Below are 115,343 nucleotides of genomic sequence, written 5' to 3'. Positions count from 1 at the left end.
TTAAAATTCTCCAACGGCTTTACTCGCTTTAAGCCGAGCGCTGTCGTTGTTGCTGGGTATACACTTGCCTTTTATATGCTGTCATTGACTCTGAATATCATTCCGCTTAGCATGTCTTATGCAACATGGTCTGGGGTTGGTACAATCCTCACGGCTATTTTTGGCGTGCTTTTTTTCAAAGAAACCTTGAACCAAAAAGCAGTCATTGGGATGGCGATGCTTGTCTCAGGAGTCGTACTTTTAAATATGTCATAAAGGATGTGAGAGATCATGAAAGGAATGCTCTATTTAACAGGAGCCATTTTGACGGAGGTTTTTGGCAGTACGATGCTGAAGCTTTCACAAGGTTTTTCGCAACTGCTGCCGAGTATTGGGGTCCTGATCGGATTTGGCTGCGCCTTTACCTTCCTCAGTTTGGCACTTAAAACCATTGACCTTTCGTCTGCTTATGCGACATGGTCTGGCGTTGGAACAGCACTCACTGCTCTTATCGGACTCGTGCTGTTTAACGAAACCATTCACATAAAAGGCTTCATCGGCCTTGCACTTGTGATATGCGGCGTGATTGTCTTGAACCTGTCCAAAAAACAAAAGGAAGAAAACAAAGAACAAATCGATCAAACCGAATGGACGTCATAAAAAAAGTCATTTTCTCCATTTAATAAGAGAAAATGACTTTTTTGTTTTTACCCGCCAACTTGAATGGTTTCTTCTAAGGAAATGGCCACATTTCCTTGAACAGCTCTTGAGATCATACATGAGCTTTCGGCTTTATGCGCGAGCTTGCGGGCCAGCTCAATATCTTGCGGGGAAGCGGATTGTTTGAGGATGATGACAGGCCGGTGAATGATTTTTTCATATGTAAACACACCATTGGTCACATCTACGACAGCCTCAGAACTCATCGTTAGATCCTCTTTCTCTAATTGGCTCCGCTCCATCATAGCGGCAAGTGTAATAATATAACACGTAGCCGCTGCACCTAAGAGCATCTCATCTGGATTTGTTCCAATGCCGGGACCGTCCATTTCTTTTGGAATTGAAATCTTCGTTTTTAACTGTTCACATGAGATTGTACCCACATCGTTACGCAGACCAGGCCAGCTCGCCTGAAGATGAAAATGATGACGCGCCATATTCGTCTCTCCTTTTATTATCACTTTTTATAGTGTAACAAGAATTCACGCTGCTTGTCTTAACATGTGCACCATCTTTATGTATATTCCTCATCCAGCACTGTCCGAATCGCCCTGACATACCGGTAGAACGTCTCGTTTTTTGTACTCGACCGCCGCCGAAAGTCAAAACTGTCAAATAAAGCTTCACGCTGACTTCTACTAATCTCTAGCTGTACACTTTGCCCTGTTTTTGTAAGATTATTAATATTATGATTGCTTGTTCCGCTCAGGGTTGCGTGTGCGACAGCCAGTTCAGCAGAAAATCCGTTCCGCTCTAATGAGTTCACAATTTTTTCTGCACGGTCGTAATCTGTTCCGCCAACGAGAGTATGGTCAATTCCTTCCTCACCTTTGTATCCATGAACTGCTAAGATATAATCGTGTGCTTTTGCCTGCGCGACGCCGACTGGCTCATCAAAGTTTGTGCTTGTAATATGAAGTTCTGACGCATTCTCTCTTAAGCCTTCAAACAAATACGTAGAGAAATCATTATCGAAAAAATGGACGATCTCGCTCACGCCGCCTTCAATCCTCCCGCCATGGGGTGACATCACTAGAAGACGGCTTCCAGGCACTGGGTTGGCTGTAATCTGATAGCTGCTTGTTGATTCGTTTTCTTCCAGTTCTTTAAAATTGCGATAAATATCATTTGAACCGCTTTCGTCTTCCCCACCTGATGACACTGGCTCATCATGTTCCTGTGCTTGCATTGTATAATAAACGCCCCATCCGATCGCAAGCAGGAGAAGCAAAGCAAAAAACTTCTTCATTCCCGTTCTCCTTTAACAGATTTCTAAGCCGTTTCTATGATTTATATTGAATCATCATTTCTTTTCATTTTTTCCACTTTTTCTCTTCAAATTTGATCATAACACTCTAGATCATGAGATTCCTCAAAAATAAGATAATTGCATTTATATACACAGAAACGCCTCTCCTCTTTGAAAACAGAGTTAGAATAGTATGACAGACAAATGAAGTTATGTTTAAAATGGCCTAGTTCTATCCAGTCTGTTTTCTTTAATTCGGCTTGTATTTATATGGATTTGATTTTTTTCCTCTGTGACAAGTCACATTTGTATGAGCATTGACCCTGTTTATCCCCCCCCTTTTTTCTGCAAAATCGATTGTTTCACCGGTTCTCTTTGAAGAACTCTCCCACCTATCATCGGCAGATTCTACATGTTTTTCACCTTTTTCTATTATTTTACAAAATGTAAGCGCTTTTCTTTTTAAAGAGAAATCAGTCAGCCGCCAATATGAAGAAAAGGAGGGGCATGAATCCGAACCAAGCAGCTCTCATTCTCATAACGTAATAGTGTACAAGAATGGATAGCTAGAATGGAGGGCATTACATGTTTGGATTTTCTATGGTGCAAATGGTCAGAACACAAGCTAGTAAACTGGATCAGCCTTTAAGAGAAACCGTCCTTCACCTTTATAAACCTTTTAAATGGACGCCATGCTTTCTTCATCGTTTCTTTGAAGGAAGATTAAAGAAGAGAAAGAAGCTTCGTGTGATCATTGAATTTAAGGAAGGTGCGGTCGAAGCAGGTATTCAAAGCGCAAAACAGTTCATGAAAAAAAGTAGAAAAACAAAAATTAAACGGCACTTTTCACATATCGACTGCTGCGCTGCTGACCTAACACCGGCTGCTTTAGAGGAGCTGTTAGCGAATGGTGAGCATATTCGTAAAATTTATTTAGACCGGAAAGTTCATGCACTTCTGGATGTGGCCACACAAGCAAGTCATACTGATGAAGTCATCCGAAACGGTACAACCTTAACAGGGGAAGGTATTACGGTCGCTGTCATTGACACAGGGATTTATCCGCATGAAGATCTAGAAGGAAGAATTCGCGATTTTGTGGATTTAGTCAAGCAAAAAACAAAGCCTTATGATGATAACGGGCATGGCACTCACTGCGCTGGAGATGTAGCTGGAGACGGAGCTGCCTCAGATGGCTTGTACAAAGGACCTGCTCCAAAAGCTAATTTAATTGGCGTGAAAGTGTTAAATAAACAAGGGGCTGGATCACTTTCTACTATTATAGAAGGGGTTGAATGGTGCATCCAGTTCAATGAAGATCATCCTGATGATCCGATTCATATTATGAGTATGTCACTAGGCGGAGATGCCCAGCGTTATGATGACGAACAAGACGATCCGATGGTACGCGCTGTCAATGCTGCTTGGGATCAAGGCATTGTTGTATGCGTCGCTGCCGGAAACTCTGGTCCTAACAGCCAAACGATTGCGAGCCCTGCCGTCAGTCAAAAAGTTATTACGGTTGGCGCTTTTGATGACCGAAATACACCAGAATCAAACGATGATATCGTGGCACCATTTTCGAGCAGAGGCCCTACTGTTTATGGTGAAACAAAGCCTGATATTCTCGCACCAGGAGTAAACATCGTCTCTCTCAGATCACCAAGGTCCTTTCTAGATAAACTCGATAAATCAAGCAGAGTCGATGACGATTACACGACGTTATCTGGCACATCTATGGCAACACCGATTTGTGCTGGTATTTGCGCTCTTCTTTTAGAGCATTCACCAGATTTAACGCCCGATGATGTCAAAACCCTGTTAAAAGAAAATACAAGCAAGTGGTCTGGAGATGACCCGATGATTTACGGAGCAGGTGCCATTGACGCAGAAAAGGCCATCAAAGAATAAATTAAAAAAGCCCTTTACGTTGATTCGTAAAGGGTGTTGTTTGTCTGTTATTACGTGTGAAGTCTTTCATCTACTTGAGCAGCTGACATGTTATGCTTCGTTCTCATACATCTCATCTCCTTTTTGAATGTGCGTACGCGCTTCGATCACAATCTCAAAAAAAGTGGAAGATTCCTTGTACATGTCGCGTTCCTTATAATAATTAGCCGCATCAAGTGCTAATTCCTCTAAATCAGCAAACATTTTTTTGCTTCGCAGACCAAAAAGGGCCGACCTTAATTGCTCACAGCTGTCTTTTTCTATATAAAGCGCCTGCAAAAATTGGAATTTCAACTGATAAATTTCATCTTCCAATAAACAAGCCTCTTTCATTCCTTTACGTATAGCCTCGCCCGCCCGCTGGATATCTCCGAGTTTAAAACAAGTAAGGGCAAGTGAAAATAATGATTTGATCATCGTGGATGCTTGATCTTTTTGATAAAGGGAAATGGCTTGTTCAAAAAAGACAGTCGCTGTATGATACGTTCCCATACTATAATGACAAGCACCTAAGTTATTAAGAGCCATCGCTTTAAAATAAGATGTGCATTCTTGCCGTTCCATCGCTTCACAGACCTTTAACGCTTTTTCTAAATAAGGAAGCGCTTTTTGGTGCTGACTCACATCAATCCAATTACCTGCCATGACAAAATCACATTGAATGCTTCTTTTTCCATAAAGCTGATGTTTCTTATAAATGTCTCTCGCCTTTTTAGCATAATGCATGGAGAAATAAGTTTGTTTCATATGATAGTATACTTCAGCGATTTTATAGTAAAATTCCGCTTTTTCAATCTCATCTGTCACTAAGATCAGTTGATGTTCCGCATGCTTGTAATAGGAAATAGCCTCGATATACCGGCGCTGGATAAACGCATACATTCCATGGAAAAAATGAAAGTAATAGCCGAGCAAGCCTGTCATCTCATCTTCTCCATCTTCCATTTCTTTCGGAAAAGACACGGCTTGAAGCGTTTCACTCCCTGCATGGACTGGCGTTAAATGCTGAAGCATCATTTGATGGCGAAAATCCATTAGAGAATAATATAGAAGTAAATCTTGATCCTCTTCCATCTCATGAATTTCTTCTTCAACAAGGCGCTTCATATCGTTTGCTTGTTCGACTTCAAATTTGCAAATATGCGTGTACCATTGATTGATCTTTACACCTACTTCGGAAGATGGTATTTTGTGTGCCATCCACTTCAGCCCCATTCTATCATATCAAACTGATAACTATTATTTTACATAATTTATGTTTTTAAGGCAAATTGTAAGTTATTACATAATTTATGTTCATTTCGCATATTTCTATCTTTTTTACCAAGTTTAAATGGAGTAATTTTGCCCATCAAAACGGTTTTTCTACGAAGATGGGTCAAATTCTCTTAATACTTCTTTTAAAGCACTGATATAACGTCTGAATGCTTTTTTCTTTCCTTTTCTCGTATCAAAATTGTCAAAAAAGGCTTCCCTCTGCGCCGTACTAATTTCTAGCTGAACACTTTCACCACTCGCATTTCGATTATTAATATTTTTGGGATCTGTTCCTGAAAGCCGTTCGCCTTCTTGCACCATTTCTGCAGAAAATCCTCGATCCTTTAATTCTCGTACAACTGCTCTTTGCATTTTTTCGTTTGTCCCACCAACTAGCGTGTGTCTTTTATCACTTTTATAGCCGTGGATGGAAATGGAGAAGGGATACGTTTTAATCATTTGAACCAATATCGGTTCATCAAACTTGGTGCTTGTAATATGCAAATCACGATTATTGTCTTGTTTTGTTCCTTCAAACAAATACGTAGAGTACTTTTCTTGAAATGCTTCTACAATTTCACTTGTTCCTGGTTCAATTTCCCCTCCATGAGGAGAAAAGACGAGTAAATCACTTCCACCCTTTTCGTGAAATTCTATTTCATAGCCTTCTCTTTCATGTCGGATAAGCTGTTTAAAGCTTTCATATTGATCCCCTTTTTTTCGCTCTTTTTGATACTTTTCTACCTCTTCTTGATATTGCTTTTGCTCTTTTTTTTCTTGAACAGAATGGCTGCATTTCACCATTAAAAGAGCACACAGGATCAGAAAGATGAATCCACATATCAGTAGCCTTTTCATTTCACCGCTCCTTTTCATTCTCTTAGGTGTCATCTTATCGCATTATTTTACTATCAATGGCTAACAGAATTCAAAGGTTGTCCGGCTCATTTGAACGAATCAGGAGAACTTACCTGTTTTTTATGCTGCCCTAGGTATTTCTGACTTCTTTGAATCATTCGTTGCTTGAATAAAAACTGCATCGTATGACCTTATTTTAGCTTTAGTTAAAATCACCTACAAAAATGGACATATTCTTCTGATTTCAAACAAAAAAAGCCGTAAACAAAAGGTATGCCCTTCTGTTTACAGCCAATTACTGTATATCCATCATTAAACTCTTAGTTCATTCTCTAAAGCTGAAAGGACTTCATCTTGCGACAGTCCTTGTGCAAGAGAAATCTCACTCACTAACATGCCTCGTGCATCTTCAAGCATCTTCTTTTCACTTGAATTTAATGCTTTCTTCTGATTGCGTCTCATCAGATCTTTGACAACGTCTGCACCATCTTCGATCGCACCTGTTTTTAGCTTTTTCAGATTTTCATCATATCTTTGCTTCCAAGTAAGCGTGTCGTCGTTTGTTTCTTCTGCAAAATTGTTCATCACAACTTTCAGCGTTGCTTGATCTGCTACCGGACGTATACCTAGTTGATTGATTCTGCCTCTTGGGATCATCATCTGCATATTCGGCATTTGAATCAGAAAATATTCCTCCGTCTTACCTAAAATCTCTTTTTCTTCCATTCCTTCAATCACACCGGCACCATGCATAGGATAAACAATTTTATCACCTATTTGAAACAAATCCGCCACCTCCGAAAGTATTCACATTATGATTATAACACATTTCATCGGTGGATAAAAATTTATATTCTATCATGTTATTTTAGCACTAGTCAATTCTTTTTATTTGAGTTTTTCAGAAAAAGCCTTTTTTTACAAAAAAAGCGCCATTATCCAGTCCCCTTGTCTTATTCTTGCATATACTAGCATTGAGTCACATTTAGGAGGGATGACAATGTGCAAATGCAAGTGCAAACATTCCCACTCAAACTGTTATAAAAAGCATGACGATCATTGCCATGAGGATCCATGTAAAGAAAAAAAGTTTCATCATAAAAAAGATAAATGGTTTGAGAGCGATTTCTGGGATACTTCTAGAAGCTACGATCCCTATTACTGTCCTAAAAGTGTCTGCAGCAGCTGTAAGAAGCGTCGTAGAAGAAGACATGGCTTCTCATATTAGCAATTGACGCTTTCACCTGCTTTTCGTTTTCCCGGCTGAAAAGCCGGTTTTTTTCATATGGATAGGCTCATGAAACGGATCATGCTCATAGGATATGGCAACCTGACATAAAGGATGAGATATCAAATGAACAATATGAATAGCCCAATGAATCATCATCACCAAGAAAACCCCTATCATACATTTGAGAATGTGTATACAGCCAATCATGAGCATGTGGTCGCGCCAAACATGCAGGATCCTATGAATATGCCAAAGCATGATCATACCGGTAAAAAAGATATGTACAGCGGACACTATCCGCATCATCATTCAACCTATTCGCCGTTTCCAAATCAGCATGATGCCTTTTCACATGTTCCAATGAAAGATCACCATCATCTTGGCCACTATGGTGGATACGGAATGATGCCATATCATCCATACGGATATCAAGATATGCATATGATGATGCCAAATCAGCAAATGACAGGCCATGGTTATGGAATGAACCAACCAAATGCGTTTTTCCCCCGTTATTACTAAACAAAGTGAAAAAATAAGGGTACAATATACCATTTAATACCATATAGGAATATGGTAACCTTATAGGTAAATAATGGGTGTAATCATCTATTATTTGCCTATATTCAACAAGGGGGAAGGAAAAAATGAAAAAAACATGGACAATGATCATGATCGGAATGCTTACACTGGTCATGGCACTATCGGTACCGATTGCCGCATCCGCAGAAGGAGTCAAAACGGAGGAAGGCAAAGCATCAACGAATGCAAGACCAGCTGAACTTTATGCAAAAATTACAGGTACAAGTAAGCAGGAATGGTCTTTTTCTGACATTGAGCTGACATACCGCCCAAATTCTATTTTAAGTATCGGTGCCATTGAGTTCACATTGCCTGCAGGCTTTCAAGCGACAACAAAAGACATCTTCAATGGAAAAGCATTAAAAGACAGCTACATTTTGAACAGTGGAAAAACTGTCCGCATTCCAGCTAGAATCGATTTATTAGGAATCTCACAATATAAATTACAACTTTCTCATAAAGTACTTCCTGCTGCAGGTACATATACGTTCCGCGCAGAAAACCGTGCGCTTAGCATTGGTTCTAAATTTTATGCAGAGGACACCCTTGATATTCAAACACGACCAGTTGTGGTCACACCGCCAAATCCTTGTGGATGCTAAATAAAAAAGCGCTCTAATAAGAGCGCTTCAGCGTGTAGACAAACCCTCGCATTCTTTGTCAGGTCTGTGCTCCGTTACTCACGAATGTTCAATTCGCTCCGTTCCGGTGCTCGCCCTTCCTAGACTGCAAAGGTTTTCTATCACGCTGAAAAGAAGACAAAGGGCCAAAATCAAGATGATTTTAGCCCTTTGTCTTTTTTTCATTTGATCACATGACCCGTTTAAACATTTTTTCCATTTCATATGTCGAGTGATGAATGATGATCGGCCGGCCGTGCGGACAAGTGAAGGGGTCCTTTGTCTGCCGGAGTTCATCTAATAAGGCTTTGATTTCATCATGACGCAAATGGCGATTTGCTTTGATAGAACCTTTACAGCTCATCATGATCGCCGCTTCTTCTCTCAATTTTTTGATATCAACACGCTTCTCATTTAGCACTTGCTCTATAATCTCTTCGATCAGTTCAGCCTCTTCCCCTTTTGGAAACCACTGCGGATGCGACCGAACAATGTAGCTTCCTGAACCGAAAGGCTCTAAGAAGACGCCCACTTTCGTTAGTATCTCTTTATGCTCTTCAATAATCAGCATATCGTTTTTCGAGTAGTGGAATGTTAATGGGACGAGCATTTCTTGCACTTCCTGCTTGATCTCTCCTACCTTCTCACGATAATACTCATACTTGATTCGCTCCTGGGCCGCATGCTGATCGATAATATAAAGCCCTCGTTCATTTTGAGCCAAAATATATGTGCCGTGCATTTGCCCGATGGGATACATGACAGGAACACGTTCGTTTTCTGAAATGGCTTCTGCTGCATCTTCTCTCAGTACTGACTCTTCATATTCAAGAGAAGCAGCGGATTCCTCTAAATGAACACGCTCAGATGGAGCATCTTCATTAAATACGGGTGATGACGTCCCTGTCATTTCCTGCGCAGGCGTCCCGTATGTGCCCATCTGATTTGTCTCGTATACAACCGATTCGAGAGGCTCCGGTTGATAGCGTAGCGGCGTTTCCGTTTCGCTTGTGTTTACTTTTTTCGCATCAAAGGTTAAGGATTGCTGCTCATTTTTCACTGCTGGCATTGGTGCTTTCTTTGGCACTGAAGCACTTGGAATAAGCTGCTGCTTTTGAAATACTTCCTTAATTCCTTGTTTGATTAGCTCATGAAGTTCCTGCTCTTTACTTAGTCTCACTTCAAGCTTCGAAGGGTGAACGTTCACATCCACTAAAATGGGGTCCATCTTCATCTCAATAAATGTAATCGGATGGCGGCCAATCGGCAGCAGGGTATGATACCCTTCATGGACCGCTTTCACGAGCGGAAAATGCTTAACATATCTGCCGTTTACAACAGAAGACATATAATTCCGTGATGCCCTTGTCACTTCTGGCAAGGAGATATATCCTTTCACTTCAAAATCAAGTGATTGCACGTGAAGCGGCACCATTTTTTTCGCAACAGCTGTCCCGTAAATGGCCGCAAGCACATGCCGCACATCCCCGTTTCCATTCGTCTGAAGCAGGACTTTCCCTTGATGTCGCAAGCGAATCGATACTTCTGGGTGAGCCAGCGCAATTCGATTGACGACATCCGATATATTGCCAAGCTCCGTATGAACGGTTTTCATGTATTTTAAACGGGCAGGCGTATTGTAAAATAAGTTGGTAACGACAATCTCGGTACCGCGGCGGCCAGAGGTTTTTTTCTCTGAAATGATCTTTCCGCCTTGCAGTACCAGGTGCGTTCCAGCTCCTTCACCAGTACTTGTTTTCATTTCTAGATGAGAGACAGATGCGATACTTGGCAGCGCCTCTCCCCTGAACCCGAGCGTTCTGACACGGAACAGATCATTTTCATCTTTGATTTTACTCGTTGCATGGCGCTGAAAGGCGAGCTTACAATCTTCAGCATCGATTCCAACACCATTATCAATCATTCTAATAGAGGAAAGACCTGCTTCTTCTACATCGATTTCAATCACTGTACTGCTTGCATCGATTGCATTTTCCATAAGCTCCTTTACTACAGAAGCCGGACGCTCGACTACTTCACCTGCAGCAATTTTATTGGATAGGTCATCGGATAACTGAATAATCTTTGCCATTTTGCTCACCTCACCTTATATTATAATTTCTTTTGCAATTCATATAGCTTTGTCATCGCTTCGAGCGGGGTCATATCCATTAGGTTGAATGACTTTAATTCCTCGATCACCGCTTGATCTTTCTGTTTTAGAACTGGTTTAGTTTGCGGTTTTTCTTCTACTTCAAAGAAAGAAAGCTGCTGTTTTCCCTCGGTCTTTTCTGTTTTTGGGGCTGCAGATACGTGCGGGGTCACTTCATGTGATCCGCTCTCAAGCTCCGTCAAAATGGTCTGGGCCCTATCGATGATGGCATCAGGCAATTCAGCAAGCTGCGCTACATGAATACCATAGCTTTTATCAGCTGCCCCCTCTTTGATTTGATGTAAGAAAACGACCGTGCCTTCATGCTCTTCAGCACGTACATGGACATTTTTCAGCTCGCTTAATTGAGACTCAAGGACTGTAAGCTCATGGTAATGTGTAGAAAATAGCGTTTTGGCACCAATATGATCGTGAACAAATTCAATGATTGCCTGCGCAAGAGCCATTCCATCATAAGTGCTTGTCCCGCGTCCAATTTCATCAAATAAGATCAAGCTGTTTTTCGTTGCATGCACCATCGCATTTTTTGCTTCAAGCATCTCTACCATAAAAGTACTCTGACCAGAAATCAAATCATCTGCCGCACCAATGCGTGTAAAGATTTGATCAAAGATCGGAAGGGTCGCCTTTGATGCCGGCACAAAGCAGCCAATTTGCGCAAGAATTGAGATAAGCGCCATTTGTCTCATATACGTACTTTTCCCTGACATATTCGGCCCAGTAATGAGTAAGGTTTGCCGGCCATTTCCCATATGGCAGTCATTTGGCACATACTCCTGATGATCCATCACTTTTTCAACGACTGGGTGACGGCCATCTATGACATCCACCTCATCCTCTGAGAATTCCGGACGGATATAACGGCGCTTTTCACTGACAGTCGCAAAACATTGGAGGGCATCCAGCTCACTCATTTGTTTTGCGAGCAGCTGTAATCTCGGAATATAGACTTTCACTTGTTCCCTGAGAGCTGCGAATAGTTCATATTCCAGTTCGCTTATATTTGATTCTGCCTCAAGAATCAGCGCTTCTTTTTCTTTCAATTCAGGTGTAATATACCTCTCTGCATTGGCAAGCGTTTGTTTTCTTTCATAACGCCCTTCCTCCAGAAGATGCGTATTCGCGCGTGTCACTTCGATATAATAACCGAACACTTTATTAAACCCGACTTTTAAGGAGCGAATGCCTGTGTATTCTCTTTCTTGCTGTTCAAGCCGTGCAATCCAGTCCTTCCCATTTCGGCTGGCATCACGGTATTCATCTAATTTTGCATTGTAGCCGTCTTTAATCAAATTGCCTTCTTTTAACGTCATCGGCGGGTTCTCATATAGCGCATCTTCTAATAAATCAAGTAAGTCACCACAAGGATCAATATCATTCGCTCTTGATTTCGCCATTTCCTCTGGCAGTGAGTGCACAAGCTCTTTAATGGCTGGCACTTGCTTTAAGGATTCTTTTAACTGAATGAGATCACGGGCATTTACGTTGCCAAATGCGACGCGGCCCGCTAGACGCTCAAGATCATATACTTGCTTTAATCGTTCACGCAGATCCTCTCGTTCAAAGAAATGATCCATGAGAATTTGCACCATTTCCTGACGTTCCTTAATTTGCGAAAGACGAATTAACGGCCGGTCGATCCACTGTTTGAGCAGCCTTCCGCCCATCGCTGTTTTTGTTTCATCTAGCAGCCATAATAAAGAGCCCTTCTTGCTTTTTGAGCGGATCGTCTCTGTTAATTCAAGATTTCGTTTTGAGTAAAGATCAATTTTCATTGTTTGTTCGAGCTCAAACACTTGCACTTGCTGAAGGTGATCGAGACTTCTTTTTTGCGTTCTTCTTAAATAAGCATATAATGTCAAAAAGGTCGATCTTAGTTGCTCGCTCAGGCGGGACACGAGTCGCTCAGCTTCATCGATTAACTCATCACTATCTTCGTATGAAATGGTCGCTTGGCACCGTTCCTTTAATGTTTTGACTGTTTCCTCATCCAGCTGCTTTGACACCACAATTTCTTTTGCACCGACAGAATAAATTTCAGACACGACTTCATCTAATCGATCGATGAAAGCCGCCATATTTTCACCTGTAGATAAATCGGAAAGTGCAAGTCCGTATCCATTTTCAAATCTTGTAACAGATGCAATGAAGTTGTTTTCGTTTTCACTTAAGCCTTTACCATCCATCACCGTACCTGGTGTAATGAGTTGAACGACTTCTCTTTTGACCACACCTTTTGCCGTTTTAGGATCTTCCACCTGCTCACAAATCGCGACCTTGTAGCCTTTTGAAATCAATTGTTCTATGTATGCAGAAGCAGAATGATAAGGCACACCGCACATTGGTATTGTCCCGCCATCTCTGCTTGTTAACGTAATTTCCAATTCTTGTGCCGCTTCTTTTGCGTCATCAAAAAACATTTCATAAAAATCGCCTAAGCGAAAAAATAAAAAGGCATCTTGATACTCTGCCTTGATTTTTAAATATTGCTGTATCATGGGCGTATAACTTGCCATATTTCTAATCCCTCACTATATTACATTCGAATTCATACCATCTTTCATTATAGCATAAAAAATCCCCTTTTTTCTCCTAGATAGGACACAAAAAAACTAGGGGGATATGCGCCCTAGTCATCAATTACTCTTCTGGATCACCCGCTAGGAATTCTGGATGAATATCCTCTAACTCCTCATCCACCTCTTCTTCCCACTCGTGATCATCTTTTTCTTTCCAGCTTGAATTGACCTCTACAACAATTTTTGTTTCTCCTACCACTTCAGCAATGAATTCACGTTCTGCCTGAACGATAATTTTATTGCCGTTTGGTGAAATGGTCACTTCTAAACAATTCGGCTGCTGCAGCACTTTTGCAATCACTTCATGCTCATCATCAAGGAAATTTTTATCTTTATATCTCAGTTTGATGATGTCTACATATTTCACCCGTTCTGTGACGACTTCTGTTTTTGTGTTATCAGCGTAAGAATACCATACGTTAATATCAAAGGTTCCTTCAATCTCAACAGTTTTACCGACCTTTTCAGCATCATACTTATGATTAATGATCCAACCACCTAGGATGCTGGTTGGTTTTTGCGATGGAGAAATGGTGTGTGTGCTTTGGGTGAATTTCCTCCCTTTTGCAACCACCGCTTTTGTAATAATCTCTCTGTATTCAGACATTCCGGCATGCCTCCTTGTTCTTGATCGTTTTATCTTATGCTGGGCATTCGTCTAGTGTGTCACGATTTTGAACTTCATGTTCAATTAAATTCATTTCTGTTTCAGTGTATGCATGGTCGCCCATAAACTTGCCTTGAAAATTGGAAAAGTTGGAGAGTGAGAGATTTTGGGGTGACGAAGCAAGAGGTAGAACAGGAAGGGTGAATTTCTTCTGTTCTTTCAAAAAATGATGATAGCAAAGCAAAAAACCCCGCATCTGCGGGGTTTTCTCATTTAATGGAGCAACTTGGTGATGAGTTTTTCACTTTTGAACCGGTTTCTCCTAATAAGAGGTCACCGCCGGTTGAAAGAATGATTTCATCTGTTACTTGATTAGAAATCGTATGCGCTACGAGCTGAAGCAGGGAATTGACTTCCACTTGTGATTCTTTGAATTCTTGAATCACCGGGATTTCATCCAGTTCTTCTTGCAGGGCATCGATTTTTTCTTCCACTTGCTTTAAGGCTTCATGTTTGCCGTAATGCTTTAAATTCACAGCTTGTTTTTGAAGCGCCTTAATTTGATTAATAATCGTTGAAATTTTTGTATTTTCATTGATTTGCGCTTCTGCTTTCTTGAAGAAATCAACTTCTTCTGTTTCAGAAATCATTTTAGCGAGCTCTCTTGCACGCTCGACAATCTCTTTTTTTGAATAAAGCGTCATTTTAATTCACCTCGATAGCTTCTCCAACCATTTCTCCGTCAAGAGACCAAGTTTTGGCTTGTGTGATTTTCACTTTGACGATGTTGCCAATCGCTTCTTTTGGTGCTTTAAAATTCACAAGCTTGCTTTTACTTGTATATCCGGCTAGGATTTCAGGGTTGTTTTTACTTTCACCCTCTACTAATACTTCGACAGTCTGCCCTTCATATTCCTTCATTTTTTTCGCGGAAATTTCATTCACGAGGGCATTCAGGCGCTGCAGACGTTCTTTTTTCACATGCATTGGCACGTTGTCTTGCATTTTCGCTGCTGGTGTTCCTTCTCTTGGAGAGTAAATGAACGTATAAGCGGCATCAAACTCAACCTCGCGATAGAGGGAAAGTGTTTCCTCAAACTGCTCATCTGTCTCATTTGGGAACCCAACAATAATGTCCGTTGTTAATGAAGCATTTGGCATGGCTTCTTTGATTTTGCGCACAAGATCAAGATAACGCTCACGGTCATATTTTCTCGCCATGAGTTTCAATACAGAAGAACTTCCTGATTGAACTGGCAAATGAATATGATCGAGAAGGTTCCCACCCTTAGCAAGCACTTCAATTAAGTGATCGTCAAAGTCACGCGGGTGGCTTGTTGTAAAACGGATACGCGGAATATCGATTTTACGCAGCTCATCCATCAGGTGTCCAAGACCATATTCCATGTCTTCAAAATCTTTTCCATACGCATTCACGTTTTGACCAAGAAGGGTAATTTCCTTATATCCTTCTGCCGCTAAACGTCTGACCTCTTGAATAATTTCATCCGGGCGGCGGCTTCTTTCCTTACCGCGCGTGTAAGGGACGATACAGTATGTACAGAATTTATCACAACCGTACATAATATTCACCCAGCCCTTAATTTTTCCTTGGCGGGCTCTCGGAAGGTTTTCAATGACATCGCCTTCTTTTGACCAAACCTCGATGACCATTTCTTTTGAAAGATAGCATTCAGATAACAACTCTGGCAGGCGGTGAATGTTGTGTGTACCGAAAATCAAATCAACAAATGGATGTTTCTTCAAAATACGGTTGACGACAGATTCCTCTTGCGACATACATCCGCAGACACCTAAAATTAAATCTGGCTTTTCACGTTTTAATGCTTTTAAATGACCAAGCTCTCCGAACACTTTGTTTTCCGCATTTTCACGAATCGCACAAGTGTTTAATAAGATGACATTTGCATCTTCCGTTGAGTTTGTTGGCTCATAACCAAGCGCCATAAAGATACCAGCCATCACTTCTGTGTCATGCTCATTCATTTGACAGCCATATGTTCGAATATAAAACTTGCGGCCGTTCCCTAAACCTTGAAACCGCTCGTCAATTTGAAATTGATTGTATTCGACTTCTTCTTTACCCCGTTTTTTTGCTTCTTTTAAGGAAGGCGGAATGTACACAGCTTCAAAATACTGGCTGTAGTCCTTCTCGGATTTTTTGTCCGATGAACTTACTTGTCCGCTCGCTTTTCTCTGCTCTTCATTCATGAATTTGTACTCCTTTCAAACCAAGCTCCACCCTACAGTATAGACTATTTTGTGATGAATTGAAAATAAATTCATATACAGTTTTTCTATAAAAAATGCCTATTCAGCAAGAAGGTCACAGCCAATCTCTTTATTAAAAAAAGAGAGCCTGCGCTCTCTCAATCAAGTATGTTCAGTTTTTTTGCTTCTTCTTTGATCACCGTCAGTGCACGGTCTAGTTCTTCTTTTGTGTGCTCTGCTGTGATGATGGCTCTAATTCTCGCTTTTCCTTTTGCCACAGTTGGGAAGGCGATGCCTTGAGCAAACACGCCTCGCTCTATTAAAGCCTTTGAAAAGCGGAAAGTAAGGGCTTCGTCTCCAATCATGATTGGAATAATCGGTGTTTCTGTGGGTGCAACCTGAAATCCAAGACTGACGACTTTTTCTTTAAAATAGGCGGCGTTCTCCCAGAGCGTGCCAATTCGCTCCGGTTCATCTAACAGCACTTCAATCGCTTCTTCACACGCTCTAGTCACTGCTGGCGGATGTGAGGTGCTGAATAAAAACGGTCTTGCTTTATGTTTTAAATAATCAATTAAAACTGCTGAACCCGCTACATAGCCGCCAAGGACTCCGACAGCCTTACTAAGTGTCCCAACCTGAATATGCACTCTGCCGTCGAGTTTAAAATGGTTGACTGTCCCGCGGCCATTTTCACCAAGCACGCCCGAGGCATGCGCATCGTCTACCATCACAAATGCATCATATGCTTCTGCGAGCCTGACAATCTCAGGAAGTGGCGCAATATCTCCATCCATCGAGAACACACCATCTGTGACGATGAGACGCATGCGGTAATTCATAGATTTCTTTAAAATTTTCTCAAGCTGTTCCATATTGGAATGACCGTATACCTTTTTATCTGCTTTTGTTAATCGGATGCCGTCAATGATTGAGGCATGATTCAGTTCATCTGAAATAACAATATCATCTTTTGTCAGGATACTTGATAAGACCCCTTGGTTGGTCGTAAAGCCTGATTGGAACACAAGGGCTGCCTCTGTCTTTTTAAATGCAGCGAGCTTTTTTTCAAGACGTTCGTGCATCGTCATTGTGCCGGCGATGGTTCGTACAGACCCTGTGCCAGCACCAAATTCATCAATTGCCTCTTTTGCCGCTTTCATCAGCCTTGGATGTGAGGTGAGGCCTAAGTAGTTATTTGAGGAGAGCTGTATGACAGATTGTTCATTTAATGTCACAGTGGATGATTGTTTTGAGTCGATCTCTTTCAATGTTTGGTGGGTGCCTTGCTGCTTCATTGTTTCCAATTCATCTTGTAAATACGTGAATTCTTTCATCATTTCTTCCCCCTTTGATTTGATGGCAGCATCAGTACGACCTTTCCGCACGTACCATTTCTCATGAGTTCAAATCCCTTTTCGAACTGTTCAAATGGCAGCGTATGGGTGACAACTGGCTGGACATCGATGGTATTCGTTCTTAATAACTCAGATACTTGACGCCACGTCTCAAACATTTTTCTCCCCGTGATTCCTTGGACGGTTAATCCCCTAAAAACAATTTGATTCGTAATATCAATTGTCACTGGCCGTTCTGGCAAGCTTAGTATATTGACTTTCCCTCCATTTGCACAAGCTTCGAGAGCTTGATTAATGGCAACTGGATGTCCTGACATCTCGCATATCACATCTGCTCCTTCCATCCGTGTGAACTGCTTAATCACCTCAACAGGATCATCTTTTCCAATATCCACGATATGGTCTGCCCCCATTTTTCGGGCAAGATCCAGCCTGTATTCGTTTTGATCGACGGCAAACACTTGAACAGCACCGGAAGCTTTCGCGACGGCGATCGCCATTAAACCGATTGGTCCGCAGCCAAAAATCGCCACTGACTTACCTGAAACGGGTGTGTGCAGCACTGTATGAACAGCATTTCCAAGCGGCTCTTGGATAGACGCAAGCTCTACTGGCATTTGAGCTGGATTGTGCCACACATTTTGTTCAGGTACTTTGACATATTCAGCAAAGCAGCCGTCAATGTCTACCCCTAAAATTTTTGTTTCACTGCACAAATGCTGCTGACCGGTTAAACACATATAGCACTGATTACATACAACATGTGTCTCTGCCGATACAAAATCCCCTACTTTTGCACGTGAGACTTGCTTCCCTACTTTGACAACTTCCCCTGTAAATTCATGTCCAAAAATGTAGGGCGCTTTAACTCTTCCCTTTGCCCAGTCATCCCAGTTATAAATATGCACGTCTGTTCCGCATATCGAAGTGGCTTTCACCTGAATCAATACTTCATGATCATTGATTTCTGGAATCGGCATTTCCATCAGTACCGCCCCGTAAGCGCTTTCTTTTTTAACAATTGCTTTCATCGTTCCACACATGACGTACAACCCCTTTGTTAAAAAACTTCTCCCAATGAGATTTTAACACGTCTTATTTTAGTCGTAAATACCACTGTCTACTGTAAAAAGACAAATGAACACTCCACATATTTTTTTGGATATTTTTCTAAAAAAAAAGCAAATCCCCGTAGAGAAGGAGATTTGCTTTTTGCGTCACCGTCTTTTTGAAACGGCAATATATAAGGCTGGTACAATGAAGAGTGTGAGAATCGTTGAGAAAAAGACACCCGAAACTATGCAGATTGCCAGCGGCTTAAAGAGCGGATCATTACTTAATGCTACAGGCATAAGGGCAACCAGTGCTGTAAAGGCTGTTAGTAAAATTGGCCTAATCCTAGCTCTTCCCGCTTCAATGACAGCTGTCTGTTGATCGAATCCTTGCTTACGCCGCTGCTCAATAAATTCGAACAAGACAACCGCATTTCGGACCACGATACCAGCTAATGAGACAATTCCCATGGTTGCCATGAAGCTGAACGGTGTTTGTGTGACAAACAGTCCTATAACAGCTCCAGATATCGCTAAGTAAACCGTACCTAGAACTAACAATGGAAGCATCAATGAATTGAACTGAAAAGCGATGGTCACATAAATGAGCAGCAAGACAACCCCAAATAAGAGACTAATTTCAATAAAGAACTGGGTTTGATCTTCATTTTCTCCACCTTGAGAAATGGTTAGCTCCTTCGCTGCATCCGTTTTTCCTACTTGATTGACGACTTCTTTCATGTCATCTTTAAACGACTCTGACGTGCCAGGGTACGCCTTCAGCGTAATGGTCGGAATTCCATTTTCATGTGGAATGCTTTCGTACTGCTCTGTTTCTTTTTCTTTTACATATCGGCTAAGCGGCTCGAGTGAAGGCATACCACCTTCATTTGAATTGACAGGCACTTTTATTTCTTTTAGCTTTAATCCATTTTGGTGTGTAGCCATATCCTGTTTGACCACTAGGTCGATATCATTTGATCCTTGTTTAAAGCTGCCTAATGGCATGCCTTCTGTCACTAGACCGAGCTGTTTGCTGACAAACTGAGCGCTGAGACCATCCTCTGCCATTCGGTCACGGTTTAACTCAAAGGAGATGGTTTTTACCGGCTGATTGACATCGTCAGTGATCAAGCTCGCTCCTTTTTCTTTCATTTCACTTGTGAGCGTTTCTTTGATATTAATGAGCTTTGCAAAAGAGTCACCCGCAATGGTTACTGTCACAGGCGCACCGGTTGGCGGCCCTTGAACAATGGTTTTCATAAAAATATCAGCATCTTTGAATTTCTTACGCAATGGCTCTGTCATACGATCTATCAATTGTTTACTCGTCATTTGATCATTGTCTACTCTCACGACAACTTGACCAGTATGATCACTTGAATTTGAGATACTTTCATTAAACAGGTTCGGTACACCGCCGCCTGCAAAGATCGCCGTCTCTTCAATGCCTTTCTGCTGTTTCATCTCTTGTTCTATTTTCTCTAATGTTTCATTTGTTTTGTCTAATGTTGTTTCACTTGGAAGAGTGACAGTGACAACCACTTCTTTTTTATTCGCTGCAGGGAAAAATTCAAATGGTGTGACGAAAATCAGTAAAAAGGCAAGCGTTGCAACGAGCAAACCACTTAGGCCAATAAGCAGCGGACGCTTCACAATGTTCGTCAGCACACGGTCTGCATAAAAATCAGCTAATTTTTTTAACGGTTTGCCTAGGAATCCTGGCTCTTTTTGAATTTTCTTGTTCTTTCTTTTTCGGTTCACGGTATATTGATAGACTGGCACTAGTGTCAGAGAAATCACCATAGACGCAAGTACAGTCGTGACTAGGACAGACGGTAATGCTCGTATAAATGAACCGTTTGCACCTGATAAGAAAACAAGTGGCAAGAAAGCAAACACAACCGCAAGTGTTGAAGTCAAAATAGACCCTGCAACTTCTTTCACACCTGCAATCGTTCCTTTAAGCGGACTTTCGTATTTTTTCATCTGCCTTAAAATATTATCGTTGACGACAATGGCATCATCGACAAGTATTCCTAGGGCAATGATAAAGCCGATAATCGAAATCTGATTGAGGTCTACTTGTAAAAATGGCAGCGGAATCGTTCCGATTGTGATCGATAATGGGATGGCAAGTGAAACGATGAACGCACCGCCAATGGTAAGACCAAGTGTGGTGACGATAATGACAGCGATGACCGCAACAATGGCTTCTTTTATCAAATCATTAAAAATAGCATCCACATCACTTTTTTGTGAATAGTAGTCTACCCACTCCACACCATTTGGAAGCTGCTTCTCTTTCTTAATAACATCACTGACTTTGTCGTACATTTTAGGAATATCCAGCCCGGGTTTGATATTGACTGTAAATGAATAGGCGGGCTTTCCGTTATACGACACAATGTCACTTTTCTCTTTTTCTACTTCTTTTAAGCTGCCAAGCTGACTGATTGTGACCGGCTCACGGTTCGTTTTGGAGAAAAGCTCAATCTTTTTCACTTGATCCAAACGGTCATAGGCATCAATGGACAGCTTAACCTTCTCGCCGCCTGCCCGAATGTCGCCTAGTGGAGATGTGTCAAATTCCTGATTGATGGCATTTGTGACATCCGTTACATTTAACCCTTCATCCTCCAATTTACTTGAATCTAAGTTTAATACCGCTTGTTTGTCATTGAATCCTTTGATGACGACACTGTCTACCCCTTTGATGTCCTCAACCTTTTCCTTCAACGCACGCAGCGATTCCTGACTTTTTGCCAAGTCCGTTAATTGACTCGCCACAACCATATAAGAACCAACCGGCACGTTGCCGAACTCATCCTTTACATCCGGCTCCATCACTCCATTAGGAAAGGACGACGCAGCACTCCTGGTTTCATTCTTAATTTGACTTGCCACCTTTTGAAAGTCGGCTTGATCATCAATTTCAAGCACAATATTTGAAAAACCAATGGCAGAAACAGAGCTCGTTTTCTCTACACCATTGATATCAGATATGGCTGATTCGAGCTTATTGGTTACATTACTTTCCACCTGTTTTGCATCCGCACCAGGAAACACGGTGGAAATCGTGACGATATTCGCTTGGAATTCTGGCAGTTCTCGTTTAGGGAGCTGCGCGAATAAATAGCCGCCAGCAATGAGAACAATAAAAAATAAAATAAAAACAAGCTTTCCTCTTTTCAAAAAAGCTTCAATCATTATTTCACCTACTTAAATATTTATTTTTGATGAAGTATTTTTAACTTAACCTTAATTTATCATCATGGTGAAAAAATGCAAGCTCTAATATGTCATTTTTATCTATTTCATGAACTGAATATGTTATATAAGAAATGTATAGTGGTAAACAAAAACAACCTGCTTACATGATGTAAGCAGGTTGAAAATAATAAAATTAGAATTATCGTGGTTCAACAATCAATTTGATTGCTGTTCTTTCTTCTCCATCGATAAGAATGTCAGTAAAGGCTGGAATGCATATCAAATCCACTCCGCTTGGTGCAACAAATCCCCTTGCTATGGCTACAGCCTTGACCGCCTGATTCAGCGCTCCAGCGCCGATTGCTTGTATTTCCGCTGCACCGCGTTCACGTAAAACGCCTGCTAATGCTCCTGCTACTGAATTCGGATTTGACTTTGCTGAAACTTTTAAAATTTCCATTTCTGCTCCCCCTTAAATTTACAATGGATAAGTGAGTGTTCATTAGAACAATCTTTGTTAGATGATGCTATTTTTTGAAAATCCATCCCCAAAATGTTTTTCAAAAATAGCAGGCTACCTACCATTTTTACTATATTCACGATAGAGGGCGCATATTCCTTCTTTCTGATTAATATTTTTCTGAAATAAATATGTGAACATTTATTCAAAGAAAATATGGTCATCATTTATCAAAATTCGATCAATTTTGACAGCTTTTTTCGACTGTTCGTCAATTTCTACGATTACTGCACTTAATGTTGTGCGTCCTTCTGCAATCTCAAAACGGACTGGAAGACTCGTTTTGAATCGTTTAATAATCGTCTCCCGATCAACACCTAAAATGCCATCATAAGGTCCTGTCATTCCCACATCTGAAATATACGCAGTTCCTTTTGGCAAAACGCGGTTATCTGCTGTTTGAACATGTGTATGCGTTCCAACGACACATGATGCACGGCCGTCTGTATACCAGCCCATCGCTTGCTTTTCACTTGTGGCTTCACCATGAAAATCAATAAAAATGAACGGTGTACGTTTGGATGCTTCCGCAATTAACTCGTCTACTTTTTGAAACGGGCAGTCAATTGGCGGTAAAAAAGTGCGTCCTTGTAAATTGATGACGGCCAGTTCTTTTCCTTGTTTTTTTATAAACGTAAGACCTTTACCAGGTGTGCCTTCTGGGAAGTTCGCCGGACGAACCATGTTGGCTGCGTCATCGATGAAATCAAAAATATCTCTTTTATCCCATGTATGGTTGCCCATTGTAAGCACGTCAGCTCCTGCTTGCAGCAGCTCATGATAGATTTTTTCAGTTATCCCTTTCCCATGAGCAGCATTTTCTCCGTTGACAATGGTAAAGTGGGGCTGATATTTCTTCTTCAACTTTGGCAAGTATTCTTTCAGTGTGTCTCGTCCAGGTGAACCGACGATATCTCCAACAAATAATATTTTCATGCGCTTTGAACCCTTTCTCTTATAAATTGACTTCTTATCAGTGTTGCATATTTACACAAAAAAATAAAGCGGCGCTAAGCGCACCGCTCTATTTTGCATACTCTACTGCGCGAGTTTCTCGAATGACCGTCACTTTAATGTGACCAGGGTAATCGAGCTCGTCCTCAATCCGCTTACGAATATCCCTTGCTAGACGGTGAGCTTCAAGATCATTAATTGAATCTGGCTTCACCATAATACGTACTTCACGTCCAGCCTGTATCGCAAACGATTTTTCAACACCTTCATAAGATTCAGAGATATCTTCTAATTTCTCAAGTCTCCGAATGTAATTTTCAAGCGTCTCACTTCTTGCACCAGGGCGTGCTGCAGACAATGCATCTGCTGCCGCAACAAGAACAGCGATAATGGATGTCGGTTCTTGGTCACCGTGGTGAGAGGCAATACTGTTGATGACAACAGGATGCTCTTTATATTTCGTCGCAAGCTCAACGCCAATTTCTACGTGGCTTCCTTCTACTTCATGATCAATGGCTTTTCCAATGTCATGCAGAAGACCTGCTCGTTTTGCAAGCTTTGCATCTTCTCCAAGCTCTGAAGCCATGAGACCTGCAAGATGTGCAACCTCAATTGAATGCTTCAGGACATTTTGTCCATAACTTGTACGGAATTTTAAGCGACCGAGAATTTTGATGAGATCCGGATGCAGACCGTGAACTCCGACTTCGAATGTCGTTTGCTCACCCATCTCACGGATATAATCATCGACTTCACGGCGTGATTTTTCCACCATTTCTTCAATTCGTGCAGGATGAATGCGGCCATCCTGGACTAGCTTGTCCAGAGCTATCCTCGCTGTTTCACGTCTAATCGGATCAAAGCCCGATAGGATAACAGCTTCAGGTGTATCATCTATGATCAAGTCAATACCTGTTAACGTTTCTAACGTACGGATATTTCGTCCTTCACGTCCGATAATACGACCTTTCATCTCATCATTTGGAAGATTGACTACAGATACCGTCGTTTCAGCTACATGATCAGCTGCACAACGCTGTAACGCAAGTGAAAGAATGTTTTTCGCCTTTTTATCAGCCTCTTCTTTCGCTCGGTTTTCAGATTCTTTCGTCATGACTGCAATGTCGTGGGAAAGCTCATTTTCAACTTGATCCAGAATGATTTGTTTCGCTTCATCTCGAGTTAAACTAGAAATGCGTTCTAACTCGGCTTTCTGCAAACGAATCATATCATCCACTTTGCTTTCCATCTCTTCAATATGTTGTTGTCGTTCATTCAGAGAATGATCTCTCTTCTCCAACAGGGACTCCCGTTTATCTAAAGATTCGTCTTTGCGATCAAGATTTTCCTCTTTTTGAAGTAAACGGTTTTCTTGTCTTTGAAGCTCATTACGTCTTTCACGAACTTCTTGCTCCGCCTCTACACGAAAGGAATGAATTTCATCTTTCGCTTCCAAGAGCGCTTCTTTCTTCAATGCTTCCGCATCACGCTTTGCATCCTCAACAATTTGTTCGGCCATGTTTCTTGCGCCGGATATTTTTGCTTCTGCAATGGTTTTACGAACAAAGTAGCCAACAACTAAACAGATTAGGCTCAGCAAAATGGAGATGATCGTAAACATCGTAGGCGACATATTTTCACCTCCTCTTGCTATGAACTTGGTTTTACAAATAAAGTGTCGGCATGTACATTGTTTTGTGTCTCAACATACAGGGCCTTCACAGGGAATGAGATCCTCACTGCCCTTGTCAAGTTTAAATTAGTTATCAATCATGTTAAGAAAAACAAGTGATACATTCCCATTGTAATTGTGTCGGAAATACTTGTCAAGCTAGTCAGACTGAGGCGTAAGTCGTTATTTCAAGCAAAGACAGAACTTTTGACCTGCTAGCTGTCATGTAAATGTAAAAAAAAGACGCTTTTCAGCGTCTTTAGCGTGTAGACAAACCCTCGCATTCGGTGTCAGGTCTGCGCTCCGGTGCTCACGAATGTTTAATTCGCTCCGCTCCGGTACTCGCCCTTCCAAGACTTCAAAGGTTTTCTATCACGCTGAAAAGAAGACAAAGGGCTAAAATAAAGATCATTTTAGCCCTTTGTCAACCATCTAAGACGCTTTTCAGCGTCTTTTAGTCTTTAAATTTCCAATTCCTCTTGTCCTTCTTCTTCTTCAGCTGCTTTCACTCCGTTTGTGTCCAAACCGTAGTGCTCTCTAATTTGTTCTTGAATCATGAGAAGAATATCTTTGTTTTCTTTAAGGAACTGTTTCGCATTTTCGCGGCCTTGCCCAAGACGTTCCTCTTGATAAGAATACCAAGCACCGCTCTTTTGTACGATATCTAGTTCGCTTCCAAGGTCGATGATTTCTCCCTCTTTTGAGATTCCTTCACCGTACATAATGTCTACTTCTGCAATACGGAATGGCGGTGCTACTTTGTTTTTCACCACTTTAATTCTCGTTTTATTCCCCATAATGTCATTGCCCTGCTTCAGCTGTTCAGCACGGCGCACTTCTAAACGAACAGACGAATAGAACTTAAGCGCACGTCCACCTGGCGTTGTTTCAGGGTTACCGAACATGACCCCAACTTTTTCACGAATTTGGTTAATAAAGATGGCAATTGTTTTCGATTTATTAATGGCACCTGATAGTTTACGAAGTGCTTGGGACATCAAACGTGCTTGTAAACCAACATGTGAATCACCCATGTCCCCTTCAATCTCTGCTTTTGGTACAAGAGCAGCTACTGAGTCAATAACAACAATATCAACTGCACCACTGCGGACAAGAGCTTCTGCAATTTCAAGTGCTTGTTCTCCTGTATCAGGCTGAGAAAGTAACAGCTCATCAATATTGACACCTAGTTTTTGAGCGTAAACTGGATCGAGCGCATGCTCTGCATCGATAAATGCAGCTTGTCCTCCCTGCTGCTGAACCTCAGCAATGGCATGAAGTGCTACTGTCGTTTTACCAGAACTCTCTGGACCATATACTTCAATAATACGGCCGCGAGGATATCCACCTATTCCAAGTGCAGTATCAAGTGCTAACGAACCACTCGGTACTGTTGAAATGCGTGTATCTGTTTGCTCTCCTAGTTTCATAATAGAGCCTTTACCAAACTGTTTTTCTATTTGTTTAAGAGCCATATCTAAGGCTGCTTGACGATCACTCATTCTATTGTTTCCTCCTTTATCAATTCCACTATCTATACTATACCTTGTTTTACGTCATTTGCCAAGAAAAAAACGAACACATATTCGATTTTTTCTTGGCAGATTTTTAAGAAAAGAGTGATTTCTATTAGAAAAAACACTCTTTTATAAAGGAGTAAACCTAACAAAAAACAAAATTAACTCTCTTTTAATAAATTGAGCAAGTGATGCAGACCGTATTTCACAGCGCGCTTTCGAATGCCCGACCGGCTTCCTGTAAACATCCATTCAAACACGTCTGTATGGTCTTTCGTAGATAGCCCAATGAACACTTTTCCGACAGGCTGTCCCTCGTGGGTATCAGGGCCTGCTACACCCGTAAAACTAATGCCAATATCACTTCCCGCGAGCTTTCTAGCACCTTCAGCAAGCTCTAGAGCACACTCTTTGCTGACAGCACCATGAGAAGACAACGTTTCCTCCCGGCAGCCAAGCACCTGCTGTTTGACTTGATTTGTATAACAAACGACACTGCCGCTTAAAATCGACGATGCACCTTCAAGATCTGTCAGCCATTCAGAAAACATTCCGCCAGTCAGGCTCTCAGCCGCTGCCACTGTTTTCCCGTGTTCGTGCAAGGCCTTGGAAGCTTCACGGACTAGTGATGTATCACCATACCCGTAGAAGTACTCTCCTACCCGCGCTAAAATTTTCGCTTCTGTTTCTTTTAACAGACGCTCCGTTTCTTTTTCATCCTCATGCTTAGCCGTGAGCCTAAGTGTCACTTCACCGTCAGATGCGAGAGGTGCAATCGTTGGGTTGGTTTGAGCATCAATTAAATCTTCTAGGTCTGTTTCAAGCTGTGATTCACCGATTCCGAAGAAGCGGAGAACAACAGACACGATTTTTTCCTTTAAACCCAGTTTCTCAGAAATCAGCGGCTTCGCCTCGTTCTCAAACATCGGATGCAGTTCACTTGGCGGTCCAGGAAGCAACATATAAAATGTATCGTCTTCTTGAATAAACATACCTGGGGCCATCCCAAACCGGTTTACGAGCACATCAGATCCTTCTAGAACGAGTGCCTGCTTACGGTTATTCGGCGACATGTCTCGTCCAGTCTTTCGAAAGTAGTCTTGAATGGATTCAAATGCTTCTTCATTTAGCACGAGCTCTTTTCCGAGCGTACTCGCAATGGTTTCTTTTGTTAAATCATCTTTGGTTGGTCCAAGACCACCTGAGAAGATAATAAAATTCGATCTTTCCTGCGCCACTTGAATGGCCCTTTTTAAACGCTCTGGATTGTCACCAACTGCTGTGTGGTAATAAACATTCACACCAATTTCAGCTAGCTGTTTGCTGATAAATTGTGCATTCGTATTCGTAATTTGCCCTAGCAAAAGTTCGGACCCGACTGCAATAATTTCTGCTTTTCTCTCTGACTTCAAAGCGTACACGTCCTTTTTAGTTAGAATTCTTTAAAGCTTCCCAGTTTTTTGCAAAGTAATCCCAGCCTGACACAACAGTGAAGAACACTGCTACCCACATCGCAAGGTCACCAAACGGGAATGATACAAGTTCAAATGGCAGGTTATGCAATAGAATTGCTGAAATCGCAATGATTTGCGCCCATGTTTTCACTTTTCCAAGCATATTAGCTGCTACCACTTCACCGCCTCCGGCTAATACAAGCCTTAGACCGGTTACAGCAAATTCACGGCTAATGATCACAATCGCCATCCATGCCGGTGTGAGGTTGTATTGAACAAGTATAATTAAAGCAGCTGAAACAAGCAATTTATCTGCAAGCGGATCTAAAAATTTACCAAAGTTTGTCACTAAGTTAAGTTTACGCGCATAGTACCCATCAATCCAGTCAGTTGTCGAAGCGACAATAAACAGGATTGCTCCAACAAGATGCGTCACTTCGATGCTGACGTGACCAAAACGCGCAACACCCCAATCTAAAGGTGCAAGCATAATGATCATAAAAACAGGGATCAAGGCGATCCTGGAAAGAGTTATTTTATTCGGTAAGTTAAACATGAAATTCAATCCTCCAATAAGCCATTTTTTTATGTATATATAATAGTAGGAACAAAAGAAAAGTCATCTGCTTGCTTAAGATGACTTTTCCTTTCCTTTATTCACAATCACAATGTTTTGTGTCATGGTGTTTTTAGGGTCTAATTCGTACTTAAGCGTTTCGTCATTCACCTTGATATCAATTCCAGTCGCATTGCCTAGACGGATATCGACCTGAGAGAGCTCAGACAAGTCTGTTTTAAACGATTCGCCATCTTTTAGTTCACCCATCTTCAGCACTTTTCCAGATTCGTCTCTGACGCGCAGCCATGAAGCTTTTGTTGCAGAAATGGTTAACTCCATCTCATCTGCACCTGACACTTCATACGTTGTCGTTGAGCCTTCCGTATTCGCTGCCTTCAAAGAGACCGTTTCATCGTCTTTGGATGAATCCTTTGATGAATCATCTTTTTTAGATGATTTTTCTTGATCATCTGACGAAACTTTTTCTTTTTTCTTTTGATCCTTTGCGAGAGATGAATCCTCAGATACTTCATATTTAGATTCTGACTGCTGAGGAGCCGCCTGATTGTTCTTCTGCCCGCTATCATGATTGACCGCCTGCACAATTACATAAATGATCGCGATGACCACAAGGACGCCTCCAATAATCAAGATGGTCGGCAGCAGCTCAAGCACCTTCGAGGCAGGCTTTGGCAGCTCTCTTTGCGGCTTAATATTTGATAATTTATCAGATACTTCATCGTTATACGTGCTCGGTACATCTTTACGAAATTCTTCGAACAATTGTTCAGGATTTAGTCCAACGGCTTCGGCATATTGTTTAATAAACGCTCTGACGTAAAATTTACCTGGAATAATATCATAGTTTCCTTGTTCGATTGCTAGCAAGTAGCGCTTTTGGATTTTGGTCACCGTCTGAAGATCCTCCAGCGACATCCCTTTTTCCTCTCTGGCCTCAATGAGCCGTTTTCCCAATTCAGTCAAAACAAACACCTACCATTACCATATTAAAAATCGAAGCCAGAAAAACCAGAATGATCAAACACTTGTGGTTCTTCAGCGTGCTCATATGTAATCTCTTCATCTGCACTATTACGCAATTCAATGATATAGTCGAAATCATCCATTGTATATTCTGAATTTTGAATAAAGATGTCTGGATGCTCAACCACCTTCGTTGCCGGCAGTCTCATAATTTCTCTTAAAAGCTGCAAGTGCTTCTCAGAACCTCTTCGCGTCGACACAATCCCATCAATAATAAAGACGTTATCTGGGCTGTATTCATCCGCAATCAGCTGACTTCGGATCGTCTGTTTCAAAAGAGTGGACGATACAAAAAGCCATCTCTTGCTGGCACATACACTTGAAGCCACAATTGATTCTGTCTTTCCGACACGCGGCATCCCGCGAATCCCAATCAATTTATGTCCTTCTTTTTTAAATAGTTCAGCCATAAAATCAACAAGAAGACCAAGCTCGTCCCTTTCAAAACGGAACGTCTTTTTGTCATCCGCATCACGCTGAATATATCTGCCGTGACGAACCGCTAAGCGGTCACGAAGTTTTGGCTGTCTTAATTTCGTTACTTTTATCGTTTCCATTGTATTTAAAATTGATTCAAGGCGCTTAATTTGATCTGTGTGGTCACAGCGCAAAAGCATTCCGCGTCTTGATACATCAACACCATTAATTGTCACAATATTAATTGAAAGCATCCCCATTAGAGAAGAAATGTCTCCTAATAGTCCGGGACGGTTTACCTGTATCTCATATTCAAAATACCATTCGAGCTTTGCCAAATGATATTACCCCCTTCATTGTGGCAAATTTTTACCTTCCTTTATCATAAAGCATTTTCACATTTTTAGAAAGCACAATGTTGCTAAACGGTTAAAATAAAAAGAGAGGCACAAACGACCCCTCTTTTTGTTTAGTGCGAGCTATTATTTTCAACCAGCTTGACCATCATATTGGCAATAGCGCGCTGCTCATCTTCTGATGCAACGCTCCAAAGGTCAGCAAGTACTCTTTCTTGCTCGTTCTTTGCTTCAACTTCGTTAGCTAAATATCCGCCAATTTCATACGCAAGGTTATTGATGGTATCATCTTTTAAACCTTTATCCTGCGCATGATTTAAACGGTCACCTAAAAAGTTTTTCCAATGGTCCCAGTTCTCAAGTACTGACATGTCGATTCCTCCATTCGAAAAGATGAATTACAGCCATAGCTTTTGTCATGGAGAGACGAATTATACACGTTTTTTAACAGTACCAGCCGCCATTAACGGATAAAATTTGACCTGTCATATAACTTGACTGCTTTGAGGCGAGAAACCAAATGACATTTGCAATCTCCTCAGGTGATGCAAGCCGGCCAAGCGGGATTTCTTCCTCAAGCATTGCAATATCTTCTTGTGTGAAGCTTTTCATCATGTCTGTACGGACAGCACCTGGCGAAACAGCATTTGCTCTAATTCCACTTGGGGCAAGCTCTTTTGCCAGACCTTTAATAAACGCATTTTGCGCCCCCTTCACCATGCTGTACAGCACTTCACACGATGCACCTGTTTCTCCCCATATCGAGCTTACTACAACAATATGACCTGCTTTTTTTTGAATCATGGCTGGCAATAGGTGTTGGGTGAGCTCATATGGACTTGTGACATGCAGCTGCACCATACTGGCTAATACATCTTTTTCTGTATCTGTCACTAATCCGACATGACTTTTACCGCTATTTAATACAAGAATATCTGGGGATACAGGCAGACGGCTGACGAGCTCATCTGCTCCGCCCATTTTAGCTAAATCCGCTTGAACGACGTGCGTCTGAATATGACATGTTTCTTCCAGCTGAGCGGCAAGCTGCACGGCTGACTGTTCATTTTTGTGATAATGGAGCATCACGTGGCAGCCTTCATGGGCAAGCTTTTTGGCTGCAGCCTGCCCAATCCCGCCACTGGCACCTGTTATCAGCGCCCAACGACTCATCACATGGATTCCTACTTTCTATTTGAAATATCTATTCTTTTCGTTTAAATGGGAACCAGTTAGCTGATCCGAACAATTTCACCATCACAGGTACGAACAATGGTAGCACAACGAGTGCGTACAGCAAAAGTCCTGTTAGAACAAGTGTTGCTATCTGCAGGAGAGACAGCACTCCTGAAGGAAGCATTGCTGCAAAGGTTCCTGCCAAAATAACAGCAGCAGACATAATGACAGAGCCCATATTCTTCATTGATTCGGTCATAGCAAACTGAATGTCTTTTGTTTTGTATTCATTGAACCGCTCCATTAAGAAAATCGAATAATCGACTCCGAGCGCCATTAATATGACAAATCCAAAGAATGGAACAGCCCAGTTAATGCCCGGGTATCCGAAGAAATGGGTGAAAATAAATTCTGTCATCCCGATAGCTGTAAAGTAAGTCAAAATAAGTGAACCTACCAAGTACAGCGGCATAACAAGCGAACGGAACAGGATCACCAGGATGAGGAAAATACCGATCATCATGTAAAGAACCGTCTTATTGAAATCTTGGTCTGACAGCTGTTTTAAATCAGCGTTCATACTTGATACACCTGAAACGCCGAATGATGCATCTTTTAGGTTCGTTTCAGGAAGTGCCCGCTCGACAGAAGCTTCTACTTGTTTGATCGTCGACAGGGCTTCATTGCCATATGGATTTTTTTCTAAAATGACATCAATTTTTGTCATCTTGCGGTCATCCGACATGTATGAATCAAATACTTGCTTGAATGCTTTATTTTTCAGCACGTCTTTTGGGATAAACCAGCCGGCCATGTCTTGATCTGGTGCATTTTTCAGTTCGTCTAAGTAGTCACCTGCACCCATTAACCCGCTTGAAATTTTCTCCAGTCCACTTGCGCTTTTGTTCAGCCCATCTGTCAGCTTGGTCAGGTCATCACCAAAGCCGCCAATCTTTTCTTTCATTTGTTTTTGACCATCAATCACTTTGCCAGCTCCATTTGCAAGCTTCGGCATATTATCAGCTAACTGTCCTTGACCTTTAGACGTTTGATCAAGTCCAGTTTCAATTGCGTCTAAGCCAGCAATGAGCTCATCGATTTGACTCGTCAAGACTTTCTGCTGCTCTGAAGCTTTTGCGATAAAGGCATCCGCTGCTTCAAGCTGTTTTTTGGCTTCTTTTGCTTGTTTGGCATAGCTGTCTGCCTGTTTCGCCCCTTCTTGCAAGGTCGTAGAAAGTTCATTATATGAAGCTTTGATGGCTTGATACGATTGATTTTCTTTTACCTGCGGAATTTGTTTTTCGAGTGTACTAAATTGTTGATTTGCTTGTGTGATTAATGCTTTTACATCCGCTGCGGCAGAGGATGACGTATCAACTTGCGCTAATGCTGCCTTTAATTCTTTGGAAATGCTTTTATATAGCGCAACTTGCTGATTCACTTGTGCGACTTGAGCCGTTAATTCCTTTTTCGCACTTTTAATTTTTTCTTTAATCTCTGCTACACCGTTTTTGTTTTGATCGATTCCGCTTTGCAGTTTTCTTAACATTTTCTCGACATTTTGAATGCCTGTTTGTACTGATTCAGTGCCAGAAATCAGCTGGTTAATGCCTTTTCCAGATGATTTGATCTGCGGCGTTTGATCTTCAATAGATTTACTCATTGTCGTCAGTGCATCTTGGATTTTTTTCAAGCCTTCATTGCTTTTATCAAGTCCGGTATTCAGCTCTTTGGCTTGTGATTTCACGTACAGATCACTCAGCCCTTTACCGACAGGACGTGTCGCACTTCTCACTTTACTTACGCCATCTGTTTGTTCAATTGCACGGCTGAGTTTTTCAACAGCAATCAGCCCTTTATTGTTGTCTAACAGATCAGCTGATTTGACGACAATCGTTGCCGGCAGTGCTTCTCCTGGCCCAAATTTGTCAGAAATGGTATTGAATGCATTGACTGATTCGTATTTATTACCGATTTCATCTAAGCTGTTATACGAAAGCGTTCCTTTATACATGAGAATGGGCGGAAGCGTAATGATTCCTACGATTAATAAACTGAAAAGTGGTTTTTTAAATGAAAAGCGTCCTGCTGTTTCCCACATTTTTGACTGCGGATGAGCAATATCACCTTTAATCGGCCAAAATAACACTTTTCCTAAAACCGCCATAAAGAACGGAACAATCGTGAGAAGCGCCACAATCAGCACAGCGACACCAACTGCTACTGCAACAGCTGATTTATAGAGCTGGAATTGCGCCAGGCCTATACAGGTAAAACCGATTAGCACAGCAATTCCGCTGAATAAAACGGTCTTTCCTGCTGTTTTATACGTAATCAGAATCGCCTCAATTTTATCTTTACCGTGTGCGATCTCTTCTTTAAAGCGACTGAGAAGCAGAATGCAGTAGTCCGTTCCTATTCCAAACATGATCGCGACCATGAAAATTTGGGTAAAGGTCGAGAGCGGGAAGTCGAGATATTTAACTAAATAAGCCACGATGGATTGACTCACCAAGTAAGACAGAGCTACTGCGACTAATGGTACGAAAGGCGCCACAGCTGATCTAAAGACAAGGACAAGAACGATGAGAATAAACCCAATCGTAATGAACTCTGTTTTCTTCAGACCTTCTTGCGAGCTTGTGATCACATCATCATCAATTAACGGCTGTCCTGTCATTTCAAATGTTAGGTTTAAGCTCTTCAGCTTTTCATTGACTTTTTCTTTAAAATCGGAAGCTTTGATTTTGTTTGAGTCATATGTAACTGGAACAAGGAGCGTCGTGCGATCTTTAGAGAGCATCTGTTTTTTGATATCTTTGTTGGCGTCAAAATAAGAAGTGATATCTTCTACATGTAGATCATGATCCTTTTCTAAAATCTCCATTGCCTTTTTTAAAGATGTTTCTCTTTCTTTGACGATGTTCTTTTCTTGAAAGACAATGACGATTGATTTTTCTGTATCACCGTTTTCAGACATTTTCTTTAATAACTGATTTGCATATGAGGACGGATAGCCGTCTGGTACTGAAATTTGCCCTTTTTCTTTTGTTAATTGCGCCATATTAGGAGCTGTGATGAGTAACACTGCCGCTAATACGATCCATAGAATCGTGATCAGCCATCTACCCTTTATGATTGCTCTCATTAGTACTTTGTGCCTCCTCTTCGATGATCACTTGATAGATCTTTTCATATGTTTGAATAAATGATTCCATTTCTTTTTCTTCCAGCTTTTCAAAATAAGATCGAACTAGATCCTGAAGCTGCTTTTCCATTCGGCTGACCACATCTTTGCCCTCTGGCGTAACGTACAGGTGAACATTTCTTCGATCGGCTTGATCGTGCTCACGGACAATATAGTTTTTCGTAAAAAGACGATTTGTCATGGAGGTTACCGCACTTTTGTTCACATTACATACATTTGCAAGGTCAGTTGATGTACATCCAGGATGTAAATTGATGTATCGAAGCGAGTAATACTGATCAAGCGTCAGCTCTTTATCAAGCTTTTCCGTGATCATACCCGATACCTTTTTTTCCATCATGAGATAGACGTCTGCATATCTCTGAATGAGCTGTGCAATTTTATTTTGTTCCATACGCTGCTCCTTTTTAGTTTAAGTGTTTAACTATTAAAGAGTTTAACTAACGAACAAATTGATTGTCAATGAAAATCCTCACTAATAACATGCTTTTATCAATTAGACATAAAAAAGACAAACTCATTTGATCTGAGTTTGTCTTTTTTTATTTATTTTGTTTTCGGGACGACTTTGAAAACGGACATCCGTTCTTCATCAATTTCTTCCTCTAAAATTTGCTGAATGTCGGCTAATTGGATTTGTTCCAGCATGGTCACGACATCAAATAAGCTCATGTCTAAAAATGCATATCGAGTGAATTGGTTCGCAATGTATTCGGGAGAGTTCATGGCTTTTAAAAAGCTGCCGATTTTCTTCTTGCGCGCGAGCTCAATTTTCTCTTCTGACATCAAGTTCTTTGCTTGAAGAAGGGTTTCTTTTAATACTTTTGCCAGTTGATCAGGATCATTTGTATCTCCGCCAACTGACGTGAAGCCAAAGCCGCCTTCTTCCGTATAATCGTAGCTGAAGGTCTCATCAATTAAGCCTTTTTCATACATTTGTTCATATTGTAAGGAGCTTTTACCAAACAGCGTCTCTAAAATGAGATTCATCCCGAGCTCATGTTTTAGCAGCTGATTTCCTTTTTTATGAGGATTCTTTGTTTTCAACCCGAACATACATTTCGAGCCTTGTACGTTCATTGGAAGTTCGTATTCTTTTCGGTACACACCTTCAGGCTCATTGATGTCTTTTCGTTTGATCTCTGGCTGGTCTGTAAATGGCTTTTTCGCCTGATTCGCTCTGACTTGATCTAATATTTGCTTTGGATCAACGGGACCGACAACAAATAGAAGCATATTGCTCGGGTGATAGAACGTTTCATAGCATTCATACAAATGATCTTTTGTAATCGGAGCAATACTTTCTACTGTTCCAGCAATATCAATTCTCACGGGATGCTCTTGATATAGATTTTCAATCAGACCGAAGAATAAACGCCAGTCCGGATTGTCATCATACATGTTAATCTCTTGACCAATGATGCCTTTTTCTTTTTCGACCGTTTTTTCAGTAAAATAAGGCTCTTGAACAAAATCAATGAGCGTCTCAAGATTTTGTTCGACATTTGAGGTGCTTGAGAATAAGTAAGCTGTTCTCGTAAACGTTGTAAAAGCATTTGCGGATGCTCCTTGCTTACTAAATGTATGAAATACGTCTCCATCTTCTTTTTCAAACAGTTTATGCTCTAAGAAATGGGCAATTCCGTCAGGCACTCGAATCATGTCTTCTTTGCCAAGCGGCACAAATTCGTTATCGACAGAGCCATATTTGGTTGTAAAAGTCGCATAGGTTTTGTTAAACCCTTGCTTTGGGAGCACATAAACGTCAAGTCCGCTCTCCATTTTTTCGTGATAGACCGTTTCTTGCAGCTGGTCGAATTGAATTGTTTTCACTGTCATGAAGCACCCTCCGTTCCTTTAAGAAAATAGGTCGTATCCCATTCGATTTTCTGACCCACTTTGATGATGTCCTCTTTTGTCACTCGGTCAAGTGCTTGTAAAAAGGAATCAAGCGTTTCTCCTGTTGGCACAACGGCATGCTGATACAGGTATTCTGCTGTCCCATAAGATGTATCGATCGTTTCAAGTAGCTGATTTTTGACGACAGCCTTTGTTTGGTCAATCGCTTCATCTGAAAAATCACCCTTTTGCATCGCTTCAAATTGTTCTTTAATAATGTCTACTGCCTGCTGGTAGTTGCCGACTTCAATTCCTGACATGACCATCATCAAGCCTTTAAAGCTCTCAAGTCTAGACACAGCGTAGTACGCAAGACTTGCTTTTTCCCGAACATTGATGAATAGCTTCGAATGCGAGAAGCCGCCAAATATGCCATTAAACAAATGCAGCGCCGGATAATCTTCATCTGCAATCGTCGTATGCGTGCGAAAGCCGATATTCAGCTTGCCTTGCTTCACGTCCTCTTCATCAATGACTTCTTTTGCTTCTTTTTGCGTTCTTGTTGACTCAGCGTGTTGTTTGACCGGTTCTCTATCACTTGTTTTGAAGTATTGAGAGACCATTCGGCTGATGTCTTGTTCGTCAACATCTCCCACAACATAAAGATCAAGCTGATTCGATTGAAGCGCATGCTCATAAGCTTCAAAAAGCGAGTGAGCTGTGATCGTTTCGATATCTTCCATTTCTCCATTGACGTGCAGTGCATATGGTTCACCTTTGCACATTTCCTGCACAAGCCTTAAGTTCGAGTAACGCATTTTATCATCATACACTGCTTGAATTCGCTGTTTTAAAGTACGTTTTTCTTGATCTACATATAATTGACTAAACGCTCCATCTTCAACATACGGATGGAATAGTAGATCAGATAGTAAAGCAATTCCTTTTTCTAGTAAAGGTGTTTGATCCTTTAAATATTTTTCATTCGCCATTTCCAGGCGGAAGGTAATGATGTGATTCTCCCCTTTTTTCGCCATGTCTGCTGAAACAGTAGCACCATAAAGCTCATCAAAATAAGCACGCAATTCTCCTGTTTTCGGCATTTTTTCTGTTCCTCTTAACAGCACATGCGGGAAAAGTGAACGCATGGTGACGTCATCTTTCGATAGAGGCGCAAGCATTTTAAAAAGGATTGTGACCGTTTTAAATTTTTCTGTTTTGACAATATGAGTATGAAGACCAGGTGTGTCTAGTGTCTTCTCTTGTAAGTACGTCATGAGAAACCTCCTTTGTTCATCCTATTTATTATGTATTAGAACATAGCTGATATATACGTGAAACAGCCATTTAATAGACATTATATCAATCAGAGGAAAGGATAGGAAATAAAAACGCCTCTGCTATGAGCAGAGGCGCCGGTCGTTATTTCATTCTAAAAGGCCACCAATTCCATTTTCCAAAAATACGAACCATGACCGGAATAAAGAGAGGTAATACAACAAACGCATATAATAAAAGTCCAATGAGTATGACCGTTGCAATTTCAACAAGTGATAATACACCAGACGGCAGCATGGCGGCGAAGGTCCCCGCTAATATCGCGACTGCTGAAATAATGACAGAACCCATATTTCTCATCGCTGATATCATTGATGCTTGCACATGCTCTCCCTTCCATTCATTAAAGCGATCCATTAGGAAGATCGAATAATCAATGCCAAGGGTGACAAGAATGACAAAGCTGAAAAATGGGACAGCCCAGCTAAGACCGTCGTAGCCAAAAAATGTTTTGAAGATCCATTCTGTTAATCCGACGGAAGTAAAATACGTTAAAATGAGTGAAAGTGTTAAGTATATCGGCATGACGATTGACCGTAATAATATAATTAAAATGATAAAGATGCCAACTAACATGAAAATGACCGTTCGAATAAAGTCACCGTCAGATGTTTCTTTTAAATCTACATTTAAACTTGAGATACCAGACACACCGTAATTTGCATTCTTTAACCCGCTGACAGGTAAATATTGATCAAGGGTGTCCTCAATTTTGGCAACGCCTTTCATCGCTTCATTGCTGTATGGATTCACATTTAAAATAACTTCTAAGGTTGTTAATTTACGATCTGGAGACATATACGTTTTAAAGATTTGCTTAAATTCATGGCGTTTCAGCACTTCTTCTGGAATAAACCAGCCCGTTATTTCTTCATCTGGCGCTTGCTGAAGCTGCTTTAAATAGCCGTCCGCCTCGGTGAAGCCGCTTTTGACCTGCTCGAGCCCTTCAATACTTTCACCTAATCCATCTGTTAATAATGTAAGTTTTGATGAGAGCTGATTAAATCCTTTTTTGATGGCTTTTTGTCCGCCTGTCAGTTGATCTGCGCCATCTTCAATTTTAGGCATTTCTTTAATCAATTGTTTTTGTCCTTCATTTGTTTGTTCAAGACCGTCATAAATTTGATCGAGCCCGTCCATGAGTGCTTGCACTTGGCGTTTTACGTCTTTTTGCTTGCTTGATAAGGTTTGAATTACTTGATCTGCTTTTTTGATCTTTTGTTTAAAGTGAGAGGCTTCCTCTTCATACACACTCATTTGGTCCCCAGCTTGATCAAGCATTTCTTTTGTGTCTTTGAATACTTTCTTGATTTCTTTATATTCATCCATATCTTTTACTTCTGGAAGCCGTTTTTCAAGTGCTTCAAACGATACATTTTCATAGGAATTTTTTACTTTTTTAATGGTGGTCATCAGCTGCTGATTGGATTTCGCATGACGTTCTAGCGTACTCACCATTCGCTTAAGCTCTTGAATCATCGCTTCACTGCTGCGATATTCTTGCTCTAATTCCTTTTTCGCTTCTTTGATTTTACTTCGGATGGTCCCGACGCCATCTTTACTGCGCCTTACCCCATCTTCTAAAGAGATCAAGGACTCCCTTACTTCTCCAATTCCGCTTTTGATCGCTTTTGTTCCATCAATCAGCTGGTCAATGCCTTTAGCGGATTCTTGAATTTTTGGTTTTTGTTTGAGAAGGGCAAGATTTGTTTCGGTCAGGCCATCTGAAATTTTCCCGATTCCTTCGTGGCCTTTGCCAAGTTCTCCTCCCAGCTCTTTTGCTTGAGAGGTGACGTAAAGCTGACTTAGCCCGTCTCCAACAGGCCTAGTGACACTGCGGACTGTTTTTACTTCGTCAATGTCATTTAATTTACGGGTCAGTTTTTCAATCATGACAATCTTTTCTTGGTTATCTAACTTATTGTCACTTTCAACAAGTACATTCAGGGGCAGCGCTTCCCCAAAGCCAAATTGCTCTGATATCGTATTAAATGCAGACACTGATTCATACTTTGTCCCAATCTCATTTAAGCTGTTATAAGAAAGAGTTCCGTCATACATCAAAATAGGAGGCACAGTAATTAGTGCAACTAAACCTAAACTGATCAGCGGCCTTTTAAATGAAAAACGCCCAGCCCATTCCCACATTTTACTTTGCGGGTGGCGAATGTTTTCTCTTTTAGATGGCCAAAAAAGGGATTTTCCGAAAACAGACATAAAAAAGGGAACGATGGTGACTAGGGCAATCAGCAGTATGCCAACTCCAACAGCAACACTAACGGCTGATTGATACAATTGAAATTTGGCAAACCCAATGCTTGAGAAGCCGACTAACACGGCTAAGCCACTGAAAAAGACCGTTTTCCCTGCACATTTATATGTGATGATAATCGACTCTTTGACATCACGACCTTGTCCGATCTCTTCTTTAAAACGGCTTAACAGCAAAATACAATAATCTGTTCCTATACCGAACATAATAGCTACCATAAAAATCTGAGTAAAATTAGATAGAGGAAATTGCATATATTCTACTAGAAAAGCCACAATACACCGGCTGACGGCATAAGAAATGCCGATTGTAATGAGCGGAACAACAGGTGCCAAAATCGATCTGAAAACAATGATTAAAATAAAGAAAATAAAAATCATCGTAATAAGTTCAGTTTTCTTCAGACCTTGTTGAGAGCTTTTAATGACATCTGAATCCACAAATTTTTGACCCGTCATTTCATATGAGACATGATAGGGCTTTAAAACTTCCTCAATTTGTTCTTTAATCTTCACAGCTTTTGTTTCGTAGTGGTCGAATTTGAATGGAACAAGAAGTGTACTTTTATCCTTTGATAAAAGTTGTTTTTGAATGTCCGGATCTACATGAAAATACGAAGTAATTCCGTCAATGTGGAGGTCTGGGGCATGAGTCATGAGTGCAGATAAAGCCTTTTTTAATTCCTGCTCTTTCTCAGGGAACAGATGTTGTTCGGAGAATACAATGACACCCGTATCTTTTTTCCCGTTATGATCTGATAGCTTATCCAATAAGTGAAGTGCCTCAGCTGTTGGTGTCCCCTCCGGAACCTTTAATTGCCCTTTTTCTCTTGTTAATTCCTCTAAATTAGGCGCAGTAATAAACAGAATCACAGCTGTTATCATCCACACCACTAATACAATCCATCTTGCTTTAATTATTTGCAACATAGCTGCTTCAAGCTCCTTCTAGTTCATCAATCAATTTGCTGTATTTGAGCGTGTCTGAAGTGCTGACTGCGTCTCCTTCAACGTGCTAATGGCAGGATGACCTATTCAATTGTCTTTTCGTGTTGAAGAAACACATATTCATCATCAGCACGCGAGCTCAATTTCTGCCTGAAGAAAGACAGAAAATGAATGTTTTTGAACACCTCCTATTTGGGATAATTTAAAAGATATTACTATACATTAGTTTAACTATCAAAATTTTACATGTCAATTTATAAAAAAGAAAAAAGATGGCAAAATACCGTCTTTTTTCTAGATTAAACCGTTTTTAATTGTTCACTTTCATCCTTTTCATCTGGCTGGATGAAGAAGAGGACCAAAAATAGTGAAATAAGACTGCAAATGGTCGAGAGAATAAAAACGATGGAGTCCCCTTTATCCATGAGATAGGCGTAAATCGGAGGTCCTAAAGCGACACCGATAAAACGCATACTGCTGTAAAATGACGTAATGGTTCCGCACTGCTCTTTTTCGATTCCTTCTGTAATCAGGGCATCAAGTGCAGGCAGTACAATACCGATGCCAACACCGCCAACGCTTAAACAGATAAACAATACGTAAAAGCTGTGATTCCACCATAAAAACATATAGGAAAGTGATAACAAGGCCATGCCTACGATTATAAAGATTCTCATTTTCCCTTTTTCTTTTCCAATCGTTTTCCCAGCAATGTATGAACTGATGGATAGAAAAAGGAGCGGGATACTAAGCAGGAGCCCTTTTTTGACACCCTTAATTTGATAAGCTGCCTCTAGGTTATCAGATAAGTAAAAAAGCACACCAAAAAGAAGAAACATAATAAAACCGCCAATTGCAAAAATGGCATAAAGCCAGCGTCCCTCATGCTTAAAAATGGTCTTTGTTGATTTTAAAAATTCTTTGAATGTAGGCGGGTCCTCCTCTTTTTTCGCGGACTCTACCATGAACAGTACCATGAGAAAGCTGATGATTGAAAAGAACGGAATAAACCAAAACGGCACAAACCAAAACCATGAAGCCAGAAGCGCCCCAATAATCGGGCTTAATACCTTTCCAGCTGTGTTAGAGGTTTCGATGGCGCCAAGTCCCGCACTTACTTCTTCATCATCATGAAACAAATCTCCTATAAACGGCATCACGACAGGTGCTGCCCCGGCTGAGCCAACACCTTGAAGGACCCTTCCAAATAGAATCCACATGTAGGGTTCTTTCATGATCGTTGAGGCAACTGCTGCCACAGCCCCACCAAGACCTGCGATTAACAGACACGGCAGGAGTACCTTTTTACGCCCGATTCGGTCCGATAAATAGCCGGCGATTGGAATACATAAGATCGCTACAACAGAGTATACCGTAATAATGAGGGAGACTTGAAAGGAAGTGATGGAGAGTGTCTTTTCTATCTCTGGCAATACAGGTATTAACATCGAGTTCCCAAGTGTCATGATTAGAGGCACTGATGATAATGCAATAATATTCTTTTTACTGACTGTTTTCTCGCCCAACATCATTCACCCAATTCTATATACTGTTACGTATTAGTGTGGCAAGTTTTACGGGTATTATGTATGGGCAAACAAAAAGCAACCGCTTATGGAAGCGACTGCTTGTTAAAATCGTTTACGTATCACATGAAAGCTGAATTTATCCGCTCGAAAATAATTAAGCGAGTATAAGACCGGCTGATCATCCTGATCATAGTGCATTTGTTTCAGTAATAATAATGCTGTTTCAGGGTCACATTCGAGTATCGGTGAAACCTGATCGTGGTAGCCGATTGGTTCGATGTCAGCAACTGCATATTTAATCCCGCTGTGTGGTTCTCTTCCAAACAGCTCAAAAAGAGACTCTTCTTCATGTGTAAAAGAAGCAGGAAGATGCTTGACCGGAATTTTATCTAAACAATATACCACTGGCTGTCCATCTGCCGTTCGAACGCGTTCCATTGAAAAAATCTCATCAGATTCATCACACTGAAAACGAATCACATCATTCTCTGTTGGCTCCCCTTCTTGCGAGGATAAAAAGATGGTACCAGGCGTCATATTGACCTGCTCGATCATTTTCGTGACACTTGCCAGCTGTTCTATGCCTGTTGAAAAGAGTGGTCTAGAGTTGACGAACGTTCCCACACCATGCCTTCTAATTAAATACTTCTCTTCTTCTAATACACGAAGGGCTTCACGCAGTGTCGCTCTGCTCACGCCTAAAAGCTTTGAGAGCTCAAACTCAGAAGGCAGCTTTTCTTTTTCTGCATATACGCCTGTTTGTATATCTTCTTTAATACGGTCAATCACTTTCAAATATAAATGGCGATTGTCTGTTTTGGTCGACATGTTTTCCCTCCGTCTAATCAATGCAAATGATAAGATGAGAAATCTCTATTCCGAGATAAGTTGAACACAACTATATCATGTTTTTGCAAATAAATAAATAGTCTGACTTCCAGTTAACATAATCATACTATCGTTTACTCCTTTTTTAGGAAAGCTCTCTTCGATTTATGAAGAGAGCTCGTCATATTGTTCTTTTGAGAGCAGGACTTCTCTCGGTTTACTTCCTTCATAAGGGCCGACAACGCCTCGCTCTTCCATTGCGTCAATCAGGCGGGCCGCTCGGGTATAGCCGATGCGGAATCTTCTTTGAAGCATAGAGACAGAAGCCGTCTGCATGCCGATGATGAGTTCCACTGCTTCATCATATAAATCGTCATCCACAGCTGTAAGCTGATCCTGCGTTTCTTCAGTTGGAATCATTTCTTCTTGATATTGTGCTTTTTGCTGGGTGATCACATGATCAACGACATGCTCCACTTCTTCATCTGATAAAAAGGCGCCTTGCACACGAACCGGTTTGTTTGCACCTACCGGTAGAAACAGCATATCCCCTCTGCCCAGCAGTTTTTCTGCGCCACCCATATCAAGGATCGTCCTTGAATCTGTTTGCGAGGACACGCTAAAGGCGATGCGAGATGGGATGTTGGCTTTAATGACACCTGTAATGACATCGACAGAAGGTCTTTGTGTAGCAATAATTAAATGAATCCCGGCAGCACGAGCCATTTGCGAAAGTCTTGTAATGGAATCTTCTACATCAGAGGAAGCGACCATCATTAAATCTGCAAGCTCGTCTACAATGACGACAATATAAGGAAGTTCTGGCTGTTTGGCCTCTTCTGATTGATTCATACGTTTAATGTAATCATTGTATCCTTCAATATTTCTTGTCCCCGTATGAGAAAATAATTCATAGCGGCGCTCCATTTCGCTGACTACTTTTTTAAGTGCCTGTGAGGCTTTCTTAGGGTCCGTTACAACGGGAGCGAGCAGATGCGGAATGCCATTATACACATTTAGTTCAACCATTTTCGGATCAATCATCATCATTTTCACTTCATGAGGTTTCGCTCTCATGAGAATACTTGTGATAATACCATTGATGCACACACTTTTTCCGCTTCCAGTCGAGCCTGCTACAAGTAAATGCGGCATTTTGTTCATTTCAGCCAGCACAGCTTCACCGGAAATATTTCGGCCCAGTCCAATCAGCAGCTTGGCGTTTGGACGGTCATTTTGCTTTGATTCTAATACCTCTTTTAAAGAAACCATCGCGATTTCTGCATTAGGAACCTCAATACCGATGGCTGATTTACCAGGAATCGGCGCCTCAATCCGAATGTCTTTTGCTGCGAGAGCAAGGGCTAAGTCATCACTTAGATTGACGATCTTACTTACCTTCACGCCGACATCTGGATAGACTTCATATTTGGTGACCGCCGGTCCTAAGTGGACCTGTGTAACTTTTGCTTTTACACCAAAGCTTTGAAACGTTTTTTCAAGCTTTCTTGCATTTTCGTATATATTTTTCTTGTCTGTTTGCTGCCCTGAGTGCTGCGGCTCTGCCAAAATATCAAGTGACGGCAATTCGTAATCTTTGTTTTCAAGTTCAGTAAATGTCATCGGCGGCGCCTCTTTATCAGCAGAATCTGATGGAACCGGTGCATTTTGCACAGACTCTTGAAGAGGCTCTGTCTCTTTTGCCACCTGCTCTTTTTGAACGAGCGGGGTGAGAATGTCATCTCTGTCAGCAAAGCTTGAGATAATCGGCTGGCTATTGTCAGAAACCGGCGTTTCCTCTTCGATCAAGATCTGATCATCATCGTCCTCTTCCTGAATACGAGACCGTTTTTTCTTTTCACCTGTTTTTTGAGGGGGCGCGCTCTTTTTCGCCTGCCTGATTCCTTTCATATCTTCAACAAACGCTTTCCACTGCTTCACCATAAATTGTGAGACAGGCAGTGTCACTTTTTTCACCATTTCTTGAAGAGAACGATTTGTAATCAGCACAATTCCAATCAGCATCAGAACGATTGCCATAATTTGAGAGCCTGCTTGTGCAAATAAGAAATAAGAAGCAGCAAATAATACGGCACCGATCATGCCGCCTCCTAAATCAGGCGACCCAGTCTCACCTTTCATGTCCATCAAGAAAAGCTCAAATGTATTTCTCATCACACTTTGAGAGCCTATCGCGCCCGCAGATGAGAGGTGCTGAAAGAGCTTCACATGAGACAAAAGCAAGATACTCGCAATGATGCAGTATAGCCCTGCTTTTCTCCTTGTCAACATATCTGGGATTTGTTTTTTCCAGAAGATGGTCACGCCAAAAAGAAATAATCCGATAAGGCAGAGAATGAACCATTCACCTGCAAAGAATCGGAATAAATGTACGAAGGTTTGTCCAACGACGCCTAGCTGTAAAATGGCAATGATCGCTATGGCAATACAGACTAACCCATTTAATTCATATTTCAGTTTTAGCTGTTTATTTTGTTTTTTTCTCGTTTTCCGTTTTCTCTTTTTAGCCATACTCATCACCTTACTACGAAAGAAAATATAACCTACCGAAAGATCAGAAAGAAAGCAGCCTGGTTTTGGCTGCATCTTGTTGTAAGTTTTCCCTTTATTATAGCATAGAATCATTCATATGAGTCGGTTTGATTGGTGCCTAATTGTAACTTCAATCGCTTGCCTGGTGCAAGCTCTTGATTCAGAAAGTCCATTGGATTGGTACTCATGACTTGAACGATTTCTGCTTCATCCTCTTTCATTTCAACCATAACTGGCACGCCTTGGATGTTTACCTGTTGAAGTTTGCGGTCTCCTTGTTCCTCCGCGTAAATGGCTTCATATGGCATAGGTGTATATAAAATCATTGGATCAGCCCCTCATTTTGAGATGCCCTGTCTCCAATCAGTTCGTTCAACTTTTTAATCGCTTGTCCTACGCCGCCTACTTCATTCATGAGTCCGTATTCTGCTGCCTCATGACCAACAACATTTGTTCCAATGTCTCTTGTCAAATTGCCTTTTGAGAACATGAGCTCTTTAAACTTCTCTTCTGTAATATTGGAGTGGCTTGTTACAAAGTTAATGACTCTTTCCTGCATTTTATCTAAGTATTCAAAGGTTTGCGGGACACCAATCACTAGACCAGTTAAACGCACAGGATGAATGGTCATCGTGGCTGTTTCTGCAATATAGGAATAGTCACACGATACAGCAATCGGGACACCAATAGAGTGGCCGCCGCCAAGTACAATCGATACAGTCGGTTTCGATAAAGATGCAAGCATTTCTGCAATCGCTAGTCCCGCTTCAACATCGCCGCCTACTGTATTTAAGATGATCAAAAGACCTTCAATTTTCGGGTTTTGTTCAACTGCGACGATTTGCGGAATGACATGTTCGTATTTGGTTGTTTTATTTTGTGGCGGAAGCTGCATGTGGCCTTCAATTTGTCCAATAATGGTAAGGCAATGTATATTTGTATCTTGCGGCAGCTGTGGTATGGCTGTTTCACCAAGCTGCTGTATTTTGCTCATAATGCTGTCTTTTTCTTCTGGCTTTCGCTCAGGCTGCTGTTCATTCTTTTCGTCCATTTGTCTCCATCCTTTCCTCAAACTCTCCTTCTATTATGAACAAGAAGGCCGTATTCAATCCGCATTCCTAGCGCCACATCAAAAAAGCCCAAAGAGCTTATGCTCCTTGGGCTTTCTCATCACACTTCCATAATAATTGGAATGATCATCGGCTTACGTTTTGTTTTTTCATATAGGAATTGATTGAGTACATCGCGCATGGATTGTTTCAATGTTGACCATTCAACAATTGAGTTTTCCGTTTGCTCTTTGACAATTCCTTTGACCATTTCTGTCGCTTTTACAATCAGCTCTTCGGATTCTCTGACATACACAAATCCTCTTGTGATGATTTCAGGTCCAGAAATTAATTGTTTCTTTTGTTTATCAAGCGTAATAACGACAATTAAGATACCATCTTGAGACAATAGGCGTCTATCGCGTAACACAATGTTCCCGATATCACCAACGCCAAGACCATCGATCAAAATATTGCCTTGGTGAACTTTTTCACCGATTTTTACGTTCTGTCCTCTAAACTCCACAACATCCCCTTTATCAATCAAGAAAATGTCACTTCGTTTCATTCCCACTTCTTCAGCAATACGAGAATGTGCTTTTTGCATACGATATTCACCATTCACCGGAATTAAATACTTTGGCTTTAGTAAGTTCAGCATCAGCTTTAACTCTTCTTGGCAGCCATGTCCAGAGACATGCACACGTTTTTGCGCAAAAATGACTTGTGCGCCGCTTCTTGTGAGGAAATCCACTGTTTTTGAATATGTGAGTTCTTGTCCTGGAAGAGGTGTAGATGCAATCACAACAGTGTCATCTTTTTCAATATGAAGCTGTTTGTGATTTTGTTTTGCCATTTTTGTTAAAGCAGCAAGAGGCTCTCCGTGGCTTCCAGCTGTGAGGACGACCACATCGTTTTTCGCCATTTTCTTCACTTCTTGAACTGGTACAAATAATTCTTCGTCTGCTGTGACATAACCAAGTTTGATCGCCAGCTGAAGAATCGTCATCATATTCTTCCCTGCTACGGCAAGCTTACGGCCATTTTGATTCGCTGCATTAATGATCTGCTGCACGCGGTTAATGTTCGATGAAGATACAGCGACAATTACTCGATTTTCAGCATTGTACATCGCATTTGAGATTTCGTCTTGGACGAGCGCCTCAGAAGGTGTATAACCTGGTTTTTCAGCATTGGCACTGTCTGAAAGTAGTGCTAAAACGCCATTGTTTCCAATTTTCGCAATCTCTCCGATGTCACAGGCTTGGTTAAGCGCTGGGGTTTGATCAAATTTAAAATCACCTGTGCATACGATTGAACCAAGAGAGGTTTTGAAGCTGATCCCAACTGAATCAGGGATGCTGTGATTCGTTCTAAAGAATGATACCTTTGTTGTTTCAAACGTAATGACTGATTTCGCATGTACCTCACGTAAATCAGCTTTTTGATTGAAGCCATACTGCTTTAATTTTTCTCGAAGTAACGCAAGGGTCAGCTTCGTTCCGTAAACTGGTACAGACAATTTGCTTAAGCAATGGAATACGCCTCCGATTGCTTCATCATGTCCGTGGGTAAGAAAAATTGCTTTCACCCGATCAGCACGTTCTGTTAAATAAGAGATATCAGGAATAACGACGTCAATGCCTAGCATTTCGTTTTCTGGATGCATCAAGCCTGCATCTACCACATATATGTCGGAATCAATTTCAATGACATATAAGTTTTTCCCGATTTCTCCAACGCCTCCCAGTGCAATAATTCTTACGTTCTCTGTATTTTTCTTTTTCAAAATTCTTATCCTCCTAGTCTCAAGCCCGTCCATCATCGCTTAATGCTATTATAACTGAATCTAATTTTAGAAAACAAGATGAAGTCACATTTTAAGAAAGTGTTTATGTATAAAAAACGGTCATACTCAGGGACATCTGAGAATGACCGCTTACGAAATCTTTTGTTTTGATCAGCTGTTTAAGACGCTGCTTAAATCCAGTCTCTCTTCTTCTGACAAAGGTAAAAGCGGAAGACGAACAGATCCGACATCTAGTCCTTTCAGCTGAAGAGCTGTTTTGACAGGCGTTGGATTTGGCGCTGTGAAAAGCTGTTTCATGATTGGGAGCAGCTTTTGATGGATCAATGCGGCATTGGCCGTTTGACCTGAAGCATAGCTTTTCAGCATTTGCTGCATATCAAGCCCTACGATATGAGACGCCACAGAGACCACTCCTTTTGCACCAACAGATACAGCTGGAAGTGTTAAGCTGTCGTCACCTGAATATACATCGAAATCTTCTGGTGTCTCTGCAATGATTTTTGTCATGGCATCAAGATCACCGCTTGCTTCTTTGATCGCGACAATGTTAGGTATTTGCGCAAGTTTAATGGTTGTTTCTGGGGCTAATGACGCAACCGTTCTCCCTGGTACATTGTAAAGCATGACAGGAAGAGATGTAGACTCGGCAATGGCTTTAAAGTGTGCATACATGCCTTCCTGTGATGGCTTGTTGTAGTAAGGTACGACAAGCATCACTGCATCAACGCCCGCTTCTTCTGCTTTTTTCGTTAGTTTGATAGACGCATTTGTATTATTACTGCCTGTTCCTGCAATGATTTTACAACGACCATTTGCTAATTTCACCGATTGCTGAAAAAGAGCGACTTTTTCTTCAGTCGATAAAGTTGGCGATTCGCCTGTTGTCCCTGCAACGACTAAAGAGTCACTGCCGTTTTTTAATAAGTAATCAATGAGAATTGATAGCTTTTGGAAATCAATGTTGCCCTTTTTATCAAAAGGTGTAATCATAGCTGTTGCGATATTTCCGAAATTCATTTTTTTCACCTCATCATGATTCAATCACATTTATCTTGAAAGTTCAAACACTTCGTGCAGGGCATTGACAGCCGCTCTCATGTTTTCTTCGTTCACTAGCACCCAAATGGTCGTATGGCTGTCAGCCGATTGTAAAATCGGAATGTTTTGCTCGGATAGAGCCGATACAATTTTAGATGTGACACCTGGTACACCCATGATGCCTGCGCCAACAGCTGATACTTTTGCACAATTTGTTGTCACAATTGGCGTATAGCCAAGATCTTTTAGGATCGATGTTGCCTTTTCAGTCATTGCACCTGTCACTGTATACACAATCTCACTCGGTGTAATGTTGAAGAAGTCGACACTGATTTGTGCGTTAGCCATAGCCTTGAAGACCTCTGTTTGGACGCTGTACTGCCCTTCTTTTGCCGGGACCTTGATTTGCGTCACATCATTGACATGTGCAATACCCGTAATGAGGCGGTCGTACACATCATGGCTCATTTTATCTGAGTAGTGTGACGTGACGAGTGTGCCCTCATCATCAGAGTATGTTGAACGGACCCTCATTGGTACTTTTGCTTGCATCGCAATTTCGACAGCTCTCGGGTGAATGACTTTCGCCCCTTGATATGCAAGATTGCAAATTTCCGTATATGTCACGACTCTGAGCGGCTTTGCATTTTCAACAATGCGGGGATCTGCTGTCATGACGCCTTCTACATCTGTAAAAATATCAATGAAGTCTGCCTGTAATGCAGCACCTAAAGCAGCTGCGGACGTATCACTGCCGCCTCGTCCGATTGTGGTCACGTCCCCATTTTTCGCAGCTCCTTGGAACCCAGCAACAACGACAACATCATGTTCAGACAGTGCCGCCTCGAGACGTTCACACTTCATATCAATAATTTTCGCACTCGTATGCTCCTTATCTGTCACAAAGCCCGCCTGTGCGCCTGTCATTGCTACAGCCTTTAGCCCGTTTTCATTCAGCATACTTGAAAACACAACAGCTGAAATATTCTCTCCGCAGGAAACGAGCAAGTCTTTTTCTCGATTTGTCATATGCTGCTCGCTGCCATAAAGCAGACCAAGCAGCGTATCTGTCGCATAAGGGTCGCCTTTTCGTCCCATTGCGGAAACGACGACAACCGACTTATAGCCTTTCTCTTTTGCCGATAAGATATGTGCAAGTGCCCTTTTTCTACCTTGATCATCTTTGACAGATGTACCGCCAAATTTTTGGACAATTATTTTCACTGTTTTCACTCCAAGTTCATTCTGACGTAACAGAAGAGAGCAGGCGAAAGATGCCTAACTCTCTTCTGTTCGTCCTCATCATCCATTGAATGTTAAACTAATTTTAATGCTTTTAAGCTTTCTGCAATTTGAACTGAGTTCCATGCAGCGCCTTTTAGCAGGTTATCAGATACAATCCACATATGGAACCCGTTTGGACGGTCCAAATCTTTCCGAATGCGGCCGACAAATACGTCGTTTTTTCCAACAGCATCTGCAGGCATTGGATAAATTTGCTGAGACGGATCATCTTGCAGTGTAATGCCTGGTGCATCTTTAAGAATTGACTTAATGTCGTCAACTGTTGCGTCATTTGATTCTAGTTCGACGTAGACAGATTCTGAATGTCCTGTTTCAATTGGAAGTCTCACACATGTTGCCGCTACTTCTAGCTCTGGCATATGCATAATTTTTTTCGTTTCGTTGATCATTTTCATTTCTTCAAATGTATAGCCATTGTCTTGGAATTTATCAATTTGCGGAATCGCATTAAATGCAATTTGATAAGGCATGACTTCCGGCTTTACATCTTCTTTATTTAAAATGGCTTGTGATTGGCTGTATAGTTCATCAATGGCTTCATGTCCTGCACCTGATACGGCTTGGTAAGTGGACACGATGACTTTTTTCATGCCATACGCCTGACGAAGCGGTTCTAATGCCGCTACCATTTGAATCGTTGAACAGTTAGGGTTTGCAATGATTCCTTGATGGTCATGCAAGTCTTTTTCGTTTACCTCTGGTACGACAAGAGGGATGTTTTCGTCCATACGAAAAGCACTTGTGTTGTCTACAACAATCGCACCTCGTTTGACTGCTTCAGGAGCTAGCGCCTTGGAAACATTTCCTCCAGCACTGAATAATGCAATGTTCACTCCTTCAAAGCTTTCAGGTGTTGCTTCCTGAACGGTATACTCTTGACCTCTGAATGTCACTTTTGTTCCAGCAGAACGTTTTGAGGATAGTAGAGTCAGTGTATCCATTTCAAAATCTCTGTCAGCTAGTGTTTTTAACATTTGTTGACCGACAGCTCCAGTCGCTCCAACTACAGCTACATGCAATCCTCTTCCCATCAGTAAAACTCCTTCCGACCCATCCATGATTCTTTTCTTTCGGATGGCCATCCTATGACTTTTTACATTTTATTTTACCATAGAAAAGCAAGGCTTGAAGCATCTTTTTTGAATCTTTCATGATTTTCTAGTGAATCTATTATTCGTTTGCTCCAATTAAAATCGGCTGAATTTGTCTATGCTGGAGCGCCTCTTCTACTGTTTGAGAAAGCAAATCCATGTTTGCGACCATGGAGGTCGGTTTTTTAAATGGATCATCTTGGCCAAATGGAATAAAGAAAATATTCTTTGTCGACATCAGCCTCATCAGATTTGTACCATTTAAGCCTAGCGCATCATTTGTTGAAATTCCTAAAACGACAGGACGATGATTTCGAATGGTTGCTTTTGCAGCCATTAAAACAGGGCTGTCTGTCATGGCATTTGCGAATTTCGCCATCGAGTTCCCTGTTAATGGAGCAATGACCATACAATCAAGTGGCAGCTTAGGTCCGAGCGGCTCTGCTTTCACGATTGAGTCAATCGCCTTAAAACCAGTCAGCTTCTCAATCCGCTCAATCCAGTCAGCCCCATCTCCGAATCTTGTATTCGTACTCTGGACCGTATATGACACCACTGGACGCACTTCTGCTCCTTCTTTTACAAGTGCTTCGATTTGCGGATAAACAGCTTCGTACGTACAGTGGGAACCAGTTAAGCCAAAGCCGATTCTTTTCCCTTTTAATGTTGTCATGATTCCATCCCCCTTTTTTCCTCTGCAAGTTCACATAAGAGCCCAGAAAGCACTTTTGCAATGATTTGCCCTGCTGTCTTTGGTGCAACAATTCCCGGGAGTCCTGGTGCAAGAAGCGCCTTCACTCCGTGTTTTTGTGCAAAGTCAAAGTCTGTTCCCCCTGGGCGGGAGGCGATATCCAAAATGAGTGTCTTTGGTGTCATACTGACGATGACAGATGAATCTAATACAAGGCTTGGAATGGTATTGATGATGATATCTACATCCGTTACTTCTTCTTTTAACCGGTCCATTGAAAATGGATCGAGTCCCATTTCAAAGGCCCGCGCTAAATGCGCTGTATCTGCTGCCCCTACTTTTACGTCCGCACCGAGTGCCCGAAATGTGCGGGCAATGGTGAGTCCTGTTCTTCCGAGCCCGAGGACAGCAACACGTGATCCATGAATCGTATAATCCGTTTGCTGAATGGCCATCATGATAATCCCTTCAACTGTTGGAATAGAGTTATATATGGCAATATCATCTCGCTCAAACAGCTTCACAAGTTTTCGGTTCACCTGCTTTGCCAGATTGTCTAAGTACGTATTAGAAATACCTGAGTACAAGGTACAATGGGCAGGGGTTCTTTCTAAATATGTTGCTTCTAGTAAAACCTGTTCATTTGAGAAAACTGTCGCGACAACACCTTCATCCGTTGCCCCTGATACTGGCAGGATCATACTGTCTACCTGTTCGAATGGAAGTTCTGACATTTTTAGCTTTTCAGCCCCAATAAATCCGTGATCCAGCTGATCAAATCCAACCAAAAACACTTTGGCATGCTGCTGTGACAGCTTGCGAATAATTTCAAGCTGCCTTGCATCTCCCCCGATCACCGCAACCGTTAAACCGCTCAACATACTGACCGTTCACCTTCTTTATTTAAAAAAGTCTGTAATATTTTCTGAATCTCCCTTCTAGCATATGAGGAGAGGATTCAGCCTGTGAACAAATCGGAGAGAGAAAAGAAAAAGAGCACCCATTTATGATGGATGCTCTTTTTCCCCGGGCGGCTGAAGTGATTCAGGCACATCGAGAATGATCATATCTGATCCTATTTTTTGAATGTGATTCCACGGGACGCGGATGTCATTTCCTTGCTTTCGAAAGCCAAACCACTTCACCGAAGGTATGATGAGTGCTGTTATTTGACCGTCCTGTTCATTGATTTCAAGGTCGGTTTGTCCAAGCACGCCAAGCCGCTCCGCTCTTTTGATATCGACGATCTCTTTTCCTGACAGCTCACTTAGCCTCAAAATCGCATCACTTCCCTTCCGTATCATATATGCAGCCACAAGAAGAAATAGACCGTCCCGCTTTTTCAAGTTATGAATGATGCCAATTTGAATACCAAGCTGGTTTCAGTAGATGAAAGCGATCATGGTCTGCCAGCATTCTCTCCACTCGGTTCACCATTTCTTTTACATGTTTAGGGTCATAAGAAAGCGTCCATACAATAGAAGAAAAGCAGCTCATTGCTGTATAGATGGAAAAAAGAAGCCAAAAATCGTCTGTGGCCTGCGTACTTACATAGTAATCCAGTTGCCCTGCTGAAAACGGAATACTGCTTTCTCGACTAAATAAGGACAATTTATAAAAGTCATGAACCGGGTCACCCCAGTCAGATTGATCAAAATCAATCACGCCGGCATACTCACCTCCTTGAATGATGATATTCCCTAAATGAAAATCATCATGCTGGAACTGGTTCGGTCTCGCCTTTACCGCATCAACATGTGATTTGATAAAATCTAATACGAATTGATCTTGAGCAAAAGTTACTCCACTTGATTGATAGGCATGTACATACCGTTCATGTTTCGCCATGACCCTCTCATCCCACGGTGCGACATGAGAAGGTGCGGGACATGTATGCATGAAACTCAGCTCTCTGCCTGCCCGCCTCCCGATTTCATACTGCTCTTCATTTGTGAGCAGATGGATGGATGCTCTAGCATTCTCTCCTTCAATCAAGGAGAAAATACGATAGGTACAGTTAAGTTCAGCATTCATTCCAATCTCCATCACTTCAGAACATAGAAGCCCTCGATCTTTTAACTTTCGCTGAACTGACGCTTTTCTTTTAAAGCTGGAATACGTTTTGAGGTTTGATAGCTTGAGCACTAGCTTTTGACTAGAGGATGTTGTGACGAGATAAGTACGGTTTCCTGAAAAGCCAGATGTCATCGGCTGGAAGGAGATGGCTTGTGTCAGAAGCGGAGAGAGGCGTTTCAGTTTTTCATGTTCCATGAAAGCAGTGCTCCCTTCTTCTTTATATACAATAAAACGGCAGACCTCTTAGAAGCCTGCCGTGTTGTTTACATTATGATGGCTGATCACCCGTCGGACTAATAAGCGAGAGCGCATAATCTTCTGTAAAGATTCGTTTTGATAAGTTATTCACGCCGTCTAATGTGACGTGGTTGATTTCGTCAATAATTTCATCGAGTGTACGATGTTTGCCAAGGAGCAGTTCATTTTTACCGTTTCGGCTCATCTTGCTGTTTGTGCTTTCAAGGCTGAGCATGAGGTTCCCTTTCATTTGCTCCTTAGAGTTTTCAAGCTCTTTTTGCGTGATTCCCTCACGTTTTAAGACGTCTAATGTTTGTAAGATGGTTTCAGAGAGCAGGTTTAACTGCTTCGCTCCAGTCCCGCCATAAATCGTCAGCATGCCGTTATCTGCAAATGAACTGTGATAGCTGAAAACGGAATAAGCGAGTCCTTTGTCTTCTCTTACATCCTGGAACAAGCGGCTGCTCATGCTTCCGCCAAGAACATTGTTTAAGACGATTAAGTCATAGATGCCTTTATCTCCAGCTGGGAGGCCATTAAAGCCCATGCATAGATGCGCTTGCTCTGTTTCCTTTTTGCGTGTGAGCTTGTCATAGTGAAATTGCGGCGCTTCTAAAGGCTGTTTTTTCCCTTTCGTTTCATACGAACCGAACAACTTTTCAACCTCTCGAATGAAGGTGTCATCCACATTCCCTGCAACAGAGATCACAACGCGGTCCGGCGTGTAGAATTCATCCATATAAGCTCTAAGAGAGCCTCCGTTAAAAGTAGAAAGTGTTTCTTCTGTTCCTAAAATCGGGAAGCCTAAAGAATGATCACCATAAATCGCTTTGCTCAACAGATCATGAACGATATCATCAGGTGTATCCTCATACATTTTGATTTCTTCATAGACTACATTTTTTTCTTTTTTCAGCTCTTCTTCATCAAAAGCGGAGTGGAAGAACATGTCGCTTAATACATCGAGGGCGTAGCCAGCATGTGAATCAAGCACCTTTGCATAGTAGCAAGTGTATTCTTTTGACGTAAAGGCATTCACTTGACCACCAATGCGGTCAAAGGATTCTGCGATATCACGTGCAGATCTCGTCTTTGTCCCTTTAAAGAACATATGCTCCAGAAAGTGTGAGATTCCATTAATTTCTGGTGTCTCATGTCTAGAACCAGTTCCAATCCAGACGCCAATTGCGACAGATCTTACAGTGGGATTGTTTTCAAGTACAATTCTTACTCCGTTTTGGCATGTATACGTTTTGACCAAGTTTTGCTCCTCCTATTCAACAAACAGATCGGATCACGGATGTCTTTTTTCACTTAGGAGGTCTGAAACCGTTCCTAATTCATATCCTCTTTCCTTGATTTGAGTGATAAGTGCGTCAAGACTTTTCGCCGTCGAATCTGTTGGATGCATTAATATCATCGCCCCATTGTGAATTTTCCCAAGCACCCGTTTTTGTAATATGTCTGGTGACGGTTTTTGCCAGTCAATGGTGTCTACCGTCCACATAATGGTTTCCATTCCTTCTTCAGCAGCGAGTTTCACTGTTTCTTCTTTAAAGCTGCCGCTAGGAGGGGCAAACCACTTCGGTTTTTTTCCAAGGGATTCTTCAATTTGACGATTCGTTTTGGTAATTTGCTCTAATGCTCGTTCTCTTGTCAGTGTGCGCATATCCGGGTGATTGTATGAATGGTTTCCAATTTCATGACCATCTGCCACGATTTTTTTAGCAAGATCCGTGCTTTTTTTCACCCATTTGCCCTCTAAGAAAAAGGTCGCCTTGACCTGATGCTTTTCCAGTGTCTTTAACATCTTGATTAAATGCTCGTCACCCCAAGCCACGTTGATGAGGAAAGCATTCATTTTTTTATCTGGATGTCCCTTGTAAATGGGCTCAGCACCAAGTTCGTGTAAATGAATAGAAGGTTTTGTTTCATTGAAAACAAGCAGCTTTTCATCAAATGACCCTTGTTTTTTCATTTTTTCATAAGAGGCATCGATATTGACTGTCTGTCCATTTAGACCAGGCATCTTTTTCCACACTTTATCAATCTTAGCATTTTGCGCCTTCACTTCATAGTCAGAAGACTTCGATTCAATCTCTTGATATAAAATATCTTTTGAAACAGATGCAACCTCAGCATGCTCTTTCATTGATTCAATATATGTAACAGCAGCCGGCTGCTTCATCGTTTGATATGACACGAGCAGTAAAAATACAAACACAATGAATGGTAACGTTTTTTTCAATGGCTGTCCCTCCCCTTTACCACAAATTATGATGGGGAGAAACAAGCTAGAACTATTGTTAGCGCAAGAAAAGAAAGAAGCCTGGTACGGATACCTGGCTTCTAACACATTTCATTAAGACTGTTTTTCTTCTTTTTCCTTTTCTTCACGTAAAACAGCTTTGCGAGAAAGGTTCACACGGCCTTGTTTATCGATTTCAGTGACTTTGACAATTAATTCATCGCCAATCTTCACGACATCTTCTACTTTGCCTACACGGTCAAGCGCAAGCTCAGAAATATGAACAAGTCCATCTTTGCCGCTGAAGATTTCAAGGAAAGCACCGAATTTTTCAATGCGTTTTACTTTACCTAAGTAAAGTTGCCCCACTTCAACTTCTCTCACAAGATCTTCAATGATTTTCTTCGCTTTTTGGTTCATGTCTTCTTCTGTAGAAGAGATAAAGATTGTACCATCTTGTTCAATATCGATTTTCACACCGGTATCTTCAATGATTTTATTGATTTGTTTACCGCTTGGTCCAATGACATCACGAATTTTATCAGGATTGATCTTCATCGTTAAGATTTTTGGTGCATAACGAGACAATTCTCCTCTAGAAGCAGGAATCGTTGACAGCATGCTTTCTAAGATTTCCATTCTTCCTTTTTTCGCTTGTTGGAGAGCTTCCTCCAAGATGTCTTTTGATAGACCATCGATTTTGATATCCATTTGAAGCGCTGTTACACCTTTTGATGTACCGGCAACTTTAAAGTCCATATCGCCAAGTGCATCTTCCATTCCTTGAATGTCTGTCAGCACTGTGTAGTATTCACCAGATTTCACAAGCCCCATTGCAATCCCTGCAACTGGTGCTTTAATTGGAACACCCGCATCCATCATCGCAAGTGTGCTTGCGCAAATACTTGCTTGTGAAGTAGATCCATTTGATTCTAGTACCTCAGACACAAGGCGAACCGTATAAGGGAAATCTTTTTCAGATGGGATCACTGGTTCTAATGCACGTTCACCTAGCGCTCCATGTCCGATTTCACGGCGGCCTGGGCCACGCATTGGACCTGTCTCACCAACACTGAATTGCGGGAAGTTGTAATGGTGCATGAAGCGTTTCGATTCTTCAACGCCTAGACCGTCAAGAATTTGCACATCGCCAAGTGCACCTAATGTACAAATACTGAGCGCCTGTGTTTGTCCTCTTGTAAATAGACCTGAACCGTGCGTTCTTGGCAGAAGTCCTACTTCTGAAGAAAGTGGACGGATTTGATCTACACCGCGTCCATCTGGACGTACTTTCTCTTCAGTGATCAGACGGCGAACTTCATTTTTGACAAGCTTGTTTAATACATCCTTCGCTTGTTTAATCGTCGCTTCGTCGCGATCTTCTTCTTCAAATTTCTCAACCACAGCTTTTTTCACAGCACTGATTGCATCCTCACGTGCATGCTTCTCATGTACTTGAATCGCTTTCAGCAGGTCTGTTTCAGCAAGTGCTTTTACTTCGTCTGCTAACGTTTGATCTACTTCATATAAAGGAATATCGATTTTTGCTTTACCGACTGCCTTGACAATTTCCTCTTGGAATTCGATTAAGCGTTTGATCTCTTGGTGACCATACATGATGGCTTCAAGCATTGTTTCTTCTGGTACTTCATCAGCACCAGCTTCGACCATGTTGATCGCATCTTTTGTTCCAGCGACTACAAGGTTGATGTCACTTTGTTCAAGCTGCTCTACATTTGGATTGATGATCAGCTTTCCATCAACTCGTCCTACTGTAACGCCGGCGATTGGTCCCTCAAATGGAATGTCAGACACACATAATGCTAAAGATGAGCCAAACATTGCAGCCATTTCAGATGAACAATCTTGATCCACACTCATGACGATACTAATGACTTGTACTTCGTTTCTAAATCCATCTGCAAATAATGGACGGATTGGTCTGTCAATTAAGCGGCTCGCAAGGATCGCTTTTTCACTTGGACGGCCTTCTCTTTTAATGAAGCCTCCAGGAATTTTACCTACTGCGTATAATCTTTCTTCGTAGTTCACAGTGAGCGGGAAAAAATCAAGTGGTTTTGGTTCTTTAGAAGCTGTTGCTGAGCTAAGCACAGCTGTATCTCCGTAGCGTACGAGGACCGCTCCGTTTGCTTGCTTTGCAAGCTGGCCAGTTTCAACTGTCAGTTGACGTCCAGCCCAGTCTATGGTGAAGACATGTTTCTCTTGTCCCATTCTGAGAAAAACTCCTCTCTTATCTTGAAATTTTAGTTAATTCTTATTATGAACAAAATGATTTTCACATATCAATGTGAAAGGTGTATGTAGAAGGGTTTTTGCCATTCTTTCAACATTTTAACCATAAAATATTAGTGATTATACGATAAAAAAGCGGGAATCCTCCCGCTTTTTACGATTATCGACGTAAGCCTAGTTTGTTAATTAACTCACGGTAACGAGTTACGTCTTTATTACGTAGATACGTAAGAAGATTACGACGTCTACCTACCATTTTCAAAAGACCGCGACGTGAGTGGTGATCTTTCTTATGAGTACGTAAATGCTCGTTCAAGTTGTTAATTGATTCTGTTAGGACAGCGATCTGAACTTCTGGAGATCCAGTATCAGATTCGTGTGTTTTGAACTCATTAATTAATTGAGTTTTACGCTCTTGAGTAATAGCCATCCTGTTTCACCTCCAAATCATGTTAGCCCCATCTACCTCGCAACCGTCGGTGAAGTCGGCCTGCCAAGTAAGTGGTTTTAAAGCTACAGGAATAATCATACTAAAAATATGCTGAATTTGCAAATGGTAGAGCTGTTTTTCTATGAATTTTTTGTTTGCCTTAGCTGATCTTGAAAAAACTGAATCGCTTCTTCTTTATCTTGACTGATTTGAGCCGTTAACTCCTGGATTCCGTTAAATTTTTGTTCACTGCGAATGCGTTTGAACCACTGTAATTTAATCGGTTCACCATATATTTCTTCGTTAAAATCAAAGAGGTTTACTTCAATGGCAGGCTGATCAGGGCGCTTTTCATAAAAGGTTGGTTTATAGCCAACGTTACAAACACCGTCATACACTTTGCCTTTGACTTCTGCTCTTACTGCATAAACCCCTGTTGGCGGAATAATGTATTCAGCAGATAAACCGACATTTGCAGTCGGAAAGCCGATCGTCCGTCCTCGCTTATCTCCATGAATGACAATACCGCGCAGCTGATAAGGTTTTCCTAAAAGCTCACTCACATATTCAACATCCCCATTTTTCAATGCGGAACGTATGAGTGTAGAGCTGACTTTACGGTCTTGATTGGACAACTTAGGAACGATGGTGGCCGTAATACGCCCTTTTCCGTACTCATCGAATGTTTCCATTGTGCCTGCACCAAAACGGCCAAACGTAAAATCAAAACCGGCTACTGCGTGCTTCACATTCAGCTCATCCAAATATTGATCCACAAACTCTTGAGGAGACAGCGCTGCAAAGGTTTCGCTGAATTGCACAATGTATAAATAGTCAGCGCCCAGCTGTTCGATGAAATCAATTTTATCCTCAAGCGGTGTAATTAAGTCCTTTGGTTCACGTGCTTTTTGCAAAACATGTGATGGATGCGGATGAAAGGTCATGACTGCTAAAGCCAATCCTTCTTTTCTCGCAATGCTTTTCGCTGCGTCAATAACTTTTTGATGTCCGAGGTGAACACCGTCAAAATACCCTAAAGCCATAACAGAAGGGTCTTGATCCTTTTGATTCAATGTATGTGGGTGTGAAATATGTATAGTCTTCACGAGATGGTCACCTTTTCTTTAAGATTGCTTGTCCTGAGATAAGATCTTCGCCGGCTTCATCAGATTCTGTTTGGTCGGGTGCTTCATATATATCGCCATACAGCGACCTGAAGGAGCAAAGACAGCGACACGATCTTCCTCTGCGAAATGAGCGAATTCATCAGGCATTGGCAGGACTGCACCGTTTTCCACTTTACTTGCTAATGTATCATTTATCTCCCATTTCGGCAAATGATTGAGCGCGCGCTCGATCGGGACAAGGTGCTCATCTACTGCTCCTTCCTCGCTTATATTTCGGAGCTCATCAAGGGTGATGCATTCATCTAGTGTAAAATCACCTGACCCTGTGCGAATGAGATGTGACATATGGGCTGGAAACCCTAGTTTCTTTCCAATATCAACCGCTAAGGTTCTGACATACGTTCCTTTTGAGCATAAAACGGTGAATCTAAATGATACCTTTCCATTCTCAAATAAAGCAGGTGTTGTCCGCTCGATACGGTGAATCGTAATTTCACGGCTCGGCCGCTCAATTTCAATGCCTTCTCTTGCATATTCATAGAGTTTTTTTCCGCCAATTTTCACAGCAGAAAACATGGGAGGAATTTGTTCAATGGTTCCTTGAAACTGTTTCAGCACAGCATCAATTTCTTCTTCTGAGATGGGTTTTTGAACCTTTTCTTCTTCTACGATCTCACCTGTTTGGTCTTCTGTTGTTGTAGAAAAGCCAATCGTGATTTCTGCATCATACGTTTTCGATTTATCTGTTAAGTATTCGACAATCTTCGTTGCTCTTCCGATACAAATGGGCAGAACACCTGATACCTCCGGGTCGAGAGTGCCTGTATGTCCGACTTTTTTTGTATGCAAGATCTTTCTCACTTTGAACACACAGTCGTGAGAGGTCATTCCTCTTTCTTTATGTAATAAAAGAACACCATTTATCATCTGCGTTCTCTCCTTTCATAAACGATGAAAAAGGACAGACGATCATCGCCTATCCTTATTTCAACGTCTTATTCATGATCTTTTGTGTTTAGTTCAGCAATCAGGCTTTCAATTCGATTTCCATAATCTACGGATTCATCGAATTCAAAGTGCAGTTCTGGTGTTTTGCGAAGTCTAATTCGATTGCCGATTTCAGAGCGGATATACCCTTTAGCCTTTGCAAGGCCTTTTAAGGTTTCCTCTCTTTTTTTCTCGTCACCGAGAACAGAAATGTAAACTTTCGCAATTTGCAAATCACCGGATACTTCAACATCGGTTACAGTCAAAAAGCCAATTCTTGGATCTTTTAGCTTTCTGCCTAGGATGTCACCTAATTCTTTTTTCATCTGCTCACCCACGCGGGTTGCTCTCATACTCATGATCTTATCACCTCTAATTAAAACCACTCAGTTTTCGTGATCGTTCGTTCAATTTCAGGAAAAGAATCAATAAAGCTTAAAACACGCTGCAATTCCTTTTCCACTTGAACCCGAGAGGAGGAAATCACGGCGATTCCAATTGATGTACGCTGCCATGTGTCCTGGTAATCCATTTCAGCCATGGTTACATTGAATTTATGGCGCGTTCTTGTCAATATACGCTGAAGAACCGCACGTTTTTCCTTCAGTGAGGAGGCATCATAGATGATGCACTCACATTCGGTATAACCGATCATTTTCTTTCGATTTCTTGCATAACGAATGATTCCATGACATCACCTTCACGGATATCATTGTACTTCTTAATGGTAATACCACATTCATAGCCTTGTGAAACTTCTTTCACGTCATCTTTGAATCGTTTTAATACGTCGACTTCGCCTTCAAATATAACGACGCCGTCACGGATTAAGCGGATACCACTATCTCTTGTGATGGTTCCTTCAGTGACATAACCACCAGCAATTGTACCGATTTTAGATACTTTGAACGTTTGACGAACTTCAACTTGACCGATGACTTTTTCTTCATATTCAGGGTCAAGCATTCCTTTCATCGCAGCTTCAATTTCATCGATAACTTTATAAATAATGCGGTGTAAGCGGATATCTACGTTTTCTGTTTCAGCTGTGCTCTTCGCATTTCCATCAGGACGTACGTTAAATCCGATCACGATCGCATTAGAAGCACTTGCTAATATAATATCAGATTCTGTAATCGCTCCAACACCCGTATGGATGATTTTCACTTTTACGCCTTCTACTTCAATTTTTTGAAGAGCGGCCGTCAGTGCTTCAGCAGAACCTTGTACGTCTGCTTTCACGATCAAGTTGATATCTTTCACTTCACCTTGTTTGATTTGCTCAAATAGGTCATCTAGAGATAATTTCGCTTTGTCTGAACGCTGTTCATCAAGCTGTTTCGAAGCACGCGCCTCACCTACTTGACGAGCTGTTTTTTCATCCTTGAATACGAGGAACTGATCCCCTGCATTCGGTACATCGTTTAAACCAGTGATTTCAACAGGTGTAGATGGTCCTGCTGTTTTCACGCGGCGTCCGATGTCATTAACCATTGCACGAACGCGGCCAAATGTATTTCCGACAACGATTGGGTCACCTACATGAAGTGTACCAGTTTGAACAAGAAGGGTTGCAACAGATCCTCTTCCTTTATCAAGCTCAGCCTCGATGACAGTCCCTTTTGCCGCACGATTTGGGTTAGCTTTCAGTTCTCCAACTTCGCTGACAAGAAGGATCATTTCGATCAATTCGTCAATGCCTTCACCTGTTTTTGCAGATAGAGGAACGAAGATCGTTTCGCCGCCCCAAGCTTCTGGTACTAAACCATGCTCCGTTAATTCCTGCATCACACGGTCAGGGTTCGCTGTTGGTTTGTCAATTTTGTTGACAGCGACAATGATTGGCACTTCTGCCGCTTTCGCATGGTTAATGGCTTCAATTGTTTGCGGCATCACGCCATCATCTGCTGCAACGACCAGAATTGTCGTATCTGTTACCTCAGCACCACGTGCACGCATCGTTGTAAATGCTGCGTGTCCAGGTGTATCAAGGAACGTGATTTTCTTGCCGTTTTCTTCTATTTGGTAAGCACCGATATGCTGCGTGATTCCACCAGCTTCGCCTTCGACGACTTTCGTCTTACGAATGCTGTCAAGAAGCGTTGTTTTCCCGTGGTCAACGTGTCCCATGATCGTCACAACTGGAGGGCGTACTTGCATATCTTCTTCTTTATCTTCAACTTCATACTTTTCAAGTTCAGTTTCTTCTAAAATAATGACTTCCTCTACTGGAACGCCATATTCAGAAGCGATTAATTCAACTGTATCTTTATCCAGCTCTTGGTTAATGGTTGCCATAACACCAAGCATCATCAGCTTTTTGATAATTTCAGCTGTTTCTTTTCCAAGCTCTTCAGCCAACTGGCCGACTGTCATTGAATTTGTAAATTCAATTTTTTCAGGAAGCTCTTTCTTAGGCTTCACAGGTCTAGCTTGCTGATGCTGCGGTTTGTTATTCCCACCGCGTTTATTTTTGTTTTTGTTTTGGTTGTTGTTTTTTTTGTTTTTATTAAATTGATTATTCTGCACGTCATTCTTCTTTCTATCATTGTTTTTGTTAGATGATTGTTTTTTTTGTTCTGCGGGTTTCTCGTTAGCTGTCTCTTTTGCTTTGGCTTTTTTATAGATAGCGTCTAGCTTTTTCACAGTGTCGTCTTCAAGCGTCGCCATGTGGTTGTTCACTTCCACGTTCATATCCTTAAGCGCTGCTATAATATCTTTACTTGAAACATCTATGGCTTTTGCGTATTCATATACTCTCACTTTAGCCATTCGTTCACCCCCAAATAAATTAATCGAGCAAGCTTATCAGCTTCTTAGCGAAGCCTTGGTCAGTGACAGCGACAACTACGCGAGCTTCTTTCCCAATAGAACGTCCGAGAACGGAACGGTCTTCAACTTTTCTAACCGGAACATTATAAAATTTGCATTTGTCAGATACCTTTTTCTCTGTGTTCGATGAGGCATCTGCTGCAAGAAGAACCAGCTTAGCACGCGCATGTCTAATTTCTTTGATCACAAGATCTTCTCCTGACACGACTTTACGAGCTCGATTTGCTAGACCAAGCAAAGGATACCATTCAGATTGAGTCATTTGGTTTTTTCACCTTTTCAGCTAGTTCTAGTAATTCTTCAAATATGTGTTCGTCAATCTGTGTCTGAAATTGCTGCTGTAAACTGCGTTTGTTCTTTGCCGCAAGAATGGTTTCTTTATCGAGAGAAAGGTAAGCTCCGCGTCCGTTCTTTTTTCCGGTTGCGTCAACAGACACTTCACCTTCTTTAGATCGAACAACACGGATCAGTTCTTTCTTTGGTTTCATTTCTCCCGTCACGACACATTTTCTAAGCGGGATTTTTTTTCGGCTATTCACCTTTTACATCACCTCTTATTCGTCAGATTCCTCAGCTACTGGTTCAGCCTCTAAGAAAAGAGATTCAGAGTCTTCAGTTCTTGGGAAAATACCGAGTTCCCTTGCATCTGTTTCGCTTTTAATGTCAATTTTCCAGCTAGTCAGCTTTGCTGCAAGACGAGCATTTTGACCTCTTTTACCAATGGCTAACGACAGCTGATAATCAGGTACAATCACTGTTGTCGCCTTATCTTCTTCATTTACAATGACATCAAGTACTTTTGATGGACTTAATGCGTTGGCAACAAATTCAACCGGGTCATTAGACCAATGGACAATGTCAATTTTTTCGCCTTTTAGCTCGTTGACAATTGCTTGTACACGCTGACCTTTTGGTCCAACACAAGAACCAACTGGGTCAACATCAGGATCATCTGTACGAACAGATATTTTAGAACGGTCCCCAGCTTCTCTAGCAACCGATTTAAGCTCTACAGTACCATCATAAATTTCTGGCACTTCAATTTCAAATAAACGCTTTAAAAGACCTGGATGTGTTCTAGACACATAAATTTGTGGTCCTTTTGTTGTTTTTTCGACTTTTGTAATAAACACCTTAATGCGGTCATGTGGTTTGTAGTCCTCATTTGGCATTTGTTCGTTGACCGGAAGAAGGGCTTCGATTTTGCCAAGTGACACGTAAATGAATTTACTGTCAATTCGCTGAACGATTCCCGTCATAATGTCTTCCTCGCGATCGATAAACTCAGTGTAGATCACACCTCGCTCTGCTTCTCTCACTCGCTGCGTCACCACTTGTTTCGCAGTCTGAGCTGCAATGCGTCCGAAGTCTTTTGGCGTGACTTCAATTTCAACGACGTCACCTACCATGTAATTCGGGTTGATATTGGCTGCATCATCTACAGAGATTTCAAGGCGAGAATCATACACTTCATCTACAACATCTTTTCTTGCAAATACGCGAATCGTTCCCGTTTCGCGGTTTAAATCAACACGAACATTTTGTGCTTGATTAAAGTTACGCTTATATGCAGAAATGAGTGCAGCTTCTATCGCTTCAATAATAATTTCTTTACTAATACCCTTCTCTTTCTCAAGAACAGTCAGGGCATCTAACAACTCACTACTCATTTTTATGGTTCCCCCTTATATCAATGAAAAGGTTAATTGAACGAAACTGCTAATCTTGCGTTAGCTATTTTTTCGTATGGAATATTGATCTCTTTCTTTCTTGTCTTGATCTTCACTGTCACTGTTGCAATCTCACCATCAAAGCTTGTAAGCTCACCTTCAAATGCTTTTTCACCATCAATTGGTTCATATGTTTTCATGAAAACATTTTTTCCAAGTGCTTTTTCAAAATCAGCTTTTTTCTTTAATGGGCGCTCCGCTCCAGGAGAGGACACTTCAAGAAAGTAGTTTTGGCTAATCGGATCTGCCTCATCAAGCTTTTCGCTCAAGGCTTCGCTCACTTTGGCACATTCTTCGATATCGACACCTTTATCAGAGTCAATAAACACGCGAAGGAACCAGTTTTGACCCTCTTTGACAAATTCAACATCAACGAGTTCAAGCTGTAAGCCATCTAAAATTGGCTGCACCATTTCGCTTACGACATCCACTACTTTTTTGCTCATTCTCTTCCTCCTTGTGCTTTCGATAAACGCTCTTATCAATCATTCTGCATAAAAACCCTGCTTTATGTGAGCAGGGGGAGCAGAAAACGGATGAATAATGTCGAGACAAAAATTGCCTGTTCAATACAAAAGAGCGGGTTTCCCCACTCTTGTCTCGGTAATCGTTAGCATTTCCATAAAAACTATACCATATCCAATTTTTTTATGCAAATGAAGTTCCTTATTCAGCAGGCATTCGCCATCAGTTCTTTTCGTTCATTCTTTTCGCATGTTCACTGATAAGTGCTGACTCCCTGCTCCCCTTTATGATGCGGAAACCGTCATAATCCGGATAGAGCGAATCATCGTCCTGAATACTTGTTAAAATCCAAAATTGACTGCCAGCTCCTCCGAGCCGCTCAACCGCTGACAGCCAGCTTTGATATACGTCAGGACGCGCTGATTGATTTTGAACGCCAAACTCTTCTAACACAACTGGTTTTCCGATTGACTTCCCGCGGGTGATATGGTCTTCGATCCATTTCACTCCCCAAGCAGCTGACTTGTTCCAGTGATCTGGGTACAGATGATAGGTTCCATAATCGATATTAGAGAGAGCCGTCAAACGGTCCCAATCGACGCCTTCTCCGCCTCCATAAAACCAGTCTTCATGTCCTGGTATGCGAAAGAACCCTTCATCTCCTACTGCAACAAGATGGTGACGATCCAGCGATTTGATCCACGTACTCATTTCATCTGCCCATTTGACTAGTATATTTCCCGTTGGATCTGACTGCACACGCGGCTCATTAGCTAATTCCCAAGTCATAATAGCTGGATCGTCCTTATATTGAACACCTGTGTACGTATTGGTTCTTTCTAATACATAGCGCACATAATTTTTGTAAGCTTTTTGTATACGAGGATCTGTATAAAAGGCATCATGCGTTCCTGCCTCGAACCACTTTACGTATTGATTCATCCCGCCAAAATCATCCCAATTGTTCACTAGTGGGATGACAAGTTTTATTCCTTCCTGTCCCGCTTTATAAATCGCATAATCTAGTTTTTGAAAACCCGATTCTTCATAGACCCCTGGACTAGATTGTAAGACTGAGTTTTCTTGAGGGGCCCCATCGTGAAATCCCCAAATACGTATGACCTTTAAATTCATTGCTTTCATATCATCGAACACAGCATCTACCATCTTTTTAGATTTGTAATGGAAATAGTAATTATTTGTGCCAGCGAAGTAAAATGGTTGATTGTTCAGCGTAAATTGTGTACCAGACGTCTGTACATAAGAGGCGGCCTTAATCGTAAGTGAAAACCAGCCGGCCCATATAGCGGCCACAAGTATGAAGCAAAACACTCTTTGAGTCCATTTCTTCATTTAAATTCCCCTCACAATCTAGCCTTCTTCAGGTACGATCACATCTAGCCGAAGCGGTGTTTGTTCATTTGAATCAAGTTCAATTGTCTGTTGTTTTAACAGTTTACTTTCTTTACCGATTCGAATCTCATATGTCCCGTGAAATGCTCGACATGTCACATTGCCATTCGCATCTGTTTTTTCAACTCTTTGTGTCGTCCACTCATTTAGAAGCTTTTCGTAACGTCGGCCTGCTTCATTTAAAGACCAATCATAATTCACGATGGCCGCATGCTCACCTCTCCAATGGGCACCTGCCCAAAATCCCCACATTAGCACTCCTTTTACGGCTGGATGACTAAATGCGACGCGATATAAAGCCTCTAGGTTATCCGCTCTTCTATTAGCGTCAGGGTGAACAGAATCGTACTCTGTAACCCATATAGGAAGACCAAGCTCAGCAAGCACATCGAGCCTCTCTTTTACAACGACTGGATCGACCCGTTCTTCAAAATGTCCTTGAACACCAATCGCCTCAATAGGTGCGCCTAACTGACGCAGTTCATTGATATGCGCTTTATAAGCGTGGTGCTCACCATATGAGATCACATTATAATCATTCACAAACAATAGTGCTTGAGGGTCAATTTTTTTCGTTTCTTCATACATCCACTTCCAAATATTTTTCCCGAAGCGATCTTTAAAAAATGAACCATGCATCATTTCATTGTTTACATCCCAATGACGGAATCTCCCTTTAAAATGATTACCCGCATGCTCAAGCCGGTTTTTCATCGATTCATACACTTCGTGATTCGGTAGTGACCTCAGCCAGCTTGGATTCGCATCCTCTACCTCCCAAAATAAAGCGTGCCCTCTCACTGGAAGTTGATGTTTATCTGCAAAATTCAGCATCGAATCTGCTTTTTCGTAAGTGATTTTCCCTCTTTCAGGTTCATTCGCATACCATTTTGCCTCATTTTCAAAAACAGCCCAATTAAAATACTTCACAAAAAAATCGGCATATTGTTGATTAAACAACACTTGGTCATTCATCGCTGAACCAAATGCGAATTCATGCCTATTTTGCTTAATCTCAACCTCTATACCTGCTATTGGCTTTTTTTCGTGATTTGTGACATTTATTTCAAGATCTCTTTGTCTATGCTCTGAAATTCGATCATTCGCCTCTTTTTTCCACTTCAGATTTATCTGCCCATTTTCGCCCTTGTTTAATGATTGATGAAGAAAACTTCTTTCTTTGACCATGTAAAAACACCCTTATCTTCACTGGATTTATATTTCCTAATCAAACTGCCGGCTCAAAGAAACCGGCAGCTTAAATTTGACTTGCTAGTTGATGAGACGATGATATTCAGCGTAGGCAGTGGCCATATCCACTTGAGACCAGAAACGGTGATAGGTGAAAACCGGTGCCCCATTCTCCCATTTGCCTGTTGCTTCATTAAATGAAGACTGATATTTACTCTCGAGTGAAGACCATGCTGGATCTTGTTTAATGTTCGGACGAAGATCAGCAAAACTCGTATAGACCCCATTACCTCCTCGCTGCGGATCAGAAGGAATAGTGCTGGCTCCAGGAATCTGATTCCCTTGACCAAATGTCCCGTTCCAACCATTTGGGAAATACACTTCTTTTTTAAAGAAGCGGTCATAGTCCTCTCTTTCTTCTTCTGTTACAATGCCCACGCCATCATTGTAATTCCACGCAACCTCAAGGAGCTGTGCGGCAGCATCTTTCGCTCTGACACCAAGCGCTGTATAATCCCCTGTTTCTAGCTTAGTGGCAGCAGCAAAGAAAGTTAAAGCCTTGACTAGACTCCCTAGTACGCCCGTATCCTGAGTTGGATCTTTTGTTACAGCTGTTAAGTTTGGATTTCCTGTTGCAGACTGGAACCCATTCCAAGTGTCAGGCTGTCCGCTCCAAGCAATATTTCCAGGAAGCCAAAACTCGCCAGGTGCACTCGTTGTAGCAACAGCAGCATTTGTTCCTCCTAGAATTCTTTGTCCTTGGTCATCTAAGAAATAACCCTCTTCATCCGACACAGGACGGCTGCCGATAAAAATGTAATCTAATGCATAGTCGACCCATTTTGTGATGCAAGATTTGGCCATTTGGACATTTTCAGATGTTTTGTCTCCATCTTTCACAAAAATGTAATAAAGCTCTGCTACGCGCTCCATCGGCCATGCCTGCATCCCAAACCAGTTATTAGAAGGCGGGTCAAGATAAACAGGTGCATCCTCATATGCCATATCGTAAAAAGTACTTCTTCCCGCCGGATAAGCACTATAGTCTCCATTCCAGCTATTGGTTGCACCTCCTGCAATCGCCCCCTCTTTAGATTGAAGCCATACATAAAATTCAAGCTGCCTTTTTAATGTTTTTTCCCAATCGCTTGCACCAGTAGCGGAAGATGGCTTTAAGCCTCCTTTGTCTGAGGATAAAGCATAAGCGGCGACAGGGTTTTGATACCCTTGGTGACAATGGCTAGCTCCAATACGCCATGACCAGTTGGCATGGTCGCCAAGGCCTCCGCCCCAAGAGGTATACCACGCCATTAAGTAATGACAGGCACCCTTTCCGTTTCCAGGGTACGGATTCCCCTGTTTGCCGCTTCCAATCGTTTGAAAATATTTATCGTACATACCGTAACGAAGAAAATCCCCCATTTTTTTCGCTTTATCAAGATAGGCTGACTCATTATAGCCGAGTTCCTTCGCCCAATACATCACTTGTATTGCACGCGCATCAGCATCCGTCGCATTGGTATAGCGCCACTGAGCAGCTGGTGCTTGATTTTCTTTTGTGAACAAGCTCATAAAGCCTTCATTCGGCTTTCCAAAAGATTTATCATCTTGTGAAGGATGAGGGATGGCCTCCCATACGGATTCCTGCGGCCCGCGCTGGAATGTGTTCACATATGCAGCTTTATGTGATGGGTTGAGCAAGTTTCCATATTTATACCAGTTATCGACATCAAGCAGCCAGTGCATTAAATACGTTTCATTCGTTCCATAGGTTGATTTCAATTCACCATCAATCGGATCTTGACCCGCAGGACGAGCACCGCTTAACTGGCTAGGGTATTGATCCGGGTATGGTTTTTCTGCTGCGTATGTGGCTGGGCTAGAAGGATTGTAGGCGCTCATATGCGGCTGCTCATCATTTCCATCTTCATTTACTGGGATGATGTACTTCTCCATATTGTCCCAGGCTGCCTCTAATTTGCTCCAATCCCCTGTGTAATGTCCGTACAACACCTCAAGCCACAGCCAATAGCTATACGCTTCTGAAGTCGTCATATGCCCATAATCAGGCGCTTCGCAAATGAGCGTCTCGATTGAATGATACGGAATTCCTTCCGGTGAAAAATATCCATTCGCATCACTTTTAATTTGATGATAAAGCGTTAAAAACCGTTCTTTGTTTGACAAGTTCTTCACCCTTTCAATACATCTTGATTTTTATTTGTCTGGAAGTGCACCAAATACCAAAGCACCATCATCAAAAACAGGAATCCTCGCTGTTTTTTGCATATTGGAAGTTAAGCCTTGAAAGGAATAATCATTTGAGGCATCCCATATATTCGCCCCATTTGGTGCAGATAATCGAAATTGTATTTCCTTCTTATGCTCTGATTCTCCTCCAGGAAAAATCGCTACGCCCGTAAAATCAATTTCTGCATAATATACGTGGGCTGATGCGTCATATACCTTCAGCGGAGATAAGGAAGCGCCTTCATTGTAGGCTGCTGTCACTTGAATATCTTTTTCAGTGAATCCCTTTGCAAAGACCTCACTCAGATTGACATAATATCTAAAGGACAGCGTTTGACTGCTTCTTGCCGGCCAGCCGGACCGATTGTATAGAACCGCCTTCACCTGAGTTGATGTTGTATCGTTATTCATCAGAGCTGCCTCTACAAAAAACTCATCCTGAGCCTGTTCTTTAGGCGGGAAATTTGGCAGCTTAGATTGCCCCTTTCCAAACAGCTGCACCATTTTGGCTATATTTCCAGTAAAGGCGGCATTATAGTCCGTCGCCACCTCGTTTGATACATAATCGGAGATGTCATCGTCATATTGATCCTGTGCATTAGGCCCGCCAACAAGCGCTCCATAAAGAGTGTGCCGATGATACGGAGGATTTGTCAGCTGGTTAGACCATGAGCCATGTGCAGTTCGATGGTGTGGATGCTTCGGCGGGTTCTGGCCAAACCCAACGACATAGCTTCTATTGAGCGGATTATCACCAAGCATATAGTGAGTTTGATTGACCGCAAACGTTTGATATCGATTCTTTTTTTCTTCATCTGAAACCCAATCAGCATAGACAAAGGCTAAAAATGCTGCATTTGCTGTATAACGAAGCGATCCCCATTGATCTAGCCATGCCAAACCGCCAGGCGTATAAGTGATTCTTTCGACTTTTCCATTTTGAACAAGACCTGTGGTCCAGTAATCGAGGTTACGCTCTGTCGATTCTATAAATCTATTCTCCTTCGTGATTCTTGCGAGTAAGATTTGTGAAGCGAAGAAAGTATTGTCCCATGACATGGTAAACGTATAATCCCAATCCTTTTGCCATTCTTCTACTGCTTTTAGTGCTTGATTTAAATAGGTCTCTTCATTTGTTGCCAAGTACAGCCAGATTCCGCCCCAAATGAGTTCGTCAATATAGCCGCTCCAGGAGTTGTAAAACGGCTGAGCGTTTGTGACACAATCTGTATACTCGCCGCGATACCTGTCAGCAAATGCATAAAGCTGTTTCGCGTGGGTCAGAAGCTTTGCTGCATAAGGGGCATCTGTCTCTTTAAAAATGATAGAACTCGCTGCTAAAGCTGCAGCAGTTTGTGCGGCTACTTCTGTTCCTGGACAATTTTCATCAATTTTAAAAGCTGGCCGGCTCATCGGCATCACTTCTGCCGGTCCCCACCAAGCATGATCAGCGTTCCCATCACCTACCTGCGCCCAAAACTCGTTCGGACCTGTATGTGCTTTCAAAAAATAATCCGTTGCCCACCTGATTTGATCGAGGATGTCATCAAGCAGTTCTGCCTCTTCATAGGCTTCTCGGTATTCATATACTGTCCATGCAAGCACAGCTGCTGAGTAGGCCATCGGAAGCCCAAATTTCACATGATCACCTGCGTCATACCAGCCGCCAGTTAAATCATGCCCTACATCCTTCCCGTCCTCTAGTCCAGAATCTCCCCGCCAGTTGAGACGGCTGCTTTCGGGAAGCTTTCCAGACCGCTGCGCTTCATAAAACAACAAGGATTTTTGAAGAACCTCTACATAGTTATAAGATGCCATTTCCGTATGACTCACTCCTTCTTTTTAGTCAAACATGAATAGACAAGCCACCTCCTTTTATTCAGTACGTGATTTGAACAGTTTTGAAAAGAATCAAATACGTTTCAAAAATAAGCATAGTAAACAGCAATCAGCTTTACGCTCATCGAAGGTTTTTTCTCTTGATTCTTTTTGTGACTGTACCCAGAATGATCATATGTCGCATGAGAACATTTCAGACGGCGAAATTCTCTTTTTTGCTCTATTTGGGTAGAAAGAATGACATACAATCTCTTCTCTTAAAACATCACGTTAAATCAAGGTATATGAATGAATAAGAAAATGATTCCATTTGGTGGAAAATCTTTATTAGTTAACATAATAAAATTATTGTATATGAAAAAAGAACGCCCCTTTAAGGACGCTCTTCATGAATCGCATTAAAACAAAGAAAGCTGGTTTTGATCGGGAAGTGCTTCTAAGCAGCCTTGACGATCTAAATATTCTAGAATCGTTTTCGACACTTTTCCGCGTTTTTGTAAATCTTCTTTTGAAAGGAATTCCCCGTCTTGTCGTGCGCGAACAATATTTAACGCAACGTTTGTTCCGAGTCCAGGGATCGAGTTGAATGGCGGAATTAATCCATCTCCATCAATGATAAACTCTGTTGCACTTGATCGATAGAGGTCCACTTTTTTGAAATGGTAGCCTCTTTCACACATTTCAAGTGCAAGCTCTAGTACAGTTAATAGGTTCTTTTCTTTCGGTGATGCATCTAGACCTTTTGAGTTAATATCGTCCATGACTGCTCGAATCGCATTCGATCCTTTTGTCATCGTTTCGATATCAAAGTCATCTGCACGAACGGTAAAGTAAGCCGCATAGTATAAAAGTGCATGATGCACCTTGAAGTAGGCTATCCGTACAGCCATTAATACGTAAGCAGCTGCGTGGGCCTTAGGGAACATGTATTTGATCTTTTTACAAGAATCAATATACCAGTTCGGTACATTATTATTCTTCATTTCTTCTTCCCATTCAGGGGGAAGTCCCTTTCCTTTACGAACAGACTCCATGATTTTAAATGCGAGTGACGGCTCTAAGCCCTGATAGATGAGATAGACCATAATATCGTCACGACACCCAATCACTTCACTTAGTTCACACGTTTTATTGTGAATGAGTTCTTGCGCGTTTCCGAGCCATACATCCGTCCCGTGTGATAGTCCAGAGATCTGAACAAGCTCTGAGAAGGTCGTTGGTTTTGTATCCTCAAGCATTTGCCGAACAAACCTTGTCCCAAACTCCGGAATACCGAGTGTACCTGTTTTACAGCCAATTTGCTCTTCTGTTACACCTAGAGGCTCTGTTCCTTGGAAAATTTTCATCACTTCTGGATCGTCTGTTGGAATCGTTTTTGGATCGATTCCGCTTAAATCCTGTAGCATACGAATAACCGTTGGATCATCGTGCCCTAGTATATCCAGCTTGAGCAAGTTGTCATGGATTGAATGGAAATCAAAATGCGTCGTTTTCCAATCAGAACCTGTCGCATCTGCTGGATATTGAATTGGTGAGAAATCATAAATGTCCATATAATCCGGCACTACGATAATACCGCCTGGATGCTGGCCCGTTGTCCGTTTGACCCCTGTACAGCCTTGGACAAGCCGGTCGATTTCTGCGCCCCTCATATGAAGATTATGATCTCCAGCGTAGCCTTTCACGTAACCATATGCTGTTTTTTCTGCAACAGTACCAATCGTACCTGCTCGGTATACATACTCTTCACCGAACAGCTCTTTCGTATAGTTATGTGCAATCGGCTGATATTCACCTGAGAAGTTCAAGTCGATATCAGGGACTTTGTCTCCTTTAAAACCTAAGAACGTTTCAAACGGAATATCATGTCCATCTTTTTTGTACGGCGTACCACATTCTGGACAGTCTTTGTCAGGAAGGTCAAAGCCTGAACCAACAGATCCGTCATTAAAGAACTCCGAATGCTTACAGCTTGGACATACATAATGCGGAGCAAGTGGGTTCACTTCGGTAATCTCTGTTAATGTTGCAACAAGAGATGAGCCGACAGATCCCCTTGAACCAACAAGATATCCATCATCAAGTGATTTCTTTACAAGCTTATGAGAGATTAAGTAAATAACGGCGAATCCATGGCCGATAATACTTTTTAATTCTTTCTCAATACGGTCTTCTACAATTTTCGGCAAATCATCTCCGTAGATGCTGCGCGCCATTTGATAGCTCATTTCCCGTATTTCTTCATCTGCACCTTCAATTTTTGGTGTGTATAGGTCATCTTTGATTGGTTTAATGCTTTCGACCATCTCAGATACTTTTTTCGTATTCGCCACGACGATCTCTTTCGCTTTTTCGTCTCCTAGGAAGGAGAATGCTTCAAGCATTTCATCTGTCGTTCTAAAATGAACTTTTGGCAGTTCGTGACGGTTAAGCGGATTTGCTCCACCCTGTGATGAAATTAAGATTTTACGATAAATTTTGTCTTCTGGATGCAGATAATGCACATTTCCAGTTGCCACGACTGGTTTATTGAGCTTTTCGCCAAGCTTCACAATGTTTGTGATGATTTCTTTTAACGCACGTTCATCTCGAACAAGCTCCAGCTGCAGCAGATGCTGATACACTTCTGGCGGATGAACTTCTAAATAGTCGTAAAATGCTGCAATGTCTTCCACCTCATCAGGTGATTTTTGCATCATCCCTTCAAAGACCTCACCCTTATCACAGGCAGACCCGATAATTAAACCTTCTCGATATTTCTCAAGCTGTGAGCGCGGAATGCGCGGCACCCGGTAGAAATAATGAATATGAGAAAGAGAAACAAGTTTGAATAAATTTTTCAGACCGGTCTCATTTTGTGCGATCAGAATGGCATGGTAAGGACGTGAGCGCTGGTAGGCATTAGACTGACCCATGTTTTCATTCAATTGATCGTGATAGGCAATTTCTTTTTCAGCCGCATCTTTTAGCATCTTCAGCATGAGGTAGCCTGTCGCCTCTGCATCGTAAATGGCCCGGTGATGCTGCGTCAGTTCTATATCGAACTTTTTACAAAGTGTATTGAGCCGGTGATTTTTAAATTCAGGGTAAAGGAATCGGCCGAGTTCAAGTGTATCAATCACAGGGTTTGACGCTTTATCTGTTTTTAACAGGCGTTTGTACGCTGCATTTAAAAAGCCCATATCAAAACTTGCATTGTGCGCAACAAGGATATCTTGTCCAATCCATTCTTTGAAATCGCGCACGACATCGACGACATCTGGAGCATCTCTGACCATATCATCCGTAATACCCGTTAATTCGATCGTTGTCGCTGATAATGGGTGATGAGGATTTGCAAATGCCTCAAAGCGGTCAATGATTTCCCCGCCTTTTATTTTCACTGCTGCCAGCTCAATGATCGTGTCATAAACGGCTGAAAGTCCAGTTGTCTCTACGTCAAATACGACATACGTCGCGTCATCTAACAAACGGTGCTCCGGATTATAGGCAATGGGTACTCCGTCGTCCACCAAGTTGATTTCCACACCGTACATCATTTTGATGTCATGCTTTTTACTTGCTGCATACGCATCTGGGAAGGATTGTACAACCGCATGATCCGTCAGGGCAATCGCTTCATGTCCCCATTTTTTTGCTTGTTCCACCAGCCCGCCAATGCCAGTGACAGCATCCATTTGGCTCATTGGGGAATGCAAATGAAGCTCGACACGTTTTTCACCCTCAGGTGCCGTATCCTCTTTCAGCTGAGGTTTCATTTCATTGACGTCATTGGCAATCATGACAAGGTCTCTGACAAACGTATCGTTTTGAATGCTTCCTCTTGCTTTGACCCACATGCCTTTTTTCAATGATTTCATCAGCTGGGCATCTTCTTTTTCTCTTGCAAACATTTTGATTAAAATACTGTTTGTATAATCTGTAATCTTAAAGATACAAAGCGTTCTGCCGCTTTTCAGCTCACGCGTTTCTGCATCGAATACGTAGCCTTGAACGGTGATTCTTCGTTCCTCATCCATAATACTATCAAGCGTACGAATTTCTTCATTGTCTTTAATTTGATAGCCAATCATGAGAGGACCAGACGGAGCTTCATCCTGCTCCTCACTTTCCTTCTTCTCCATCTCAGTGAGGGCTTGCATCGCTCTTTCTTGATCTTCAGCAAGCTTTTGTTCTCTGAACTTCTGAATCTCTTGATCTGATACAAAAATTTCTGTATCGAATTGCAGCTCTGGAAAGCCCACTTGTTTAAAAGCAGCCTGGAGCATTGGGCTGTACTTCTTCTTGATGGCCAAAGCCTCTGTTTCGCTTTTCGTTTTGATGATGATTTTATGTCCAGACAGCGATGGTTTTTGCTGCTGAAGCAAGCTGATGATTGGAGGAGAAATTCCTTGAAGCTCTTCCACACAATGTGACCAATACGATTGAACGAGCTCTTCAGAGACGTTCGGATCATTGACTTCAATCGTACAAGTGACTTGTGCAATATGAGAAAATGCATTTGTCAGCCTGCTGAGAAACATCGCATATACCTTGTAAGGCAAAAGCGCCTTAAATTTAAAAAGGAAATGCCACGTTTTCGTCGCCTTATGCACCGTCAATTTGACGATTTCTCCTTCTTCAAAGTAACGACTGAGGTCATCATCTGTCATTTGAATCTGATTGAGTAATATATGAAATTGCCGCCGTGTGATCGGTAATTGTTCATCCAAGACAGAACCCTCCTTTTGTCAATCAGAAAGGTACCTCTTTTCTACAGGAGGTACCTTCATTTTTTTGTTCGTTTTTATGCTTGGCGTATAAATGAAATCAGCTCATCAACAGATACTTCATGTGATTCACCTGATTTTCTAAACTTCACTTCAACAATGCCTTCTTCTGAACGTTTTCCGCAGCTAATGCGAATTGGCAGCCCAATTAAATCACTGTCTGCAAATTTTACTCCGGCACGCTCTTGGCGGTCATCGAAAAGTACGTCAAAGCCCTCATCTTCTAAGCGCTCGTATAACGTTTCAGCCAGCTCTTTTTGAGCATCGTTTTTCATATTTAATGCAAGGAGATGAAGGTCATATGGCGCAACAGTTTCGGGCCAAATGATTCCTTTCTCATCGTGATGCTGTTCAACAATTGCTGAAAGAGTTCTGGAGATACCGATACCATAGCATCCCATAATCATTGGCTGCGCTCGTCCATTCTCATCGAGGTACGTCGCATCCATTGACTCAGAATAACGAGTGCCTAGTTTAAAGACTTGTCCTACTTCAATCCCTTTGGCAAACTGGATTGTGCCTTCTCCATCTGGAGAAACATCTCCTTCTTGAATCAAACGAAGATCTGTGAATTCTTTCACTGATACATCACGCGCAGGATTGACATTGACATAGTGATAATCCGCTTCGCTTGCACCTGCGACAGCATTTGTCATGCCTTTAACCGCAAGGTCTGCATAAATATCGACTTCTGCTTCCAGCTTAACAGGACCAACAAATCCAGGCTCTGTTCCGATGACTTCTAGTACTTCTTCGCGAGTAGCAAGCTCTACAAGCTGTGCTCCTACCAAGTTTTTCACTTTCACATCATTTACTTCATGGTCGCCTCTAGTCAGGATTAGAACATACGCATCATCTGCTTTAAACAAAACAGACTTGATACAAAGAGAAGGATCAACTTCTAAAAATCCAGCGATGTCTTGAATCGTTTTTACTTGCGGTGTGTGGACTTTTTCAAGTTCTTTGAAGTCCGCAGGATTTGCTTCTTCTCCGTGATAAACAGCTTCAGCCATTTCAATGTTCGCAGCATAGGAAGATGTGTCAGAGTATGCAATTGTATCTTCTCCTACTTCTGACAGTGCCATAAACTCATGTGTATCTTTTCCTCCCATTGCACCAGAATCTGCAATGACTGGTCTAAAATTAAGACCTACTTTTGAGAATACATTGGAGTAAGCTGTAAACATCTTGTTGTATGTGTCATCAAGGCTTTCTGGTGAAGAATGGAATGAGTACGCATCCTTCATAATAAATTCACGTCCGCGCAGCAGCCCAAAACGCGGTCTCTGTTCATCGCGGAATTTTGATTGAATTTGATAAAGAGTTAAAGGAAGCTTCTTATACGATTTTACTTCGCTGCGTACGAGTGATGTGATCACCTCTTCGTGCGTTGGGCCAAGTGCGAACTCGCGGCCATGACGATCTTTCATACGCATCAATTCTGGACCGTATGTATACCATCTTCCTGACTCTTGCCACATTTCTGCCTGCTGCAGCACTGGCATTAACAGCTCAGCTGCTCCTGCCTTTTCCATTTCCTTGCGAACAATGGATTGAATATGCTGGATGACTTTATGAGCAAGCGGCAGATAATGATAGATTCCGCTTGTATTTTGCCTAATGAACCCAGCTCTTACTAAGAGCTGATGACTTTTTGCCTCAGCATCTGCCGGCACCTCTCGAAGAGTTGGAATGAAAGTCAGGGATTGTCTCATGTCGTTACACCTCATTTATGAAATAGGACTTCTCACAAAAACTCTTGTTTCCCGTAATGAGAAACAAGAGACATTGGTTTTTATAAAAATAATCGCTGGATGTCATTCCACGTAACCACTAGCATTAACAGCATGAGGAATGCAACACCGATAAAGACAACAAGTGCTTCTTTCTCACGATTAATTGGTTTACCACGAATGGCTTCAACAAACAAGAATAGTAAACGTCCTCCGTCTAGTGCAGGAATCGGTAATAAATTCACGATGCCTAAGTTGATACTAAGGAACGCCGCAAACTGCATTAATGTTAACACACCTTGCTTGGCTACTTCTCCTGTCATGTCATAGATCCCAACAGGACCTGCTAACATATCTAGTGAAAATTGTCCTGTGACAATTTTTTGCAAGTTCGTTAAAATCAGTCCTGCTGTTGAAATCACAGTCGTTCCTGAGGATGAAATAACCTTCAGAAATCCATTTTCAGTTGGCGGATAAGATCCGAAACGGCCAATGCTTTTTCCGTCTGCTCTCACAGCTTCTGGAACAACCTGCACAGTGCTTTCTTTGCCTTCTCGGTCAATGACGACATTCATTTTTTTCTCAGGGTTCTTTTGAACGGTTTGAACGACGTCTGTCCAAGAATTCATTTTATCCCCGTTAATGGACACGATGTGGTCTCCCTGCATGAGTCCAGCTTCTGCCGCTCGGCCGTCTTTCGTCAGCTTGCCGAGTACAGGATCATCAACGGTTACCCCTTGAATAAAGCCTAAAGCAACCAAAATCACATACGCCAGGATAAAGTTCATAATCGGTCCAGCTGCGATCGCTTTAATACGCTGCCATACCGTTTTTGATCCAAATTGACGATTGTATGGTGCGATTTGAATTTCTTCACCATCTGCAATATAAAAGCTTGTTTGACTGACATTGTAGCCAGTTAAAATATCTTCATTTCCAGCTTCATATCCTGAGATTCTCATGGCATGATCTAAATCAATCTGCTCAACTTCGATGACAAGTGCATCAGGATATTTTTCTTTGTCATTTAAAATGATTTTTTCTACTTCATTTTGCTCATTGAATAAGAGCCCCACTGTATGACCTGGTTTAATTTCAATGACTTCAGGGTCCTCTCCTGCCATTTTAACAAATCCGCCAATAGGGAGAAGTCTAATGGTATAAACGGTTTCCTTTCGTTTAAAGGAGAAAATCTTCGGCCCAAAACCAATTGCGAACTCGCGGCATAAAATCCCCGCTCGCTGCGCCATAATTAAATGGCCAAGCTCGTGGAAAAAAACGAGCGTTCCAAAAATAATAATAAACGCAATCACTGTATTCACGAACATACCACCTTATGTGAGGATTGATTGAACAAAGTCTCGTGTATCTTTGTCCACTTCATGGATATCTTGCAAACTAGGCGTTGAAATCACATGATGTCTATTTAGTGCCTTTTCAATCAATTCTTCAATTTGCAGGAACGTTACTTTGCCTTTCAGAAATGCATCAACTGCCATTTCATTTGCTGCATTGAGCACAGCAGGCATTGTCCCTCCTATTTTACCTGATTCATAAGCAAAATGTAAGCAGCGATACCTGTCAAAATCCGCTTTTTGGAAATTCAATTGTCCAATCTCCCAAAGGTTCAATGATTTCGCTTCTGGTAATGGCGCCCTGTCAGGGTATGTGAGTGCATATTGAATGGGCACTCTCATGTCTGGTGTCCCTAACTGAGCCATGACGCTTTTATCGTGAAATTCCACCATCGAATGGATAATGCTCTCTTTATGTAACAGCACATCAATTTGTTCATACGGTATATCAAACAACCAATGTGCCTCAATCACCTCGAGCCCTTTATTCATCATCGTCGCTGAATCAATGGTAATTTTCGCTCCCATTGACCAGTTTGGGTGGTTCAGCGCTTCTTCAACCGTAACACCTTCAAGTTCAGTTCGTTTTTTATCTCGGAAACTACCACCTGAAGCTGTCACGATTAAGCGTTCAATGTTTTTAGCTTGTTCACCTTGCAGGCATTGAAAAATAGCGGAATGCTCACTATCGACAGGAAGTAAAGGTACATCATATGTTTTCGCGTACTCTTTTACTATATGACCAGCTGTGACAAGTGTTTCCTTATTTGCGAGTGCAATCGTCTTTTTTTGTTCAATGGCCTTTAATGTTGGAACAAGCCCAACACTTCCTACAAGTGCATTGACCACAACGTCCACTGCATCATAGGTCGCTGCCTCGATGTTGGCTTCATCACCAGCAGCCATCTTGACATCGTATTCAAATGAATGACCTTTTAGCGTCTGATAAGTCTCTTCACTTAAACATCCGACAAATTCAGGCTGAAACTGTTCTATGATTGGAATGGCCTTATCTACATTTCGGCCAAATGTCATGGCTTTCAGCTTAAATTTGTCTGGGTGCTGCCTAATCACATCTAATGTTTGTTCTCCAATTGATCCTGTTGCGCCTAATAGCGAAATATATTTCAAATTGCCACTCCTTCTCTCGTTCAATAAGTTTCTATGAGGTTAGCTGGCAAACGTTGCGAGCAGTAAATATAAAAACGGCAGAACGAACAAAAAGCTGTCAAACCTGTCCAAAATCCCGCCATGTCCAGGGAGAATTGTCCCTGAATCCTTTACGTGATAATGACGCTTTAAAGCAGATTCCACAAGGTCGCCAAGCTGTCCAAAGATACTGAGCAAAAGAGTAATAAACATAACAAGCAGATATGATGGCAAAAATCCTGTAACCGCCTGAAACACAAATGACAACACGACCGCTGTGACGATTCCGCCGATAAATCCTTCTACTGTTTTGTTTGGACTGATCTCTGGCCAGAGCTTTCGTTTCCCCATAGATTTCCCAATAAAGTAAGCACCTGAGTCAGTGGACCAAATAATCACTGCTGCGAAGAAGATCGCACTCATGCCATATAAGCCTCTAATTTGGATGAAATAATAGAAACTGACGCCAATATATAATGTCGCTAATACAACAAAAGCAACCTCATCGAATGTGAAAGAGTTTTTGCTCAACACTGTATAAGTTAAAAGGATTAAGACTGCAAATAAAGCAATTTGCATTTTTGATGCGTCTACGTTCGGGAAGAAGCTGTTCTCTCCGCCCATTAAAAGCCAAAGCAATATTAAGCTGACAATACCAGGAAAGCTGAAAATCGATATCTTTTTCATTCTTAGAAGCTCAAAGAGAGCGACACTTCCCATTAAGTAAATCAGCAGGGTAAATGGCATCTGTCCATATATAACCGCAAGTAAAAAGACTGCAGCTGCCAAAACACCCGTCAAAATTCTTTGTTTCATCTGCACCACCCTCTAAATTCCACCGAACCTCCGGCCGCGGCGCTGGTATTCTCCGATAGCGCCTATAAGATGCTCATCAGAAAAGTCAGGCCAAAGCACATCCGTAAAGACAAACTCGCTGTATGCAATTTGCCAAAGCATAAAGTTACTTAATCTAATTTCTCCACTTGTGCGAATAAGCAAATCCGGATCTTGAAGAGATTCTGTCATTAAATAAGCTGAAAACATCTCTTCTGTGATGTCTTCTGCTTGAAGCTTACCTTCTTTGACTTTTTCAGAAATTTGTCTGCATGCGGAGACGATTTCTGTGCGCCCTCCATAGTTGAGCGCAAAATTCAAAACGAGTCCGTCGTTATTCGCCGTACTCTTTACTGCGTTCTCTACCGCTCTTTTCGTATGCTGCGGGAGGCCGTCTGGATCACCTGTTAAGCGCACACGGACATTTTCCTCGATGAGTTCAGGCAGGTAGATGTTCAAAAATTCTTCAGGAAGCTTCATTAAAAAGTCTACTTCTAGTTTTGGACGTTTCCAATTTTCCGTAGAGAAAGCATACAAAGTCAGCACTTTGACATTCAGCTCATTTGCAAGCTTTGTCATGCGCTTGACGACTTTCATTCCTTCATGATGTCCTGCTACCCGTGGAAGAGCACGTTTTTTCGCCCATCTTCCGTTCCCATCCATGATAATGGCGATATGTTCAGGAATTTCTCCATTTAATATGTCTTCTTTTGTCAGGCTTTCTAAGTTGGAAGCAGCAGTTTGCTGATTCTTCCAATTTTTGAGTATATTGAGCATGAGATTCCTCCATCACCCAAAAAGGTTGCGTTCCCGCTAATAATATAGTCACCAACAGTATTAACAAAAAAACCCCCTGTAAACATGAAGAGGGTCTTTTCACTATTATCTATTGTACATAGTTTTTTCTTAAACTTCCATGATTTCTTTTTCTTTATCTTTCGTCACGTCATCAATTTTAGCGACATATTCATCTGTCAATTTTTGAACATCCTCTGTCGATGATCTTAATTCATCTTCAGTGATCTCACCATTTTTCTCAAGTTTTTTCAACTCATCGTTTGCATCACGACGAACATTACGAACAGCTACTTTTGCTTCTTCTGAATATTTTCTTACCACTTTCACAAGCTCTTTACGTCTTTCTTCTGTTAGTGCAGGAATCGCAATGCGGATCACATTTCCGTCACTTGTTGGCGTGATGCCAAGATCAGACTTTTGGATCGATTTTTCGATATCACCGATGGCTGTTTTATCATAAGGTGTGATAATCAGCATACGTGCTTCTGGCACTGTGATTGACGCGATTTGGTTGAGTGGTGTTTGTGCACCGTAATAATCAACCGTCACTTTATCAAGCAATGAAGCATTTGCTCTGCCCGCACGAACAGTTGCTAGTTCACGTCCGTATGCTTGAACGGCTTTTTCCATTTTTTCTTTCGTTTGGTTCAATACTTCTTTTGACACGTTATTTCCCCCTCACAATCGTTCCAATTGATTCGCCATTTACGGCACGTTTAATATTTCCTTCTTCCATAATGGAGAATACGATTAATGGAATGTCATTGTCCATACATAATGAGGACGCAGTAGAATCCATTACAGCAAGCCCTTCTTTTAACACGTCAAGATATGAAAGCTTATCATATTTTACTGCATCCGCATCTGTACGAGGATCAGCACTGTAGACACCGTCTACATTATTTTTCGCCATTAAAATGACATCTGCTTCAATTTCTGCTGCACGAAGTGCTGCCGTTGTATCTGTAGAGAAATAAGGGTTACCAGTACCTGCAGCAAAAATCACGACACGTTTCTTCTCAAGATGACGGATCGCTTTTCTTCTTATGTATGGCTCTGCAACCTGTCTCATTTCGATAGAGGTTTGTACCCTAGACTGAATGCCAAGCGTTTCTAGGCTGTCCTGTAGCGCGAGTGAATTCATCACTGTTGCCAGCATGCCCATGTAGTCTGCTGTTGCACGGTCCATTCCCAAGTCACTGCCTGTCTTACCGCGCCAAAGGTTTCCTCCGCCTACAACAACTGCAACCTCAACATCAAGCTCTGCAATTTCTTTTACTTGCTTTGCAATTGATTGAATGACAGTTGGGTTAATTCCATTTCCAGCATCACCTGCTAGTGCTTCGCCACTTAGCTTCAGTACAATGCGATTATATTTCGGTTTGCTCATGATAACCTCCAAGTGTAAACTATACCGTCTCTTATTATGCGTAAGAAACTGTCTTTTGTAAATCAATATCCTCTAAAAAATAGGGAACACAGTGCTTGTGCTCCCTAAAAAAGCCCCAGAGAGCTTTTCAAACATTATTTTTTCACTTGGCTCATAACTTCTTCAGCAAAGTTGTCTTGACGCTTTTCAATACCTTCGCCCACTTCATAGCGAACATAAGTTTGAATGCTTGCGTTTTTCGCAGCTACTACTTGTTTCACTTTTTCATCTGGGTTTTTAACGAATGCTTGGTCAAGTAAGCAAATTTCTTCGAAGAATTTGTTTAGACGGCCTTCTACCATTTTAGCTACGATATTTTCAGGCTTTCCTTCTTGAAGCGCTTGCTGTGTTAATACTTCGCGCTCACGGTTTGCTTCTTCTTCTGACACTTGGTCACGAGAAATGTATTTAGGGTTTACAGCAGCAACGTGCATTGCAATGTCTCTTGCAAGCTCTTCGTCAGTTGTTCCGTTAAGAACAGCTAACACACCGATGCGTCCGCCCATGTGTAAGTAAGAACCGAATGCTGCGTTATCTTCTTTCGTGATAACAGAGAAACGACGTAGAGTGATTTTCTCTCCGATTTTTGCAATTGCAGATGTGATATGCTCTTCAACAGTTGAACCGTTTTCCATTTTAGAAGCATGAGCTTCTTCAATTGTTGCAGGTTTAGCAGCAAGCAAATGATCAGCAAGTTCGTTAAGAAGTGATTGGAATCCTTCGTTTTTCGCAACGAAATCAGTCTCAGAGTTCACTTCTAGGATCACGCCTGTGTTGCCGTCAGTTTTGATAAGAGTTAATCCTTCTGCAGCAATACGGTCTGCTTTTTTCGCAGCTTTTGCAATTCCTTTTTCTCTTAGAAGATCGATTGCTTTGTCGATGTCACCATCAGTTTCTGTTAACGCTTTTTTACAGTCCATCATACCTGCACCAGTTTTTTGACGCAGTTCTTTAACTAATTGAGCAGTAATTGCCATTTTACATTTCCTCCTTCTATGTTAAAACACGGATTACTAGGTGAAAAAAAGGTGATAAAAGGCATTTCCCTCTTATCACCTTTTGAATAGGTTACGCAGTTGTTGTTTCAGTTTCTGTCGTTTCTTCTACAACAGCTTCTTCTTCGCCTTGTTTAGACTCAAGAATCGCATCTGCCATTTTAGCAGTTAGAAGTTTTACAGCACGGATTGCATCATCGTTTGCAGGGATCACAACATCAATTTCGTCTGGATCACAGTTTGTGTCAACGATACCGATGATTGGGATATTCAATTTACGAGCTTCTGCAACTGCAATACGCTCTTTACGAGGGTCGATAATGAAAAGTGCATCCGGAAGACCTTTCATGTCTTTGATTCCGCCTAGGAATTTTTCAAGACGCTCTAATTCTTTTTTCAGTTGAACGACTTCTTTCTTAGGAAGAACATCGAATGTACCGTTTTCTTGCATTTTTTCAATATCTTTTAAACGTTTGATACGTTTTTGGATTGTTTCAAAGTTTGTTAAAGTTCCACCAAGCCAGCGTTGGTTCACATAGAACATACCAGAACGGATTGCTTCTTCTTTCACTGAATCTTGTGCTTGCTTTTTCGTACCAACGAAAAGGATTTTCCCTCCGTCAGCAGCAAGGTTTTTCGTGAAGTTGTAAGCTTCTTCTACTTTTTTCACCGTTTTTTGAAGATCGATGATGTAGATACCGTTACGCTCTGTAAAGATGTAACGCTTCATTTTTGGGTTCCAACGGCGCGTTTGGTGACCGAAGTGAACACCAGCTTCTAGCAATTGTTTCATAGAAATAACTGACATTTTGTTGCCTCCTAATATAATGGTTTTTTTTCCTCCGCTCAAGTCATGTTCACATAAAACTGCGCCACGGCAGCACCTTCATACGAATCATTAAGCGTGTGTATTTAACACCAAGAAATAATATAACACATGATGGACTGACAATCAAGAATCCTTTACAGCTTTCCGCTAAATTTTAATAAAAGCTCGATTTCTGTCTTGCCCGTTTTCAGTTCTTTCGCTATTTCTTCTAGCGAATGCCCTTTGTCATATAAGGTCTTCACTTGGTCCTCGAATGTTTCTTCTATTTCACTTTCAGAAGGCACAGAAGCTTCTGATTCAAGATGTGGAACGGGTTCGTTTACCTTCTCTTCCTGCACTTCAACTTCACTAAGGAGAGCCGACAAGTGCTCTGGTACTGGATCTTCACTTTCTACCGATTGCTGGGATTCAATTGGTGGTTGTGGCTGCTTTGGTGTCTGAAAATCCGATTTCAGCTCTTCAGCAGAAAAATCAGGGGAAGCGGCTGCCACTTTTGATAGTTTGTCATTCTCTTCTTTGACTTCCATCAAAAATGCAGCCAGGGTATTTTCCGTTTCTTCTAGAAGTTCTCGCTGCTTTTGTTCAGTTATCTTCAGCGAATTCATTCTCGTATATAAAATGATCACAAAATAAATAAGTGCAGCATGAAGCATGAAGCTAATCAGCCATAACATATTTTTTCACTCACTAACTCTTTAAGATTGAATGGCTTTATCAAGCAGATGCTTAAGCTTGAACAATGCCTTTGAATGAATTTGCGAAATGCGCGAGGTCGATAAATTGAGCACATGACCGATTTCTGTTAACGTCAGTTCCTCTTTATAGAAAAGACTGATCACGAGCTTTTCTTTTTCCGATAGCTCGGTCATTTTTTCAGCAAGCTGTTCTATTAATTCATCTTTCAGCATCTTCTCTTCAGGTGTCACTGTTTTCTCGTCGCGAATCATGACTTGGACGTTTTCACCGTCTTCTTGATCATGCAGCTTCTCGTCGATTGAAAGCAGATTCGCAAAGAAACCTTCATTCATTGTTGTGACAACATCCTGTTCACTCATGCCAAGTTCCTCTGCCACTTCTGTCGGCGTCACATTTCGTAAATAGCGCTGTTCAAGCTTTTCAATAGCCGCTTCTACTTTTTTTGTTTTTTCTCTTGATGTACGAGGCAGCCAGTCCTCTTTACGAAGACCGTCGATGATGGCCCCGCGGATTCTGAAGGATGCATATGTATCAAACTTCAGATCTCTTCCGGGGTCGAATTTTTCAAGGGCATCATATAAACCGAGCATCCCTAGACTGATCAAGTCTTCTTTATGCACTGACTTCGGGAGTCCGATGGAAATTCTTCCAACATGATATGTGACGAGCGGCATATAGCGGCGCATAAGATCATCTCCAGCAGCTGGGTCCTTCCACTCTTTCCATCTAGCCCATAGCGCCTGATCTTCGTAATTTAAGGATTGCATCTTTCTCCCCCTATACTTCCTTAGTTATATCTTCATAGTGCCTTGCTTCACAGTGCGGATCTCAAGCTCTGTCGTAAGCGGATCAAATTCAATCGTACGGCCATTGTTCCCGCCCGTATCCTCACTAATGATCGGGATGCGATAAAGAGACAGATGTTCTTTAACAGCTGATACGTTTCTAGGTCCAATTCTCATCAGATCATTGGTTGACTTAAACTTAAACATTTCTGCGCCGCCAGCAAGTTTTGCCTTTAGCGCATGTTTGCGTGCTCCTTCTTTAAGAAGCAGATCAATTGTATGCTTGACACCTGTATCTGCATATTTAGCCAAGTTCTCCACTGCCCCTTTTGCAAGGGATGAGTCTGGAAGCATGACATGGACAAGACCTGCCAGTTTTTTTTCCTGATCAAACAGAACAAGTCCTACACAAGAACCAAGTCCGGATGTCCGAATGCGGTCCGGTGTTTTCACAATCTGAACATCCGCTATACCAACCTTTACAACTGCCGGAATCTGAACGTTCATTACAGGTTACCTAATGCTTTGAATAGTTTTTCAAACGATTCAAAGTCTGGTAATAGAAACATATTTCCTTTCAGCTCTTGCTTATTTTGATCATCAAAAATCGATGTATCAATCACAATTGCCTGATCCCCTAGAGGGCTGAATTGCATTAACCCTTCACTAATGACAGCCCCGAACATATCGAGCGTAACATCTGGAACACTTGGGTGAAGCTGCAATTTTGTTAAATCGGCAAGGGCTGATAAATAAGAGCCTGCTAAAATATTTCCCAGCTCGTGTAGTGCTGACGTCCCCATCACATGCTCGTGAATGGTATCAATATCAAATGCCGGATCCTGTACAAGCTCTCTTACAAATTGCTCTGCTTGCTCAAATGGCATAATGAAAAAGATAGAGCCGGATAAATCTCCTTCCATCCGCAGGAAAATACTTGCAACTGGGAGGTCTGCACCGCCAAAGAAATCCATTAATTCTTCAAACGAGAGAACCTTGACAAACGGAACAGCCATATCTATTTTGCGATCCAATAGGCTGGCAAGAGCAGACGCGGCGTGGCCTGCTCCAATATTCCCAACCTCTCTTAATACATCCAGCTGTTCATCTTTTATTTCATTGAAAATGCTCATTTCACATCCTCCTTAATGAACAGGTGCATCTTGAACGCTCTTGTCGAGGACGGCACCAGGATGAATGATATTAAATAGACGCTGATCATGCTTAATGATACCTGTCACCCATGATTGTCCTTCTTTTTCAGCTGATTCAGGAGAAGATTCTACTTCTTCTTGATGGACTGTAATGACATCATTCGCTTCATCAACAATCCAGCCGACTTCAATGTCACCAACTTGTACAATAATCATTCTTGTTTCATCTGTAATGTCGTTGTCAGTTGATCCAAGTCTGACTCTAAGGTCGATGACAGGTGTCACGACACCGCGCAGATTAATAACACCACATATATAAGGGGCAACGCCAGGGACTCTTGTTGGCTGCTGCCATTTTTCAATGGACTTTACTTCTGATACTGAAATGGCGTATTCTTTTTTGTTTACGATAAACACAATCATCTTTTCGCCAGTTTTGATATCTGTACTCATTTCAGACCGCTCCTCTATTGTTTTTTACTTGATCAGTGCATTACAGTCAACGATGAGTGCAACTTGACCGTCGCCTAGGATTGTTGCGCCTGAGATCGCAAACACGTTTGGCAGGTAATCTCCTAGTGATTTCAATACAACCTCTTGCTGACCAATAAATGAATCGACCACAAATGCTGTCAGCTTATCTCCTTTACGAACAACGATGATGTGCAGTTCTTCCTCTAATTCATTCGCATTTGGTACGTGGAATTGTTTCTTCAAGTACACGACCGGTACGATAAATCCGCGGAAATCAATCACTTCACGATCATGCGTTTGAAGGATGTCGCTTTTCTTAATGACAGCCGTTTCAATAATAGAAGAAATCGGAATCGCAAATGTTTCCTCTTCCAGTTTCACAAGAAGAACGGAAATAATCGATAATGTAAGCGGAAGCTGGATCGAGAATAGTGAGCCCTGTCCTTCTGTTGAGTTGATGCTCACAGATCCACCTAGTGATTCCAGCTTGTTTTTCACAACGTCAAGGCCTACACCGCGGCCTGAGATGTCAGAAATCGTATCAGCTGTAGAGAAACCTGCTGCGAAGATCAATGAATCAATTTGATGATCTTCAAGCGTCTCTGCTTCTCTTTCTGTAATAACCCCGCGCTCTAATGCTTTTTCAAGCACTTTCTTACGGTTAATTCCGCCGCCATCATCTTCTACTTCAATGAAGACGTGGTTTCCGCTATGATACGCCTTTAATAGAACGGTGCCTTTTTCTGGCTTGCCTTTTTTCACACGTTCTTCTGGCGATTCAATTCCGTGATCTAGACTGTTTCTAAGTAAGTGTAAGAGCGGATCTCCAATCTCGTCGATGACTGTTCGATCAAGCTCTGTCTCAGCACCTTCAATGATCAGTTCAATTTTCTTATTCAGCTCTTTTGTCAATTGACGAATCATACGCGGGAATCTGTTAAACACTGTTTCCACAGGTACCATTCTCATGTTCAGGATGATCGATTGCAGGTCTCCAGAAATACGTGTCATTCTTTCAACGGTGTCTGTGAGTTCGTTATTTTCTAATTCTTTTGCAATCTGCTCTAAACGGCCTCTGTCAATCACCAGTTCTTCAAATAGATTCATTAGAGAATCGAGACGGTCAATGTTGACACGAATCGTTTTTGTTCCGCCGGCAGCTGCACCGTTATTGCCATTTGCTTTTGGCGCATCGCTTGCTGGTGCTTTCGCAGCAGGCACAGATACTTCTTCTTTTTCCTGTTCAGGTTTTGCCTCTTGTTTTTCAGCTTGAGCAGCTTCTTCAAATGCAGAGACTTCTGAGATCTCAACATGTTCAACTTCTGAGATCGCCATCACGATTTTTTTCACTTCATCCATCGGTTGTTTAGATAAATAAGAAATACTGAATTCAGATTCGAAATCTTCTGATTCTAAAAGTTCTGCATTTGGAACTGTTTTGACGACCTCGCCTGCTTCGTTCAGTCTTTCAAAGATCATATAGACACGAACGGCTTTTAATAAGCATGCGTCACTTAATGTCACATTGAGTTCATAACATTTAAAGCCTTGTTCCCTCGCTTCATCAAGCACTGTTCGTTCAAATTCGTTATAGTCTAAGTCGTTAGCAGCCGTAGCTGATACATCCGCTGTTTCAACACTAGGAGCTGCCTCAGCATGGCTTCCTGTCACATCTAGCTTTTTACTAACCTCTGTGACATCGCGTTTCCCATCTCCGCCTTCTGCAATTGATTGAACCATTGCTTCAAGGTGATCAAGTGCTTCAAACATCGTGTCCATTGACTCAGGTGTGACAATCATTTGTTCATTTCGAATGGCATCAAACATGTTTTCTAAATGATGTGTTAGCTGAGCCATATCAGCGTAGCCCATCGTTGCACTCATGCCTTTCAATGTGTGAGCCGCTCTGAATATATCATTCACTAGCTGCAAGTCGGTTGGGTTCTTTTCTAAATCAAGAAGTTTTTCATTACAAGTTTGTAAGTGTTCTCTGCTTTCATCTAAAAAGATATCTAAGTATTGGTTTACATCCAACGTGTTCACGCCCTCTCTTTTTTCATGGAGCTTATAATTGCATGTGCGATGTCATCCACATGCCTTGTTTCATGTGCAAGGCCTGCTTTAATGACTGATTTAGGCATTCCGAAAACAACACATGATTCTTCTTTTTCTGCAATGACTTTCGTAGGACCGCTTGCGACCATTTTTTTGACACCTTCTGTGCCGTCACTACCCATGCCTGTCATAATGACAGCAATTTTCTCGTAACCCTTTATATTGCTGATGGATTCAAATAAATAGTTAACAGAAGGTTTGTGCCGGCTTTCCGTGTCCTCTGGAGACAGCCTGATGACTAAGGATGCCCCTTGTTCATGAAGTGACATATTCATTCCACCAGGAGCTATGTAAGCCACTCCATTTTTAGCGATATCTCCATCTTGTGCTTCTTTAATCGAAATTTGAGATAAATGGTCTAACCTAGTAGCAAGTGATGCCGTAAATCCTGCCGGCATATGCTGCACAATCAAAATGGGTGCTTCTATGTCCTTTGGCAGCTTCGTGACGACTCGTTGAAGTGCTCTTGGCCCTCCCGTCGATGTTCCGATTGAAATAATCTTTCGGAGTGAGCTGCTTTTTACTGCTTGCGGGCGAGGAAAAGCCACTGGACTTGGCGTCTTCATCACCGGCTTAGGAGAAATCTGCACTTCTGTGCGTTTCCTTGACATCCCTGCCGCAAGCACTCGCTCTACAATTTGGCCTCTTACTTTGTGCAAATCGAGCGAAATACTTCCTGAAGGCTTTGTCACAAAGTCAAACGCACCAAGTTCTAAGCAATGGATAGTTAAATCTTTCCCTTGCTTTGTCTGGCTTGACACCATAATCACGGCAAGGTCATGTTCAGCCAGAATTTGTTTTAATGCTTCTGTTCCATTTAAAACAGGCATTTCCACATCTAGTGTGACAACATCTGGATTCAGTTCCTTGATCCGTTTTAAGGCATCTTCCCCATTTCGCGCCGTTCCGACGACTTCTATTTCTTGCTCGGCACTTAGGAAATCACTAATGAGCTTTCGCATAAAGGCCGAGTCATCTACTACAAGCACTCTAATCATGAGTCCACCTTCCTCCTTTTAAAAAAAGAGGACAACTTATCTATAAACGTATGCTGCTCTCTCTGTGCCTCTCTTATCTGCTGTTGATAAAGTGTTTCTGCCAGCATCTTGATCGTTTTACTCAGCCTTGAATGAGGCTGCTTGATATAAAATGGAATTTGTTCAGCCACTGCTTTTGGAACCGCAGGATCATCTGGCACAGCACCAGTAAATACTAGTTTTCTGTGTAGAAATGATGTGACCACTCCTGCTAATTTCCGGTAGGTTTCAGACCCTTCTGACGGGGTTTTACACCGGTTGACAATGATTTGCACAGATTGTTCAAACTGATGAATAGCTAAGTGTTTAATTGCGCTGTAGGCATCCATGATCGATGTTGGTTCTGGCGTTGTCACAACCACAACTTCTCCTGCTGATAAAACAAAAGGCAGTTGATCTTTTGACAAGCCGGCACCCATATCAAAGAAGATACAATCAAAGTCGTAGATCATTCTTTCCATTTCCTCTAGAAAGAACGACCATTGATCTTTATCTAAAGAAAACAGCTGTTCAAGTCCGCTTCCGCCAGAAATGTAATAAAGGTTGTTCGTTCCTTGTGTCATAGCTGCTCGGATAGATTTCTTCCTGACAAGAACATCTAATATAGAGCTAGTCGATGTTTTTCCTAGTAAAATATCAATATTCCCCATACCAAAATCAAGGTCGATGACTAACACTCGCTTGCCTGCATTTGCGATAGACAGTGCCATATTCAGCGTCAAATTTGATTTTCCTACTCCGCCTTTACCGCTCATGACAGCAATCGTTTTTGCCTGTCCGCTTATACCAAGAGGAGCCGGTGTGATCGTTTGATTCTGCTGAACGAGCTTTCTTAAACCTTCCGCTTGGTCGGGCTTCATCATTGTAAGACCATCCTTGTTAATTCAAGAGGAGAACCCTCAAGAATATCCTCAGGTACATTTTGACCATTTGTTAAAAAGCCAAGGCCGATTTGAGAGTCTGTAATGATTTGAAAGATTGTTCCCATCGTGTCTGTTTCATCTACCTTTGTAAAAATGAATTGGTCGATTGGAACGTGTTCAAATCGTTTAACCATGGCTTTCATGTCCTGATACTTCGAGGTCGCACTCATCACTAGGAAACTTTGAAAGCTTTCATCAAATGGAATAATGTCTGTCAGCTCTTTGATATACGCTTCTTCTTTAAAGTTACGACCGGCTGTGTCTACGAAAATATGATCATACTCTTTAAAGGTCTCTTGAGCTTTCACAAAATCCTCTCTCGAATAACAAACCTCAAGCGGTGCATTGAGCAGTTCCGCGTATGTTTTCAGTTGTTCGATCGCTGCAATTCGGTACGTATCTGTTGTAATAAAAGCGATTTTCTTTTGCTTCTGAATGGCAGTTTTGGCAGCCAGCTTTGCAATTGTTGTTGTTTTACCAGCCCCAGTTGAACCAAACAGCACAATGTATTTTGAACGAATCATCGGCTCATCAGAAGTGTGAGCCGGCAGCATATCTGTCAGCAATTGTTCAAGTTCTTTTTGAATTTGATCTTCTTTGACAGCACCCTTCGTTAAAAGACCTTTGAGACATTCGTCTCGAATGGCATCATCAAGACCTTGATCCTTAAGCTTTTGATCGATTGCCATGAGAGGATCGGGCAGAATACCAGCATGCCGCTCATTCCTCGCATATTCTAAAGGCTGAGTATGAGAAGGTACTGGTTTCAATGCCTCAGGAGCAAAGGATGGCTCTGCAGGCCGGTGTTGCACCTGCTCCTTTTTCGGAAATACTTGAAGAGGAGGCGCAGGATGTCCACCTTTACCCGCTCTTTCTTCAAAATCTTGATCCAGCACAGCTATTACTTCAACCATTTGCTGTTTCTTTAAACCGAATAGCTTTCGTTTCACAACGGTTTTGGAATTTAAAATGACGGCATCCTTCCCAAGCTGCTGCCTAATTTGAATCGTTGCTTCCTGCATTGAATTCGCTGTGATTTTTTTCATTTTCATTAGATATCCACCACTCCGATGCTCTGTACTTCCACATTTGCTTCTAGTTCGTTATAAGATAGTACCGGTAAATCCGGGAAATATCTTTCTAACAGCTGCTTGACGTACATTCTTATAGGAGGTGAGCACAATAGAACCGGCGTTTCCTGACGAAGCGAAAGCTGTTCAATTTCTCTCGCCACTGATTGAATCACACTTTCAGAGGATTCTGGATCTAATGATAAGTAGTTGCCATGCTCTGTCTGCTGTACGCTGTCAGCAATCACCTTTTCCACTCGGCCTGAGCATGTCACGACTTTGAGCGATTCATTTTCTCTTGCATATTGTGCGGTAATCTGTCTTGCCAGCGCCTGTCTGACATACTCTGTTAACAAATCTGTATCCGTCGTTAATTTTCCGTAGTCTGCAAGCGTCTCAAAAATGGTGACAAGATTTCGAATAGAAACCTTTTCTTTCAACAGTTTTGCCAACACTTTTTGAATATCACCAACTGCTAGTGGATTTGGGGTCACCTCATCCACTAACACAGGATAACTTTCTTTCAGATGATCGATTAATTGCTTCGTTTCTTGACGTCCGAGCAGTTCGTGTGTGTTTTGTCTAATCTTCTCTGTGATGTGAGTAGACACAACAGATGCAGGATCTACAACCGTATAGCCGAGCATCTCAGCCTGATCTTTTTCTGCTTCTGAGATCCATTTAGCCGGAAGACCAAAGGATGGCTCGATTGTTTCAATTCCTTCAATCGGATCATCATCAGGCGTAGGAGACATCGCTAAGTAGTGATCAAGCAGCAGCTCGCCTTTTGCCACTTCGTTCCCTTTTATTTTGAGTCGATACTCATTTGGGTTAAGTGCAATGTTGTCTCGAATTCGGACAACTGGAATCACAAGACCTAGTTCAAGGGCAAGCTGCCTTCGGATCATCACAATTCGGTCTAACAGGTCACCGCCTTGATTTGCATCGGCTAGCGGAATCAAGCCATAGCCAAACTCAAATTCAATGGCATCCATTTGGAGAAGGTGAATGACACTTTCTGGACTTTTCATCTCTTCTACCTCTGCCTGTTCCTCTAGTACCTCTTCTATTTCTTCTTGATCCTGTTTGTTTTTTGACATCAAGTATGCACCGAGGGCAAGTAAACCTGCGATCGGTCCTGTCAAAAGTACGCCGATTGGAGTAAACAACCCAAGAAGGAAGATCGTACCTGCTGTGACGTAAAGCATAGCTGGGAATGCAAACAGCTGTTCAGTGATATCTGACCCAAGGTTCCCATTAGAAGCAGCCCTTGTGACGACAATCCCTGTCGCTGTTGAAATGAGAAGTGCAGGAATTTGTGAAACAATCCCGTCTCCTACCGTTAATAATGTAAAGTGGGAAGCTGATTCTTGAATCGACATTCCTTGCTGAAGCATCCCAATAATAATCCCAAAAATAATATTAATAATGACGATGATAATACCTGCGATGGCATCCCCTTTGACGAACTTACTTGCCCCATCCATCGCACCATAAAAGTCTGCTTCTCTCGCTACTTTTTCACGACGATTTCTTGCTTCACTTTCTGTCAGCATTCCTGCATTTAAATCTGCGTCAATACTCATTTGTTTACCTGGCATCGCATCAAGGGTAAATCTTGCCGCAACCTCAGATACACGCTCTGCCCCTTTGGTGATCACTATAAATTGAATGATGATCAGGATAAGGAAGACAACCAGACCAACGAGTATATTTCCTCCAACAACAAATGAACCAAACGTTTCTACAACTTTTCCAGCGTCTCCAGTTGAAAGGATAGATCGTGTTGTAGAGATGTTAAGCCCTAAGCGAAACAGCGTTAAGAGCAAAAGCAATGATGGAAATATTGAAAATTGCAGTGGTTCTTGCATGTTCATTGTGGTGAGAAGCACGATAAGCGCAAGAGAAATATTAATAATGATTAAAATACTTAATAGCATTGGCGGAAATGGTATGACCAGCATCGCCACAATTAAAATAACACTGAATAAAACAGATAAATCTCTTGCTGCCATGCCTGTTCTCTCCTTTTAAAACCAAAAATTCATAAAATCTTTTGTTTCGTTTTATATACGTAAGCTAAAATTTCTGCGATCGCCTTAAAGTATTCCTCTGGCACCGCTTGGTCGATGTCGACCTGATCATATAGTGCACGAGCGAGCGGCCGGTTTTCTACGGTCATGATATCGTGCTCTTTCGCAATCGTTCTAATTTTCAAAGCCAAAATATCTGTTCCCTTTGCCACAACAAAGGGCGCGTCCATCTTTTCTTCGTCATATTTTAAAGCAATTGCATAGTGGGTTGGGTTTGTAATGATGACGTCCGCTTTTGGGACTTCCTGCATCATCCGTCTCATGGCCATTTCCCGCTGGCGCTGTTTAATCTTTGATTTTATGAGCGGGTCACCCTCAGATTTTTTATACTCATCTTTAATGTCTTGTTTGGACATCCGTAAGTTTTTTTCATAATCAAATTTCTGATACATATAATCAAGCCCTGCTAAGATCATGAGAGCACCTGCTGCATACAGACCCATAATCAAGGTCATATTTGCGACGAAATGAAGGGTTTCCTCTGCTGTTAATAAAGGAAGCCGCAGAATTTCGTCAAAGTGCATCCAAAGTGCAATAAATGTCGCAAAACCAACAAAACCAATTTTCAAAATAGATTTTAATAGCTCTACGAGGGCTCGAATACTGTATATCCGTTTAAACCCTTTGATAGGATCTAGCTTTTCTAATTTCGGTTTGATGACTTCTGTTGAAAAGAGAAAGCCAACTTGTAAATAGTTACTGATGACACCTGCCAGCATACCAACACCAAGGATTGGCATGAGAAGGAGCGCTGTTTCCTGAAGCAATTCCATGAATAGTTGATGAATATTAGATGTGCTAACCTTCATTAGCATGGTTGTTGAATAAAAACGTTCAATAAGCGCAATAATACGCTCTTTCATAAAAGGCCCAATAAAAAAGAATGATAAAAAGATTAATAGAAATGAGATGGCTGTATTGACGTCGGTACTTTTGGCAACCTGACCTTTTTTACGTGAATCTTGTCTCTTTTTCGGCGTTGCTTTTTCTGTTTTTTCACCTGCGAAAAATTGCAAGTCTAGTCTAAGCCTTGTCATCATGACGAACCACCGACCAATGCTAAGAAATTCCTCATGGTGAGTACAATCGTATCAAATGTATTTTGGACAACACCGAAGATGACGCCCATACAGATGATGATCATAATAAAACTCACACCCATTTTAATAGGAAGTCCGACCACAAATACGTTCATCTGCGGAACTGTTCGTGCCACAATGCCCAGTGCCAAATCGACCAAAAACAAGCTGGCGACAACCGGTGCCGAGATTTGAAAGGCAATGATGAACATTTGGTTGAAACTCTTTGCAATAAAGTAAGCAAAGGATTCACTGCCGAAATTCAGTGCGTACTGATCAACTGCAATATATTGAAAGCTGTAATAGATTCCATCAAGTAGCAGGTGGTGTGCATTGGTTGCCAGCATCAATAGCAATGTGACCGTATAAAAAAACTGCCCCATCAGCGGCGTTTGCGCCCCTGTTTGTGGATCAATTACATTGGCGATCGCAAAGCCCATTTGAAAATCAATGAATGAGCCGGCAATTTGAACAGCGGACACCATGATATATGCAATCAGTCCAAGCAGAAGTCCGACCATTGCTTCTTTCACAGCAAGCATCATATAAAGACCGTCTACGTCGAGTGCTGGCGGTTCCTTAATCGTGCTAAAACTAATCACGGCTAAAAACAGTGAGAAGCCAACTCTGTGTACAGCTGGGATTGTTCTATGCGCTAAAAGCGGTACTGTCACAAAAAAAGCGGTGATCCGAATAAAAACTAACAGAAAAGCAGGGAATAATTCTATGATTGACATCGCTGGTTAACCTGCAAATCGATCTAAATTCGAGAACAGCTCTGTCGTAAAGGACACAATGGTTGACAGCATCCATGGACCAAACACAACAAGCCCAATAAGAACTGCAACAATTTTAGGAATGAACGCAAGCGTCTGTTCTTGAATTTGGGTTGTCGCCTGAAACACACTGACAATCAGTCCCACAATAAGAGCGAGCGCTAGAAGCGGCCCACTGACAAGCAATACCACATACACTGATCTTTCAGCCATCGTAATGACAAATTCTGAACTCATGTTTTAAGCACCTACTCTAAAAGCTTTGCAGCAAAGATTTAACAATCAAATACCATCCATCGACTAAAACAAATAACAATATTTTGAAAGGGAGCGATATCATAACCGGAGGAAGCATCATCATCCCCATTGACATCAGGACACTTGCGACCACCATGTCAATAATTAAAAATGGAATAAAGATCATGAAACCAATTTGAAATGCCGTCTTTAATTCTGAAATAGCAAAAGCGGGTACCATCGCCGTTAACGGAATATCTTTTATCGATTCAGGTGTATCCATTTTTGCGTAACTAAGAAATAAAGCCAAATCCTTCTGTCTCGTATGTTTACTCATAAACTCTTTAATTGGCACTTCGGCTTTTTCATATGCCTGATTTAGCGTAATGTCATCATTTAAAAGCGGCGTCAGTGCCTCTTTATTAATCTCTGAGAACGTGGGTGCCATGATAAAAAATGTGAGAAACAAAGCAAGCCCTACAAGCACTTGGTTTGGCGGCATTGAGTTGGTTGCAAGTGACGTTCTAACGAATGAAAGTACAATCACTATTCGTGTAAAACATGTCATTAAAATGAGAATGCCTGGTGCAACCGAAAATACGGTTAAAAGTAAAAGAAGACGGACAGACGTGCTAATGTTCCCTGCACCGCTGGAATTAAATAAATCGATAAACTCATTCATTTTGTTTCGGGCCTTTCTTTCTGACTTCTGCTTGGGTCTTTTTCAATTCGGCTAGCTGCGCCTTCAAATTGGCTGAAAAAGAAGAAGTGGTTGGCTGATTTTGTTTCTTTACCTGCGATGTGAATTTTTGAACGATTTTTGGTAAATCTGTTTTGCTTTCCATCGCTTCTTCATATTGTTTCACGATCGCTTCACATTCTTGTTCATCATCAATTTCTTTTAGCAGCTGGATTGAGTCCGCTACTCCAACAACTAATACTCGTCTGCCCACTTTGATAAGCTGGACTGAACGGTTTTGGCCAACCGTCGTTCCGCCAATATTTTCAACATAGCGAAATGGTTTAAGTAAGCGGTTTTGCTTACCAACAAATCTCACCAATCCATATATGAGCAGGATGACAAAAAGTAAAGCACCAATCATTTTGACAAAATCCATAATGGAGACAGAAGAAGAGGGAACTTCTTCTGCCGGATTCGTTTGATTGTCAGTGGTTGTCTTTTCTGTATCCTTTTTGCTGCCTTTCTCTTCTTTGAGCCAGTCATTCACTGTGCCATTTTCAGGATCTTTCGTTTCAGCAAACAGTGAGGCAGGCTGCATCGTCAAGAAAAGCAAAAAACTGATCATTGCTATACATATCAAACGTTTTTTCAACAAGTCTTACACCCTTTTTTAGCCTAACGTTTTATTAATTGCTTCAAGTACACGGTCTGCCTGGAACGGCTTCACGATAAAGTCTTTTGCACCTGCTTGGATCGCGTCAATAACCATTGACTGCTGCCCCATTGCAGAACACATGATGATTTTTGCAGAAGCGTCGATTTGTTTAATTTCTTTTAGCGCTGTGATCCCGTCCATTTCTGGCATTGTGATATCCATTGTGACAAGGTCTGGAGAAGTTTCTTTGTATTTTTCAACTGCTTGAGCGCCGTTTTCTGCTTCTCCTACGACATCAAATCCGTTTTTTACAAGAATATCCTTTATCATCATTCTCATGAATGCTGCATCATCTACGATTAATACCTTAGTAGCCATTTACTTATTCTCTCCCTATATGTTTGTTTATTTTAAATTAGAAAGTCTTTCTGACTGACTTAATATATCAGTCACACGAACACCAAAGTTCTCATCAATGACAACGACTTCCCCTTTGGCGACAATTCGTTTGTTCACCAGAATGTCTACTGGCTCCCCAGCAAGTTTGTCCAGTTCAATGATACTTCCAGCTGAAAGCTCAAGGACTTCTTTTACACTGCGCTGAGTTCTTCCAAGTTCCACCGTAATGGAAAGCGGAATATCCATCAGCATATCAAGATTTCCAAGCTGGCTTGTTGTATGCTGAGGCTCACTGAACGCTTCAAATTCAACAGGTGCTACATTTACAGGTGCTGCCGGCTTTGGCTTCGCCTGTCTTTTCGCCGGAGCTGCTTGCTGCGCTGGTGCAGACTGCGTTTGCGGAGCTGCCGGCTGAGGTTCAGGTGTGCTCACTTGAGTGTCTTGAACCGGCTCTTCCTCTTGCGCAGGGTCTGTTAATTCTGCGATTAAATCCTTCGCAAATGTAATAGGATAAAGCTGCATAATATTTGAATCGATGAGTTCACCTATTTTTAATCTGAAGGATACTTTGACAAGCATTTCTTCAGCTGGAATGCGGTCTGTCCCTTCTCCTTCTTTCACATCAAGTAATTCGACGCGCGGCGGAGAAATATCAATCTTTTTATTAAAGACCGTCGACATGGATGTCGCAGCAGAACCCATCATTTGGTTCATTGCTTCTTGCACTGCACTTAAGTGAATCTCGCTTAAAGAAGGGTCAGCATTTGTCCCGTCTCCGCCCATCATTAAGTCCGCAATGACTGCTGCATCTGTTTGCTGGACGACAAGCAAGTTACTTGCGCTGAAGCCTTCTGTATAATTCACTTCAATAGCGACATACGGATGAGGAAATTCCTCATTCAGCATACTTTTTTGAATCACTGTAACAGTTGGAGTAGTAATCTCCACTTTTTGATTTAATAGGGTTGAAAGTGCTGTTGCAGAGCTACCGAATGAAATGTTTCCGATTTCCCCAATGGCATCTTGCTCCATTGCAGAAAGGATTGTATCAGGCTCTATATCGTCATTGCTGCCTCCTTTAAGGAGCGCATCGATTTCGTCTTGTGATAATTTACTTCCGTTATTCTCCATCTTCTTCACCTCTTATGTCGTGATCTAGAATTTGAATCGCCTGTTTCCGATTCACGCGGCCGGCCTGTCCCAAGAATTTCGGTTTATTTCCGACCATAACAGTAAGAGGCGCATTTACTGGTTTGTCCAAGGCAATACAATCACCAATTTCCAAATTCAAAAACTCTTCCACCGTCATTTCCGATTCCCCTAGCTCTGCGACTACCGGTATTTTTGCCGTCATAATCCGTTTTTCAATGGCCTTTGTTTCTTGTTGTTTTGGTTCATTTCGTTCAGACTGCATCCAGTAGTGTACAGACAGCTTCGGAATAATAGGCTCCAATACAACATGAGGAATACATAGGTTAATAACCCCGCTGACCTCACCAATTTGTGTATTAAGAGAAATGACGACAACTGTTTCGTTTGGTGACACCATTTGAACAAACTGGGGATTTACCTCGAAATCTGCCATTTCAGGCTCGATGTCGGTTATGGACTGCCACGCTTCTCTGTAATTTTCCAAAGCTCCCTCAAACATGTTTGAGATAATCTTTGTTTCGATTTCTGTAAGTGATTCTGTCTTATTATGACTAATGCCAATCCCGCCCATCAGCCTGTCCATCATGGCATAGCCGATTGTTGGGTTCACTTCAAGCATGATTCTTCCTTCAAGCGGGCTGACGTAAAATAAGTTTAATAATGTCATATTAGGAATCGAACGAATAAATTCTTCGTATGGTACTTGGTCAACCGAGCTGACAGTAATTTGAATATATGATCTTAGCTGAGCTGAAAAGTGCGTGGTGAGCAGTCTAGCGAAGTTATCATGAATCCTTGTTAAACTTCGAATCTGGTCTTTCGAAAAGCGCAGTGCACGTTTAAAATCATACACCTTCACTTTTTTCGTCGTTTCTTCTTTTTTCAGCTCTTCTGCATCCATTTCGCCTGTAGATATGGCGGATAATAATGCATCGATCTCATTCTGGGAAAGCACTTCTCCTGACATTTCTTCACCTCCATCGTGTCAATTAATCGCCTCTATTGCAGATTAAAGGAGGTTATATATACTTCTTTCACCTTGCCATCTTGCAAATAGTTATTCACTTTGTTTTTGACTAGTGTTTTAAAATGTTCTCTGCCTTTTTTGCCATCAAGTTCATCTGCATTCGTGTCTGATAAAATGTCGATTACGGCGTCTTTCACTTGAAAACTTCTTTTCTCGAGCTCTTCTTTTGCTTTTTCAGAATCCGTTTCAATATTCAATACAAGTTTGACAGCATTTCCTTCAGACTTTAAATTAGTAATAATCTCAGGAATTTCAACAGAAGCTTTTACGACTTCATCTGCTGTTGGCTCTTTTTCTGCTTTTGCTTCGTCTGACCCATTCAGCAGAAAAAAGATGCCTGCTCCAATTCCGACGATGGCAATAATCATGATTAGCATTACTACGACTAATTTCTTCTTCATTCAAACTCCTCTATTCCTTGATTCAATGAAATGACTTGGATTTTTCTGTAGAAAGAAATGATTTTCTCTTGAAGCTGCTCTTTATCTTCTTTCACAACGAATTTCTTTCCATTGGCTAATGTAATGGTCGTGTCTGGAAAGCTTTCGATTTGCTCGATATGGAGAGCGTTCAGCATAAATCCTTTGCCATTTAATCTTGTCACTTCAATCATATTAAGCAGAGAAGCGATAAACCGCTCCCCCTACCTCCTATCGTTTCAGATTCACAAGCTCTTGCAGGATTTCATCAGATGTTGTGATCGTCTTTGCATTCGATTGGAAACCGCGCTGCGCGATAATCATTTCAGTAAACTCGTCTGTTAAATCAACGTTTGACATTTCAAGTTTACCTGTTTGGATGACGCCCGTTCCTTGTTCACCAGGTACGATAGGGTTACTTGGAGCACCTGAGCTTAAGGTCTGGCGGTAAAGGTTGTCACCAACTTTGTCTAACCCTCCTGCGTTACGGAAAGATACGAGTGATACTTGACCAACGGTTCTTGATACATTGTTTTCAACAACCGAAACCGTTCCATCTGGACCAACACTCACACTCGAAACGCCGTCTGGAATCGTTATCTTTTGTCCATTCATTCCAAGCAGATAATTTCCATCAGGGGTGACTAAGCTTCCCTCTGAATCAGTGTCGAAATTCCCTGTTCTTGTATAAAGAATTTCTCCTTGACTTTCAATCCGGAAAAACCCATCTCCATTGATATAGAAGTCGTAAGGTTCATTTGTATTTTGAGAAGATCCCGCTGACATGATTTTATCAATAGAAGATAAAGATGATCCTAAACCAATTTGTTTTGAGTTGATTGAACCAGAGTTGTTCGTTGGTCCACCAGAACTTCCAATGGTTTGGCTGACCATATCTTTAAAAGTGATACGGCTTTTTTTGTATCCGTGTGTATTGACGTTGGCTACGTTGTTGGCTACAACATCTAATTTTGATTGGAAGTTTTTCATTCCGCTAATTCCTGAGTAAAGTGAGCGTAACATTTATTTTCCTCCTCGAATTACTTCGTTTTTTCTCCAACTGCTGTAACATCCCAAGGGCTGATTTTCGTTCCATCTTCTAAATACAAGAAGTATTCATTGTTTATGTTTTTAACAGACTTCACAGTGCCTGATATCTCTTTATCATCTTGTTTACCGGATACTTCTTTACCAATCCAGCCTACATACGTCGTAAATGGATCTTGGTGTGCAACAAATGTAGACATAAGCTGATTCAGCTTGGTGATAGAATCGTTCATATTGGTTTGCTGTTCTAAAGATGAAAATGTTGCAAGCTGTGTGACAAACTCACGGTCATCTAGTGGGTTTGTCGGATCTTGGTTTTGAAGCTGTGTAAGCAATATTTTCAAGAATTGATCTTTGCCAAGCGTATCTGTTTTCTTTTCTGCCTTTGAAGAAGTGTCTGTTTGTGCGACTGTTCTATTTGTAGCATCAACTGTTGCCATTAGATTTCCTCCTCTTCTTCATCTGACCCAACAAGAGCATCCAGTACATCTTGGAATTCTGCTTCCTGTTCATCAGGCTTCTGGAAATTATGCCCTTTTGACTGCTGCTGCTTGTTTTCTTCATTAAACTGTCCAAATAACGGCTGCTCATTTGATTGAAGCGGTATATGGAAACGGTCCACTTGAACCGACATATTCGGAAGCGCCTGTTTGAGCTGCGGCAGATGGTGCTCTAACAGCTCTTTCGCTGCTTGCGTTGAAGCTGTAATTTTACTCGCATACATGCCGTTTTGCTTCGTCAGCTGAATCGTGATAAATCCAAGATTTTCTGGATTTAATCGAACTGTGAAGCGTCCGCTTGAGTTTCCAAATGGCGTGAATTTCATTTGCTTCCACGTATTTAGTATTTGCTGATCAACCGTTCCCGGCTTTTCATCCATTGTTTGTGTCTGCTGAACAGGAGCTGCTGATTGCAGTTGAAAAAACTGCTTATGACCTGGCAAAAGCGTATGAGTGATGTTTTTTTCAGAAGCAGGTGCAGCAGTGCTTTGTCCTTTGACAACTTCCTTTTTGATGAGCCATTCAAGGGAGGAAGCACCTTTTGCCGGAGAAGCAAGAGTAGATTCTTGTCTTGGAGAGACCAATTCTTTTAACTCTCCTAAAGCAATTTTTAACTCTTTGTCTGATCCTTTTGCGTTTGCCATCATATGGTCGATTAACTGATTAAAGTGTTTCAGCTCACTTTGAGACATCGAATTCAGTTTTGGTGCTGAACCCTGCGAGAAAAACTGCTCTTTTACTTGCTGAATCAGTTTCTCATCTACCCCATTTTTTGAAAGAAAGTGAATGAAGTCTTGACCCTTTGCATCAATATCCTGCACTAGCTTTGCATCAAAGCTGAGCGGCTGTTGATTGAGCAGTTGATATAAGAAAAAGTGGACTTGTATGAGCTGCTCACTATGTTCAGAAGCTGGCTTATCAGCTTGATCACCGTAAATGGATGATTCCATTTTTTGAAATAGCTCTTCTAGTGACTTGAGATCAGACGAATCAAGCGTTTGACCTTGAAGTGTTTGAAGCGCTCCAAGAAGGTCTCCGTCGATCCCTTCTTCAGGTGATTGCATCCATTTTTCAATGATTTGCATCGCATCATTGATGGAAAGAGAGGCACCCGCTGTTTCAGCATTAACAAGACCGCTTTGTGCGCCTGCCCCGCTAAGTAATTGTTTAAACAACCCGCGTGCAGATGCCACGCCGCCTCCCTTTGGCCCCGAAAGACCTTGAGACGATTGCTGTAAGGCTCCAATATCCAATAGCTTCACTTATTGTCCACCCCCATTTTCACTTTCTTCTTTTTTAGCAAGCTCTTTCGTAAATGTAGCTGCCTTCTGAGGTGTCAGTTTTGCTAATATGTCTGTTAGTTTATTTTTGCTCAGCTCTTCGAGGATCTTCAATGCCTCTTTATCACTTAATTCTGATAAAATTTTGGCGGATTTCCCTGCGTCCATGCTTTCATAGATACTGACAATCTTCCCTTTAGGTTTCTGGTTAGAGGCTCCTGCCCCATCAGAAGTTGTCCCTGACGCATTATTACCTGATGTATCGCTTGATGAGCTGTTGTTTGTTGAACTATCACTCGCTGACGTATTATTCGCATCATTTTTAGATGTTTTTTCAAGCGAACTGATTTTTTGATTCAGTCTTTTAATCTCTTCATCACTTGTTTTTAAGTCTTTTTGTGCAATTTCAAGTTCATTTTTTTGCTCTTTAATGGTTTTTTTCAGTTCTTTTAATTCTGCATCGCTTTGATCATTATGTGAAGATGACGTTTTTGAGGTGTCATCTGAACCAACCAAACTGCTGATCACCGGAATGTTTTGGAGCGGTTTCTTTAGATCAAAACCCGCAATATAAAGGATTGTGCCAGTCACAATCACAAGCACAATCAATGGGATAATGACAATAAACAAGATCCATTGAAATTTACCGCCGCTTGATTCCTTCGTTTTTTCCTTCTTAGGCATTATCTCGACTCCTAATGTCCTTGAAACATGAATTGGCTGATAGAGATATCATCCATTTCTTTCATTTCAATGGCCTTATGTTCAAGGGAAAACTTTTCATACTGCTTTTCTTTCATTTTTTCAAACTTTTTAAACTCAATGTTTTTTTCAGTTAAATCAGATTGTTTTTCATTCATTTGATGGCGTTTCATGATCACAAGCTGCTGATAGTGCTGAATGGTGTTATCTAAATTGGTCACAAATTGCTGGTAATGACGCATTTCTTGAACACTCATACCACTTCTCAGCTTTTCTTCTTTGCTTTTTTCCATTAATTCTTTTTTACTCATATTTTCATAGAGTTTTTCAGCGACTTGCTCAAATGCTGAAACGGATTGTTGGTACGCTGCGAGTGACTTGTCTTTCTCACTTTCTTTCAGTTCTAAGAGCTTTTGAAATTTGTATTGATATCTCACTGTTTTTGTCAATCCTCTCTATTCATCAAACGGAGCAATAAATTCACACTGTCTTCAATAGATACAGCTTCTTCTACATCCTGCTTCAAAAATGAAATCAGATGAGGATAAGCCTGCATGGCCTCATCAATGTCTTTCGAGGAGCCTTTTTTATAAGCCCCAATGTTAATGAGGTCTTCAGCGTTTTGATAAGTGGATAAAAGCTGGCGGAACCGGTTGGCCGCCTCCTTGTGATCATGACTTGCGATATTGCTCATAACGCGGCTGATACTTTTCAGAATATTGACAGCGGGAAATTGTCCTTTGTTGGCTAAAGCACGATCAAGTACAATGTGGCCATCTAAGATCCCCCTGACTGTATCAGCGATTGGCTCATTCATATCGTCACCATCAACAAGCACTGTGTAAAACGCTGTGATGGAACCAAGCTGATTCGTTCCAGTTCGTTCAAGTAATTTAGGCAGTATAGCGAACACCGAAGGCGTATATCCTTTTGTCGTTGGCGGTTCGCCAGTTGCAAGACCGATTTCCCTTTGTGCCATAGCGACCCGTGTAACAGAGTCCATCATGAACATGACATTTTTCCCTCTGTCTCTAAAATATTCCGCAATAGCTGTTGCTGTATAAGCAGCTTTCATTCTCGTCAGTGCAGGCTGGTCAGAAGTTGCGACAACAACAATCGAACGCTTCAGTCCTTCGGCACCTAAATCCTTTTCAATAAACTCACGAACTTCACGGCCACGCTCTCCTACAAGGGCAATGACATTCAGATCTGCTTCTGTCTGCTTTGCAATCATTCCCATTAAGGTACTTTTTCCAACACCACTTCCAGCAAAAATCCCGATCCTTTGACCAGTGCCAACTGTGAGCAGACTATCGATCACTCTGACACCAACGCCCATCTTTTCTCGAATCGGCGGCCTGTCCATCGGATTTGGGGGAGACTGTTCTGTCGAAACAGGCGCAAGTCCCTTTGGAAGCATACTGCCGTCCAGCGGATCACCGAAGGCATCAACGACTTCGCCGATTAATCCAGTCCCAACTTTGACCTTCAGCGACTCACCTGTCGCTTCAACTAGACTTCCTGGTGAAATATTGGATGCTTCTACATAAGGCATGAGCAGAATGTTTTCATCTCTAAACCCTACGACCTCTGCTTTTATCGGATCGTGCCTACGCCCTTTTTTATGAATGAGACACACGTCTCCGATAGAACTCTCCGGCCCCTTAGATTCAATCATCAGCCCAACAACTCGATTGACTTTGCCAAATCGTTTATAAGGATCGGCGGTTTCAATTGTTTCTTTTAACACATCAATGTTCATTTGTGATCACCTGAATCAATGACTTCTAGTAACTTTTCTTTCAACTGATTCATTTGGGTATCAACACTCGCTTCCACTTTTCCAAAGCTTGTTTCTACGTAACAAGTCCCTTTTGGCGCTTTTTCATCCGAGTAAATGGCAAGGTGTGTATCCTTTTGAAGGATTCTGATTAATTCGTCTTTATACTCCATCACATGATCGTAATGTTCAGGGTCAACATAGATGGAAATATCGTCATATTCTTTCACTTCTGAAATGACCTGCTTCACGAGAGCCAAAAATTGATCTTTCGTGTCCTCAGCCGAGTACCAAACGCGTTTGGCGAGTTCGAAAGCCAGTTCCACAATTTTTTCTGCGGAGCTTTCAATTTTTTCTTCGTAATCCTGCTTGGCAAGACTGACAATGTCATTCGCTTGATCAAGAATCGATTGGTACTGCATATTCGCATCTGTTTCACCCTTTTGGAAGCCATCTTGGTAACCTGCTTGTTTCGCTTCTTCAATGAGCTGCATTCTTTCTTCTTCAAAAGCAGCGCGGCGCTGATTGATTTCAGCCATTGTTTTTTCAAGCTCACTATTTGCTTGTTCTACTATACGGCTTGCTTGATCTTCAGCATCACTTAGTACAAGCTGCGATGCTTCTGTTTCATTGACAAGCTCTTCTTCATGATGTTCTTTTTTGAACTCCACTTGCTGCAAAGGAATCGTTTGCCGGCCTTGCTCAGGAATAACAGATGTTTCATGTTTGATAATCCTAGACAATGATATCGTCTCCTCCGCCTCGAGCTATGACGATTTCTCCAGCTTCCTCGAGTCGTCTTACGATGCTGACAATACGAGTTTGTGCTTCCTCGACATCTCTAAGCCGGACAGGTCCCATAAACTCCATTTCTTCTTTGAACGTTTCGACCATTCGCTGTGACATGTTGCGGAAGACAATTTCTTTGACCTCTTCGCTTGCCACTTTGAGCGCGAGCAATAAGTCATCATTTTCAACATCTCTGATCACACGCTGAATCGCTCTACTGTCAAGAGTGACAATATCTTCAAAGACAAACATACGTTTCTTAATTTCATCAGCAAGCTCAGGATCTTGAATTTCAAGTGTGTCTAAAATGGTCTTCTCGGTCGCACGGTCTACACCATTTAGTACTTCTACAACCGCTTCGACCCCGCCCGTTTGCGTATAGTCCTGCGTAAAGGTTGAAGAAAGCTTTTGTTCAAGAATGCGTTCCACTTCATTGATGATCTCTGGAGATGTGCGGTCCATTAAAGCAATACGTCTCGCAACCTCTGTTTGTACTTCCTCTCCTAATTCAGATAAAATCTGCCCAGCTTGGACTGGATCTAAGTAGGAAAGGATGAGCGCGATGGTTTGTGGATGCTCATGCTGGATAAAGTTTAAGATTTGTTCTGGGTCAGCCTTTCGAGCAAAATCAAACGGTTTCACTTGAAGCGAGGATGTTAATCGGTTTAAGATGCTGTCCGCTTTGTCCTCACCAAGCGCTTTTTCAAGCACTTGTCTTGCGTACATAAGACCGCCTTGTGATATGTAGTCCTGCGCGATGGCGATGCTGTGAAACTCTTCGATGATTTCATCTTTCTTAGCAGTATCTACACTTCGTACATTGGAAATTTCTAATGTTAATTTTTCTATTTCGTCTTCAGACAGATGTTTGTATACAGATGCTGACACGTCTAGCCCTAAGGAAATCATTAGGATTGCTGCTTTTTGTCTGCCTGTTAGTCGATTTGGATCTTTTCTCGACATGTGTATTCCTCCTAATCCTCGGACAGCCAGCTGCGTAGCAATTTAGCAAAGTCTTCTGGTTTTTCTTTTGCCATTTTTTCAAGCTGATTTTTTCTCACCATTTCTTCTGTTTCTGGTTCAGTGTCGATATCAGGAACATGGATTGGTGTACGTTCATCAAACTCAAACTCTTCTTCCTCTTCTTTTCTGCGTTTACGCACAAGAAGAATAATGAGAGCGATAATTGCAAGTAGTAGCACACCGCCTACAATATAAACCCAGATTGGAATATTGTTTGATGGGTTTTCTGCTGCAGTTTGCTGTTTACCGTCTAATTTTGATACAGATAAAACAATTTTGTTATCTAAGTCCGCTTGAGTGAGCGCTTGACCATTTGTGTATTCTTTATCAATTGAAGTGCTAATGATCGTTGAAAGAATCTTTTTGATATCATCTTGCCTTTCAGGTGTTAAAGAGTTCACATCGTTTGCAGTTGGTGGTTCGACCAATGCTTGAATGCCAACATCTCTAATTTTATAAGGGCTCTCTTTGATATCTTTATGAATGCGGTTGACTTCATAGTTGATACGATCTTCGCTCTTTTCGTAATCTCCGCTACCGTTCGCTCCATCGGCGCCTTGATAATTTGTGACATCATCGTCGCCTGTTCCAGCGGTGCCTCCAGCTGCTGCACCATTTCCTGAATAAGTTTCAGCAATCTTTTCAGCACTGACAGCAATGCCTTGCATGTTTTCTTTATCAACTGGTTCTACAAGATCTTCTTTTCTTTTCTCTTCAGTAAAATCAATGTCTGTTGTGACCGATACAGCCACTTTTTCTTGACCCATCATTGTTCCGAGCAGCTGTTGAATTTTTCTTTGAAGGTTCTTTTCAATCTCTTCTTTTTTCTGCTGCTGTGCATCCATTCCACTTGCATAAGAATCGGAACTGCTGTTTAAGTCGTAGTAGTTGGAATCTTGGTCCATAATGACAATGTTTTCTGTCTTTAAATTCGGCACACTTTTTGAAATAAGATGATAAAGGCCTTTTACTTGCTGCGGCGCGAGCGTGTAGCCAGACTCAACTTGCAGCACAATGGATGCTGATGCATTACTTTGCTCTTCTCCAACAAAAACGGAATCTTTTGGCAGGTTAATCATAACTTTTGAATCTTTAATCCCATCAATCGTGTTGATCAGATTGGATAGTTCTGTCTGAGTTGCGTCTACTTTCAGAACATCAAATTCATTATCTGTTAAACCGAAGCCGGAATTGTTCGCAAAGAAGGAATAATCAATATTCCCTGTCTTAGGGAGACCCTCAGATGCGAGTGTTACTTTTAAAGTGTCGGCCTGCTTTTCTGGAACGAGAATCGTTGTTCCATTATTCGCAAGTTCCGATTTAACGTTTTTGCCATCCAGTTCCTGTTTGATTTGCCCAGCTTCTGCCTCAGACAAATCTCTAAACAATGGAACCATTTTTTCAGAAGAAGCAAAGATGCTAACAACCGTAATAATGATTGCTAGGGCAGCAACGCCGCCAATCATGAGTATTTTTTGTAATTTTGATCGATTTCGCCAAAACTCAACTGTTTTTGTTCTTAATTGCATTAAAGTACGATTCATCTTAACCCCCGGTCATTCCATTCAGTCTTTTTTTGTCCGTCAGCACCTCCTACATCTGCATTCTCATAATCTCTTGGTACGCTTCGACTGCTTTATTTCGAAACTCCGTTGCAGCTGTGAGTGTCACACTCGCTTTTTGCGAGGCAATCATGACTTCATCGAGATTGACATCTTTTCCTTGTGCAAGAGCATTTGTATACTGGTCTGATTTCAGCTGTGATTGATTTAATGCCTCAATGGAATTCTTCAGCACATCAGAGAAATTCGTTTGACTTTTAGGTGCAGCCGCCTGAACGGACGATGCATTCGTCAATTCACTTGCTTGCTGAGCGGTTTGAAGCTGGAAAGGAGATATTGCGTTAACCAATTCTTTTCACCTTACTTTCCTATTTCTAAAGCTTTCATCAACATGCTTTTATTCGCATTTAGTGCGGTCACGTTTGCTTCATATGACCTTGAGCTGCTGATGAGGTCAACCATTTCCTTTAATGGATCAACATTAGGTGTTTGAACATATCCATTTTCATTGGCATCGGGATTTGTAGGATCATATTGAAGGTTGAATGGAGTTTCGTCTTCTGTAATCTTCGTTGCTTTCACGCCGTTTCCTAATTTGCCGCTCGAATTCATGCTTGAGTTCAATATAGATGAAAACGATTCACCTGACGGCTGTAATGTGACGAGCTTACGTCTATAAGGCTCCCAGTTGCCATCAACCTGTTTCGCTCTTGTTGTATCCATATTTGCAAGGTTAGAGGATACAACGTCCATTCTGAGCCTCTGAGCTGTTAATGCTGAGGCCGAAGCGTTAACGCCTGAAAAAATTGACATCACTTACCTCCTGTCAAAACTGTTTTAAGAGAATTGAATTTTCCACTCATTCTTTCAACCAACGCATTATACTGAATTTGGTTTTTAGCGAGTTCACTCATCTCTTGATCAATATCGACATTATTTCCGTTTTCTTGATATGAAGTACGGTTGCTCGAAACAACTGAATAATTAGACCCTGTTTTAGAAAAATCAATGTGACCTTGGTATGTTTTTTTAGCATCTAACTTGATCGACGCATCGTTTAGCATATCATGAAAAGCGACGTTTTTCGACTTGTAGTTCGGTGTGTCTATATTCGCGATATTATTGCTTATGACTTTTTGCTTAACATTCGCTCTGCCCAAGGCATTCTCAAGGTTGCTTATCGTTCCAGAAAATATATCCAAAACCATATACCTCCAATCATATGTATTTCATTCCATTTAATCATGTCGAGATTTGTAAAACCATATGTTCATTGTAAGAAATAATAGGATTAAAGTCTATGATGTATATGTAAAAAAAACTCGTAATATATATCTATTTTACGAATAGGTATAAAGAACTAGATTCAAAGAACTAAGAATTGTAAGGGTTTTCTTGGAAAAAAGAGTGTCATTTTTCGGACAAATCCTCTTTTTTATAAAAAAATACCCCTTTTCAGCTTGTAATTTTGGCCGAAAAGGGGTTTTGATTAATGAGATTTTAAATTTTCAAGTTCGATTAAAAATTTGTTGTTTAACACTTTGATATACGTTCCCTTCATTCCAAGAGAACGAGATTCGATGACGCCTGCACTTTCTAACTTACGTAAGGCGTTCACGATCACTGAACGAGTGATTCCTACACGGTCAGCAATTTTACTTGCCACAAGAAGCCCTTCGTTGCCATCAAGTTCTTCAAAGATGTGCTCAATGGCTTCAAGCTCACTATATGATAGAGAACTAATCGCCATTTGGACAACGGCTTTACTTCTTGCTTCTTCTTCGATTTCCTCTGCTTTCTCACGAAGGATCTCCATTCCAACAACTGTTGCACCGTATTCAGCAAGAATTAAATCATCATCTTTGAATGTATCTTGCAAACGAGACAGGATTAACGTGCCTAAACGATCTCCTCCTCCGATAATTGGAACAATGGTTGTCAAACCTGATTCGAATAAATCACGGTTCTCAATCGGGAAAGCTGTATACTCACTATTAATGTCAAGGTTTGAAGATGTTTCAGGGATGTTGAATAGACTCTTTGTATATTCTTCAGGGAACTGACGGTCTTCAAGCATTTTCTTCATACGCG

General features: G+C 41.6%; 106 protein-coding genes (2 of these 106 only partly in view). 5 read left to right on the top strand and 101 right to left on the bottom strand.

The window, feature by feature from the left end:
* Positions 1-255, top strand: partial view of an SMR family multidrug efflux transporter EbrA gene (gene erbA / locus C6Y06_RS09230; protein WP_034662156.1) — the 3' portion only. The gene continues 63 nt to the left of window position 1, outside the view; 255 of the gene's 318 nt are visible here — the last part of the coding sequence; its start codon lies off the left edge, out of view; its stop codon occupies positions 253-255.
* Between the two features lie 15 nt (positions 256-270).
* Positions 271-639, top strand: coding sequence for an SMR family multidrug efflux transporter EbrB (erbB, locus tag C6Y06_RS09225; protein WP_034662159.1), 369 nt, complete (start codon positions 271-273; stop codon positions 637-639).
* A 47-nt stretch (positions 640-686) separates the two neighbouring features.
* Here the strand turns inward: erbB and C6Y06_RS09220 are convergent, their stop codons facing one another.
* Positions 687-1,136, bottom strand: a complete 450-nt coding sequence (locus C6Y06_RS09220) for an OsmC family protein (protein WP_034662163.1) — start codon at positions 1,134-1,136, stop codon at positions 687-689.
* A gap of 77 nt (positions 1,137-1,213) precedes the next feature.
* Entirely contained in the window at positions 1,214-1,948 is a 735-nt protein-coding gene (locus C6Y06_RS09215; RefSeq protein WP_034662166.1) for a poly-gamma-glutamate hydrolase family protein, read from the bottom strand.
* A 585-nt stretch (positions 1,949-2,533) separates the two neighbouring features.
* Here C6Y06_RS09215 and aprX point away from each other — a divergent pair.
* Positions 2,534-3,859: a serine protease AprX gene (gene aprX, locus C6Y06_RS09210; protein WP_106036806.1), complete on the top strand. Its 1,326-nt coding sequence runs from the start codon at positions 2,534-2,536 to the stop codon at positions 3,857-3,859.
* A 90-nt stretch (positions 3,860-3,949) separates the two neighbouring features.
* Here the strand turns inward: aprX and C6Y06_RS09205 are convergent, their stop codons facing one another.
* From C6Y06_RS09205 to C6Y06_RS09195, 3 genes are all read right to left on the bottom strand, one after another.
* A complete protein-coding gene (locus tag C6Y06_RS09205; RefSeq protein ID WP_034666524.1) occupies positions 3,950-5,098 on the bottom strand; it encodes a Rap family tetratricopeptide repeat protein in 1,149 nt (382 codons plus the stop codon).
* Between the two features lie 165 nt (positions 5,099-5,263).
* A complete protein-coding gene (locus C6Y06_RS09200) occupies positions 5,264-6,013 on the bottom strand; it encodes a poly-gamma-glutamate hydrolase family protein (RefSeq protein ID WP_034662173.1) in 750 nt (249 codons plus the stop codon).
* A gap of 312 nt (positions 6,014-6,325) precedes the next feature.
* On the bottom strand, positions 6,326-6,799 hold the full coding sequence (locus tag C6Y06_RS09195; protein ID WP_034662177.1) for a CarD family transcriptional regulator: 474 nt from the start codon (positions 6,797-6,799) through the stop codon (positions 6,326-6,328).
* Between the two features lie 568 nt (positions 6,800-7,367).
* On the opposite strand from C6Y06_RS09195, the gene C6Y06_RS09185 reads away from it, so the two are divergent.
* Together C6Y06_RS09185 and bslA are read left to right on the top strand one after the other, a co-directional pair.
* Entirely contained in the window at positions 7,368-7,766 is a 399-nt protein-coding gene (locus C6Y06_RS09185; protein ID WP_034662180.1) for a hypothetical protein, read from the top strand.
* Positions 7,767-7,891: 125 nt separating this feature from the next.
* Positions 7,892-8,428: a biofilm surface layer hydrophobin BslA gene (gene bslA, locus C6Y06_RS09180; RefSeq protein ID WP_060596340.1), complete on the top strand. Its 537-nt coding sequence runs from the start codon at positions 7,892-7,894 to the stop codon at positions 8,426-8,428.
* Between the two features lie 208 nt (positions 8,429-8,636).
* Here bslA and mutL read toward each other — a convergent pair whose 3' ends face one another.
* From mutL to codY, 96 genes are all read right to left on the bottom strand, one after another.
* Positions 8,637-10,538, bottom strand: coding sequence for a DNA mismatch repair endonuclease MutL (gene mutL / locus C6Y06_RS09170; RefSeq protein ID WP_106036805.1), 1,902 nt, complete (start codon positions 10,536-10,538; stop codon positions 8,637-8,639).
* 20 nt (positions 10,539-10,558) lie between these two features.
* Positions 10,559-13,135, bottom strand: a complete 2,577-nt coding sequence (mutS, locus tag C6Y06_RS09165) for a DNA mismatch repair protein MutS (RefSeq protein ID WP_106036804.1) — start codon at positions 13,133-13,135, stop codon at positions 10,559-10,561.
* 124 nt (positions 13,136-13,259) lie between these two features.
* Entirely contained in the window at positions 13,260-13,805 is a 546-nt protein-coding gene (gene cotE / locus C6Y06_RS09160) for an outer spore coat protein CotE (protein ID WP_003212450.1), read from the bottom strand.
* A 269-nt stretch (positions 13,806-14,074) separates the two neighbouring features.
* A complete protein-coding gene (ricA, locus tag C6Y06_RS09155) occupies positions 14,075-14,509 on the bottom strand; it encodes a regulatory iron-sulfur-containing complex subunit RicA (protein ID WP_003211238.1) in 435 nt (144 codons plus the stop codon).
* Position 14,510: 1 nt separating this feature from the next.
* Complete coding sequence (miaB, locus tag C6Y06_RS09150; RefSeq protein WP_060596336.1) at positions 14,511-16,037, bottom strand: tRNA (N6-isopentenyl adenosine(37)-C2)-methylthiotransferase MiaB; 1,527 nt, start codon at positions 16,035-16,037, stop codon at positions 14,511-14,513.
* 158 nt (positions 16,038-16,195) lie between these two features.
* Entirely contained in the window at positions 16,196-17,377 is a 1,182-nt protein-coding gene (locus C6Y06_RS09145) for a glycine C-acetyltransferase (RefSeq protein WP_106036803.1), read from the bottom strand.
* Positions 17,374-18,438: an L-threonine 3-dehydrogenase gene (gene tdh, locus C6Y06_RS09140; RefSeq protein WP_034662202.1), complete on the bottom strand. Its 1,065-nt coding sequence runs from the start codon at positions 18,436-18,438 to the stop codon at positions 17,374-17,376. Before tdh ends, C6Y06_RS09145 begins: the two co-directional genes overlap by 4 nt.
* A 174-nt stretch (positions 18,439-18,612) precedes the next feature.
* Entirely contained in the window at positions 18,613-21,657 is a 3,045-nt protein-coding gene (locus C6Y06_RS09135; RefSeq protein ID WP_034662205.1) for an efflux RND transporter permease subunit, read from the bottom strand.
* A gap of 202 nt (positions 21,658-21,859) precedes the next feature.
* Complete coding sequence (spoVS, locus tag C6Y06_RS09130; RefSeq protein ID WP_003211281.1) at positions 21,860-22,120, bottom strand: stage V sporulation protein SpoVS; 261 nt, start codon at positions 22,118-22,120, stop codon at positions 21,860-21,862.
* Positions 22,121-22,321: 201 nt separating this feature from the next.
* A complete protein-coding gene (locus C6Y06_RS09125) occupies positions 22,322-23,116 on the bottom strand; it encodes a TIGR00282 family metallophosphoesterase (protein WP_034662209.1) in 795 nt (264 codons plus the stop codon).
* Between the two features lie 88 nt (positions 23,117-23,204).
* Positions 23,205-24,767, bottom strand: coding sequence for a ribonuclease Y (gene rny / locus C6Y06_RS09120; protein WP_003211958.1), 1,563 nt, complete (start codon positions 24,765-24,767; stop codon positions 23,205-23,207).
* Between the two features lie 500 nt (positions 24,768-25,267).
* Positions 25,268-26,308 (bottom strand): recombinase RecA, encoded by a 1,041-nt coding sequence (recA, locus tag C6Y06_RS09115; protein WP_034662211.1) that lies wholly within the window; start codon positions 26,306-26,308, stop codon positions 25,268-25,270.
* A gap of 176 nt (positions 26,309-26,484) precedes the next feature.
* Entirely contained in the window at positions 26,485-27,735 is a 1,251-nt protein-coding gene (locus C6Y06_RS09110) for a competence/damage-inducible protein A (RefSeq protein WP_060596326.1), read from the bottom strand.
* A gap of 16 nt (positions 27,736-27,751) precedes the next feature.
* Positions 27,752-28,333: a CDP-diacylglycerol--glycerol-3-phosphate 3-phosphatidyltransferase gene (gene pgsA / locus C6Y06_RS09105; protein ID WP_060596323.1), complete on the bottom strand. Its 582-nt coding sequence runs from the start codon at positions 28,331-28,333 to the stop codon at positions 27,752-27,754.
* A gap of 75 nt (positions 28,334-28,408) precedes the next feature.
* Complete coding sequence (locus C6Y06_RS09100) at positions 28,409-29,320, bottom strand: helix-turn-helix domain-containing protein (RefSeq protein WP_060596321.1); 912 nt, start codon at positions 29,318-29,320, stop codon at positions 28,409-28,411.
* 23 nt (positions 29,321-29,343) lie between these two features.
* Positions 29,344-30,135 (bottom strand): DUF3388 domain-containing protein, encoded by a 792-nt coding sequence (locus tag C6Y06_RS09095; RefSeq protein WP_003211480.1) that lies wholly within the window; start codon positions 30,133-30,135, stop codon positions 29,344-29,346.
* 131 nt (positions 30,136-30,266) lie between these two features.
* A complete protein-coding gene (locus tag C6Y06_RS09090) occupies positions 30,267-30,524 on the bottom strand; it encodes a DUF3243 domain-containing protein (RefSeq protein WP_003211590.1) in 258 nt (85 codons plus the stop codon).
* Positions 30,525-30,597: 73 nt separating this feature from the next.
* Complete coding sequence (gene ymfI, locus C6Y06_RS09085) at positions 30,598-31,326, bottom strand: elongation factor P 5-aminopentanone reductase (RefSeq protein WP_060596319.1); 729 nt, start codon at positions 31,324-31,326, stop codon at positions 30,598-30,600.
* Between the two features lie 31 nt (positions 31,327-31,357).
* Positions 31,358-34,477 (bottom strand): MMPL family transporter, encoded by a 3,120-nt coding sequence (locus C6Y06_RS09080; protein ID WP_060596318.1) that lies wholly within the window; start codon positions 34,475-34,477, stop codon positions 31,358-31,360.
* Positions 34,455-34,931 (bottom strand): MarR family winged helix-turn-helix transcriptional regulator, encoded by a 477-nt coding sequence (locus tag C6Y06_RS09075; protein ID WP_060596316.1) that lies wholly within the window; start codon positions 34,929-34,931, stop codon positions 34,455-34,457. The genes C6Y06_RS09080 and C6Y06_RS09075 overlap by 23 nt, the downstream gene beginning before the upstream one ends.
* A gap of 152 nt (positions 34,932-35,083) precedes the next feature.
* Positions 35,084-36,376, bottom strand: coding sequence for an EF-P 5-aminopentanol modification-associated protein YfmH (yfmH, locus tag C6Y06_RS09070; protein WP_060596314.1), 1,293 nt, complete (start codon positions 36,374-36,376; stop codon positions 35,084-35,086).
* Positions 36,373-37,653, bottom strand: a complete 1,281-nt coding sequence (gene yfmF, locus C6Y06_RS09065) for an EF-P 5-aminopentanol modification-associated protein YfmF (RefSeq protein WP_106036802.1) — start codon at positions 37,651-37,653, stop codon at positions 36,373-36,375. Before yfmF ends, yfmH begins: the two co-directional genes overlap by 4 nt.
* Before the next feature lie 145 nt (positions 37,654-37,798).
* Positions 37,799-40,915 (bottom strand): MMPL family transporter, encoded by a 3,117-nt coding sequence (locus C6Y06_RS09060; protein ID WP_060596312.1) that lies wholly within the window; start codon positions 40,913-40,915, stop codon positions 37,799-37,801.
* Between the two features lie 317 nt (positions 40,916-41,232).
* Positions 41,233-42,462: a bacillibactin exporter BcbE gene (gene bcbE, locus C6Y06_RS09055; RefSeq protein WP_223250456.1), complete on the bottom strand. Its 1,230-nt coding sequence runs from the start codon at positions 42,460-42,462 to the stop codon at positions 41,233-41,235.
* A gap of 102 nt (positions 42,463-42,564) precedes the next feature.
* Positions 42,565-43,290 (bottom strand): GntR family transcriptional regulator, encoded by a 726-nt coding sequence (locus C6Y06_RS09050; protein ID WP_060596309.1) that lies wholly within the window; start codon positions 43,288-43,290, stop codon positions 42,565-42,567.
* Between the two features lie 165 nt (positions 43,291-43,455).
* Positions 43,456-45,822, bottom strand: a complete 2,367-nt coding sequence (locus C6Y06_RS09045) for an FtsK/SpoIIIE family DNA translocase (RefSeq protein ID WP_106036801.1) — start codon at positions 45,820-45,822, stop codon at positions 43,456-43,458.
* Positions 45,823-45,932: 110 nt separating this feature from the next.
* Positions 45,933-46,169, bottom strand: a complete 237-nt coding sequence (locus C6Y06_RS09040) for a YlzJ-like family protein (protein WP_060596305.1) — start codon at positions 46,167-46,169, stop codon at positions 45,933-45,935.
* On the bottom strand, positions 46,166-46,894 hold the full coding sequence (locus C6Y06_RS09035) for a ClpP family protease (protein WP_034662249.1): 729 nt from the start codon (positions 46,892-46,894) through the stop codon (positions 46,166-46,168). Before C6Y06_RS09035 ends, C6Y06_RS09040 begins: the two co-directional genes overlap by 4 nt.
* Before the next feature lie 119 nt (positions 46,895-47,013).
* The gene (gene rnjB, locus C6Y06_RS09030; RefSeq protein WP_060596304.1) at positions 47,014-48,681 is read right to left on the bottom strand and encodes a ribonuclease J2; all 1,668 of its coding nucleotides are present in this window, start codon (positions 48,679-48,681) and stop codon (positions 47,014-47,016) included.
* Positions 48,682-48,852: 171 nt separating this feature from the next.
* Positions 48,853-49,719 carry a 4-hydroxy-tetrahydrodipicolinate synthase gene (gene dapA / locus C6Y06_RS09025; RefSeq protein ID WP_044142095.1) on the bottom strand — a complete coding sequence of 289 codons (867 nt, stop codon included), beginning with the start codon at positions 49,717-49,719 and terminating at the stop codon, positions 48,853-48,855.
* Between the two features lie 30 nt (positions 49,720-49,749).
* On the bottom strand, positions 49,750-50,964 hold the full coding sequence (gene dapG, locus C6Y06_RS09020; protein ID WP_106036800.1) for an aspartate kinase: 1,215 nt from the start codon (positions 50,962-50,964) through the stop codon (positions 49,750-49,752).
* Between the two features lie 92 nt (positions 50,965-51,056).
* The gene (gene asd / locus C6Y06_RS09015) at positions 51,057-52,076 is read right to left on the bottom strand and encodes an aspartate-semialdehyde dehydrogenase (protein ID WP_034662256.1); all 1,020 of its coding nucleotides are present in this window, start codon (positions 52,074-52,076) and stop codon (positions 51,057-51,059) included.
* Positions 52,077-52,215: 139 nt separating this feature from the next.
* Positions 52,216-52,809, bottom strand: coding sequence for a dipicolinate synthase subunit B (gene dpaB, locus C6Y06_RS09010; protein ID WP_060596299.1), 594 nt, complete (start codon positions 52,807-52,809; stop codon positions 52,216-52,218).
* Positions 52,806-53,708 (bottom strand): dipicolinic acid synthetase subunit A, encoded by a 903-nt coding sequence (gene dpaA, locus C6Y06_RS09005; protein WP_003212195.1) that lies wholly within the window; start codon positions 53,706-53,708, stop codon positions 52,806-52,808. The genes dpaB and dpaA overlap by 4 nt, the downstream gene beginning before the upstream one ends.
* Positions 53,709-53,831: 123 nt before the next feature.
* On the bottom strand, positions 53,832-54,104 hold the full coding sequence (locus tag C6Y06_RS09000; RefSeq protein WP_060596407.1) for a YlmC/YmxH family sporulation protein: 273 nt from the start codon (positions 54,102-54,104) through the stop codon (positions 53,832-53,834).
* 70 nt (positions 54,105-54,174) lie between these two features.
* Positions 54,175-55,098 carry an aminoglycoside phosphotransferase family protein gene (locus tag C6Y06_RS08995; protein ID WP_106036799.1) on the bottom strand — a complete coding sequence of 308 codons (924 nt, stop codon included), beginning with the start codon at positions 55,096-55,098 and terminating at the stop codon, positions 54,175-54,177.
* 73 nt (positions 55,099-55,171) lie between these two features.
* Positions 55,172-56,401, bottom strand: a complete 1,230-nt coding sequence (locus tag C6Y06_RS08990) for a M16 family metallopeptidase (RefSeq protein ID WP_106036798.1) — start codon at positions 56,399-56,401, stop codon at positions 55,172-55,174.
* A gap of 33 nt (positions 56,402-56,434) precedes the next feature.
* Positions 56,435-57,328: a polysaccharide deacetylase family protein gene (locus C6Y06_RS08985; RefSeq protein ID WP_223250457.1), complete on the bottom strand. Its 894-nt coding sequence runs from the start codon at positions 57,326-57,328 to the stop codon at positions 56,435-56,437.
* A 174-nt stretch (positions 57,329-57,502) separates the two neighbouring features.
* Positions 57,503-59,620 (bottom strand): polyribonucleotide nucleotidyltransferase, encoded by a 2,118-nt coding sequence (gene pnp / locus C6Y06_RS08980; RefSeq protein WP_106036797.1) that lies wholly within the window; start codon positions 59,618-59,620, stop codon positions 57,503-57,505.
* 181 nt (positions 59,621-59,801) lie between these two features.
* Entirely contained in the window at positions 59,802-60,071 is a 270-nt protein-coding gene (rpsO, locus tag C6Y06_RS08975) for a 30S ribosomal protein S15 (RefSeq protein ID WP_008354438.1), read from the bottom strand.
* A 140-nt stretch (positions 60,072-60,211) separates the two neighbouring features.
* Positions 60,212-61,177, bottom strand: a complete 966-nt coding sequence (gene ribF / locus C6Y06_RS08970; protein ID WP_106036796.1) for a bifunctional riboflavin kinase/FAD synthetase — start codon at positions 61,175-61,177, stop codon at positions 60,212-60,214.
* An 18-nt stretch (positions 61,178-61,195) separates the two neighbouring features.
* Positions 61,196-62,125 (bottom strand): tRNA pseudouridine(55) synthase TruB, encoded by a 930-nt coding sequence (gene truB / locus C6Y06_RS08965; protein ID WP_066030895.1) that lies wholly within the window; start codon positions 62,123-62,125, stop codon positions 61,196-61,198.
* A gap of 68 nt (positions 62,126-62,193) precedes the next feature.
* Positions 62,194-62,544 (bottom strand): 30S ribosome-binding factor RbfA, encoded by a 351-nt coding sequence (gene rbfA / locus C6Y06_RS08960; RefSeq protein WP_007499525.1) that lies wholly within the window; start codon positions 62,542-62,544, stop codon positions 62,194-62,196.
* Between the two features lie 17 nt (positions 62,545-62,561).
* Positions 62,562-62,840, bottom strand: coding sequence for a DUF503 domain-containing protein (locus C6Y06_RS08955; protein WP_012009994.1), 279 nt, complete (start codon positions 62,838-62,840; stop codon positions 62,562-62,564).
* Positions 62,837-64,957, bottom strand: a complete 2,121-nt coding sequence (infB, locus tag C6Y06_RS08950; protein WP_066030896.1) for a translation initiation factor IF-2 — start codon at positions 64,955-64,957, stop codon at positions 62,837-62,839. Before infB ends, C6Y06_RS08955 begins: the two co-directional genes overlap by 4 nt.
* A gap of 19 nt (positions 64,958-64,976) precedes the next feature.
* On the bottom strand, positions 64,977-65,279 hold the full coding sequence (locus C6Y06_RS08945) for a YlxQ family RNA-binding protein (protein WP_034662287.1): 303 nt from the start codon (positions 65,277-65,279) through the stop codon (positions 64,977-64,979).
* Positions 65,266-65,556, bottom strand: coding sequence for an RNase P modulator RnpM (rnpM, locus tag C6Y06_RS08940; protein ID WP_058013969.1), 291 nt, complete (start codon positions 65,554-65,556; stop codon positions 65,266-65,268). Before rnpM ends, C6Y06_RS08945 begins: the two co-directional genes overlap by 14 nt.
* Positions 65,557-65,571: 15 nt before the next feature.
* Positions 65,572-66,687, bottom strand: coding sequence for a transcription termination factor NusA (gene nusA / locus C6Y06_RS08935; protein ID WP_007499530.1), 1,116 nt, complete (start codon positions 66,685-66,687; stop codon positions 65,572-65,574).
* Between the two features lie 32 nt (positions 66,688-66,719).
* Complete coding sequence (gene rimP / locus C6Y06_RS08930) at positions 66,720-67,193, bottom strand: ribosome maturation factor RimP (protein ID WP_003211398.1); 474 nt, start codon at positions 67,191-67,193, stop codon at positions 66,720-66,722.
* Positions 67,194-67,434: 241 nt separating this feature from the next.
* Positions 67,435-68,565, bottom strand: coding sequence for a glycoside hydrolase 5 family protein (locus tag C6Y06_RS08925; protein ID WP_106036795.1), 1,131 nt, complete (start codon positions 68,563-68,565; stop codon positions 67,435-67,437).
* 18 nt (positions 68,566-68,583) lie between these two features.
* Entirely contained in the window at positions 68,584-69,813 is a 1,230-nt protein-coding gene (locus C6Y06_RS08920; RefSeq protein WP_106036794.1) for an endo-1,4-beta-xylanase, read from the bottom strand.
* Positions 69,814-69,897: 84 nt separating this feature from the next.
* Positions 69,898-72,003: a glycoside hydrolase family 48 protein gene (locus C6Y06_RS08915; protein WP_106036793.1), complete on the bottom strand. Its 2,106-nt coding sequence runs from the start codon at positions 72,001-72,003 to the stop codon at positions 69,898-69,900.
* Between the two features lie 30 nt (positions 72,004-72,033).
* Positions 72,034-73,884, bottom strand: a complete 1,851-nt coding sequence (locus tag C6Y06_RS08910) for a glycoside hydrolase family 9 protein (RefSeq protein ID WP_066030899.1) — start codon at positions 73,882-73,884, stop codon at positions 72,034-72,036.
* Positions 73,885-74,303: 419 nt separating this feature from the next.
* Positions 74,304-78,557 carry a PolC-type DNA polymerase III gene (locus C6Y06_RS08905; protein ID WP_262982701.1) on the bottom strand — a complete coding sequence of 1,418 codons (4,254 nt, stop codon included), beginning with the start codon at positions 78,555-78,557 and terminating at the stop codon, positions 74,304-74,306.
* 134 nt (positions 78,558-78,691) lie between these two features.
* A complete protein-coding gene (locus tag C6Y06_RS08900) occupies positions 78,692-80,389 on the bottom strand; it encodes a proline--tRNA ligase (protein WP_106036791.1) in 1,698 nt (565 codons plus the stop codon).
* Positions 80,390-80,469: 80 nt separating this feature from the next.
* Complete coding sequence (rseP, locus tag C6Y06_RS08895) at positions 80,470-81,735, bottom strand: RIP metalloprotease RseP (RefSeq protein WP_106036790.1); 1,266 nt, start codon at positions 81,733-81,735, stop codon at positions 80,470-80,472.
* Positions 81,736-81,741: 6 nt separating this feature from the next.
* Positions 81,742-82,893 (bottom strand): 1-deoxy-D-xylulose-5-phosphate reductoisomerase, encoded by a 1,152-nt coding sequence (gene dxr, locus C6Y06_RS08890; protein ID WP_060596277.1) that lies wholly within the window; start codon positions 82,891-82,893, stop codon positions 81,742-81,744.
* A 39-nt stretch (positions 82,894-82,932) separates the two neighbouring features.
* Positions 82,933-83,727 (bottom strand): phosphatidate cytidylyltransferase, encoded by a 795-nt coding sequence (locus C6Y06_RS08885; protein WP_060596276.1) that lies wholly within the window; start codon positions 83,725-83,727, stop codon positions 82,933-82,935.
* Positions 83,728-83,739: 12 nt separating this feature from the next.
* Positions 83,740-84,522, bottom strand: a complete 783-nt coding sequence (gene uppS / locus C6Y06_RS08880) for an undecaprenyl pyrophosphate synthase (protein WP_034662319.1) — start codon at positions 84,520-84,522, stop codon at positions 83,740-83,742.
* A gap of 129 nt (positions 84,523-84,651) precedes the next feature.
* Entirely contained in the window at positions 84,652-85,209 is a 558-nt protein-coding gene (gene frr / locus C6Y06_RS08875) for a ribosome recycling factor (protein ID WP_003212469.1), read from the bottom strand.
* 1 nt (position 85,210) lies between these two features.
* Positions 85,211-85,933, bottom strand: a complete 723-nt coding sequence (pyrH, locus tag C6Y06_RS08870) for a UMP kinase (RefSeq protein WP_008344767.1) — start codon at positions 85,931-85,933, stop codon at positions 85,211-85,213.
* Between the two features lie 134 nt (positions 85,934-86,067).
* Positions 86,068-86,949 (bottom strand): translation elongation factor Ts, encoded by an 882-nt coding sequence (gene tsf / locus C6Y06_RS08865; RefSeq protein ID WP_012009978.1) that lies wholly within the window; start codon positions 86,947-86,949, stop codon positions 86,068-86,070.
* A 91-nt stretch (positions 86,950-87,040) separates the two neighbouring features.
* Entirely contained in the window at positions 87,041-87,775 is a 735-nt protein-coding gene (gene rpsB / locus C6Y06_RS08860; protein WP_003212093.1) for a 30S ribosomal protein S2, read from the bottom strand.
* 155 nt (positions 87,776-87,930) lie between these two features.
* A complete protein-coding gene (locus tag C6Y06_RS08855) occupies positions 87,931-88,470 on the bottom strand; it encodes a hypothetical protein (RefSeq protein ID WP_060596274.1) in 540 nt (179 codons plus the stop codon).
* Between the two features lie 21 nt (positions 88,471-88,491).
* On the bottom strand, positions 88,492-89,259 hold the full coding sequence (locus C6Y06_RS08850) for a FliA/WhiG family RNA polymerase sigma factor (RefSeq protein ID WP_012009976.1): 768 nt from the start codon (positions 89,257-89,259) through the stop codon (positions 88,492-88,494).
* Positions 89,260-89,283: 24 nt separating this feature from the next.
* Positions 89,284-89,784: a chemotaxis protein CheD gene (locus C6Y06_RS08845; RefSeq protein ID WP_106030845.1), complete on the bottom strand. Its 501-nt coding sequence runs from the start codon at positions 89,782-89,784 to the stop codon at positions 89,284-89,286.
* Positions 89,784-90,410: a chemotaxis protein CheC gene (locus C6Y06_RS08840; RefSeq protein ID WP_034662328.1), complete on the bottom strand. Its 627-nt coding sequence runs from the start codon at positions 90,408-90,410 to the stop codon at positions 89,784-89,786. The genes C6Y06_RS08845 and C6Y06_RS08840 overlap by 1 nt, the downstream gene beginning before the upstream one ends.
* A gap of 12 nt (positions 90,411-90,422) precedes the next feature.
* Positions 90,423-90,884, bottom strand: a complete 462-nt coding sequence (locus tag C6Y06_RS08835; RefSeq protein ID WP_034662331.1) for a chemotaxis protein CheW — start codon at positions 90,882-90,884, stop codon at positions 90,423-90,425.
* 24 nt (positions 90,885-90,908) lie between these two features.
* A complete protein-coding gene (locus tag C6Y06_RS08830) occupies positions 90,909-92,939 on the bottom strand; it encodes a chemotaxis protein CheA (protein WP_106030844.1) in 2,031 nt (676 codons plus the stop codon).
* 5 nt (positions 92,940-92,944) lie between these two features.
* The gene (locus C6Y06_RS08825) at positions 92,945-94,018 is read right to left on the bottom strand and encodes a protein-glutamate methylesterase/protein-glutamine glutaminase (protein WP_106030843.1); all 1,074 of its coding nucleotides are present in this window, start codon (positions 94,016-94,018) and stop codon (positions 92,945-92,947) included.
* Entirely contained in the window at positions 94,015-94,920 is a 906-nt protein-coding gene (locus tag C6Y06_RS08820; RefSeq protein WP_106036789.1) for a MinD/ParA family protein, read from the bottom strand. Before C6Y06_RS08820 ends, C6Y06_RS08825 begins: the two co-directional genes overlap by 4 nt.
* The gene (gene flhF, locus C6Y06_RS08815; RefSeq protein ID WP_106030841.1) at positions 94,917-96,032 is read right to left on the bottom strand and encodes a flagellar biosynthesis GTPase FlhF; all 1,116 of its coding nucleotides are present in this window, start codon (positions 96,030-96,032) and stop codon (positions 94,917-94,919) included. Before flhF ends, C6Y06_RS08820 begins: the two co-directional genes overlap by 4 nt.
* Positions 96,032-98,065 (bottom strand): flagellar biosynthesis protein FlhA, encoded by a 2,034-nt coding sequence (gene flhA, locus C6Y06_RS08810; protein WP_044141909.1) that lies wholly within the window; start codon positions 98,063-98,065, stop codon positions 96,032-96,034. Before flhA ends, flhF begins: the two co-directional genes overlap by 1 nt.
* Positions 98,066-98,094: 29 nt before the next feature.
* Positions 98,095-99,183 (bottom strand): flagellar biosynthesis protein FlhB, encoded by a 1,089-nt coding sequence (gene flhB / locus C6Y06_RS08805; RefSeq protein ID WP_106036788.1) that lies wholly within the window; start codon positions 99,181-99,183, stop codon positions 98,095-98,097.
* Positions 99,180-99,959 (bottom strand): flagellar biosynthetic protein FliR, encoded by a 780-nt coding sequence (gene fliR, locus C6Y06_RS08800; RefSeq protein ID WP_034662349.1) that lies wholly within the window; start codon positions 99,957-99,959, stop codon positions 99,180-99,182. Before fliR ends, flhB begins: the two co-directional genes overlap by 4 nt.
* A 6-nt stretch (positions 99,960-99,965) precedes the next feature.
* Complete coding sequence (fliQ, locus tag C6Y06_RS08795; RefSeq protein WP_003211206.1) at positions 99,966-100,235, bottom strand: flagellar biosynthesis protein FliQ; 270 nt, start codon at positions 100,233-100,235, stop codon at positions 99,966-99,968.
* A gap of 16 nt (positions 100,236-100,251) precedes the next feature.
* Complete coding sequence (gene fliP / locus C6Y06_RS08790; protein WP_007499580.1) at positions 100,252-100,917, bottom strand: flagellar type III secretion system pore protein FliP; 666 nt, start codon at positions 100,915-100,917, stop codon at positions 100,252-100,254.
* A complete protein-coding gene (gene fliZ, locus C6Y06_RS08785; RefSeq protein WP_034662351.1) occupies positions 100,910-101,569 on the bottom strand; it encodes a flagella biosynthesis regulatory protein FliZ in 660 nt (219 codons plus the stop codon). Before fliZ ends, fliP begins: the two co-directional genes overlap by 8 nt.
* 18 nt (positions 101,570-101,587) lie before the next feature.
* Positions 101,588-101,950 (bottom strand): chemotaxis protein CheY, encoded by a 363-nt coding sequence (cheY, locus tag C6Y06_RS08780; RefSeq protein ID WP_007499584.1) that lies wholly within the window; start codon positions 101,948-101,950, stop codon positions 101,588-101,590.
* 27 nt (positions 101,951-101,977) lie between these two features.
* Positions 101,978-103,102, bottom strand: coding sequence for a flagellar motor switch phosphatase FliY (fliY, locus tag C6Y06_RS08775; protein ID WP_034662352.1), 1,125 nt, complete (start codon positions 103,100-103,102; stop codon positions 101,978-101,980).
* Positions 103,092-104,090 (bottom strand): flagellar motor switch protein FliM, encoded by a 999-nt coding sequence (gene fliM, locus C6Y06_RS08770; RefSeq protein WP_003212239.1) that lies wholly within the window; start codon positions 104,088-104,090, stop codon positions 103,092-103,094. Before fliM ends, fliY begins: the two co-directional genes overlap by 11 nt.
* A 32-nt stretch (positions 104,091-104,122) precedes the next feature.
* On the bottom strand, positions 104,123-104,551 hold the full coding sequence (gene fliL / locus C6Y06_RS08765; protein ID WP_034662353.1) for a flagellar basal body-associated protein FliL: 429 nt from the start codon (positions 104,549-104,551) through the stop codon (positions 104,123-104,125).
* On the bottom strand, positions 104,548-104,763 hold the full coding sequence (gene swrD, locus C6Y06_RS08760; RefSeq protein ID WP_034662354.1) for a swarming motility protein SwrD: 216 nt from the start codon (positions 104,761-104,763) through the stop codon (positions 104,548-104,550). The genes fliL and swrD overlap by 4 nt, the downstream gene beginning before the upstream one ends.
* A 37-nt stretch (positions 104,764-104,800) precedes the next feature.
* Entirely contained in the window at positions 104,801-105,592 is a 792-nt protein-coding gene (flgG, locus tag C6Y06_RS08755; RefSeq protein WP_034662356.1) for a flagellar basal body rod protein FlgG, read from the bottom strand.
* Between the two features lie 17 nt (positions 105,593-105,609).
* Positions 105,610-106,056, bottom strand: coding sequence for a flagellar hook assembly protein FlgD (gene flgD, locus C6Y06_RS08750; protein ID WP_060596260.1), 447 nt, complete (start codon positions 106,054-106,056; stop codon positions 105,610-105,612).
* The gene (locus C6Y06_RS08745) at positions 106,056-107,378 is read right to left on the bottom strand and encodes a flagellar hook-length control protein FliK (RefSeq protein WP_106036787.1); all 1,323 of its coding nucleotides are present in this window, start codon (positions 107,376-107,378) and stop codon (positions 106,056-106,058) included. The genes flgD and C6Y06_RS08745 overlap by 1 nt, the downstream gene beginning before the upstream one ends.
* Positions 107,379-108,080: a MotE family protein gene (locus C6Y06_RS08740; protein WP_106036786.1), complete on the bottom strand. Its 702-nt coding sequence runs from the start codon at positions 108,078-108,080 to the stop codon at positions 107,379-107,381.
* Between the two features lie 11 nt (positions 108,081-108,091).
* A complete protein-coding gene (gene fliJ, locus C6Y06_RS08735; RefSeq protein WP_034620036.1) occupies positions 108,092-108,535 on the bottom strand; it encodes a flagellar export protein FliJ in 444 nt (147 codons plus the stop codon).
* An 8-nt stretch (positions 108,536-108,543) separates the two neighbouring features.
* Entirely contained in the window at positions 108,544-109,860 is a 1,317-nt protein-coding gene (gene fliI, locus C6Y06_RS08730) for a flagellar protein export ATPase FliI (protein ID WP_034662365.1), read from the bottom strand.
* Complete coding sequence (gene fliH, locus C6Y06_RS08725; protein ID WP_034662367.1) at positions 109,857-110,621, bottom strand: flagellar assembly protein FliH; 765 nt, start codon at positions 110,619-110,621, stop codon at positions 109,857-109,859. The genes fliI and fliH overlap by 4 nt, the downstream gene beginning before the upstream one ends.
* Entirely contained in the window at positions 110,614-111,630 is a 1,017-nt protein-coding gene (fliG, locus tag C6Y06_RS08720) for a flagellar motor switch protein FliG (RefSeq protein WP_008344808.1), read from the bottom strand. The genes fliH and fliG overlap by 8 nt, the downstream gene beginning before the upstream one ends.
* Before the next feature lie 11 nt (positions 111,631-111,641).
* Positions 111,642-113,234 carry a flagellar basal-body MS-ring/collar protein FliF gene (fliF, locus tag C6Y06_RS08715; RefSeq protein WP_060596256.1) on the bottom strand — a complete coding sequence of 531 codons (1,593 nt, stop codon included), beginning with the start codon at positions 113,232-113,234 and terminating at the stop codon, positions 111,642-111,644.
* A 49-nt stretch (positions 113,235-113,283) separates the two neighbouring features.
* On the bottom strand, positions 113,284-113,601 hold the full coding sequence (gene fliE / locus C6Y06_RS08710; RefSeq protein WP_007499609.1) for a flagellar hook-basal body complex protein FliE: 318 nt from the start codon (positions 113,599-113,601) through the stop codon (positions 113,284-113,286).
* A gap of 11 nt (positions 113,602-113,612) precedes the next feature.
* Positions 113,613-114,065, bottom strand: a complete 453-nt coding sequence (flgC, locus tag C6Y06_RS08705) for a flagellar basal body rod protein FlgC (protein WP_012009953.1) — start codon at positions 114,063-114,065, stop codon at positions 113,613-113,615.
* Positions 114,065-114,454: a flagellar basal body rod protein FlgB gene (flgB, locus tag C6Y06_RS08700; protein WP_012009952.1), complete on the bottom strand. Its 390-nt coding sequence runs from the start codon at positions 114,452-114,454 to the stop codon at positions 114,065-114,067. The genes flgC and flgB overlap by 1 nt, the downstream gene beginning before the upstream one ends.
* 287 nt (positions 114,455-114,741) lie before the next feature.
* Positions 114,742-115,343 carry the 3' portion of a GTP-sensing pleiotropic transcriptional regulator CodY gene (gene codY, locus C6Y06_RS08695; protein ID WP_012009951.1) on the bottom strand. Its footprint extends 178 nt past the window's final position, so 602 of the gene's 780 nt are visible here — the last part of the coding sequence; its start codon lies beyond the right edge, outside the window; the stop codon is at positions 114,742-114,744.

This window comes from Bacillus sp. MZGC1 (genome assembly GCF_002998605.1).
GTDB lineage: Bacteria > Bacillota > Bacilli > Bacillales > Bacillaceae > Bacillus.
The sequence above is the reverse complement of the archived record's forward strand: the minus strand, read 5'-3'. Positions and strand labels throughout refer to the sequence as shown.

Excerpts from the sequence above, each read along its gene's own strand:
- rimP (WP_003211398.1), bottom strand. The coding sequence starts at position 67,193 with ATGAGCAAAAAAGTAGTGGATGTCGTAAGCGAAATGGTGCAGCCAATT.
- dapA (WP_044142095.1), bottom strand. The coding sequence starts at position 49,719 with ATGAATTTCGGAAATATCGCAACAGCTATGATTACACCTTTTGATAAA.
- C6Y06_RS08835 (WP_034662331.1), bottom strand. The coding sequence starts at position 90,884 with ATGAGTACAGATATCAAAACTGGCGAAAAGATGATTGTGTTTATCGTA.
- pgsA (WP_060596323.1), bottom strand. The coding sequence starts at position 28,333 with ATGTTTAACTTACCGAATAAAATAACTCTTTCCAGGATCGCCTTGATC.
- yfmH (WP_060596314.1), bottom strand. The coding sequence starts at position 36,376 with ATGACAGTGAAAACAATTCAATTCGACCAGCTGCAAGAAACGGTCTAT.
- C6Y06_RS08905 (WP_262982701.1), bottom strand. The coding sequence starts at position 78,557 with ATGACAGATGATGACCTCAGTCGTTACTTTGAAGAAGGAGAAATCGTC.
- ymfI (WP_060596319.1), bottom strand. The coding sequence starts at position 31,326 with ATGAGTCGTTGGGCGCTGATAACAGGTGCCAGTGGCGGGATTGGGCAG.
- bslA (WP_060596340.1), top strand. The coding sequence starts at position 7,892 with ATGAAAAAAACATGGACAATGATCATGATCGGAATGCTTACACTGGTC.
- flhF (WP_106030841.1), bottom strand. The coding sequence starts at position 96,032 with ATGAAAATGAAAAAAATCACAGCGAATTCAATGCAGGAAGCAACGATT.
- C6Y06_RS08995 (WP_106036799.1), bottom strand. The coding sequence starts at position 55,098 with ATGGAACATGAAAAACTGAAACGCCTCTCTCCGCTTCTGACACAAGCC.
- C6Y06_RS09040 (WP_060596305.1), bottom strand. The coding sequence starts at position 46,169 with ATGATTTTATATACACCTATGCCATATGAAGCCATTTACGCGGAGGAA.
- rpsO (WP_008354438.1), bottom strand. The coding sequence starts at position 60,071 with ATGGCTATTACTCAAGAGCGTAAAACTCAATTAATTAATGAGTTCAAA.
- yfmF (WP_106036802.1), bottom strand. The coding sequence starts at position 37,653 with ATGACGTACTTACAAGAGAAGACACTAGACACACCTGGTCTTCATACT.
- flgD (WP_060596260.1), bottom strand. The coding sequence starts at position 106,056 with ATGGCAACAGTTGATGCTACAAATAGAACAGTCGCACAAACAGACACT.
- C6Y06_RS09050 (WP_060596309.1), bottom strand. The coding sequence starts at position 43,290 with ATGTCGACCAAAACAGACAATCGCCATTTATATTTGAAAGTGATTGAC.
- C6Y06_RS09060 (WP_060596312.1), bottom strand. The coding sequence starts at position 40,915 with ATGTTGCAAATAATTAAAGCAAGATGGATTGTATTAGTGGTGTGGATG.
- C6Y06_RS09185 (WP_034662180.1), top strand. The coding sequence starts at position 7,368 with ATGAACAATATGAATAGCCCAATGAATCATCATCACCAAGAAAACCCC.
- C6Y06_RS09200 (WP_034662173.1), bottom strand. The coding sequence starts at position 6,013 with ATGAAAAGGCTACTGATATGTGGATTCATCTTTCTGATCCTGTGTGCT.
- fliF (WP_060596256.1), bottom strand. The coding sequence starts at position 113,234 with ATGAATCGTACTTTAATGCAATTAAGAACAAAAACAGTTGAGTTTTGG.
- C6Y06_RS08920 (WP_106036794.1), bottom strand. The coding sequence starts at position 69,813 with ATGGTCAAAGAAAGAAGTTTTCTTCATCAATCATTAAACAAGGGCGAA.
- miaB (WP_060596336.1), bottom strand. The coding sequence starts at position 16,037 with ATGAATGAAGAGCAGAGAAAAGCGAGCGGACAAGTAAGTTCATCGGAC.
- fliG (WP_008344808.1), bottom strand. The coding sequence starts at position 111,630 with ATGTCGAGAAAAGATCCAAATCGACTAACAGGCAGACAAAAAGCAGCA.
- C6Y06_RS09205 (WP_034666524.1), bottom strand. The coding sequence starts at position 5,098 with ATGGCACACAAAATACCATCTTCCGAAGTAGGTGTAAAGATCAATCAA.
- fliP (WP_007499580.1), bottom strand. The coding sequence starts at position 100,917 with ATGAATGAGTTTATCGATTTATTTAATTCCAGCGGTGCAGGGAACATT.
- flhB (WP_106036788.1), bottom strand. The coding sequence starts at position 99,183 with ATGATGACAAGGCTTAGACTAGACTTGCAATTTTTCGCAGGTGAAAAA.
- C6Y06_RS08925 (WP_106036795.1), bottom strand. The coding sequence starts at position 68,565 with ATGAAGAAATGGACTCAAAGAGTGTTTTGCTTCATACTTGTGGCCGCT.
- C6Y06_RS09075 (WP_060596316.1), bottom strand. The coding sequence starts at position 34,931 with ATGGAACAAAATAAAATTGCACAGCTCATTCAGAGATATGCAGACGTC.
- asd (WP_034662256.1), bottom strand. The coding sequence starts at position 52,076 with ATGGGAAGAGGATTGCATGTAGCTGTAGTTGGAGCGACTGGAGCTGTC.
- fliQ (WP_003211206.1), bottom strand. The coding sequence starts at position 100,235 with ATGAGTTCAGAATTTGTCATTACGATGGCTGAAAGATCAGTGTATGTG.
- mutL (WP_106036805.1), bottom strand. The coding sequence starts at position 10,538 with ATGGCAAAGATTATTCAGTTATCCGATGACCTATCCAATAAAATTGCT.
- C6Y06_RS08855 (WP_060596274.1), bottom strand. The coding sequence starts at position 88,470 with ATGTTATGGCTGATTAGCTTCATGCTTCATGCTGCACTTATTTATTTT.
- rny (WP_003211958.1), bottom strand. The coding sequence starts at position 24,767 with ATGTCGCCTACGATGTTTACGATCATCTCCATTTTGCTGAGCCTAATC.
- rbfA (WP_007499525.1), bottom strand. The coding sequence starts at position 62,544 with ATGAGTATGAGAGCAACCCGCGTGGGTGAGCAGATGAAAAAAGAATTA.
- tsf (WP_012009978.1), bottom strand. The coding sequence starts at position 86,949 with ATGGCAATTACTGCTCAATTAGTTAAAGAACTGCGTCAAAAAACTGGT.
- fliI (WP_034662365.1), bottom strand. The coding sequence starts at position 109,860 with ATGAACATTGATGTGTTAAAAGAAACAATTGAAACCGCCGATCCTTAT.
- C6Y06_RS09215 (WP_034662166.1), bottom strand. The coding sequence starts at position 1,948 with ATGAAGAAGTTTTTTGCTTTGCTTCTCCTGCTTGCGATCGGATGGGGC.
- swrD (WP_034662354.1), bottom strand. The coding sequence starts at position 104,763 with ATGATTGAAGTGACAAGATTAAATGGCAAAGGATTTATGCTGAACGCT.
- aprX (WP_106036806.1), top strand. The coding sequence starts at position 2,534 with ATGTTTGGATTTTCTATGGTGCAAATGGTCAGAACACAAGCTAGTAAA.
- fliM (WP_003212239.1), bottom strand. The coding sequence starts at position 104,090 with ATGTCAGGAGAAGTGCTTTCCCAGAATGAGATCGATGCATTATTATCC.
- C6Y06_RS09145 (WP_106036803.1), bottom strand. The coding sequence starts at position 17,377 with ATGATGAAAGAATTCACGTATTTACAAGATGAATTGGAAACAATGAAG.
- C6Y06_RS09035 (WP_034662249.1), bottom strand. The coding sequence starts at position 46,894 with ATGGACGAAAAGAATGAACAGCAGCCTGAGCGAAAGCCAGAAGAAAAA.
- C6Y06_RS08885 (WP_060596276.1), bottom strand. The coding sequence starts at position 83,727 with ATGAAACAAAGAATTTTGACGGGTGTTTTGGCAGCTGCAGTCTTTTTA.
- C6Y06_RS09045 (WP_106036801.1), bottom strand. The coding sequence starts at position 45,822 with ATGGCTAAAAAGAGAAAACGGAAAACGAGAAAAAAACAAAATAAACAG.
- pyrH (WP_008344767.1), bottom strand. The coding sequence starts at position 85,933 with ATGAGCAAACCGAAATATAATCGCATTGTACTGAAGCTAAGTGGCGAA.
- tdh (WP_034662202.1), bottom strand. The coding sequence starts at position 18,438 with ATGTGTGGAACGATGAAAGCAATTGTTAAAAAAGAAAGCGCTTACGGG.
- recA (WP_034662211.1), bottom strand. The coding sequence starts at position 26,308 with ATGAGTGATCGTCAAGCAGCCTTAGATATGGCTCTTAAACAAATAGAA.
- C6Y06_RS08850 (WP_012009976.1), bottom strand. The coding sequence starts at position 89,259 with ATGCAATCCTTAAATTACGAAGATCAGGCGCTATGGGCTAGATGGAAA.
- mutS (WP_106036804.1), bottom strand. The coding sequence starts at position 13,135 with ATGGCAAGTTATACGCCCATGATACAGCAATATTTAAAAATCAAGGCA.
- erbB (WP_034662159.1), top strand. The coding sequence starts at position 271 with ATGAAAGGAATGCTCTATTTAACAGGAGCCATTTTGACGGAGGTTTTT.
- C6Y06_RS09135 (WP_034662205.1), bottom strand. The coding sequence starts at position 21,657 with ATGATTGAAGCTTTTTTGAAAAGAGGAAAGCTTGTTTTTATTTTATTT.
- C6Y06_RS09080 (WP_060596318.1), bottom strand. The coding sequence starts at position 34,477 with ATGAGAGCAATCATAAAGGGTAGATGGCTGATCACGATTCTATGGATC.
- rpsB (WP_003212093.1), bottom strand. The coding sequence starts at position 87,775 with ATGTCAGTTATTTCTATGAAACAATTGCTAGAAGCTGGTGTTCACTTC.
- ricA (WP_003211238.1), bottom strand. The coding sequence starts at position 14,509 with ATGACGCTTTATTCAAAAAAAGAGATTGTCGAGCGTGCAAGAGAGCTC.
- C6Y06_RS08840 (WP_034662328.1), bottom strand. The coding sequence starts at position 90,410 with ATGAGCATTTTCAATGAAATAAAAGATGAACAGCTGGATGTATTAAGA.
- bcbE (WP_223250456.1), bottom strand. The coding sequence starts at position 42,462 with ATGTTGGGCGAGAAAACAGTCAGTAAAAAGAATATTATTGCATTATCA.
- dpaA (WP_003212195.1), bottom strand. The coding sequence starts at position 53,708 with ATGTTGAGCGGTTTAACGGTTGCGGTGATCGGGGGAGATGCAAGGCAG.
- C6Y06_RS08945 (WP_034662287.1), bottom strand. The coding sequence starts at position 65,279 with ATGACTCAATCTGAATGGTATCCTTTGCTTGGTCTAGCAAATCGAGCT.
- cotE (WP_003212450.1), bottom strand. The coding sequence starts at position 13,805 with ATGTCTGAATACAGAGAGATTATTACAAAAGCGGTGGTTGCAAAAGGG.
- C6Y06_RS09090 (WP_003211590.1), bottom strand. The coding sequence starts at position 30,524 with ATGTCAGTACTTGAGAACTGGGACCATTGGAAAAACTTTTTAGGTGAC.
- flgG (WP_034662356.1), bottom strand. The coding sequence starts at position 105,592 with ATGTTACGCTCACTTTACTCAGGAATTAGCGGAATGAAAAACTTCCAA.
- C6Y06_RS09125 (WP_034662209.1), bottom strand. The coding sequence starts at position 23,116 with ATGAAAATATTATTTGTTGGAGATATCGTCGGTTCACCTGGACGAGAC.
- pnp (WP_106036797.1), bottom strand. The coding sequence starts at position 59,620 with ATGGGACAAGAGAAACATGTCTTCACCATAGACTGGGCTGGACGTCAA.
- infB (WP_066030896.1), bottom strand. The coding sequence starts at position 64,957 with ATGGCTAAAGTGAGAGTATATGAATACGCAAAAGCCATAGATGTTTCA.
- C6Y06_RS08910 (WP_066030899.1), bottom strand. The coding sequence starts at position 73,884 with ATGGCATCTTATAACTATGTAGAGGTTCTTCAAAAATCCTTGTTGTTT.
- cheY (WP_007499584.1), bottom strand. The coding sequence starts at position 101,950 with ATGGCTACTAAGGTATTAATCGTAGATGATGCAGCATTCATGAGAATG.
- C6Y06_RS08900 (WP_106036791.1), bottom strand. The coding sequence starts at position 80,389 with ATGAGACAATCCCTGACTTTCATTCCAACTCTTCGAGAGGTGCCGGCA.
- C6Y06_RS08955 (WP_012009994.1), bottom strand. The coding sequence starts at position 62,840 with ATGATCGGTTATACCGAATGTGAGTGCATCATCTATGATGCCTCCTCA.
- C6Y06_RS08985 (WP_223250457.1), bottom strand. The coding sequence starts at position 57,328 with ATGAAGCAGCCGGCTGCTGTTACATATATTGAATCAATGAAAGAGCAT.
- dpaB (WP_060596299.1), bottom strand. The coding sequence starts at position 52,809 with ATGACAACATTAAAAGGGAAAAGAATCGGCTTTGGCTTAACTGGTTCC.
- C6Y06_RS08845 (WP_106030845.1), bottom strand. The coding sequence starts at position 89,784 with ATGAACGTTCAGATTCCGGCAGTTGTAAAGGTTGGTATAGCGGATGTT.
- C6Y06_RS09220 (WP_034662163.1), bottom strand. The coding sequence starts at position 1,136 with ATGGCGCGTCATCATTTTCATCTTCAGGCGAGCTGGCCTGGTCTGCGT.
- flhA (WP_044141909.1), bottom strand. The coding sequence starts at position 98,065 with ATGGCAGCAAGAGATTTATCTGTTTTATTCAGTGTTATTTTAATTGTG.
- spoVS (WP_003211281.1), bottom strand. The coding sequence starts at position 22,120 with ATGGAAATTTTAAAAGTTTCAGCAAAGTCAAATCCGAATTCAGTAGCA.
- rseP (WP_106036790.1), bottom strand. The coding sequence starts at position 81,735 with ATGTTCGTGAATACAGTGATTGCGTTTATTATTATTTTTGGAACGCTC.
- C6Y06_RS08820 (WP_106036789.1), bottom strand. The coding sequence starts at position 94,920 with ATGATGAAGCCCGACCAAGCGGAAGGTTTAAGAAAGCTCGTTCAGCAG.
- fliL (WP_034662353.1), bottom strand. The coding sequence starts at position 104,551 with ATGAAGAAGAAATTAGTCGTAGTAATGCTAATCATGATTATTGCCATC.
- C6Y06_RS08740 (WP_106036786.1), bottom strand. The coding sequence starts at position 108,080 with ATGCCTAAGAAGGAAAAAACGAAGGAATCAAGCGGCGGTAAATTTCAA.
- fliR (WP_034662349.1), bottom strand. The coding sequence starts at position 99,959 with ATGTCAATCATAGAATTATTCCCTGCTTTTCTGTTAGTTTTTATTCGG.
- fliY (WP_034662352.1), bottom strand. The coding sequence starts at position 103,102 with ATGGAGAATAACGGAAGTAAATTATCACAAGACGAAATCGATGCGCTC.
- nusA (WP_007499530.1), bottom strand. The coding sequence starts at position 66,687 with ATGAGTAGTGAGTTGTTAGATGCCCTGACTGTTCTTGAGAAAGAGAAG.
- uppS (WP_034662319.1), bottom strand. The coding sequence starts at position 84,522 with ATGCTCAATATACTCAAAAATTGGAAGAATCAGCAAACTGCTGCTTCC.
- flgC (WP_012009953.1), bottom strand. The coding sequence starts at position 114,065 with ATGTCAATTTTTTCAGGCGTTAACGCTTCGGCCTCAGCATTAACAGCT.
- truB (WP_066030895.1), bottom strand. The coding sequence starts at position 62,125 with ATGATAAATGGTGTTCTTTTATTACATAAAGAAAGAGGAATGACCTCT.
- C6Y06_RS08825 (WP_106030843.1), bottom strand. The coding sequence starts at position 94,018 with ATGATTAGAGTGCTTGTAGTAGATGACTCGGCCTTTATGCGAAAGCTC.